Raw genomic sequence first — 115,343 nt, forward strand, 5'->3', positions numbered from 1 at the left:
TTCCAGGCCTGGGGCAAGGCGGTTCCCAACCACCGGACATTGTTCGACTGGCTGTCGCGGGACCCGGTCGAGGTCGACAAATATGTCGTCGACCCGCTCTGTGGCTGGGATGCCTCCATCTCGATGTGGCGCGACGTGGTCAACATGGCGCAGCACGCCGGCAAGGATTCCAGCTTCGCGAATGTGCGCCGCGATCTCCACTTCAACCTCATCGGTGGCGACAAGGATCCGGCGTCGGATTACGGCAAGGCGGTCGGCCACCTCGCCAAACGCATGCGGGCGATGGGCTTTTCGAATCTGGTTTCAAAGGTTTACGCCGAGACCCGCCACGAAAGCCTGAACGAGATCAACCGCGACGCCGTGATGAATGATTTTGCCGCCTGGGCGGACAGCGTGGTGAAATCCTGACGCGGTGGCCTATCGCATGGGTCGTGACACGGGCGGCCCCGATTGCTAGAGGCTGCGCTTTGTTTAACCACGGTGATCCATGGCCGAACCCCCGCTGAAAGGCATCCGCGTTATCGAACTTGCCCGCATCCTGGCCGGCCCCTGGGCCGGGCAGTTGCTCGCCGATCTCGGCGCCGATGTCATCAAGGTCGAGAGCCCGGACGGCGGCGACGACACCCGCAAATGGGGTCCACCCTTCGTCATGAGCCATGACGGCGAGAACCTCTCGGCCGCCTACTACCATTCCTGCAATCGCGGCAAGCGTTCCATTGCGGTCGATTTCTCCAAGCCGGAGGGCGCCGAGACGCTGCGCAAGCTGGTCGCCACCGCCGACGTGCTGATCGAGAACTTCAAGCTCGGCGGCCTCAAGAAATACGGCCTCGACTATGAGAGCCTGAAGGCGATCAATCCGCGCCTCGTCTATTGCTCGATCACCGGTTTCGGCCAAGACGGGCCGTATGCGCCGCGCGCGGGCTACGATTTCATCATCCAGGCCATGGCCGGCATGATGTCGATCACCGGCGAGCCGGGCCGCGAGCCGCAGAAAGCCGGCGTCGCCATCTCTGATCTCTTCACCGGCCTCTATTCGGTGATTGCCATCCAGGCGGCATTGCGCCATGCCGAAAAGACCGGCGAGGGCCAGCACATCGACATGGCGCTCTTCGACAGCCAGATCTCGGCGCTCGGCAACCAGAACCTCAACTATCTCGTCTCCGGCAAGTCGCCGGTGCAGATGGGCAATGCCCATATGAACATCGCGCCTTACGAGGTGCTGCCCGTGCGGGACGGCCACATCATCCTGGCGGTCGGCAATGACGGCCAGTTCGGCAAGTTCTGCGCCGTGGTCGGCCTCGGCGACTTGCCGTCAAACCCCGATTTTGCCACCAACCCCGCCCGCGTCGCCAACCGCGCGAAACTGCGCGAACGGATCATCGAGACGCTGGCGGCGTTCGACCGCGATCCGTTACTGGCGAAGCTGGAGGCCGCGGGCGTGCCGGCGAGCCCGATCAACACGATCGGCCAGATGTTCGACGATCCGCAGACGATCGCGCGCGGCATGCGGCTCGACCTCGACGATGGCCATGGCAATAGCCTGCCTTCCGTGCGCGCGCCGATGGTGATGTCGGGCACGCCGCTCGTCTATGAGCGCCCCTCGCCGCGCCTCGGCGAGCACACGGACGAAATCCTTGCCGAACTGGAGAGAGCAAAATGAAGACCGGCGGACAACTGATCGTCGAGGCGCTCGAAGCGAACGGCACCGACCGCATCTTCTGCGTTCCGGGCGAATCCTATCTGGCCGTGCTCGACGCCCTGCATGACTCCGCGATCCGCACCATCGTCTGCCGCCAGGAAGGTGGTGCCGCGATGATGGCGGACTGCCAGGGCCGCCTGACCGGCAAGCCCGGCATCTGCTTCGTCACCCGCGGCCCCGGCGCCACCAACGCCTCGGCCGGCGTCCACATCGCCATGCAGGATTCGGTACCGATGATCCTGTTCATCGGCCAGGTCGCCAGCCACGCCAAGGAACGCGAGGCCTTCCAGGAGGTCGACTACAAGCGCTTCTTCGGCGACATCGCCAAATGGGTGGTCGAGATCGACGATGCCGCGCGCATCCCCGAATTCGTCACCCGCGCCTTCGCCGTCGCAACGTCGGGCCGTCCCGGCCCGGTGGTCATCTCGCTGCCGGAGGACATGCTGACCGACGAGGTCGAGGCGCCGGCAGCGCTGCCGCACACGCCAGTCGAGACCCGTCCGGGCGAAGCCGAGCTCGATGCGCTGCAAATGCTGCTCGCCAACGCGAAGCGCCCGTTCGTCATTCTCGGCGGCACGCGCTGGAACGAGGACGCGGTGGCGCATATGCGCGCGATCGCCGAGACATGGGCATTGCCTGTCGGCTGTTCCTTCCGCCGCCAGATGCTGTTCGACCATCTGCATCCCAACTACGCCGGCGATGTCGGCATCGGCATCAATCCGAAGCTTGCGGCGCAGATCAAGCAGGCCGATGTCGTGCTTTTGATCGGCGGCCGCCTGGGCGAGATGCCGTCTTCAGATTACACGCTGCTGAAGAGCCCCTACCCCGACCAGGCGCTGGTGCATGTCCATGCCGATGCCGGCGAGCTTGGCCGCGTCTACCGGCCGACGCTGGCGATCAATGCCTCGCCCGCCGCTTTCGTCGAGGCTTTTGCCAAGCGCAAGCCGGCCGCCAGGCCTTCCTGGGTGGCGGAGACGGAAAAGGCGCATGCCGCCTATCTCGAATGGTCGACGCCGCCGCAGACCGGCCCCGGCGCGGTCCAGATGGGCCCGATCATCGAGCATCTCGGGAAGGTCCTGCCGGAAGATGCCATTTTGACCAACGGCGCCGGCAACTACGCCACCTGGGTGCATCGCTTCTACCGCTCCCGCCGCTTCGGCACGCAAGCGGCGCCCACGTCCGGCTCGATGGGCTACGGCACGCCCGCGGCCGTCGCCGCCAAGGCGCTCTTCCCGGATCGCACTGTGATTGCCTTTGCCGGCGACGGTTGCTTCCTGATGAACGGCCAGGAATTCGCGACGGCTGTCCAGTACGACCTGCCGATCATCGTCATCGTCGTCAACAACGGCATCTACGGCACCATCCGCATGCACCAGGAGCGGGAATATCCGAGCCGCGTCGTCGCCACCGACCTCAAGAACCCTGACTTCGCGGCCCTTGCCCGCGCCTATGGCGGCCATGGCGAGACGGTCGAGAAGACCGCCGACTTCGCACCGGCCTTCGAACGCGCGCGCGCCAGCGGCAAGCCGGCGATCGTCGAGATCAGGCTCGACCCCGAAGCGATCACGCCGACCCGCACGCTGACGCAGATCCGCGAGAAGAACTGAGTGCCGACAAGAGTTTAGGCCGCGTTCCTTCGCGCCCCCCTCTGGCCTGCCGGCCATCTCCCCCACGAGGGGGGAGATTAGCAGTTCCATCACCTCGCCTTCCTTGCAACGCTTGTGATTGGCGAAAGCCGGCATCATATCTAATCTCCCCCTAGGGGGAGATGTCCGGCAGGACAGAGGGGGGCTGTCCCGCCGACTTCCGAATTGATCGCCATTCTATCTGGCGCTACATCGCCTTCTCGATCTGGCCGCGGATCTCGCCGCCCTTGTTGGCGGCGGTGTGGACGTTGACATAGTACTTGCCGGCCTCGAGGTCGGCTGCCTGCGCATCGGTCAGCGTCGCAGACCCTTTGATGGGGCTCTTGAGCTTGCCGTTGAACGGGATGACAGGATCCGCGTTCGCGCCCATATCCGCCGGACCGTGGATGTGGGCGGCCACGGCCGGCCCGCTGAGACCGGAATATTTCACGTTCCAGGTGAGCTTCTTCTTGGTTGTGTCGAAGGTGAATGTCGCGGTGCCCTTGCCCTTGGTCGTCACGGGTGGGCTCTGCTGGCTGCCGTCGAGCGTCGCCTTGAACTTCATCGTCTCGGCCATGGCCGGCGATGCGAGAAGGAAGGCGGTCGAAACGGCTAGGGCCGAAAGCATCGGCACGGACAGGATGCGCATGAAGAACCTCCGTTGATGGCAACATCCCGCACGGCCCCCCGACGCGCGGATGCCTCCCTGAAACGGTTGAGCGGCGATTTGTATCCCGGCACACGCTTATTTTACCGCACCGAACGAGAAAGGGGCGGTCGCCCGCCCCTTTCCGGATTCCGCGAAGCGCTGCTCAGACGGCCGCAAGCGCCTGCGTCAGGTCGGCGATCAGATCGTCCGGGTGCTCGACACCGATCGAAAGCCGGATGGTGGTCTCAAGCACGCCGATGCGTTGACGAACGTCAAAGGGAATACCCGAATGGGTCATGGCCGCCGGGTGGCTGGCCAGCGATTCCGTGCCGCCGAGGCTCACCGCCAGCTTGAAGATCTGCAGGCTGTTCAGAAAGGCGAAAGCCGCTTTCTGCCCGCCGCGTATGTCGAACGAGAACGTCGAGCCGGCGCCGCCGCACTGTGCCCGGTAGACGCGGGCGGCCGGCGTGTTCTCGGCCAGGAATGGCAGATAATGCACCTTCTCGACCTTCGCATGATCGCGCAGGAACTCGGCGACCAAGCGCGCATTGTCGTTTGCCCGTTCCATGCGGATCGACAGCGTCTCCAGCGAGCGGCCGAGCATCCAGCAAGAATGCGGGTCGAGCTGCGTGCCGATCGCGCCGCGCAGCGCCTTGATCGGCCTGGTGACCGCCTTGCTGCCCATGGCAGCGCCGGCGATCAGGTCGGAATGGCCGCCGACATATTTGGTCAGCGAATAGACCGAAACATCGGCGCCGTGCTCGATAGGCCTCTGGAACACCGGGCCGAGCAGCGTGTTGTCGCAGGCGATGATCGGCGTCGTCCCTTGCCGGATACCGATCTCGTCGGCGATCCTGCGCATCAGCGCAATGTTGACAAGGCTGTTGGTCGGATTTGACGGCGTCTCGATGAGGATGACCGACACGCGGCCCTTGGCTAAGGCCGTGTCGGCAGCCACGCGCACCGCCGCCTCGTCGACACCATCCGCGAAACCAACGGCATCGATGCCGAAGCCGGCGAGCGTGCGCGTCAAAAGTGTCTCGGTGCCGCCATAGAGGGGCTGCGAGTGCAGGATGACGTCGCCCGGGCGCGCATAGGCCAGCAGCGTCGTCGCGATCGCCGACATGCCGGACGAAAACAGGATGCAGGCCTCCGTGCCTTCGTAGATCGCCAGCCGGTCCTCGACGATCTCGCTGTTGGGATGGTTGAAGCGCGAATAGACCAGGCCGGAGGCCGTGCCGCTCGGCGGCTCCTTGCGGCCCGACGTGTAGTCGAAGAAGTCGCGCCCCTCTTCCGCTGATTTGAAGACGAAGGTCGAGGTCAGGAACACCGGCGGCTTGACCGCGCCTTCCGAAAGGAGCGGATCGAAGCCATAGCTCAGCATCAGCGTCTCCGGATGGAGCTTGTGGTTGCCGATATGGGTTTTCGACGGACGCGGCGCGGTCATGGCTTTTCCTGCTGATCGAGGGTTGGCATCTTCAAGACGTATCGCCCGGCAATTTATGCGATCTCCCTCACGCAGTCCTTGCTATTTCCGGCCTCGCATGGCTGCATCTCCGCAACAAATTGCCCAAGGGTGCCAAAAGTGCAGCAGAAGATAGCCGACGATTTCGACCGCAAGATTTTGCGCGAACTACAGGCCGACGCACGCATCACCAACAACGAGCTTGCCGAGCGGATCGGCCTGTCGCCATCGCCGTGCCTGAGGCGCGTGCGGCGGCTGGAGGAGACGGGGGTAATCAGAGGCTACACAGCGCTGATCGATCCGGCCGCCTTCGGCTGGGGCATGGCCGCCATCGCAACCATACGGCTCAGCCGACAGAACGAGGACGAGATTGTGATGTTCGAGGACGCGATCCGCGGCTGGGACGAGGTGCTGGAATGCCACCTCGTCACCGGTTCACGCGACTATGTGCTGAAGGTGGTGACCGGAAACCTCGAGCAGTATGAGCGCTTCATCAAGGAAAAGATCGCACGGCTGAAATGCGTCGCCTCGATCGAAACCAGCTTCGTCATGAACACCATAAAGGAACGGCGCCTCTGACATCTGCCAGAGGCGCCGCGTTCAGGATCGAAATGTTTCCGAGGGGGCTTATTTGATCGCCTTGTCGGTGATCGCGGTCGTGTAGGCGCCGCTCGCCTCCTTGCTGATGATCTTCTGGTCGAGCAGCGCCTTGGCGGTGCGCTCATAGGCGGCCGGGATCAGCTTGCCGTCGGCATTGTCGACCAGCTTGGCCACTTCCTTCATCATGAACTTCTGGTGGTTCTCGTCCTGGCCGCCGGCGTCCACGACAATGCCGGCCGCTTCGTCGGTGTTCTCGGTGGCGTATTTCCAGCCCTTCATCGAGGCGCGCACGAAGCGCACCATCTTGTCCTCGAAGGCCGGATCCTTGAGCTTGCCCTCAAGCGTGTAGAGCCCGTCTTCCAGAAGGTCGTTGCCCATCGCCGAGTAGTTGAACACGACAAGGTCCTCCGGCTTGTAGCCGGCGTCCAGCACCTGACCGTATTCGTTGTAGGTCATAACCGAGATGCAGTCGGCCTGCTTCTGGATCAGCGGCTGCACGTCAAAGCTCTGCTTGAGCACGGTGACGCCGTCCGGGCCGCCATCGGTCTTGAGGCCGATCTTGTTCATCCAGGCGTAGAACGGATATTCGTTGCCGAAAAACCAGACGCCGAGCGTATGGCCCTTGAAGTCGGCTTCCGTCTTGATCGGGCCGGCCTTCGGGCAAACCAGTTCCATGCCCGCCTTCTTGAACGGCTGGGCGATGTTGACGAGCCCAACGCCCTTGTCACGGGCCGCGAGCGCGCCGCCCATCCAGTCGACGATGACGTCGGCGCCGCCGCCGGCGATCACCTGCTCGGGCGCGATGTCCGGGCCGCCCGGCTTGATGTCGACGTCGAGGCCTTCGGCGTCATAAAAACCCTTGGCCTTGGCGACATAGTAGCCGGCGAACTGGGCCTGCGTGACCCATTTCAATTGCAGTGTCACCTTGTCGGCGGCCATCGCCTGGAAAGCGGCCAGCGACATGGCGCCGGCCAGAGCAGAAATCAGCAGTCTTTTCATCTTTTTACCCTCTGAAGTTAGTACCCAAACCCACCGCCCCTATCCACCTCGGACAGAGGGATGCCAAAACGTGACGGCTCTCTCGATGAGAGCGACCACGCCATAAAAGACCGAACCCGCAAGTGCTGCAACTGCGATTTCGGCCCACACCATGTCGATGTTCATCCGCCCGACTTCCGTCGAGATGCGGAATCCCATGCCCACGACCGGCGTGCCGAAGAACTCGGCGACGATGGCGCCGATCAGCGCCAGCGTCGAGTTGATCTTCAGCGCATTGAAGATGAACGGCATTGCCGCCGGCAGCCTGAGCTTGAGCAAGGTCGGCCAATAGCCCGACGCATAGGTGCGCATCAGGTCGCGTTCCATATGCCCGGAGGCAGCGAGCCCCGCGACGGTGTTCACCAGCATCGGGAAGAAGGTCATGATGATGACGACCGCGGCCTTGGACGGCCAGTCGAAGCCGAACCACATCACCATGATCGGTGCGACGCCGATGATCGGCAGCGCCGAAACCATGTTGCCGATCGGTAAGAGCCCGCGCCGCAGGAACGGCACGCGGTCGGCGAGGATGGCGACGGCGAAGCCGGCGAGATTGCCGACGATATAGCCGATGAGCACCGCCTTGAAGATCGTCTGCCGCACATCCGACCCCAGGATCGGCAGCGAGTTGGCGATGCGCGCGCCGATGGCGCTCGGCGGCGGCAGGAGGATGAAGGGAATGCCGGCGCCGCGCGTCACCGCTTCCCAGATGATCAGGATCCAGGCGCCGAAGATCGCCGGAATGATCAGGCGCAGCGCCGTCTTGGCCGAGCCCTGAGTGGGGCGCAGCGACGAGAGCAAGGCGACACAGCGCCAGGCAAGCAGCCAGGCGGCGGCAAGCAGCAGGAAATACGGCACCAGCGCCGTGCCCTCGAAACCGGCAATGCCCTTGATCAGGAGCCAGGCCGCGGCGTGGGCGCCAACGAACAGCAAGACGGCTTCAACGATCGGCGTGAGCCTCACCATCGAGACCAGCGCCGCGATCAGCAGCAGCCCGATGATCAGGCCTTTTGCTCCCATATAAGGATAGGCAATTGTCGCCGTCGGCTCTGCCAAGGCCGCGACTTCCGGTTTCGACATCGCACCCAGCGCGAAGGCTATCAGGCAAAGCAGGATGGCCAGTACCGACTGCCAAGATGGCTTCAGCCAGTTCATGCCGGCCTCCCGCCCATGGCGCGATCGACGAGACGTCCGGCGATGCCGACCACCATCACCAGCAGGGCCGCGACGATCGAGCCGGCAACCAGCGCCGACCAGATATCGATGGTCTGGCTGTAATAGGCGCCGGCGAGCAATTTCGCGCCGATGCCGGCGACGGCACCCGTCGGCAGTTCACCCACGATGGCGCCGACCAGGCTCGCCGCCACCGCCACCTTCATCGAGGTGAACAGGAACGGCACAGAGGCCGGCACGCGCAGTTTCCAGAAGGTCTGCGAGGCGCTGGCATTGTAGGTATGCATCAAATCGAGATGCATGAGCTCGGGCGACCGCAGGCCTTTCACCATGCCGACGGCGACCGGGAAGAACGACAGATAGGTCGATATCAGCGCCTTCGGGATCAGGCCGGTGATGCCGATCGCCGCCAGCACCACGATGATCATCGGCGCCACCGCCAGGATCGGAATGGTCTGCGAGGCGATGATCCACGGCATCAGGCTGCGGTCGAGCGTCGCCACATGCACGATGCCGACAGCGATGACGATGCCGAGCGCGGTGCCGAAGGCGAAGCCGAGCAGCGTCGAGGACAGCGTCACCCAGGCATTGTAGACCAGGCTGCGGTTCGAGGTGACGGACCGAAGGAAGGTGTTCTCGAAGAAATTCACCGCCACCTGGTGCGGCGCCGGCAGCGTCGGCTTCGGCTGCGCCAGCGTCTTGCCGATGAACTCGACCGCGCCGGGCGTTTCGTTGGCGCGTTGATCGAGATCGCGCTGGAACGGCGCGTTGAGGATGACGACAAAGACATACCAGAGCACGACCACGCCGGCGAGGATGGTGGTCACGGGGATGATCTTGGAGCGGAAGGAGTCCATCAGCGCTCCCCTTCTCCTCTCCCCACCGGGGAGAGGGTGGCCGGAGCGAAGCGAAGGCCGGGTGAGGGTGAGTGTATCCGTCCATCGAGCACGGCCAGGATAGTATCCAGCACCGCCCTCCGCTCTGCCAGAACCTCCTGATTCCAGAATCGAAGAACAGAGTAGCCGTGGCGATTCAGCCAGGCGGTTCTCGCTGCGTCGGTTGGAGAATCCGCATGTTGGCTACCATCTATTTCGACGATCAACGCTTTCTCACGACAGACGAAGTCCGCGAAGAAAGGACCCAGCGGCACCTGCCTCACGAACTTATAGCCATTGAGGTGCCGCCCTCTCAGTTCGCCCCAAAGCTTGTACTCGGCTTCGGTCTCATCGATCCGAAGTTCGCGGGCCCGGGCCGTTGCCCCGACCTTTCTTTTGGTTGGGTCCGTTGACGTACCCTCACCCGACCTCCGCTTCGCTCCGGCCACCCTCTCCCCGGTGGGGAGAGGAGGGAGCTCATCTCCCGCCCCCTCAATCATCATAGCTGTGCCCTGCCCTCAAGCCGTCGCGCACGCGCGCGGCGATCGCCAGGAACTCCGGCGTCTCGCGGATGTCGAGCGGCCGCTTCCTCGGCAGCGTCGATTCGATGATGTCGGTGACGCGGCCGGGCCGCGGCGACATGACAACGATGCGCGTCGACAGATAGACAGCCTCCGGGATCGAGTGGGTGACGAAGCAGATCGTCTTGTTGGTCCGGTCCCACAGATCGAGGAGCTGTTCGTTCAGATGGTCGCGCACGATCTCGTCGAGGGCGCCGAACGGCTCGTCCATAAGCAGCAGGTCGGCATCGAAGGCGAGCGCGCGCGCGATCGAGGCCCGCTGCTGCATGCCGCCGGAAAGCTGCCAGGGATATTTCTTCTCGAAGCCCGCAAGGTTGACGAGTTCCAGCGTGCGCTTGATGCGCTCCGCCTGCTCGGCCTGGGAGAGACCGATGATCTCTAGTGGCAGCGCCACGTTGCGCTCGATGGTGCGCCACGGGAACAAGGCGGCCGCCTGGAACACATAGCCGTAGGCGCGTTTCTCGCGCGCCTGCTCCGGCGTCATGCCGTTGACGGAGATCGATCCCGAGGTTGCCTTCTCCAGATCGGCGATGACGCGCAGCAAGGTCGTCTTGCCGCAGCCGGACGGGCCGATGAAGGAAACGAATTCGCCCTTGCCGATGGTCAGATCGACATTGGACAGCGCCTGCACCGGACCGTCATTGGTCTGGAAGGTGAGGCCGAGCTTGCTTGCCGAAACGACGGCTGGCGGCTGTTCGGTCATTGCTGGCAGCCTGCCTTTCGCGGCCGCTGCCGCGCTGTCCGCAATCCGGTTGATTTTATGATAGCGTTGCTTTCCACTCGTCCTGTCCCACCCGATCGACGCCGCCCGGAGCCTTGCCGATGTCGCCTAAACCCACCTGTCATCTCGTTCGCCCCGAAAGCACCTATCAGGGCAAGCAAGGGCTGAGCTATTTCGCCGGCATCGCCGCCGAGACCGTCGGCTCCTCCGGCATCTGCATGCATCTTCTCACCATGCCGCCCGGCGCCCGCGCCAAGGCGCATATGCATGAAAGCCACGAGACGGCCATCTACGTGCTTTCGGGCGAAGTCCACACCTGGTACGGCGACCGGCTCGAGCACCACATCGTCGTCAAGGCCGGCGACCTCTTCTACATCCCGGCCGGCGTGCCGCATCTGCCGGCCAATCTCAGCGGTGCCCCTTCCTCGGCGGTCATCGCCCGCACCGATCCCAACGAGCAGGAAAGCGTCGTCCTGCTGCCGGACCTGGATGCTCTGGTTGCCTGAGGCTGGCGGGACCACCGTTACTTGCACCGGGAGACTTCGCCCATCACATTGCCGTCCTCGTCGGCCACCACAAGCTTCTTGGCATTCTTGGCGCTGCGCTTGATGGTGAACTTGGTGGGCGCCTGTCCCTCTTCGCCCTCCGCCTCACACTTTGCCGTCACCACCAGCGATCCGTCGGTCTGCGCCTGGCTGTCGCTGAAGGTGCAGGCGCTGGCCGCCGTGATCAGTTCCTTATCGGTCAGAAGCAGCATCTTGTCGGCGGCCACCTGCTGGCCGTTCCGGTTGATGCAGCCATATTTGTCGCCATAAGGCTTGCTGAGGTCGATGCCCGCGGCGAGCGCGTGGCCGGCAGCCAGCATCGCGGCCGCCGCGATCGCAAGATGAAGAGCCCGCATGGTCAGACCCCGGTGGCCGGAATGCCGGAACGCTCGACCTTGCGCGGCGCGGAAATCTCCTTCCAGGTCGACAGCGCCCGGTTGACCGCGGCGTTCGGCTCACGCGCGACGAACTCGCCATGCCCGACCTTGGCCTTGATGTCCGCCTCCTCGATCGACAATTCGCCGCGAGAGAAGACGAAGCGCGGCAGGCCGGTCACCTCGACGCCTTCGAAAACGTTGTAGTCGATCACCGACTGCTGCTTCTTGGCCGAGATGGTCTTCTTGCGCTTCGGATCCCAGACGACCATGTCGGCGTCGGCGCCTTCAACGATGGCGCCCTTCTTCGGATACATGTTGAGGATTTTTGCGATGTTGGTCGAGGTCACCGCGACGAACTCGTTCATCGTCAGCCGCCCGGTGTTGACGCCTCTCGTCCACAGCACCGGCAAGCGGTCCTCAAGCCCGCCAGTGCCGTTCGGGATCTTGGTGAAGTCGCCGATGCCGTTGCGCTTTTGGCTGGTGGTGAAGGAGCAGTGGTCGGTCGCCACGACCTGCAGCGACCCGGCCTGTAGGCCGGCCCACAGCGAATCCTGATGCAGCTTGTTGCGGAAGGGCGGGCTCATCACGCGGCGCGCGGCATGATCCCAGTCCTTGTTGAAATATTCGGTCTCGTCGAGCGTCAGGTGCTGGATCAGCGGCTCGCCATAGACGCGCATGCCCTTCTGGCGGGCGCGGCGGATCGCTTCATGGCTCTGCTCGCAGGAGACATGCACGACATAGAGCGGCACGCCCGCCATGTCGGCGATCATGATGGCGCGGTTTGTCGCCTCGCCTTCCACTTCCGGCGGGCGCGAATAGGCGTGGCCTTCCGGGCCGTTGTTGCCGGCGGCCAGCAGCTTTTGCGAGAGCGCCGCGACCACGTCGCCGTTCTCGGCATGGACCAGCGGCAGCGCGCCGAGGTCGGCGCAGCGCTGGAACGACGAATACATCTCGTCGTCGTCGACCATCAGCGCGCCCTTATAGGCCATGAAATGCTTGAATGAGGTGATGCCCCTGTCGACGACGGTCGCCATCTCGTCGAACACCTGCTTGCCCCACCAGGTGATCGCCATGTGGAAGGAATAGTCGCAGGCCGCCTTCGAGGTCTTGTTGTCCCACATCTGCAGCGCTTCGAGCAGCGACTGCTGCGGCGCCGGCAGGCAGAAATCGACCACCATCGTCGTGCCGCCGGAAAGGGCGGCGCGCGTGCCGGATTCGAAATCGTCGGCCGAGTAAGTGCCCATGAACGGCATTTCGAGATGCGTGTGCGGATCGATGCCGCCCGGCATGACGTAGCAGCCCGTGGCGTCGAACTCATGATCGCCGTGCAGGTTGGAGCCGATGGCGACGATCTTGCCGTGCTGCATCAGCACGTCGGCTTTCCACGTGCGGTCGGCGGTCACGACGGTGCCGTTCCGGATGACTTTGGTCATATCTGTTCCCCTGTTCTTTTCGCGCTTCTTTTGCGAGCGGCGTTGCGAGGTGAATGCTCTAGTCGGTCATTCGACGATTCCCGCCGTTTCGACCACCGCGTGGAACAGCACGTCGGCGCCCGCCGATGCCCACTCCTTGGTGATCTCTTCGGCCTCGTTGTGGCTGAGCCCGTCGACGCAGGGGCACATCACCATCGCGGTCGGCGCGACGCGGTTGATCCAGCAGGCGTCGTGACCGGCGCCGGAGACGATGTTGCGGTGCGAGTAACCCAGCCGCTCGGCGGCGTCGCGGATCGCCTTGACGCAATTCTTGTCGAAGGTGACAGGATCGAAATGACCGACCTGCTCGATCTCGTATTTGATGTCGAGCGCCTCACAGATCGTGGCGATGCCTTCGCGGATGCGGCCATCCATGGCGTCGAGCACTTCCTTTTCCGGCGAGCGGATGTCGATGGTGAAGACGGTGCGCCCTGCGATGATGTTGCGCGAGTTCGGATAGGCCTGCATGTGGCCGACCGCGCCGACCGCATCCGGCTGGTAGTCCATGGCGATCTCATGCACCAGCTCGATGACACGAGCCATGCCGAGCCCGGCATTGCGGCGCTTCGGCATCGGCGTCGAGCCGGTATGCGCCTCCTTGCCGGTCAGCGTCACCTGCAGCCATTTCAGGCCCTGTCCATGCGTGACGACGCCGATGTCGATGCCCTCGTCCTCCAGGATCGGCCCCTGTTCGATATGCAGCTCGAAGAAGGCGTGGATCTTGCGATCGCCGACCTTCTCGGTGCCTTTCCAGCCGATGCGCTCCAGCTCCTCGCCGAACTTTTTGCCGTCCTTGTCGACATGCTGGTAGACGTCGGCCTGGTCGAGCACGCCGGCAAAGACGCCGGACGCCATCATCGCCGGCGCGAAGCGCGCGCCTTCCTCGTTGGTCCAGTTGGTGACGACGATCGGGTGTTTGGTCTTGATGCCGAGATCGTTAAGCGAGCGCACGACTTCCAGCCCGCCCAGCACGCCGAGCACGCCGTCATACTTGCCGCCGGTCGGCTGAGTGTCGAGATGGCTGCCGACATAGACGGGCGGCAGGCTGGGATCGGTGCCTTCGCGGCGGGCAAACATCGTGCCCATCTCGTCGAGGCCCATTTCGAGCCCCGCCGCCTCGCACCAGCGCTTGAACAGATGGCGGCCTTCGCCGTCCTCGTCCGTCACGGTCTGGCGATTGTTGCCGCCGGCAATGCCGGGGCCGATCTTCGCCATCTCCATGATGGAATCCCACAAGCGGTCCGAATTGATTCGCAGATTTTCGCCGGGTGCGGCCATTTGCGGTTCCCATTTGCACCAGAGGTCTTGTCGCCTCTTGAGTGGTTTGCATCCTGACCGTATGGTCAGCTTTCAGACTACACAACCTGACCAAGCGGTCAACGAGAATCTTGGGGAAGACATGGCCGAAACCACCCGCCCCATGCGCAGACAAGACATAAGGCGGGAGAATGAAAAAGCCATTCTGCTCGCCGCCGAAAAAGTGTTCGCGGAGGCCGGGTTCGGCGGCGCCACGATGCAGCTGATCGCCGATCTGGCGGGACTGCCGAAGGCAAACCTCCACTATTACTTCGCCACCAAGGAAGAACTCTACCGATCCGTCGTCCAGAACATTTTTGAAATCTGGCTGCAGGCGGCCAACTGCTTCGACGCGGCGCGCGGCCCGGTGGACGGCATCAGCGCTTATATCGACGCCAAAATGGAAATCTCGCGCCGTCATCCGGACGGTTCGAAGGTCTGGGCCTCCGAAGTGATGCACGGCGCGCCGGTGCTTCAGGATTATATGGAATCGACGCTGCGCGAGTGGACTGACGGTCGCGTCGAGATCATCAGGCGCTGGATCGAGGAAGGCAAGATGGACCCGGTGGATCCGCGTCATCTGCTCTACATGCTCTGGGCCACGACCCAGCACTACGCCGATTTCGGCCACCAGATCGAGACGCTGAACGGCGGCAAGTCCCTTTCCGACCGGCAATGGCGGGAAGCCAAGGAAAATATCAAACGGGTAATCCTGACCGGCATCGGCGCGCAGCCTGCCTGATTGGGACCGCTCTTGAGGTCAGCGCATGTCCGTCGACCTCGCCCAGCCGCTCCACGGACACCCTCCCCCGACGGGAAGGGTGTCCGCGCCGGCTTATCAGTCGATGGACCTCAGAACATCACGAACATGGTCGATCAGTTCGTTGATCTGGCCCTTGGTGATGATCAGCGGCGGCGACAGCGCGATGATGTCGCCGGTCGTGCGGATCAGCGCGCCGCGCTCGAAGGCCTTCACGAAGGCAGAGAACGCCCGCTTGGTCGGGCTGCCGGCGATCGGCGCCAGCTCGATCGCGCCGATCAGGCCGATGTTGCGGATGTCGATGACATGCGGCTCGCCCTTGAGCGAATGCAGCGCGTCTTCCCAGTACGGCGCCAGTTCCTCGCCGCGCGTCAAAAGGCCCTCTTCCTTGTAGGTGTCCAGCGTTCCGAGCGCCGCGGCGCAGGCAATCGGATTGCCCGAATAGGTGTAGCCGTGGAAGAACTCGATCATGTGCTCGGGGCCGGTCATGAAGGCGTCGTGGATTTCCTTCTTCACGAACACCGCGCCCATCGGGATGACGCCGTTGGAGACACCCTTGGCGGTGGTCATGATGTCGGGCGTGACGCCGAAATAGTCGGCCGCGAACGGCGCGCCAAGGCGGCCGAAGCCGGTGATCACTTCATCGAAAATCAACAATATGCCGTGCTTCGTGCAGATTTCCCGAAGCTTCTGCAGATAGCCCTTCGGCGGCAGGATGACACCGGTGGAGCCGGCGACCGGCTCGACGATGACGGCCGCGATGGTCGAGGCGTCATGCAGCGTGACGAGACGCTCGAGCTCGTTGGCGAGTTCCGCGCCGTGCTCCGGCACGCCCTTCGAGAAGGCGTTCTTCTCCGGCAGGTGCGTGTGCGGCAGATGGTCGACGCCGCCGAGCAGCGTGCCGAACATCTTGCGGTTGGTGACGATGCCGCCGACCGAGATGCCGCCGAAATTGACGCCGTGATAGCCGCGCTCGCGGCCGATGAGGCGGGTGCGCGCGCCTTCGCCGCGGGCGCGGTGATAGGCGATCGCCATCTTCAGCGCGGTGTCGACCGATTCCGAACCTGAATTGGTGAAGAAGACATGGTCCATGCCCTTGGGCGCGATGTCGACCAGGCGGTTCGCCAGCTCGAACACAATGGGATGGCCCATCTGGAAGGCCGGCGCGTAGTCGAGTTCGGCGGCCTGGTTCTGGATCGCCTCGGTGATCTTCGGCCGGCAGTGGCCGGCGTTGACGCACCAGAGGCCGGCGGTGCCGTCGAGCACCTTGCGGCCGTCGCTGGTGGTATAATGCATGTCCCTGGCGGACACGAACATGCGTGGCGCCTGCTTGAACTGCCGGTTTGCCGTGAACGGCATCCAGAATGCGCTGAGATCGTTCGGCGTGACTTTCAGCCGGTTGGACATGACCAAGACTTCCCCTTGTAACCTGTTTCGGTGCGGCCAACGCTTGGTCTTTGCTGCGTTTTCGTGCTACGCAAATTTTTGACCGGTTGGACAAACGTTAGCACCGCCTGTCGGCGGTCAGGGGATTACTAGCGGAAATGCCGCATAAAAAGCGCGCTCCACAGCCTCAGGAAAAACTGGTCCAGAGAATTGGTCCAGAAAGCCAGCGCGGCGGTCTGCAAGGATGACGGACACGATGGAAGGCTCCGCTCCCCGCCGCACTCGCATTCAGCAGGAAAAGCGCGAACTTATCCTCGAAGCCGCGCTCGAAGTCTTCTCCGCCAACGGTTTTCGCGGCTCGACCATCGACCAGATCGCCGAAGCCGCCGGCATGTCGAAGCCCAACCTTCTCTATTATTTCCGCCGTAAGGAAGACATTCACGAGACGCTGATGCAGCGCCTGCTCGACACCTGGCTGGCGCCGCTGCGCGAGCTGGACGACATCGGCGATCCGTTGACGGAGCTCAGAAGCTATATCCGCAGGAAGCTCGAAATGGCGCGTGATTTTCCGCGCGAAAGCCGGCTCTTCGCCAACGAGATCCTGCAGGGCGCGCCACGCATCAAGCCGCTGCTGGAGGGCGAATTGAAGTCGCTCGTCGACGAGAAGGCCGCGGTCATCAAGGGCTGGATGCGTGCCGGCAAGATCGCCCGCACCGACCCCTGGCATCTGATCTTCTCGATCTGGGCGACGACGCAGCATTATGCCGACTTCGACGTCCAGGTGCGCGCCGTGCTCGGCGCCGACCGCGGCGGCGACGGCCGCTTCGAGGACGCGGCGCGGTTTTTGGAACAACTGTTCCTCGATGGGTTGAAGCCGAAGGGCTAGCGTCGACAAGGTGGCTTAGCAGGTGGACCGTATGTGCGGCTACTTGTCCGCCGTATGGTTGTTGCCGACCTTGGAGATTGGCCGAGGCCCCTCAGCTTCGTCATCCACGGGCGAAGCAAGGAGCGTAGCGACGCAGCGCAGACCCGAGGATCCATTCCGTGACATTGAGGCGCTGCGACGGTGCAGAATTCTGCACCGCTGCGCCCTTCGATCAAGGTAACGGCATGATCCTCGGGTCTCCGCGTCCGCTTCGCTCCCGCTCCGCCCGTGGATGACGAAGCGGAGAAGGCATCGCCAATCGCCTACGCGCTGCGTCGCTCAATTGGAAGGTCGTCGAGCAACTTCTTGAGCTTCGCTACCGAATTCTGCTCCGCCAGCGGCGTGTAGACGATCAATCTCATATCCGAGCCGTCGTCGATCGACAGGCTCATATGCTCGAACGTCATCGCGCCAGCGATCGGATGCCGCAGATGCTTCAGTCCGGACAGGCGATGCACGACATCGCGCTGCGGCCACCATTCGCGGAACTCCGGGCTTGAGCGCATCATCAGCGCGATCAGCCGCTCGAAATCCGGGTCGCCGGTGTATTTCGCGCTCTCGGCGCGGAACGCGGCGAGAGTTGCGCGTGCCAGCTGCTCCCAATCCACCAAAAGGTGCCGCCGGTGTGGATCGGTGAAGACACCGTGGATGATGTTGCGGGCATCGCCCTCCAACAGGCCGTAATCGCCGAAAATGGCGACGGCTGCGTCATTCCAGGCCAGCACGTCCCAGCGCGGGCCGACGACATAGGCAGGCTGCAACACCAAGCTCTGCAGCATGTGCAGCAAGGGTCCTTCGACCTTTCCCGCAACGATGCGCCGCCGCTCCGGCTGCTGGCGGCCGGCGAGCGTGAACAAATGCCGCTGCTCGGCGCCGTCGAGCCGGAGCGCCTGGCAGAGCGCCGACAGCACCTCGACCGAAGGCCGCACGTCCCTGCCCTGCTCCAGCCAGGTGTACCAGGTCGTGCCGACGCCGGCGATCATCGCCACCTCCTCGCGCCTAAGCCCAGGCGTGCGCCGCCGCGCGCCGCAAGCGATGCCGGCGGCATCAGGCGAAAGCCTCTCGCGGCGCGAACGCAGGAAGGCGCCGAGCTCGCGCCGGCGGTGATCTTCGGGGGAATGGGTCGCGATATCCATGCACGCATTATAGCAGTATTGATACCAGGATAAAGTTTGAACTGTTTGGGACGCGCGCGGTGTCCCATCTTGTCGCTCAGAGCAGCGCAAGGAGGCTCTGGACATGGAACTCAAGGACAAAACCATTCTCGTCACCGGCTCGACCGATGGCGTCGGCCGTGTGGTCGCGGAAAGGCTCGGCGCCGCCGGCGCCCGCGTGCTGGTACATGGCCGCGACAAAGGCCGCGGCAAGGCGACGGTTGCTGCCATCGAGGCCAAGGGCGGCAAGGCGGAATTTCTCGCCGCCGACCTGGCTTCGCTGGCCGAAGTGCGCCGCCTCGCCGAAGCCGTGCGCGCAAGGACCGACCGGCTCGATGTCTTGATCAACAATGCCGGCGTCGGCACCGGCGGCCAGGGCGCCAAACGGCAGGTCAGCGCCGACGGCTATGAGCTGCGCTTCGCCGTCAACTATCTCGCCGGTTTCCTGCTGACGTCGGAACTGCTGCCGCTCACCAAGGCAAGCGAGCCGGCGCGCATCGTCAACGTCGCCTCGGCCGGTCAACAGGCGATCGATTTCGACGACGTCATGCTGACGCAGGGCTATAGCGGCGTGCGCGCCTACTGCCAGAGCAAGCTGGCGCAGATCCTGTTCACCGTCGATCTGGCGGAGCAGCTCGACGGCACCGGCATCACCGTCAATGCGCTGCATCCGGCAAGCTACATGGACACCACCATGGTCCGGCAGGCCGGCGTCACGCCATGGAGCTCGGTCGAGACCGGCGCCGACGCCATCTTCAACCTCGCGGCTTCGCCGGCGCTTGAAGGAAAGAGCGGCCTCTACTTCGACGGCCAGCGGGAATCGCGTGCCGATGCGCAGGCTTACAACGAGAAGGCTCGCCGCCAATTGCGGACCTTGAGCCTCGAACTGATCGGCCACCCATCACCATCATCCAAGGAACAACATTCATGACCATCGAACATTGCGTCATCATCGGCGGCTCATCCGGCATCGGCCTGGCCACGGCCAGGCGTCTGGTCAGCCCGGCCATGAAAGTGACGATCACCGGCCGCAACGAGGAGAAGCTGAAGAGCGCCTGGAAGAGCCTCGACGGCACCGCCGACAAGGCCGCCTTCGACGCCACCAAGCCGGATGAGGTCCGGCAGTTTTTCGCCGAGCTCGGGCCGTTCGATCACCTGGTTCTCGCCGCCAGCGGCGGCAAGGGGCTGGGGCCGTTCGCGACGCTCGATCTCGCCGATATCGGCAGCGGCGTCGAGGAAAAGATCCGGCCGCAATTGTCCTGTTTGCAGGCGGCCCTGCCGACCTTGAACAGAGCCGGATCGGTGACCTTCATCTCGGCCGTCTCGGCGCAGATCGCAGCGCCCGGCGTCGCCGGCATCGGCGCCATCAACGGCATGCTTTTGACCGTCGCGCCGATCCTGGCGGTCGAGCTGAAGCCGCTGCGCGTCAATGTCGTGGCGCCGGGCGTCATCGACACGCCGTGGTGGGACTTCCTGCCGGACGACCAGCGGCAGGCGGTGTTTGCCGAATATGCCGGCAAGACGCCTGTCGGCCGCATCGGACGCGCCGAGGATGTCGCCGAAGCGATTGCCTTCCTCGTCTCCAACGGCTTCATGACCGGCCAAGTGCTGACCTGCGACGGCGGCCTGCGCTTCGCCGCGTAATCGCCAACGGATCAATTGGAAATGAGGCCGGGCAGGAAGGCTAGTAGGAACAGCCCGGCAACAATCGCATACCAGACAATCAGATGGATCGCCTTCGTCAGCCGGCGGCCCACCTCGCGTGCCCGCTTCGGGTGAAGCGGATCGTAGATCACCTCGACCGGAGCGCCGACAGTCCCGGTCGTTCTGTTGACCGGCAGATGCGAGTCGAAACGCCACATCTTGCCCTGCCGGTCGGCGAATTCGATGACCGGCGTGTCCGGCCCGTCACTCGACTTGTCGATGCTGACCACCCTGCCGGTGGCAAAGGCGCCGCGTCGCCTCAGCATGGCGTCGCCATAGGTCTGTATGGCGAGGATCGACAGGAAGAAGACGCCGCACAGAAAACACCAGATCTGGATGTCGCTCGGATGCCCGCCAAATGCTTCGGCGATTGCCCGAAACGGGAACAGCGCCTGGTGGGCGACGTCAGAAACGCGCGTCCAGAATGCAGTCCAGCTCTGCTCCATCGCCGTTCTACCCGCGCCAACCCGCGGCTTTCATACAGGACAATCGCGACGGAGCGATTAACGCCGGACCGTCAATTGCGCCGACCGTCAGGCGGATTCAGAATCTCGTTCTGAAGATTCTCAAATATGTCATTGAAAAAGCGTGCGCCCGTCACGAGCCCACGCTTTCGATGGATAAACTCAAGCAGCCTTGGCGGCCGGCATCGGATGAATGGCGTGGAACGGAATGCACAGCCGGTTCCAGGTGTTGATCATGCCGAGCGCGACCGAGAGCTTGACCAGTTCCTCTTCCGAGAAATGCTTCAGCGTGCTGGCGTAGAGCTCGTCCGATACGCCATGGTCAGCAATCAGCGTCACGGCTTCGGTCCAGGCGAAGGCGGCGCGCTCGCGCTCGGAAAACAGCGGCGATTCCTTCCAGGCGGCGACCAGATAGAGCCGGGTCTCGGTCTCTCCGTCGCGTCTCGCCTCGCGGCTGTGCATTTCGACGCAATACGAGCAGCCGTTGATTTGCGAGGCCCTGAGCTTGATCAGGTGGAGCAGGCTCACTTCCAGCCCGCATTCGTCCACGGCCTTGTTGAGCGCCGACACCGCCTTCATGATCTCAGGCGCCTTGGCAAAGAACTGCAGTCTCGGTTTCATCGTCTTTCCTTCCAGGTTTGGGTGGGTTTGGGTTCAGATCTGCTTGGGTGCAGCGGATTTCTGCGGCCGCTGGTGGCGCTCGACGAAGGCGCAGCTCGCGGCATAGGATCGCGGATCGCCTTCCGCGGCGTATTCGGCCACGATGTCGGACAGCTTCACTTCGGCGAGCGCTGCGCGATAGGCGCGCTCGGCCTTCAGCATCGCGGCATTGATGCCGCAAGGTTTGACATAGGCCGAGGCATCGATCTTGACCGGGCCGCGCTGGCGGATTTCGCCACAGCGGAACGCGGGCTCCCTGCCCTCGACCGCCAGCACGATATCGAGCAGCGTGATCTGTTCCGCCGCTCGCGCCAGCCGGTAACCGCCCGCCGGCCCCGGCACCGATTCCAGGATGCGCCCCGCCGTGAGTTGGTTGAGATGTTTCAGCAGATAGCTCGGCGACAGTCCGAAACATTCCGCGAGTGCCGCGCCGGACATGGTGCTGTTGCCGTCGACGCTGGCCAGCGTCGCCGCGCAGTGGATGGCCGCCTCAACGCCCTCGCCCAGCTTCATGATGCCGATCTCCTGTTCTTGGATATCTTTTATCCTGGATAATTTTTATCTGCAATAGAGAAATGCGAATTGCTGCGCCAATTCACAACGGCAGTTTGAGAGAGAAAGGGCCCTCGCAGGACTTGGGTTCCTCGCACCCCGCAAAGCGGGGGAGAGGTGGCCCGGCGAAGCCGGGACGGAGAGGGGGACACCCTCTGCGAAGTCAGAGCCGGTGAAGAATGTGGTGCTAGCAAGATAAACAGGCGATCAGGAGCCCGGGGCTAGCTCTCAGCCGTCCCGAAGGCCCCTCTCCGTCCCGGCTTCGCCGGGCCACCTCTCCCCACTTCGTGGGGCGAGGAACCCGAATTCTCCGAAGGCAGCCCTACTCCGCCGCCACCTTGGCCATCGGATTGTTGGGGTGCGTCGTCCAGTTGGCGTAGATCGGCGACACCGGCTTGCCGGTGCGCTGGTCCATCGCGCCGGCCGCCAGCGGCTCCATGGTGATGCAGCCTTCGACCGGGCAGACATTGACGCAGAGATTGCAGCCGACGCATTCGGCCTCGATCACCTCGAAATGCCTGGCCCCATTGACCATGCTGGTGATCGCCTGGTGCGAGGTGTCCTCGCAGGCGATGTGGCAGCGGCCGCATTTGATGCAGGCATCCTGGTCGATACGCGCCTTGGCGACATAGTTGAGGTTGAGATACTGCCAGTCGGTGACGTTGGGCGTGGCGCGGCCGATGATGTCGGAGAGCGACGCGTGGCCCTTCTCGTCCATCCAATTTTCCAGGCCGGCGATCATCTCCTGCACGATCTTGAAACCATAGGTCATGGCCGCCGTGCAGACCTGCACATTGCCGGCGCCGAGCGCCATGAATTCGGCCGCGTCGCGCCAGGTGGTGATGCCGCCGATGCCGGAGATCGGCAGGCCGCGGGTTTCCGGATCACGCGCGATCTCGGCCACCATGTTCATGGCGATCGGCTTCACCGCCGGGCCGCAATAGCCGCCATGCGAGCCCTTGCCGTCGATGGTCGGCTGCGGCGCGAAGCTGTCGAGATCGACGCCGGTGATCGAGTTGATGGTGTTGATCAGTGACACCGCGTCTGTGCCGCCGGCGTGCGCCGCCCGCGCGGGCTTGCGGATGTCGGTAATGTTGGGCGTCAGCTTGGTGATGACGGGCATGCGCGTGTACTGCTTGCACCAGCGCACCACCATCTCGATATATTCCGGCACCTGGCCGACCGCCGATCCCATGCCGCGCTCGCTCATGCCGTGCGGACAGCCGAAATTGAGCTCGATCCCGTCGGCGCCGGTCTCCTCGACCAGCGGCAGGATCGCCTTCCAGCTTTCCTCCACGCAAGGCACCATGATCGAGGCGATCAGCGCCCGGTCCGGCCAGTTCATCTTGACCTGCTTCATCTCGCGCAAATTGGTCTGCAGGTCGCGGTCGGTGATCAGCTCGATGTTGTTGAGGCCAAGCAGGCGGCGGTCGGCGCCCCAGATCGCGCCGTAGCGCGGACCGTTGACGTTGACGACCGGCGGGCCCTCTTCGCCCAGCGTCTTCCACACCACGCCGCCCCAGCCCGCCTTGAAGGCGCGCTCGACATTGTAGGCCTTGTCGGTCGGCGGCGCCGAGGCCAGCCAGAACGGATTGGGCGACTTGATGCCAATGAAATTGTTGCGGATGTCTGCCATGCTCATGCCCTCCCGTTAGAGGTCAATGCCCGATGGATGCTCTCGGCCGCGTCGCGCCCTTGCGCCACCGCCGATACGGTGAGGTCGTCGCCGCCGAAGATGCAGTCGCCGCCGGCCCAGACTTTCGCCAGCGAGGTGCGGCCTTCGGCATCGACCTTGATGCGGCCGCCTTCGAGTTCGATCGCCTCCTCGCTGCCGTTGAGATGCGCCGGCACGAAACTCTGGCCGATCGCCTTGAACACCTGGTCGGCGACGAGCGTCAGCCGTTCGCCCGTGCCGGCGAGCTTGTCGCCGCTCAATGCCGTGTATTCGAGCTCGATCCCAGAAACCTTGCCGTTCTCGGCAATGACGCGCTTCGGCTGCAGCCAGTGGCGGATGGTGACGCCGTTGGCGGCGGCCAGATCCTGCTCGAAACCGGAAGCGTTCATATGCTCCTGGCCACGGCGATAGCAGATCGTCACTTCCTCCGCGCCGAGCAGCTTCGATTGCACGGCGGCGTCGACCGCCGTCATGCCGCCGCCGATGACGACGACGCGCCGGCCGACCGGCAGGCTGGAAAGGTCGCTTGCCTGGCGCAGTTCGGCGATGAACTCGACCGCATTGGTGACGCCGTCGGCATCCTCGCCGTCGGCGCGCAGCGCATTGACGCCGCCAAGCCCCATGCCGAGGAACACCGCGTCGTAGTTGCGCATCAGGTCGGCCAGCTGGAAGTCGCGACCGAGCGCCTTGCCGTTCTGGATGTCGATGCCGCCGATCGCGGTGACGTAGTCGACCTCGGCCTGGGCGAAATCGTCGACGCTCTTATAGGCGGCAATGCCATATTCGTTGAGACCGCCGGCCTTCGGCCGCGCCTCGAGGATCGTCACCTCATGGCCGTGGCGGGCAAGACGATGCGCCGCCGCCAGCCCGGCCGGCCCGGCACCGACCACGGCAATGCTCTTGCCCGTCGCTTCGGCGCGCTTGTAGAACTGCTTGTCCTCGCTCATGGCGACATCGGTGGCGTAGCGCTGCAGCCGGCCGATCTGCACCGGCTTGCCTTCCGCCACCTCGCGCACGCAGACCTCTTCGCATAGCGTCTCGGTCGGGCAGACGCGGGCGCACATGCCGCCCAGGATGTTCTGGTCGAAGATCGTCTTGGCCGAGCCAAGCGGATTGCCGGTCGCGATCTGGCGGATGAACAGCGGGATGTCGATCGAGGTCGGACACGCATTCATGCACGGCGCATCGTAGCAGAAATAGCATCGATCGGATTCGACCAGCGCCTCATGATGGTCCAGCGGCGGGTGCAGATCGGAAAAATTGTCGGCATATTGCTCGGAAGACAGCCTGCCGCCGGCAATGCCTTCGATGAAATGACCAGTCGCCATTCCAGTTCCCCTTGTTGTCGTTTTGGGGAAGGCTAGCACGTTTTATTTTTTTATCAATTGGTCAATTTTCGGCCAAGTCACTGTAATGGCTGGACAAAAACATGATAGTTTCAGTCATATTATAGCCGCCCCGGTAACCCCTGCGGCATCAAGGCTTGTGATCCTATGGCCGTGGATCGACCGGATCTCATCCGCGACCAGTTCCTGCAGCCGCCACAGATTGCGGTCATGGATGCCGAAGGTCTCGAGGTGGCTGACGGTGTTGTAGAGATATTCAGCGCCGGAACCGACATGGCCGCACGCGCGCGCCAGCACCCAAGCCACCTTCTCCAGCGGCTGCCCGAGTGACGTGCCCCTGCCGGTCACGCCAACCCAGAAGCCCAATGCCCGCAGCCGCCCTTGCGCCGTGCGCACCGGAACCCATCTGACCGAGGCGACGCTCTCGTGATCGTCGATCTCACGTCGCAGCAGCCTTTCGATCTGGGCAGCCTTCTCGCCGTTCGGCAGGCGGTAGATGACGCCGTCGCAGCGCCCACCGCGTTCGAGCGCCATCATCAGCCCCGGCTGCGCGGCGCTGCCTCTCCAGCGAACCAGGTCGAGGCAGAACGAGCGGTGCCAACCATGGGCCGAAGCGCGCAACTGCTCGACAGACTCGAAGGCCGGCTTCCAGATCAGCGAACCATAGGCGAACACCCAGAGCGGACCCTCGTCGGCTTCACCGGCGAGACGAGCAGCGAGGGCGCTGAAATCGTCGTCGCTGAGCTGCGTCCACTCCCCGCTCGGACCGGGATCGACCTCCTCGCGGTGGCAGAGCGCGACAAGCTCAGGCGTGAGCGACATTCGACGCATGGAAGGCAAACCCCTCTTTGAATCCAAGCAAAGTCGAAAACCCTCGGATACGCAAGATCGCCGGTCCAGAGCCTTGCCGTTCCCGATTTCTGGACCAGATGTCGGATTTCTGTCGCCAGGATCGTCCTAAGATGGATCGAACCGCGATCGCTGCCTGAACCGGTGAGGAGACCGACCATGCCGAATGCCCCAACGCCTTTCTTCTGGTACGAACTGATGACCACCGACCTCGACGCCGCCGAGGCTTTTTACACCGCAATTGTCGGCTGGAAGGCCGAGCCCTTCGACAAGGCGCCCGGCATGCCCCGCTATATCGTCGTGAACTCCGCCGTGCGCGGTGTCGGCGGGCTGATGACCATGCCGGAAGACGCCGCCAAGATGGGCATGCCGCCGGCATGGATCGGCTATATCTACACCAAGGACGTCGATGCCTCGACCGAGGCGCTCAAGCAGGCAGGCGGTGCGGTGCACCGGGCGCCGGACGACATTCCGGGTGTAGGCCGCTTCGCGGTCGTTGCCGACCCGCAAGGCGCGACTTTCATGTTCCTTCAGCCGAACCAGCCTGACCAGCCGCCGGTGCCGGCGACCACGCTCGGCCATGTCGGCTGGCATGAGCTCTACACCTCCGACTGGAAAGCCGCCTTCGATTTCTATTCCAGCCAGTTCGGCTGGACGAGCGCCGGCGAGTTCGACATGGGTGAGATGGGTATTTACAAAACCTTTGGCGCCGGCCCGGACTCCGGTGGCGGCATCATGAACAAACCGCCGCAGATCCCGGTTCCTGTCTGGCAGTTCTATTTCAACGTCGACGCCATCGACGCCGCCGCCAAGCGCGTCACCGACAATGGCGGCAAGGTCATCATGGGACCGATGGACGTGCCGAGCGGCCAGTGGATCATCCAGTGCCAGGACCCGCAAGGCGCACATTTCGCCTTGCTGGCGCCGGTGCGCTAGAGCAATTCCAGGAAAAGTGTAAGCGGTTTTCCGCCCGGAATTGCGTCAAAACAAAGAGATAGAGCGGTTCATCGTTTCCGTGAAACGGTGAACCGCTCTATCAGCACTTAATTGGATGGGCTGGCGCCGGATCACTCCGGCGTCAGCACCGCCACCTTCAGATCGGCCTTTTTCGCGCCGCTGAGCTGGATGATCGCCGCGCCGCCGGCGAGCTTGAAGCGCACGCTCTTGCGAATGCCCGGGCAGGTCTTCACGCCGCTGAAAGCCGCGGATTTTACGGTCTTGCCATCCTGCACGACATCGATCCAGGCCTCATCGGACAGGCTGAGCTGGAGCTCACCTTCAGGCGGGACGGTCACATTTGCCGTCGCGCCAAACGTGCCGGCAGCCGGCGCACGCTCCGGCGGCACCTCAAAGTTGATCGTGTCGACCGCCGCGAGCGAGAAATCCACCGCTTCCCCGACCGTCAGCTTGGCGCCCGATTGCGCGGCGGGCGCCTCCGGAAACAGCGCCTGCTCGCGCTCGACCGGCCATTTGAACGCATCGCAGCCGGTATCGGCGGCCATGGCGAAGCTGGTGCCTGCAAGGATTGCGAAGAGGCCGATGACGACTTTTCTCATGATAAGGGAGACTCGCTTGGTTTGATCCATCACCTCCCCAATACAACCATAGGAATAGATATGCAACCATGGCGAGAAGAAATATGCGGATTGAAACCATAACCGCTCACCGATTGTTGATGGTTGGCCAAGGGAAGTGAGTGGTCCGTCGCCGGGCGATAATTTAAGGCCCGAGTGGGGGTAAAATGGAGTTTTGGATGAAGCTTTTCGAACGCCTTGCTCAGTACCGGCCGCAGGCGCTGGGCATATTGCGCATCATGACCGCACTGCAGTTCATCGAACATGGGTCGCAAAAACTGTTCAACTTCCCGGTCAGCGCAGAGCCGCATGCCCTCACCGGACTGACGACGGCTGCCGGCATTCTCGAATTCGCCGGCGGCATCCTTTTGGCGCTCGGCCTCTTCACCCGCCCGGTCGCCTTCCTCCTGGCCGGCGAAATGGCGATCGCCTATTTCATGGCGCACTTTCCGCGCGACTTCTTTCCGGCCAACAACGGCGGCGACGCTGCCATCCTGTTCTGCTTTGTCTTCCTCTATCTGTTCTTTGCCGGTTCAGGTGCCTTCGCACTGGACAATCGCGAGAGCGCCAAGGCCTGATGGCGGGATGCGCACCACCGTCAGGCGCGCATCCGTTCGAAATTGGCATCGAACAGCGGCGCCGCCTGGATAAGCGCGGCGTGGCGTTTACCGAGGATCTCGATCTCGAAACCGTCCGGTCTGTCGGCGATCTCCTTCGGCACGTAGCCCATGGCTACCGATTTCCTCGAATTGTGCGCATAGCCGCCGGACGTGACCCAGCCGCGCACAACGCCGTCATGCCAGATCGCTTCGTCACCGATGACGTCGGCATCGGTGGCCTCGACGATGAAGCTGCGCAGCCGAAGCTTGCCGCCCTCTCTACGCTCGGCAAGCGCTGCTTGCTTGCCGATGAAGTCCGCCTCCTTGCCATAGGCGACGAAACGGTCGAGCCCGGCCTCGACCGGCCCGTAGATCGGCCGGTATTCGCGCGCCCATGAGCCGTAGTTCTTCTCCAGCCGCAGCGCATTCAGTGCGCGCGAACCGAACAGGCCGATGCCGAATTCCTCGCCCGCAGTGACCAGCGCGTGGAAGGCGGCGCGCTGATATTCCGGCGCCACCCAGATCTCGTAGCCGAGATCGCCGGTGTAGCTGACGCGGCCGACAAGGCACGGCGCCATGCCGATATCCATCCTGGCCACGGCCATGAACGGGAAAGCCGCATTTGAAACATCGGCGCGGGTGACCTTGGCGAGAACCGCCCTCGCCTTGGGCCCGGCGATCGCAAGGCCGGTGAGCTTCTGCCCCAGCGCCTCGATCCGCACCGAACCATCCCTGGGCAGATGCGCCTCGAACCAGCGCATGTGATATTGCTCGGCGATGCCGGAGCCGGCGATGAACCACTCGCGGTCGTCGATATTGGCAAGGGTGAAATCGCCGATCAGCCTGCCGTCGTCCTTCAGCATCGGCGTCAGCGTCATGCGGCCGCGTCCGGGCAGCTTGCAGGCAAGCATGCGATCGAGCCAGGCAGCCGCGCCCTCGCCCGTTACCTTGTATTTGGCGAAGTTGGAAATCTCCGAGAGGCCGACGCCGTTGCGCACGGTCGCGACTTCCTTGGCGACATGGTCGAAATCGCTCGAACGCCGCCAGGAGAACTCATCCTTGACGCCTTCCGGCGCGTACCACAGCGGCACTTCGAGCCCGTAGGACACGCCCCATTGCGCGCCCTTGGCGGCAAGCGTGTCGTAGACCGGCGTCGTCTTGAGCTGACGCCCTGCCGGCAGTTCCTCGTTGGGGAAGCGGATCGAGAAGCGCCGCGAATAATTCTCGCGCACCTTGGCATTGGTGTAGGCCATTGTCGCCCAGTCGCCGTAGCGCGCCACGTCCATCGCCCAGATATCGGCGCCCGGATCGCCCTCGATCATCCAGTTGGAGAGCGCCAGTCCGACGCCGCCGCCTTGGGAAAAGCCCGCCATGACGCCGCAGGCGACCCAGAAGCCGGGCAGTCCGCGCACCGGACCGACCAGCGGATTGCCGTCCGGCGCGAAGGTGAAGGGGCCGTTGATGATCTGCTTGATGCCGGTCTTCTGGAAGGCGGGGAAGTGGCGGAAGCCGACTTCCAGCGACGGCGCGATGCGGTCGATGTCCGGCTCCAGCAATTCGTGGCCGAAATTCCATGGCGTCTGAAACTCGGACCAGACCTTGTTGGCCTTCTCGTAGGTGCCCATCAGCATGCCGCCGCGCTCCTGGCGCAAGTACAACTCGCCGTCGAAGTCGACGGCGTGGATGATCTCGGTGCCGGTCTTCTTGTTCCAGTCGGCAACCTCCGGCATGTCCTCGGTGATCAGGTACATGTGCTCCATCGCGAGCACCGGCAGTTCCAGCCCGACCATGCGGCCAACCTCGCGCGCCCACAGCCCGCCGGCATTGACGACATGCTCGGCCACGACCTCGCCCTTGTTGGTGATGACGCGCCATAGCCCGTCGGGCCGGCGCACGATGTCCTCGACCTTGGTGAAGCGTTCGACCTCGGCGCCGAGCCTGCGCGCGGCTTTGGCATAGGCGTGCGTCACGCCGGAGGGGTCGAGATGGCCGTCCTCCTTGTTGCGCACCGCGCCGACGAACTGGCTGGGATCGATGAGCGGCATCAATTCCGCCGCTTCCTTCGCCGAAATCACTTCAAGGTCGATGCCGAGATAGCGGCCCTTGGATACCACGCCGCGCAGCCAGTCGAGCCGCGCCTCGGTCGCGGCCAGAAGCACGCCGCCGGTCAGATGCACGCCGGTCGCCTGTCCGGAAAGCTCCTCGATCTCCTTGTAGAGCGAGATCGTATATTTCTGCAGCTTGGCGACGTTGGGGTCGCCATTGATCGTGTGCATGCCGCCAGCCGCATGCCAGGTCGAGCCCGAGGTCAGTTCGTCGCGTTCCAGAAGCACCACATCGGTCCAGCCGTGGCGGGCAAGATGGAACAGCACCGAGCATCCGACGACACCGCCGCCGATGACCACGACCTTTGCATGCGACTTCATGGGGTTTTTCTCGTTGCTTCAGTGCGTTGAAAGATTGAAATGAATCAGATTGGCAAGCTGTTCCTTCAAGGCTCGCCCTGCCCGATCGTTTCCTTGCGGCGCGCCATATAGGCCTCGAGCGCCTCGCGAACAGCCGGGTCCATGGCCGGTTCGACATATTCCTCCAGCGCCTTCTTCCACAGCCGCGTCGCGCGCGCCGTCGTGTCCAGCCCGCCGGCTTCCTGCCAGGCCTCGTAGTTCTGCCAGTTGGAAAGCATGGGCTGGTAGAAGGCGGTGGCGTAGCGCTCCAGCGTGTGCGGCTCGCCGAAGAAATGGCCGCCGGTCGGCACCGCGCCCAGCGCGTCCACCGCCAGCTCGCTCTCGTCGACGACGATGGGGCGCAGGAATTCCATCATGTGCTGCATCATCTCGACATCGATGATGAGCTTTTCGAACGAGGCCGTCAGCCCGCCCTCCTGCCAGCCGGCGGCATGGTAGACGAGATTGCCATGGCCGAGCACCGCGCCCCACAAAGCCATCAGCGTCTCATAGGCGCCCTGCGCGTCCGCCGCATTCGAGGCCGAGCCCGGCGTCGTGCGGTAGGGCAAATTATAGCGCCGCGCCAACTGACCGGAGGCGATGTTGGCCTTGGTGTTTTCCGGCGTGCCGAAGGCCGGCGCGCCGGATTTCATGTCGACATTGGAGGTGAAGGCGCCATACATCACCGGCGCGCCGGGACGCACGAGCTGCGTCAGCACGATGCCGAACAGCGCCTCGGCATTCTGCTGCGCCAAGGCACCTGCAAGCGTCACCGGGCTCATCGCGCCCATCAGCGTGAACGGCGTGACCGCCACCGACTGGCCGTATTCGGCCATGGTCATCAGCCCTTCCGCCATCATCTCGTCGAAGCGGCGCGGCGAGTTGACCGAAATGATGGTCGTGACGCCGGGATCCTGCGCCATCTGCTCGAGCGTCAGCCCGCGCGCGATCGCCATCATCTCGATGCCGTCCAGCGCCCTGCCCCGGCCGATCGCCGAGACATGGAAGCACTTGTCGGTCAGCGTCAGATTGGCGAGATAGGTGTCCATATGCCTGGTATTGGCCGGCAGCTCGATCGGCGCGCAGACCTGGTTGCCGAGCATATGGATGCAGTTGAAATGCTGCGCCAGCCGCACGAGGTCGCCATAGTCGCGCATATTGCCGGCGCGGCGGCCGCGCTCCATGTCGTGCACATTGGGCGGCCCGGCGACCAGCGTGAAGTTGATGGTGTTGCCGCCGAGATGGATGGCGTTTTGCGCATTGCGTGGGGTCAGCGTGTAACTGCTGCGCGTCGACTTTAGCGCTTCCTCGACCATGCCGCGATCGATCCGCACATTCATCGTGGCGTGGTCGACCCTGGCGCCGGCACGCTCGAACAGCGCCAGCGCCCGCAGGCTCATCACCTCGATGCCGAAATTTTCCAGGATATGCATCGACGCCTGGTGGATGGCCTCGATCTGGTCGACCGACAGCAGCGCCATCGGCGGATAGGGATTCTCCACCTGCCGCCGCGGCAGTTGCGGAATGGCGGCGGGTCCCCGGTTGCTGCTGCGCTCGGCGCCGCGCTTGCGTCTTGGTTCGCTCATGCGCGCATCAGAGCGCCCGCTTCGCAAGCCGGCTGTCAGGAATTCGCCGTTTGCCGGCGTGATTTTAGCCTAAGCGGCATTTTTCGAGATTGAAGAAAAGAATGGCGACACGAATGGTCGTAATATCGACAATCGGTTTTTCACGCCTCCCACGCCCGCGTTAAGGAACCGCGCAAGACTCCTTTTATGATTTCGGCCTATTCGTCTTCCCATGCGTAGGTCGAGTTTTAGTAAAATTGTCACTGTCTCCGTGCTGCTGGCGCTTTCGGCCTGCGCGACGGCGCCCAGCCACATCAACAATGTCTGCGCCGTCTTCGACCAGAATGACGGCTGGTTCGACAACTGGCAGTCCGCCGCCGAACGCACCGAGCAGAAATACGGCATTCCCGTTCCCGTGCTGATGGCGACGGTGCGCAAGGAATCCGGCTTCAAGAGCAATGCCCGCCCGCCGCGCACCAAGCTGCTCGGCTTCATCCCGTGGACGCATGTCTCGAGCGCCACAGGTTATTCGCAGGCGCTCGACGGCACCTGGTCGCAATATCAAAGCGAGACCGGCAACTGGACGGCACGCCGCACGAAATTCTCCGACGCCGTCGACTTCGTCGGCTGGTACCATTCCAAGACCGCTGACACCTTCGGCGTTGCCCGCAACGACACCTACAATCTCTATCTGGCCTATTATCTCGGCTGGACCGCCTATAGCCGCGGCAATCGCGGCGACGGCGGCGTGCAGAACTATGCGCGCGCCACCGACAAGATGGCGCAGGACTACGCCGCGCAGTTACGGCAGTGCGGCAACTGATACCCAGCCGGGTTTAGTGCCGCCTTGTCGTATCTTTCGGCTTTTTAACACCGGTTTCGGAAACCTCGTCACGGACTGCGTGGCGGCGAGCCCGCATGCCGGCCTCGCCTTGCTCTACGGCATCCCCGATCTGGTCGGCTTCCGCGCTGCCCGTTTTGCCACGCGGCCGGTTGGGCGCCGTTCCGGTCAAACCCGGCCCGGTGCCGTGCGCGTCGTCCGGCACGCCTTCATGCGCCGCGTGCTCCTTGTCGAACTTGATCACCGGCTCCATCTTGGCCAGCACCTCGTCCGAAAGCCAGCACAGGCTCATATGGCCGTCGCCGAGATTCTTCACCGGCGGCACCTTCGTCTCGCACAGATTGTCCGGCACCAGCTTCTTGTAGCCGCAGCGCGTCTGGAACGGGCAGCCGGTCGGCGGGTTCATGGCCGACGGGATGTCGCCTTCCAGCACGATGTGCTTCTTGACCACGCTGGTGTCGGCGATCGGGATCGCTGACAGCAGCGCCTCGGTGTAGGGATGGTAAGGCGGCGAAAAAATCTGGTCGGTCGTGCCCTGCTCGACGATATAGCCGAGATACATCACGACGACGCGGTCGGCGATGTAGCGCACCACCGACAGGTCGTGGCTGATGAACAGCATCGTCGTCTTGTTCTTGCGCTGGATGTCCATCAGCAGCTCGGTCACCGCCGCCTGCACCGAGACGTCGAGCGCCGAGACCGGCTCGTCGGCCACCACCACCTTGGCATCGCCGGCAAAGGCGCGCGCCACGCCGATGCGCTGCTTCTGGCCACCCGACAGCTGGCGCGGCTTGCGGGTTTCGAAGGCGCGCGGCAGCTTCACCAGGTCGAGCAGTTCCAGCATGCGCTGGCGCCGCTCGGCGACCGTCTTGCCGACATTGAACTTTTCCAGCGTGCGGATGATCTGCGAGCCGACCGTGTGGCTGGGGTTCAGCGTGTCGAACGGATTCTGGAACACCATCTGGATCGACGACACCGTGTCGACGCCGCGGCTCTCGATGCCCGTCGACTGGATTTCCTTGTTGGCTAAAGTCACCGTGCCGGAGCTCGCGGTCTCCAGCCCCAGCAGCACCTTGGCCAGCGTCGACTTTCCGCAGCCGGACTCGCCGACGATCGCCACCGTCTCGGATTCGCGTGCGGTGAACGAGATCGTCTCGTTGGCCTTGACGACGCGGCCCTCGCTGGAGCCGAACACCTCGCTGCCGCCGACCTTGTAGTATTTCTTGAGGTCCTGGATCTTCAACACCGGCGCGCCGGGCTCGACCTTTTCGTTGACCTTCTTGGCGCCGGGTGGCAGCGCCTCCCAGTCGATCTCGTTGAAGCGCACGCAGCGCGAGAAATGCCCCTCATGGCCGTCGACCGGAACCATCGGGATTTCGGCGGCGTTGCAAACGCCTTCGACGAAATGGTGGCAGCGCGGCCCGAAATTGCAGCCCTTCGGCCGCTCGTGCGGCAGCGGCAACTGTCCGGGGATCGAGATCAGCGGCCGCGAGTTCTTGTCGGCGCCAGGCAGCGGGATCGAGCGGAACAGGCCTTGCGTATAAGGGTGGCGCATCCGGTCGAACACGTCCTCTATCTTGCCGGTCTCGACCGCCTCGCCCGAATACATCACCGTGATCTTGTCGCAGGTCTCCAGGATGAGACCCAGATTGTGCGACACGAAGATCATCGAGGTGCCGAACTTCTCGCCCAGCCCCTTGACCAGCTCGACGATGCCGGCCTCGACGGTGACGTCGAGCGCGGTGGTCGGCTCATCGAGCAGAAGCAGCGCCGGCTTGGACAAGAGCGCCATGGCGATGACGATGCGCTGCTGCTGGCCGCCGGAAAGCTGGTGCGGATAGGAGCGCATCATGCGCTCGGGGTCGGGCAACTTCACCGACCGCACCATCTCCAGCGCGCGATTGTAGGCCTCTTCCTTCGACACCTTGTCGTGGATCAGCGGCACTTCCATCAGTTGCTGGCCGATCTTCATCGCCGGATTGAGGCTTGCCATCGGCTCCTGGTAGATCATGGCGATCTTGTTGCCGCGAATGGCGCGCAGCTCCTCCTCGGAGAGCTCGCCCATGTCCTTGCCCTGGAACTTGATCTTGCCGCCGACGATCTTCCCGATGTTGGAGAGGTCGCGCATGATGCCGAGCGAAACCGTCGACTTGCCGCAGCCGGATTCGCCGACGATGCCCATGGCCTCGCCGGGCATGACCGTGCAGGAAAAATCCATCACGGCCGGGATCTCGCCCTTGCGGGTGAAGAAGGAGATCGACAGGTTCTCGATCTCGATGATCGGCTGACCGGTCGCCTTGGCTGGATCTCGAACTGCCTCGTTCATGGGTCGCTCCAATCCCTGATCTTTAGAAGATGGGGCCGCAGGCCCCGCCATCAATCCTTCATCGATTGCTCACGCAGCGAATCCGCCAAAAGATTCAGCCCCAGCACGAACGACATCAGCGCGATCGTCGGCGGCAGCGCCGGGTGGATGAAGGAGCGCAAGAGGCGGCTGGCGTCCTTGATCGCGGTGCCCCAGTCGGGGCTTTCCGGGGCAAGGCCGAGGCCGAAATAGCCGAGCGTTCCGAGCAGGATCGTCGTGTAGCCGATGCGCAGGCAGGCGTCGACGATCAGCGGACCGCGCGCATTGGGCAGGATCTCCCAAAGCATGATGTACCAGGGCGATTCGCCGCGCGTCTGCGCCGCCGCCACATAGTCGCGCGTCTTGATGTCCATGGTCAGCCCGCGCACGATGCGGAACACGCCGGGGCTGGAGGCGAACACCACCGCCACGAAGATGTTGAGCTGGTTGGGATCGATGTGCACGATCTTGAACGGATCCTTGTCGAAGACCAGGCCGGTATAGATCCAGCCGCCGACGACGAGCGTGATGCCGAGCAGGATATAGAGCCGGTCCGGCCGGTTCTTGTAGCGGGTCCAGAACAGCACGCAGAAGAAGATGATCGGAAACAGGAAGAACAGCCCCGCCATCGCATAGGGGATGGGCGTATCCATGATGCCCGGCGTCACCAGCAGGTAGAACAGCAGGATCACCGGGAAGGCGAGCACCAGATTGGCAAGGAACGACAGCAGCGTGTCGATCTTGCCGCCGTAATAGCCGGCCGGCAGGCCGAGCGTGATGCCGACCATCAGCGCGAAGCCGGTGGCGGCGGGCGCGATGATCAGCACGATCTGGCTGCCATAGACCATGCGCGAGAACACGTCGCGCGCCAGTTTGTCGCCGCCGAAATAGTAGACCAGCTTCGACGCCGGCTCGATCGCCCCGGGCAGCGTGTCCTTCATTACCGAGACCTGGGCCAGCGGATCGAAGGGCGAGATGGTCGAGGCGAAGATCGCCGTGAACAGCCAGAACAGGCAGATGAAGACGCCGGCGATGCCGACGCCGCTGTCGAAGAGCTGGCCGTAGAGGCCCAGCCGCTTCTTGTAGGTGAAGCTGGCGCCCATCACCAGGATGAGCGCGGCCCATACCGGCCAGAAGCGCCAGAGCACGCCGATAACGACATCGAAGGCGTTGATATATTCGATCTGCATCGGCCTGCCCCTATTGAACCCTGATGCGCGGATTGAGGAACGCGTAGCCGACATCCGAGATGAGCTGGGTGATCAGCACGATGAACACCGAGACCAGCGAGCATCCGAGCAGGAGGTCGATGTCGTTGTTGCCGGCGGCTTCGACCAGCGTGTAGCCAAAGCCTTGGTAGCGGAACATCACCTCGACGATGACGACGCCGGTGAGCAGCCACGGGAACTGCAGCATGATGACGGTGAACGGCGCGATCAGCGCGTTGCGCAGTGCGTGCTTGACCACCACGCTGCCGAAGGACAGTCCCTTCAGCCGGGCGGTACGGATATATTGCTGCGTCATCACCTCGACCATCGAGGCGCGCGTCATGCGCGCGATATAGCCGATGCCGTAGATCGCCAGCGTGATCACCGGCAGCGTGAAATTGTAGAAGGTGATGCCCTGGCTGGCGGAGGCGGCCGAGCCGTTCAGCCAGCCGAGCCAGGAAGCGAAGATGACGGTGAAGATCACGCCCGACACATATTCAGGCGTCGCCGTCGACGCGATCGAGGCGACCGAGAGCGTGCGGTCCGTGCGCGAGCCTTCGCGCATGCCGGCCAGGATACCGATCAGCAGCGAGATCGGCACCATCACCGCCAGCACCCAGAACATCAGCAATCCGGTGGCGCCGAGGGCCGGAAACAGCTTCGCCCCGACCGTCGTCTTGAACTTGGTCGAGCAGCCGAAATCGCCCTGCAGCACGCCGGAGAATGTCGGCTCGGTCGGATCGTTGCAGAAAGAGAAGCGTTGCGTCGTCTTGCCGGTCGCCGGATCGGTGATCGGATGCTTCGGCAACACCCCCAGCCACTGGCCGTAGCGGGCGAAGAAGTTCTGCCGGTAGCCGTGATTGGCCAGCCAGCTTTCGAGCTGGTCGGCGGGCGTGTGCATCTCGGTCTGGCTGATCGCCAGCTTCTTCAGATTGGGCTCGAGATTGACGAGGAAGAAAACGACCAGCGTCAGGCACAGCATCGTGAGCAGTATCGTGCCGATGCGTCTGGCGATGAATGAGAACATGAGCACCCCCTGCCGGCCGGGTTGGGGTCAGATAGGTTCAACCCTGTTTCGGAAACCTGATGACGCCCCGCCACCGCTGCAGGACATGCAACGGTGACGAAGCTTGAGATACGAGGGGCTGTCGCCCCTCATATTCATCGCGTCATGGATCACGCCTTATCGAGCCAGACCTTGCCGAAGTCGTGCTCGTAGGTGGGGTGCATCGAGTGGTTCTTCACCTCGGGCTTGATGTTGATGTAGAGCTTGCGCCAGTAGGGCTGGATGATGATGCCGGAATCCTGCAGCGTCTGCTCGATGTCCTTCATCACAACCTTGCGCTTCTCCGCATCGGCGATGCCGAGCGCCTCGTTCACCTTCTTGTCGAAGTCCGGGTTGGCGTAAGCCGTCTCGTTCCAGGCTTCGCCGCTGCGATAGGCGATGGCGATGACCTGGATGCCCAGCGGACGCATGTTCCAGTTGGTTTCCGAGAACGGATACTTGGTCCAGTCGTTCCAGAAGGTCGAGCTCGGCAGCACGGTGCGCTTCACCTTGATGCCGGCTTCGCGCAGCTGGGCGGCGATCGCGTCCGTGGTGTTCTTGTGGTAGTCCTCGTCGTTGCTGATCAGCTCGTGCTCGAAATCGATCTGGCCGGCTTCCGTCAGCATCTGCTTGGCCTTGGCGATGTCGCGCTTGACCTCCGGCAGCTTGACGTATTCCGGATGGATCGGCGAGACGTGGTGGTTTTCGGCCGCCGTGCCGGCATTGCCGTAGCCGAGTTGCAGCACGGTGGCGTTGTCGACGGCAAGCAACATCGCCTGACGAACCTTCTGGTCGTCATAGGGCTTCTTGGTGACGTTGAAGCGCGACACCACGGTGGCCGCCGTCACGACTTCCGATACCGGAGCGCCGACATCGGCGATGATCTTGATGTAGTCGGCGGTCGTTTCGTGGTTGGTCTGGACTTCGCCGGACTCGAAAGCCGAGACCGTCGCAGCCGGATCGGTGCCGTAGTCGATGAACTCGACGCCGTCGAGGAAGGCTTCGCCCTGCCACCACTTGCCGGTCGTGCGGCGCTTGTAGACCACCTTCTGGCCGACGTCGTACGAGACCAGCTCGAACGGACCGGTGCCGATCGGGCAGTTCTTGAAGTTGGCGCCCTTCTCGTCGAAGCTCTTGTGCACGACCAGTGCCGGATAGTCGCACAGGTTCGGGATGATGGCGATGTCGGGCTTGGTCAGCTTGAGCTTGACCGTCATGTCGTCGACCTTGACGACGGCGCCGTCGCGCAGCTTCTTGGTCTTCTCGTCGACGAGCGTGCCGAGGCGGCCTGGCATCGAATTGCCTTCCACCGCCTTGTCGGCCCAGCGCGTGAAATTGTTGACCACGTCGTCGGCGGTGAACTTGTCGCCATTGTTCCATTCGACGCCCGGCCGCACATGCAGCGTGTATTCGGTGGCGTCGTCATTGATGTCCCAGCTCGCCAGCAGATACGGCGCGAAGGTGTATTCCTTGGTGTATTTCACCAGCGGCTCGAGCGCCTGGCGCTCGGCATTGGAGATTTCGGACCAGTCGGCGGTGCGCGGATCCTTCGGGTCCTTGACCGACATCGCGACCTTCAGGACGCCGCCCTTCTTGCCCTGCACGTCCTCGGCCCTGGCCGGGGTCGGATCGGCGAGGCCGAGCATACCATAGGCCATTGCCGTCGATGCGCCGAAGACGCTGGCCAAAGCCAGAAATTCGCGGCGGTCCACCCCTCCCGATTTGGCGTCTTCGGCCATTTTCAGGATGTGATCCGGAACGCGATCACCATTGCTCTTATAGATTGCCATGACTTACTCCCATTGTTGGCTTTCCGCCTTTTAACATTCCGCATCCAGACCGCGTTGTCAAAGACGGTTTGGGGCAGGAACATGTTAGGGAATGTGCATCTTTGGGTACAACCCGGTTCGCGCGATAGCGACAGTCTTGACGCAAATTTGCTAGCGCGACGCGATTTCCGAAAAAATCGCCACGGGCGATTAAATCAATACATTTTATAAGGATAAGAGCGGCGCGGCCTCAGTATTCGCGTTCGTAAAAGACGCCGCCCTTTGCTTCGCCGGCGTCATTGGCCTCGCCGCGCAGCTTCACGCCGCGGCCGACATTGAGGTCGATGGTCGCCTTGCCGGAGCCCGGCTTGTCGCCCTTCTGGATGGTCACATAGGTGCGGTCGTTGAGGTACTTGCCGGCCGAAACGGCGGTGCCGCCCTTCTCGTCCGTCGTGACGTCGAGATCGTCGACGCCGATGGCGTTTTGCAGGTTCTCGAGCAGCGAGGTCGAACCGCCGACACCCGCCAGCTGCGCCGCGGCGCTCGCAAGCTGCGCGATCTGCAGCGGCGACAGCTTGGACATGGATTGACCGAAGATGAGCTGCGCCAGCACCTCGTCCTGCGGCAGCGCCGGCACGGAAGAGAAGGTGAACTTCGGATTGGTCGCCTCGCCCGATACCACGATGGTGACCGTCGCGCTGCTGGTCGTCGTCGTCGCCGTCATGTTGAGATAGGGCACCAGCGAACCCTGGAACCCGATCGTGCCCTCGGTGAAGGTCAGCCGCTTGGCCAGGATGGTCAGCCGCCCGCGCTGCAGCGTGAAGGTGCCGATCGCCTGCGGCGACGAGGCCGGGCCGGTCAGTTTCAGCGAGCCGCCAAGCTCGGCGTCGACGCCCCTGCCCTGGATGAAGATCTGGTTGGGCGCGTTGACCGTCACATCGAGGGCAAGACCGCTGCCGCCATTGCTGCTGCCGCTGGCCGTCGCCGGCCGAAGCGCCTTGTCCTGCGCCCGGACGGCAGCCGGCGCGTTCCTGTGCTTCACATCCAATTCCGAGAGCGAGGCCGGCAGCCTGTCCGGGACGGTGATGACCGTTCTTGCCAGATTGATCGTGCCGGCAACCACCGGCGCCGAAACCAGCGGTCCTTTGATGGTCAGGTCGCCGCCGAGATTGGCGGTCACCACCCGGCCGTCGGTATAGCGGCCGTCGGTGAGCTTGATCGCGAGATCGGCCGGAAAACCCTGCGCCGGATTGATGCCGACCGTGCCGCTCGCCGACAGGCTGCCGCGCGTCGACAGCGTTCCGGTCAGGCGGGTGATCCTGGCGGCGCCGCCGCCGATCGAAACATCGGCCGCGATGTCGTTGACCGCGAGGCCCGAACGCGCGTCGATCAGGCGTGCGCCGGAAGTGTTGACCGTTCCGCCGATCACCGGCGACGACGCCGGACCGCGCACTTGCACGTTGACATTGGCCGTTCCGGTCAGCCCCAACCCCTGCGCGGCAAGTTTCGCGGCAAGGAAGGAGAACGGCACCTTGCCGTTGAAGTCGAGCACCAGCGCCGGCGTGCCAGCGGTCGTTACCGAACCGCCGCCTTTGAGGCCAAGGCCGGCGCCGTCGCTGATATTGGCGTCGAAGGCGAGCTTGTTGCCGGCGAAGGTTCCCGACGAAGACACGTTCATGCCGCCGAGCCCTGCCCCGCGCGTTTGAGAGGTCTGCACACCGGAAGCGTCGATGTTGAAGGCGACCGACGGGTTCGCCGGCGCGCCGGTCACCTTGACCGTCCCCGAAATCGAGCCGGCCGCGTCGAGCCCCTTCGAAAAACTGTTGGCGAGCGAGATCGGCACCTTGGCCAGATTGGCGTTGATGTCGAGCGCCTGCGCGACCTTGCCCGTCACCGTCGCCGTGCCGCCGCCAAGGTTGAGCACCAGCCGGTCGAGCGTCGTCACGCCGTTGGCGATAGTCACCGTCGAGGCCTGGGCGATCGCCGCCTTGATGCCCTGCACGGTCGCTTCGCCGGACGACAGCTGGATCGTCGTCGTGCCGTTGGCGACCTTCACCCGGCCGGCGGCCTTCGCCGGAATGTTCTTGACGGTGGCGCCGCCCGAAAAGCCGGTCCAGTCGCCGTCCCGCTTCAGATTGACATCGATGCCGGTGACGGCGGTGCCGCCGGAAGTGACGCTTTCGGCCCGCACCGTGCCGACGATGACGGGCGCTGCCATATAGTTCGTGATCTGCGCGTCGATGGCGACGTTCTTGGCGGAGAGGTCGCCGCGCTTGATGGCCGAGGTGTTCGCCTTGACCACGACGTCTGCGCCGTTGGCGGTCTTGGAGAAGGCGATCGTGCCGCGCACATTGCCCTCGGCCTTTTCCAAAGCGAGCGCGGCCAGCGGTCCGATATCGGGCAGGTCGAGCGAAACCGTGCCGACCGGCACGAAAGCATCGTCGAGCGCCAGATCGCCCGAAATCTTGTTCGGGCCGAGCGACAGCAAAAGCCCGTTGATCGCGCGGCTGCCATTGGTGGTGGCGAGCACAGCGCTGCCTTGCAGGTTTTGCCCGGCGACATTGCCGGTGAGCTGCACATTGGCGGCTGGATTGGCGGCATCGGCCTTGCCGGTAGCCGTCAGCTTCAGCCCGGTGATCTCGCGCGCCGCCACCAGGAGCCGGTCGCTGTCCACCGTCATCGACAGGTCGGGCGCGGTGACCGGGCCTTGCGCGTTCAGGGCAAAGGCGATGGCGCCCTTGGCGTCTTTCGACAGCAGCGACACGTCGCTCAACGCACCCCTGATGTCGGCGGCGAGCTTGCCGTCAACAAGGCTCGCCTGCCCGTTGGCGCTGAGCGCGCCCGAATTGAGCTTCAAGCCGTCGACATTGACATTGCCGTTGGCATCGCGCTTCAGCGCGGCGCTCAGCTTCGCGGTCTCACCGAGCATGCCGCGCGCCGCCGCCGGCAGGGCGGAAGACACAACATCGGCCGTCATATTGAGGTCGACGGCGCCGTCGCCCAGCGATATCCGGCCGGCGACCTGGCTGTTGAGCGCATCGCTTCTGAGTGAGCCGCTGTTGACGGCGACCGCATCGGTCGTCAGGCGGCCATTGACGTTGGCAGTGACCTTGCCGGCAATCAGCGGCGCGATCATCGGATTGTCGAGGGCGACCCTGTCCACCGACACCGTGCCGGAAACCGGGCCGGCTCGCCCCTTGAGGTCGAAGGCGTCCGAATGCAGCGCCAAGGTGAGACCATCCACCTTCGCCTGGCTGGCGGCAATCGAGGGTAGAATAGCGGACACATCAAGCCGCGCCTGCGTGCTTTCGCCCGCCATCTTTGCCGACAACGACTGGACCTCGACTTTGACCGGGCTCTCGGCGCTGCCGACCGTCAGCGGCAGGCTGGGTCCGGACGACGTAAGGTCGAGCGAGAAATCGCTGGCGCCGTTGGGGTTGAGTGTGCCGGCAGCCTTGCCTGAAATCTTGTCACCTGAAAGCGTGGCGTGGTCCAGGGCCACGCCGCCGGAAAGCGTATAAGTGCCGGCGGCATCGAGATCGAGCGGCCCGAGCCCCGCCTGGCGTGTCTGGCTGGTCTCGGCGCCCGCCACCTTGGCGTCGAACTGGATGTCGGGATTGGAGGAAGGACCCGTCACGTGCGCCGTGCCCTCCACGGTTCCGGCTCCGTCGAGGCCAGGCACGAAATCATTGGCCAGCGCCACCGGCAGGTTCGCGAGATTGGCCGTCAGGTCGAGGGTCTGACCGGCGCTGCCCGAAACCGTCGCCGAACCGCCGCCGAGATTGAGCGCGAGCTTCTCGATTGTGGTCACGCCATTGGCGATGGAAAGGCTGGAAGGCTCGGCGATGGCCGCCTTGATGCCACGCACCGTCGCCTCGCCGGAAGCGATTTCCACGCTGGTCGTGCCGTTGGCGATCTTCACGCGGCCGGTGGCGGTGGCCGGAATGCCGGAGGCGGTGGCGCCGCCGGTAAAATTGGTCCAGTCGCCGTCGCGCTTCAAATCGATGCCGATGCCGCTGATGACCGTGCTGCCGGACGTCACGCTATCGGCCTTGATCGTACCCGAGATCGCCGGCCCCCTCAGATAGTTGGCGATCAGCGCGTTGACGGTGATGGCTTTTGCCGCCAGATCGCCACGCGCGATCGAGGTGCTGGCCGCGTTGATGGTGACGGTCGGCGCCTCGCCCTCCTTGGCGAAGGCGATCGTGCCGTTGATGTCGCCGGTCGCCGTCTGATCCGCCAGCGCCGCGAGCGGCCCGATATCGGGCACGGCAAGCGTCAGCGTGCCGAGCGGCAGGAACTTGTCGTCGAGCGCGAGATCGCCCGAGACCTTGTTGTCGCCGAGCGCCAGGGTCAGGCCCTTGATCGACCGCTTGCCGTCGGCCGTCACCAGCGAGGCCGCGATATCGAGCGCCTGCCCCTCGGCGCTGCCGGTGAGCGAGATTTCGGCAGACGGGTTGGCGACATCGGCCTTGCCCTTGGCCGAGAGCTTGATGTCCTTCACCGTGCGGCCGGCCGCCGTCAGGCTGGCGCTGTCGGCTGAGACCGTGAAATCCGGCGCCAGGCGCGGACCGCTTGCGCTCAGCGCGAAATTGACCCCGCCGGCGAGCGGTGTGCCGGCGAGCGACGACAGCGGCGAGACGTCGCCCAACGTGCCCTTCACGCTGGCCTGGATGTCCGCTCCTTGCATGCTGCCGGTGCCGCTGGCGCTCAGCGAGCCGGAGGTGAGTTCAAGCGAATTGGCGGCGAACGCGCCCTGCGGATCGCGGGTCGCGGTCGCCGAAAACCTCACCCGCTCGCCGAGCAGCGAGCTGATCTGCGGCGGCAATGCCTTGGAGACGGCGTCGGCATTCATCTTCAGCGTCATCGACAGATCGGCGAGCGACACATCCGCCGTCAGCGCGGCATTGAGCGCGTCGCTGCGCAAATTGCCCTTCTCGATCGCCACGTTCTCGCGGCTGATCGTGCCGGAAAGATCGGCCGAGAGCTTGCCGGTCACCATGGGCGCCAGCGTCGCCACATCGGTCTTAAGGCCGGCGGCGGCGAGGTTGACGCTGACCGGGCCGCTGCGGTTCGCGACGTCGAAGCCGTCCGAGTGGATCGTGCCCGTCACATTGTTGAGCTGCGTGCCGCCGACGGCCACCGAGGTAAGGGACGCGCCGATATCGACCATCGGTGCCTTGCCGTCCCCGAAGACACGCGCCGTTGCCTTTTCGACCGCGACCAGGATCGGCGCGGCGCTGTTGCCGACATCGATGGTGACCGGCTTGTCCTTGGCGGAGAGCTCGACGGCCAGGTCGCTTGCGCCCTTCGGATCGACATTGCCGGTCGCGGTGCCGTGCACGGAGTCGCTCTCTATCGTGGCTTGCTCGATATCAACGCCGCCCGAAATGGTCGCCGTTCCAGCGACATCGAAGCTCGTCTTGCCGGCAAACAGCGACTTTATCTTCTCGGGCAGGAAATCTTCGAACTGGCCGTCGCCCTTGGCCTCGATACGGTGGCCCTTGTCGGTGAGCTGATGCCGGCCGGTCAGCTGGCTGATGATCTGGCCATCAACCATGAAGGTGCCGACGCCGCTCCAGTTGGCTAGAGGTCCGCTGCCGGTCACGACGATGTTGACAGGCGGCGCGTTCGGCAACTTCAGCAAATTGGCGATGATGCCGCCGGCCGGCTCCGATGCCTTGAGATCGAGGTCGAGCTTGTTGTCGGTTGGCGCGAAATGGATTTTGGCGTCGACATTGCCTTGCTTGCCGTCATGGCGGCTGACGTTGAGCACGCTCTCGACTGCCAGCGGCGACGGATCGGCCTTGAGCGAGCCCTTGGCGGCCAGTTCGGCAATACCGCTGCCGGCAAGCTCCTGGCCGAGCGCGATCTCCGGCAGGTCGATCGCTTTGACGTCGATCGACAACGGCAGGCTGCTCGAACCGCCTTGCGAGGGCTGCTGGCTCGGCTGCGGCAGCCGCGCCAGCTCGATGCGCTCGGCGGCAAGGCGGTCGGCGTTGAAATTCCGGGAGAGCAGCGCCGTCGGCGACCAGTCGAGCGCCACCTTGCGCGCCACCATCCAGGGGCCCGCACGGTCTTCCAATACCACGTGGTCGACCCGAAGCTGACCCGACCAGATGCCTTCGATGCCGCTGACCGTCACCTTGCGGTCCTCGCTCGAAGCCATCCTCGAAATCAGGCTGGCGAGGTTCTGGCGGCCGCCTTCGGTGCCGGTCAAAACGACAAGCGCGCCGATCGCCACGACCAGCAAAAGAAGCAGCGTGTAAAGGCAGATGCGGAGGATGCGCCAAAAGATCTTCATCGTCAGAACGCCTGCCCGATGCCGGCATAGATGCCGAAATGCGGATCGCCCGGATCGCGGTTGAGTGGCACCGCGGCGTCGATGCGCAGCGGCCCGAACGGCGTGATGTAGCGCAGGCCGACGCCGGCGCCGACCTTCACATTCGAGAAATCGGGGAAGGATTTGGTCGAGACCGTGCCGGCATCGACGAACGGCACGATGCCGATCGAATCGGTGACGCCGATGCGCATCTCGACCGAGGTCTCGAAGAAGGACAGGCCGCCGATCGGCTGCCCGTTGATGTCCTTCGGGCCGATGCCCTGATAGGAATAGCCGCGCACAGAACCGCCGCCGCCGGAATAGAAGCGCCGGTCGGCCGGCACGTTCTGCAGGCCGGTGCCGACGATCGAACCCAGCGTGGCGCGCTCGGCCAGCACGAACCGGCTTGCCGTGTCCAGCGACTGGTAGGTGTAGCCCTCGCCCTTCAGCTTCAGGAAGGTCGCGCCATTCAATATGTCGTAGCTTGGCTCGGCATAGGCGAGGAAGCGGAAGCCTCTGGTCGGGTTGAGCTTGTTGTCGCGGCTGTCATAGACATATTGCAGCGGCACGCTGGCGATCAGATAGGTGTGCTTGCCGAAGGCGTCGGTGATCCTTGAATAGTCGAGGTCGAATTCGGCCGAGACCCGCTGCTTCTTGTCGAGGTCGTAGGAAACGCCGACGTCGCCCTTGACCGAGAAATGGTCATAGGCGTCGGGATGCTCGAACACCGTCTTGATGCCGGTGAAGAATTTCGACGTCGGCCCGAGCACGCCTGGCTTCTCGAACATGACGCCGGCATTGTAGTTGAGCGCGGAGATACTGTTGCTGCCGATGCCGCTGATCGAGCCGTCGATCCGCAGCTTCTCTGCCTGGCCGAACAGGTTGCGGTGTCCCCAATAGCCTTCGAGCCCCAGACCTTCGGTGTTCGAGACCGTGCCGCCGATGCCGAAATAGCGCGGCTTGCGCTCGCTGACCTGGACATCGATCGGGATGTTGCCGTTGGCGTCGAGGCTGTCGCCTTCCTTGATGGTCACGCTGTTGAAGACTTCGAGCCCGAGCAACCGGTCGCGGGCATCGTCGATTTCCTGCGGCGAATATTGCTTACCGCGCTGCAGGCCTGTCATGTACTCGGTGAAGCCGCGATCGACCTTCTCGGTGCCCTCGACCGTCGTGTCGCCATAGCCGGCGACCGGGCCGGCCGCCACCGTCAGCGTGACGTCCAGCGTCGAGCTGGCATGCTCGGCGACAATCTCGCGGTCCGTCACCTTGGCCAGCGGCCTGCCCTCGTCCTTCAGCGCCCGCACGATCAGGGCTTCGGCCTTGAGCACGGCGCCGGAGCCTGCATCGCCGCCGGCGATCAGCCCGAAGTCGGCGCTCGCCAGCCCAGCGGCATCGCCTTTCAACCGGATGTTGCCCAGTGTGAATTTCGCCCCAGGCGCGACGCTGACGACGACCGGTATGGGTTGCGGCCCCTTGAACTCGGCGTCCGGCGGCAAGTCGTCGATCGATTTGCCGTCGATCGTGATGGTGACCACGCCCTCGTAGCGGGCATCGGCGTAGAGCGCGGCGACGAGTTGCTCGCGGTCGCCGCGCGCCTTGGCCATCAGGCCGAGCGATCCGGACACCGGATGGTCTTCGTCGTTTTTCAACGCCGAGGCGTTTTCGAGCTTCTTGACCAGATCCTTGTCGGCATCCGGCGCATCGATGGTCACCGAATAGCGCAGCGGATCGACGATGTCGGCATCCTCGTCCTTGGACGAGCCCCAAAGCTTGATGCCGAAAATCTCGAAAGCCGCCGCCTGCCGCATTTCACCGGCCAGCAGGATCGAGCAGACGAGCGCGAAAAGCAGGGCGCGCGAAAGCCCGCGCCCTGGCGCGAACCCTCCTGACATCTGCGTTTCATGCGCCGGCATTAAGACAACCTAGTCGACAAAACTAAAATTGGAATGAAGTTCCAAATCGTTCGTAAAGGGGCCACAATCCAATTGTCTGAAATAGTCCGGGCTTGGAATTCACACCTTTTGCATTTTCGCAAGAAAGTGTGATCCGTCTCACAGAGGTTATGTCGAGATACCGGCCTTTGGCCGGCATGGAAACCGTTTGCGGGTGAAAAACCTGCAGCGTTCCGGGCGTTGACAAGCCTGAGCGAAGCTTGATCATGCCTGGACGCTGGCAACGTCTGGAGGGTGATGTGGCAATGCGCGCGGCTCGTGGTCTCTCTTTCCTTTTTCTCATCTTTTTCGCCCTGGGCGGGGCGGCATTGGCGGCCGAAGCCCGGCGAATCGTGACAACCGACAATTCCGACTATTTCGGCTTCGACCTGCGGTCGGAGCAGAATGTCAGCCTCGACCAGTGCAAGACCACCTGTCTTGGCGATTCCGCCTGCCGCGCCTTCACCTACAACACCAAGGCGAAGTGGTGTTTTCTCAAATCCGACTATAACCAGTTGAAATCCTTCACGGGCGCTGTCGCCGGAAAAATCGCCAATGTCGATGGCGACCCCGATATCGGCGCCCCGCCGGCGCTGGCCTTTTTCCCGAACTGGATGGCCGACCAGGCCCAGCAGTTCCGCAACAAGCTGACCGATCCGGCCTATGACAAGCCGACCGAAGGGCTTGCCGCCCTGCAGGCCGCCGCCGAGCAGGCGGCGCTGACCGGTGACCACCGCCTTGCCATGCAGAAATACCAGGCCGCGGTCTCGGTGCTGCCCGACGATGGCGCGCTGTGGCTGGCTCTGGCGCGCGAGATCCTCGCCGTGCAGCCGGCGTCGAACACCACCGAACCCTCTACCTTCCCGATGAACGCCACCTCGGCGGCCTTCAACGCCTACAAGCTGGTGCGAACCACGAAGACTCGCGCCGAGGCGCTGGCGCTGCTTGCCGCCGGTCTCGACAAGCGCGACCTCTACCGCCCGTCGCTGCAGGCTTATGAGGCGAGCCTTGCGCTGGTGAGCTCGCCGGCCGTCCAGGCCGACTATGCCGACCTGAAGGCGCGCAAGGGTTTCCGCGTCATCGAGCACACCGTCGATGCAGATTCCTCCTCGCCGCGCATCTGCGCCCAGTTTTCCGAGGAATTGGTCAAGACCGGCGTCGACTATTCGCAGTTCGTGACCGTCGACAACGCCGCCCCCAAGGCCGTCGAGGCCAAGGACAAGCAGATCTGCGTCGAGGGCCTGGAGCACGGCCAGCATTATGACGTGACCTTCCGCGCCGGCCTGCCGGCCGCGATCAGCGAAACGCTCGCGGCTCCGGTCGTGCTGTCGATCTACGTTCAGGATCGTGCGCCGTCCGCCCGCTTCACCGGCGACAGCTTCGTGCTGCCGGCCGGCGCCCGCCGCGGCATTCCGGTCGTCACCGTCAACATGAACGCCGCCAAGATGACGCTCTACCGCATCGGCGATCGTTCGCTGGCGCAGCTTCTGTCCGGCTATCAGTTCCTGCATCAGCTGGACGGCTACGACATTTCCACCATTTCCGACCAGATGGGCGCGCCCGTCTGGTCCGGCACGCTCGACATCGCCAATGATCTCAACAAGGAAGTGACCACCTCTTTCCCCGTGGATGAGGCGATCCCGCAGCGCAAGCCGGGCGTCTATGTGCTGACCGCGCAGCCGGTCGACGACAAGAGCGACGACTATGGCTCGCGCGCCACGCAGTGGTTCGTGGTCTCCGACATCGGCCTTTCCACCTATACGGGCCAGGACGGCCTCAACGTCTTTGCCCGGTCGCTGGGCTCGGCCAAGCCGATTTCCGGCGCCGAACTGACGCTGCTGGCCAAGAACAACGAGATCCTCGGCACCGCGACCAGCGACGCCGAGGGCCACGCCGTCTTCAATCCCGGCCTGACACGCGGCGAAAACGGCATGGTGCCGGCCGTGCTGATGGCCAAGCAGGGCGACAACGACTTCGTCTTCCTCGACATGGCCAAGGCCGGCTTCGACCTGTCGGATCGCGGCGTCGAGGGGCGTGCCTCACCCGGCGCGCTCGACGTCTATGCCTGGACGGAGCGCGGCATCTACCGCGCCGGCGAGGACGTGCATGTCGCAGCGCTTGCCCGCGACGGCGCCGCCAAGGCGGTCGAGAACCTGCCGCTCACCTTCATCTTCACGCGTCCCGACGGCGTCGAGAACCGCCGCATCGTCAGCAATGGCGAGTCCGCCGGCGGTCACGCAGTCGACCTGCCGCTCGAGGCCAACGCCATGCGCGGCACCTGGACGGTGTCGATCTACACCGACCCCAAGCAGGCGGCCGTCGCCAGCCAGATGTTCCTGGTCGAGGATTTCGTGCCGGATCGCATCGAATTCGACCTGACCGCCGACAAGAAGGAGATCGCCCAGGGCGAAACGGCCAACGCCACCGTCGACGGTCGCTTTCTCTACGGCGCCCCGGCCGCAGGCCTGGCGCTGGAAGGCGAGATGACTTTGTCGACCACGAGCAGTTGGGACAGCTTCAAGGACTTCACCTTCGGCCTCGCCGACGAGCAGTCGAGCGAGCCGACCGTGACGCCTCTCGCCAACCTTCCTGTCGTCGGCGACAACGGCAAGGCGACCTTCCCGATCACCATCGACCAGCTGCCTTCGACCACCAAGCTGGTCAACGCCAAGGTTACGGTGCGCATGCGCGAGGCCGGCGGCCGCGCCGTCGAGCGCTCGCTCGACATCGGCGTTCGTCCGCAGCGCGATGTCATCGGCATCCGGCCGGATTTCGCGGATGACGAGGTGCCGCAAGGCGGAACCGCCAAGTTCAGCATCATCGCCGTCGACCCGAACGGCAAGCGCGAGGACCTGAAGGGCGCCCAGTGGTCGCTGGTCAAGGTCGAGCGCAATTATCAGTGGTACCGCAACAACAATTCCTGGAACTACGAGGCGGTGAGCCTCACCAAGGCCGTCGCCAACGGCGCCGTCGACCTCAAGGCCGACGGCGAGGCTACGGTGTCGCTGCCTGTGGATTGGGGCCGCTACCGGCTGGAGGTCGAGACCGCCGACCCGGATGGTCCGGCCACCAGCTATGAGTTCGACGCCGGCTGGTATGTCGCCTCCACCACCACCGAGACGCCCGACGGCCTGGAGATCGCGCTCGACAAGGACACTTACGCCGCCGGCGAAGTCGCCAAGCTGAAGGTCTCGCCGCATTTTGCCGGCGAACTTCTGGTCACCATCGGCGCCGAGAAGCTGCTGAAGACCGTCACCGCTTCCGTGCCGGCTGGCGGCAGCACCGTCGACATCCCGGTCGGCGACGACTGGGGCGCCGGCGCCTACGTCACGGCGACCTTGTTCCGCCCGGGCGACGCGCAGGAATCGCGCATGCCGGCCCGCGCCATCGGCATCCAGTGGCTGTCGGTCGATCCCGGTTCGAAGAAGCTGGCGGTCACGTTGACGCCGCCGGAGAAGACCTTGCCGCACCAGCAGCTGTCGATCCCGATCGCCGTCAACGGCGCCCAGGCCGGCTCCAACGCCTATGTGATGGTGGCGGCCGTCGATGTCGGCATCCTCAATCTCACCAACTACAAGGCGCCGGATCCCGAGGAATGGTTCTTCGGCCAGCGCATGCTGGGGCTCGAGATCCGCGACCTCTACGGCCGCCTGATCGACGGCTCGCTCGGCACCATGGGCAAGATAAGGACCGGCGGCGATGGCGCCAACATGCAGGCGCAAGGCAGCCCGCCGACCGAAAAGCTGGTCGCCTTCTTCTCCGGCCCGGTCGAGCTCGATGCCAATGGCAAGGCGCGGGTCGATTTCGACATCCCGCAGTTCAACGGCACCGTGCGCGTCATGGCCGTCGCCTGGACCAAGGAAGCCGTCGGCCATGCCCAGACCGATGTCATCGTGCGCGATCCGGTGGTGATCACCGCCGGCCTGCCGCGTTTCCTGGCGCCGGGCGACGCGGCGACCATGCGCCTCGACATCGCCGACACCGATGGCCCGGCTGGCGACTATGCGCTCTCGGTCACCACGACCGGCGATCTTTCGACCGGCGACAAGCCCCTGCCAGGGAAGCTGACGCTCGCCCAAGGCAAGCGGCAGTCGCTCACATTCCCGCTGGTCGCGAAAACCGCGGGAGACGCTTCCGTCACCGTCAAGCTTGCGCATGCCGACGGCACTGCGGTCGAGCAGACGCTCTATCTGCCGGTCCGCCCGGCGCAGCTTCCGGTCACCAACCGCATGGTGGTCGACCTGAAGCCGCATGGCGGCTCGCTGCGCGTCGACAAGGAACTGCTTGCCGCAAGCGTGCTCGACGGCGCTTCGGTCAGCGTCGGCGTCTCGCAGTCGTCCGCGCTCGACGTGCCGTCGCTGTTGATGTCACTCGACCGCTACCCCTATGGCTGCGCCGAGCAGACCACCAGCCGCGCCATGCCGTTGCTCTATGTCAACGACATGGCCAAGAGCATCGGCATGGAAAGCGACCCGGACCTGCATCAACGCATCCAAGACGCCATCTACAAGGTGCTCTCCTACCAGTCGTCAAGCGGCAGCTTCGGCCTCTGGGGCCCAGGCTCCGGCGATCTGTGGCTCGATGCCTATGTCAGCGAGTTCCTGACCCGGGCGCGCGAGGAGAAGTATGACGTTCCCGCGCTTGCCATGAACCAGGCGCTGAACAATCTGCAGAACTCGCTTGGCTACGACCAGAGCGTTCAGGATCGCGGCAGCGAAATCGCTTACGCGCTCTATGTGCTCGCCCGCAACAAGAAGGCCTCGATCGGCGATCTGCGCTACTACGCCGACACGCAGCTCGAAGCCTTCTCCAGCCCGATGGCCGTGGCCCAACTGGCGGCGAGCCTCGCGCTCTACGGCGACACGCAACGCTCGGAATCGACCTTCCAGACGGCGCTCAGGCTGGCGAAATCCGAAACCGACTACGACTGGTACCGCTCGGACTACGGCTCGCGGCTGCGCGACGGCGCGGCGATGCTGGCGCTGGCGGCGGAAGCCAAGCCCGTGCCGAGCATCATGCCGCAGTTGATCAAGCTGGTGGGCGTGGCGCGCGCCGATGCCCGCTGGACGAGCACGCAGGACGAATCCTGGATGCTGCTCGCCGCGCGGGCGCTGAAGGAAGGCAATGATTCCATCACGCTTTCCGTCAACGGCGCGCCGCATTCGGGCGGCTACTCCAACCAGGTTGCCGGCAGCGAGCTCATCGACAGCCCGCTTACTATCGCCAACACCGGCGCCACGCCGCTGCAGGCCGTGGTCACCGCGGTTGCCGCGCCGGTCGATCCGCTGCCGGCCGGCGGCGACGGCTTCACCATCGATCGCACCTACTACAAGCTCGACGGCACCGAAGCCAACGTCACAGAGGCCAAGCAGAACGAGCGCTATGTCGTGGTGCTCAAGGTCTACGAGCAGAACAAATGGCCGTCGCGCCTCCTGATCACCGATCTGTTGCCGGCTGGCTTCGAAATCGACAATCCGAGCCTGGTGTCCAGCGCGCAATTGTCGAACTTCTCCTGGCTGGCGCAAACCGACGCGGCGCATCTTGAGTTCCGCGACGACCGCTTCGTAGCCGCCTTCAACCCGAATGAAGGCGACGGCGACCGCAACATCACGCTGGCCTATGTCGTGCGTGCCGTGACGCCAGGCACCTATGCCCATCCGGCGGCCACGGTGGAAGACATGTACCGGCCGCAATACTCGGCCCGCACCGCCACCGGCGTGATGGAGGTGAAGGCGGAATAGCGATGAAGAGGTCGCCGATATCTCCCTTCTCCCCGTCTCTATACGGGGAGAAGGTGCCGGCAGGCGGATGAGGGGCAGCGCAATGCTCTCCAGAAAATTCCTCAAACGAACCGCAATCGCGGGCCTTTGCCTGGCCGGCTTCGCAGCGCTTTCGATAGCCGCGCTCTGGGAGCTCGACCGCGCCTTCCCGCCCCCGCTTCCGGCAAAACTGACGGTCTCGACCGAGGTGCAGGACCGCGACGGCCAGCTGTTGCGCGCCTTCGCGACCCCCGACGGGTACTGGCGGCTCGAGACCCGGCTCGACCAGGTCGACAGAGAGTTCGTCGACATGCTGGTCACCTATGAGGACAAGCGTTTTTGGGATCACCGCGGCGTCGACGTCCTGGCGCTCTGCCGGGCTGCCGGCCAGCTGGTCACCAGCGGCCACATCGTGTCGGGCGGCTCGACCTTGTCGATGCAGCTTGCCCGGCTCATCGAGCCGCGCGACAGCCGCAGCCTCGGCTCCAAGCTCAAGCAGATGCTGCGCGCCATCCAGATCGAGCGGCGGCTCACCAAGCAGGAAATCCTCGAACGCTATCTGACGCTGGCGCCCTATGGCGGCAATCTCGAAGGCGTTCGTGCCGCCTCGCTCGCCTATTTCGGCAAGGAGCCGAAGCGGCTCACCGTTTCGGAAGCCGCGCTCCTGGTGGCGCTGCCGCAATTGCCGGAAAAGCGCCGGCCCGACCGCAATCTCGACATCGCGCATGCCGCGCGCGACCGCGTGCTCACCCGCATGGTCTCGGCCGGCCTGCTCGGCGAACGCGAGGCTCAGCGAGCCGCGCTGGACGACGTGTCCGGCCTGCGCAGAAAACTGCCGGCGCTGGCGGCGCATGCCTCCTACGCCATGCTGCCCAAGGCAGTGCCCGGCAAGCCGCTGCAGCTCACCATCCGCAAGAGTGTGCAGCAAGGGCTGGAACAGGTGGCAAGGGATGCCGCCGGGAAGCTTGGGCCCAAACTTTCAGTCGCCATGGTCATGGCCGACGCGCGCACCGGCGATATCCTCGGCGAGGTCGGCTCCGCCAATTTCTTCGACGCCAGCCGCTCCGGCTGGATCGACATGACCAAGGTGGTGCGCTCACCCGGCTCGACGCTGAAGCCCTTCATTTACGGGCTTGCCTTCGAGCAAGGCCTGGTGGCGCAGGAGATGATCATCGAGGACAGTCCGGCCGACTTTGGCGGCTACCGTCCGAAGAATTTCGACATGGGTTACCAGGGCGACGTCAGCATCAGGCAAGCGCTGCAATTGTCGCTCAACGTGCCGGCGATCCGCGTGCTCGACGCGGTCGGTCCGGCGCGGCTGACGGCGCGCTTCCGCCAGGCCGGCGTCAACCCGATCCTGCCCGTCAACGAGGCGCCGGGGCTGGCGATCGGGCTTGGCGGCGTCGGCGTGACCTTGCGCGATCTGGTGCAGCTCTATACCGGGCTCGCCAATGGCGGCAAGATGCACACGCTGCATGACGGCACCGAGCCGGCCAATGCCGAGCGCATCACAGCAACTATCCTCGACGACCAGGCGGCCTGGCAGATCAACGACATCCTCTCCGGCGTAAAACCGCCGGAAGGCGCCATGCAGCGCGGCATCGCCTACAAGACCGGCACGTCCTACGGCTATCGTGATGCCTGGTCAGTCGGCTTCGACGGCCGCTACGTGCTGGGCGTGTGGGTCGGCCGCGCCGATGCCAGCCCCGTGCCTGGCCTGTCGGGCTATGTCTCGGCAGCCCCCATCCTGTTCGAAGGTTTCGTGCGTTCCGGCCTTGCCAGCGTGCCGCTGCCCGGCCGGCCGCCGGGCGTCTTCAATCCCAAGCGCGAGGAATTGCCGGTGACGCTCGCCCGCTTCGGCGCCGGCGCCGACGGGCTGGTGCAGGCGACCGCCACCGAGCGGGCGCCAACCATCATCTTTCCGCCCAATGGCGCCCGCGTCGACCTCGGCACCAATTCGGCCGACGCCACGCCGCTGGTGCTGAAACTGCAGGGCGGCCGCGCGCCCTTCCGCTGGCTCGCCAACGGCAAGCCGCTCGCCGGCATCGACCGCCGCCGCACCGCGACCTGGCAGCCCGACGGTACCGGCTATTCGACGCTGACCGTGATCGACGCCGCCGGCCGCGCGGCGAGCGTGAAGGTTTTCGTTGAATAGGATGCGGCAAGCGATTCAGGGGATTACGCTTCTCCGCGTAATGTATAGCGCGAGGCCCCCCTCTCCGGCCTGCCGGCCATCTCCCCCTCAAGGGGGGAGATTATTCGCTTCGCTGCTTTCGCTAGTCTTCAACGCAGGAAGGATGGACGCGGCGCCGAAGCCGCCAATCTCCCCCCTTGAGGGGGAGATGCCCGGCAGGGCAGAGAGGGGGGCCTCGCGCCGCCCTCTGTTGGGAGCATTCTTCGCAGCCCTTGCGCTAGCAATCGCGAGCCCTCCCCCCGCCCGCGCCGATCCCCTGCCCGCCGGCTTCGTCTGGCTCTCCGATGTCGACCCGACCATCCGCCAGGACATCCGCTACGCCGGTCTCGAAAACTTCCTGCACCGCAAGGTCGACGGCTATGACGCGCCGGTCTGCATCCTGACCACGCAAGCGGCGAAGGCTCTATCGCGCGTCCAGAAAGCGATGACCGAAAAAGGCCTCACGCTGATCGTCTTCGACTGCTACCGCCCGGCCCGCGCCGTTTCCGACATGGGCAGATGGACGAGAGAAGGCGGCCCGCCCGATCCGCAATGGTATCCGGCGGTCGAACGCGGCGATCTCATCGCCAAGGGTTATGTCGGCGAACTGTCCAGCCATTCGCGCGGCTCGACAGTCGACCTTGCCATCGCCGAGGCCGGCAGGAAAGGCGCGGTACATCCGGCCTGCGGCGCGCCCGATGGCGGCACGCTCGATTTCGGCACCGGTTTCGACTGCTTCGATCCGATGAGCGAGACGGCGTACCGTCCTCTTCCCGCCGAAGCTGCAGCGAACCGCAAGATGCTGCTTGCCGCCATGCGCGCCGCCGGCTTCCGCAACTATGCGCGCGAATGGTGGCACTTCACCCTGGCCAAAGAGCCTTTTCCAAAACAGCGCTTCGATTTTCCGGTCACCGCAGCGTAGCCGGAAGCCTTGCAGCCTTGCCCAAACCGTCGCCGGTTCTAATTAGGCCGGCTGGCGAGGAATCATGTCCGCGCCAGCTTGAGGAAGATATTTCTTCGATCGACGGACATACGGCGAAAAATTGCTTCGAGGAGGTGAAAAAGGCAACATTCAATGCATCTAATTTCTATAAACTCGGTAGAGTTCGCAGCAGTTCAACGGAGGCGGGAATGACCAAACCTCATTTCAAGAAACTGCTCGGCGCGCTGGTCGCCACATCTGTCCAGTTCGGCACGCTCGGTTTCGCGTTTGCCGATACGACCATCCTCAACGTGTCCTACGACCCGACACGTGAGCTCTACAAGGCCTATGACGAGGCCTTCGCCGCGCACTGGAAAGCCGAGACCGGCGAGACCGTCACCATCCAGCAGTCGCATGGCGGATCCGGCGCCCAGGCCCGTGCGGTGATCGACGGTCTCGATGCCGACGTGGTGACGCTGGCGCTCGAAGGCGACATCAACGCCATCGTCTCGAAGTCGAAGAAGATCAATCCCGACTGGCGCAAGAAATTCGAAAACAATTCAGCGCCTTACACCTCGACCATCATCTTCCTGGTGCGCAAGGGCAATCCCAAGGGCATCCATGACTGGAGCGACCTGGTGAAGGACGGCGTGCAGGTGATCACGCCGAACCCGAAAACCTCCGGCGGCGCGCGCTGGAACTATCTCGCGGCCTGGGCCTACGCCAACGCGAATGACGGCAATGACGAGGCCAAGACCAAGGAATTTGTCAGCAAGCTCTATGCCAATGCCCCGGTGCTCGACAGCGGCGCGCGTGGTTCGACCGTCACCTTCGCGCAAAAGGGCCTGGGCGACGTGCTGATCGGCTGGGAAAATGACGCTTATCTGGCCCTCGACGAATTCGGCGCCGACAATTTCGACATCGTCTACCCGCCGACCTCGATCCTGGCTGAGCCGCCGGTCGCCGTCGTCGACGCCAATGTCGACGCCAAGGGCACGCGCAAGGTCGCCGAAGCCTATCTTTCCTGGCTCTATTCGAAGGAAGGCCAGACCATCATCGCCAAGAACCATTATCGCCCCGCCAAGCCCGACCTGGTGCCGCCGGAAGAGCTTGCCAAACTGCCGCAGATCAAGCTGGTCACCATCGACGACCCGCAATTCGGCGGCTGGAAGAAAGCGCAGCCTTACCATTTCGGCGACGGTGGTATATTCGACCAGATCTACAAGCCGGCCAATTGATGCGCGAAGCTGCACAGGCAGCGTATCAGGCACGGCAATCTGGTTGAGTAAGAAGGGACGATCCAGAACAGCATGACCACAGCACCCGCTCATGCGGGGTGGCGATTCAGACAGCCGAGTGTCATTCCGGGTTTCGGACTGACGCTCGGCTTCTCGCTTGCCTACCTCACGCTCATCATCCTCATCCCGCTTTCGGGGCTCATCTGGCGCTCGGCGGCACTTGGCTGGACCGATTTCTGGGCCTTGGCCACTGACCGGCGCACCCTCACCGCTCTCAAGATCAGTTTCGGCACGGCCTTCATCGCCGCCGCGGTCAACGTCGTCTTCGGCACGCTCGTCGCCTGGGTGCTGGTCCGCTACCGCTTCCCTGGCCGCCGTATCGTCGACGCCATGGTCGACCTGCCCTTCGCGCTGCCCACCGCGGTCGCAGGCATCGCGCTCACCACGCTCTATGCCCCCACCGGCTGGCTCGGCAAATTGCTGATGCCGCTCGGCATCAAGGTCGCCTATACGCCGCTCGGCATTGTCGTGGCTCTCGTCTTCATCGGCCTGCCCTTCGTCGTGCGCACCGTCCAGCCGATCATGGAGGAGCTCGACAAGGAGGTGGAAGAGGCCGCCGCCACGCTCGGTGCCAGCCGTTTCCAGATCATCACCCGCGTGCTTCTGCCCGGCCTTGCACCCGCCATCGTCACCGGCTTCTCGCTCGCCTTCGCGCGCGGCGTCGGCGAATACGGTTCGGTCATCTTCATCGCCGGCAACCTGCCCTACAAATCCGAGATCGCGCCGCTTTTGATCGTCATCCGGCTGGAAGAGTACAACTACCCTGCAGCGACGGCGATCGCCGCGATCATGTTGGGACTGTCCTTCGCGATGCTCTTGGTCATCAATCTCGTGCAGACATGGAGCCGCAAGCGCTATGGCTGATCCCGAGATCAAATCCTACGAACCACTGCACGAGAGCCGGTCGGCGGCGGTCACCGAAAGCCGTCCCGTCCGCATCACGCTGACCATCGTCACGCTCGTCTTCCTCGGCGTTTTCCTGCTGTTGCCGCTGATCATCGTGTTCAAGGAGGCCTTCGCCAAGGGCGTCGGCGCCTATTTCCAATCCCTGGGCGATGCCGACACGAGCTCGGCCATCCGCCTGACGTTGCTGGTGGCGGCAATCTCGGTGCCGCTCAATCTCGTCTTCGGCCTTTCGGCCGCCTGGGCCATCGCCAAGTTCGAGTTCAAGGGCAAGGCGTTCCTGACCACGCTGATCGACCTGCCCTTCTCGGTCTCGCCGGTCATTTCCGGCCTGGTCTATGTGCTGCTGTTCGGCGCGCAGGGCTTGCTCGGCGCATGGCTGAAGGCGCATGGCATCCAGATCCTCTTCGCGGTGCCGGGCATCGTTCTGGCGACAGTGTTCGTCACCTTCCCTTTCGTCGCGCGCGAGCTCATCCCGCTGATGCAGGAACAGGGCAATGGCGACGAGGAGGCAGCGCTCTCACTCGGCGCCAGCGGCTGGCAGGCCTTCTGGCACGTGACGCTGCCCAACATCAAATGGGGGCTGCTCTACGGCGTGCTGCTCTGCAACGCCCGCGCCATGGGCGAGTTCGGCGCCGTCTCGGTGGTGTCGGGCCACATACGCGGCCTCACCAACACCATGCCGCTGCATGTCGAGATCCTCTACAATGAATACAACGCCGTCGGCGCTTTTGCGGTCGCCTCGCTGCTCGCCGGCCTGGCGCTGGTGACGCTGGTCTTGAAAACGCTGCTCGAGATGCGCTACGGCGCCGAGCTGGCCGCGACGCGCGGGCACTGAGGAATATCTGTCGCCCGAAGCCTGCCGGCTTCGGGACAACGACAACATCAACGAACTGAGGGATTTGTATGGAAGTTCGCGTCGTCAACGTGCGCAAGGAGTTCGAGCGGTTTCCGGCGCTCCACGACGTGTCGCTCGACATCCGGTCCGGCGAGCTCATCGCACTGCTTGGACCGTCCGGCTCCGGCAAGACGACGCTGCTGCGCCTGATCGCCGGCCTGGAGCGGCCGACCAAGGGCGCGATCTTCTTCGGCGAGGAGGACGCCTCGCAGAAGTCGATCCAGGAACGCAATGTCGGTTTCGTCTTCCAGCACTACGCGCTGTTCCGTCACATGACGGTCGCCGACAATATCGGCTTCGGCCTGAAGGTCCGGCATGGCGCCGCGCGGCCGCCGGCGCAGGAAATCCGCCGCCGCGCGCTGGAACTGCTCGACCTCGTCCAGCTGTCGGGACTGGAAAAGCGCTATCCCGCGCAGCTTTCCGGCGGCCAGCGCCAACGCGTGGCTTTGGCCCGCGCCATGGCGATCGAGCCCAAGGTGCTCTTGCTCGACGAACCGTTCGGCGCGCTCGATGCGCAGGTCCGCCGCGAGCTGCGCCGCTGGCTGCGCGAGATCCATGACCGTACCGGCCACACGACTGTCTTCGTCACCCATGACCAGGAAGAGGCGCTGGAGCTCGCCGACCGCGTCGTGGTCATGAGCCAGGGCCGCATCGAACAGGTCGGCACCGCCGACGATATCTACGACACGCCGAACTCACCCTTCGTCTATTCCTTTATCGGCGAGTCCAGCTCGCTGCCGGTCAAGGTCGAGAATGGCGAGGTCTGGATCGCCGACCGGCCGATCGGACTGCAGGCGCCGCATGCGCCGTCCGGCGAGGCGGTTCTCTACTTCCGTCCGCACGATGTCGACCTGCTCGACGGCTGCAGCGGCTGTATCGCCGGCACGGTTGCCGCCAGCCGCCGCGTCGCCGGCACCAGACGTGTCGAGCTCGAGGTCGGCGGCGAGCGCCAGCGCGTCGAGATCGAACTGCCGGTCGACCATCCCGCCGCGCAGAAGAGCCGGGTGGCCTTCAGGCCGCGGCGCTGGAAGCTTTTTCCGGCGGCTTGATCATCCACCGAGCGCTATGCCAGCCAGTTCTCGACCTTCAGCTTCCTGATCCGGGTGAACTCGGCCGTGTTAGCCGTCACCAGTGTCGAGCCTGATACGCAGGCGTGGGCAGCGATAAAGAGGTCGTTGTGGCCGATGGTCTCGCCCCTGCCTTCCAGTTCGGCGCGGAGTGCGCCGTACTCGGTGTCTACCGGCACATCGAGCGGCAGCACGGGAATCTCGGCCAACAGTTCCTCGACCTTCTTGAGCAGCTTGGCCGATCCCTTTTTGGCGCAGCCATATCGCAGCTCCGAAGCGACGACGATGCTGGTGCACACGGCAGCGTCTCCCTCGCGCGCCATTGCGCCGGCAGCCTTGCCGGCCGGGTTACGGATCATGTCGCTTATGATGTTCGTATCGAGCATGAACCGCATCAAAAAATGTCCTCGGATTCGACGGGGCTATCGTTGATCTCGGGGAAGTCATCCTCAGGACCGAGCGGGAGTTCTTTCGCCCATTGGGCGAGCAACGCCGTGAGACCTGACTTACGAACCGGCTCGATGACAAGGCGGTCGCCCTCGCGGCTGATCAGCACCTTGTCCCCGGGGAGTTCAAACTCGACGGGGATCCGCACCGCCTGGCTGCGGTTGTTGCGGAACAGCTTTGCCTCTTTCGGCGGTGTCGTTGCATGGCGGTGTCGGGTCATGGTGGCATTCCTTGTATATGCCATATGTATATGCCAAGGCGTCACAATGCAATCTTTTTGCTTCTAGACCTAGGCTAAGCGGGATTTTCGCTGGAAAGAAATCCTAACAACTGACTGTTTCAACGATGTCTTTTCTCACCGCGATGCTGTCGAGCCAGCACGCGTGTCTCGTCGCGCGTCAGGGTTCCGACTATCATCCCGTAATTAGCATATTTTCCTCGGAGTCTGTTTTCATGAAGCGCCTATTGCTCGGCATCACGGCTGTTGCCGGCTTCGTCCTCGCGTCCTCCCAAGCCTGGTCGGCCGACAAACTTTTGAACGCATCGTATGACGTTGGCCGCGAGCTGTTCGTCGACATCAACAAAGCCTTCATCGCCAAGCATCCAGGCGTGACCATCGATCAGTCGCATGCCGGCACCTCGGCGCAGGCGCGCGCCATCGCCGAGGGTCTTGCCGCCGATGTCGTCACCTTCAACCAGGTCACCGACGTCGACTTCCTGGTCAAGAAGGGCCTCGTCTCGGCCGACTGGCAGAAGGATTTCGCCGACAACGCCTCGCCCTTCTATTCGCTGCCGTCCTTCCTGGTGCGCGCCGGCAACCCCAAGCACATCAAGGACTGGAACGACCTGGTGCGCGACGACGTGCAGGTGATCTTCCCCAACCCGAAGACGTCGGGCAATGCGCGCTACACCTATCTCGCCGCCACCGCCTACGCCAAGGAAGCCTTCAAGGGCGACGACGCCAAGGTGAAGGAGTTCATCACCAAGCTCTTCAACAACGTGCCGATCTTCGACACCGGTGGCCGCGCCGCCACCACCACCTTCGTCCAGCGTGAGATCGGCGATGTGCTGATCACCTTCGAGTCGGAGACGCGCGGCATCCGCAAGGAATATGGCGACGACAAATTCGAGCAGGTCACGCCTTCAGTCAGCCTGCTGGCCGAATTCCCGGTGGCGATCGTCGACAAGGTCGCCGACGAGCACGGCAGCCGCGATCTCGCCAAGTCCTATCTCGATTTCCTCTATACGCCCGAAGGCCAGGACATTGCCGCCGGCAATGGCCTGCGGGTGCGCGATGCGACCGTGGCGGCGAAATACAAAGCCGACTTTCCGGATGTGCGCCTGCTGACGGTGGAAGAGGTCTTCGGCGGTTGGGACAAGGTGCAGAAAGAGCATTTCGCCGCCGGCGGGCTGCTCGATCAGGCCTATGGCAGCCGCTAGCCGCTCAACCCGAAGGACATCAGGAAGTAAAACGATGAGAGCCGGCTTTGCCGGCTTTCTTCATGAAAGCAGCCGGCATGAGTTCGCGGGGGAAATCCTGCTCTCAACGTGAAAAACGTTACGAAGAATCAACGCGTTTATGCCTAAGCTGCACCGGCAAATTGTTGGTCCAGAGGGCGTTCGACGGTCAAACTGTCATGATTTGCACACAAACAACCGCCAGATGCAGGGCGATTGGGGTTTGATGAACTGAATCGGGCATGCTGACCAAAAAAGGCAAATACGGCCTCAAGGCCCTCGTGCATCTATCCAGCCTGCCGGCTGGCCAGCTTGCATTCGTCAACGACATCGCGGTCGCCAACAACATCCCGAAGAAATTCCTGGACGCGATCCTCGGCGAGTTGCGCAATGCCGGCTTCGTGCAGAGCCGCAAGGGCAAGGAAGGCGGTTACCGCCTTGCCCGGCCGGCTTCCGAGATCAAGATCGGCCATGTCGTGCGCGTGCTCGACGGGCCGCTGGCGCCGATCCCATGCGCCAGCCGCACGCAGTACCAGCGCTGCGAGGATTGCGACGAGGCCACCTGCCAGGTCCGCCACATGATGCTGGAAGTGCGCCAGGCGATCGCCGAGGTGCTCGACAACCGCAGCCTCGCCGCCATGCGCGACGCCGACAACGACGATTTCCCGGCCGAACTTACGTCCCAGATCTAAGGCAGGAAGTGGGGGCGGCGGCTTCGCCGCAACCTTCAGGTCGCAATTGCGCCGAACGAGACCCCGTTCGCCCTGACTTGTCGCCTTTGGTTGCCAGTCTGCCGCGGACGCAGTAAAGCGGCTGGAGGACGAAACAGGGCTCTGACGCATGAGGCTGCCTTGGCTTGGCAAATCCCGCAGGGCCAACCGACAGCCGACGTCCAGCGACATCTTTCACACCGAGATCATTGCCGACGTGCCGGTGCCGGAGCGCGGTGAGTCCGTCCGCTTCTTCAGCCGCAAGGTCGTCCGCCCCGGCAAATTGCGCCGCTTCTCCAATCGGGACCTACGCGAGAGCCTGCTGTCCTGTTTCTATCTCGGCGTCGCGGCGGCAGTGCCGGTCTCCTGGTGGGAGCCGATCTGTGGCTGGGTGTCCGGGTTCAGGCGCAAGCGCCACGTCCGCAAGGAATTCGCCCGTTACGATGTCGCGGTGAAGGCCGTGCTCGGCGATGCCGCCGACACGAAAAGCATGTTCGAAGCACAGCTTGCCGCCCTTCACAACCGACGGCTGCTGGTTGCGGCGCATCTCGTCGCCGGCTGGCGCTGGTCGCCGGTGATCCGGCTGGAAGGCCTCGAAAAACTGCAAGAGGCCCTGTGCAACGGGCGCGGCGCCATCATATGGTGCGACCAGTTCACCGCGCAGACGATCATCGGCAAGCGCGCCCTGCAGGAGGCCGGTGTCGACGCTCATCAGGTGAGCGCGCAGTATCACGGCTTCTCGCCGAGCAGGTTCGGCTTTCGCGTCATCAACCCGCCGCTGGTCAAGGTCGAGAACCGTTTCCTCAAAAGCCGGATCGTCTTCGAGCGCACCGATGCCTATCAGGTCACCACGCGCATCCAGAAGGTGCTGAAGGCAAACGGCGTGGTGCTGATGACCAACACCGTCTATGCCGGCTCCACCTTCACCGAGGCCGCCATGGGCGAGCGTGGCTGGACCCACCTCGCCTCGGCGCCGGCAAACTTCGCCGCGCGCGCCGGCGCGGCGCTGTTTCATATGGCGACGATCGAGACGGTTCCGTTTCGCCAGTACCGCGCGATCGTCAGCGAGCTGAGCGCCGACCCACAGGCTTCCTCATCGCCGGCAAAGGACACGACCGCGAAGAACCTCGCCGTTCAGGCGGCATTTATCCTGTCGAAGCGCGACCATATGCTGGCAACGCTCAAACTCCGCCCGGAGCAGATGATGGCTTGGTCGAGCGCCACGCGGCTGACCGAGCGGCCGACCGAGGCCGCGATCGGCAATGACGGCGCCTGAAACGCCCGAGACTTCTCTAGAGCGTTTCACCGTTTCACGGAAACGGTGGAACGCTCTAACTCTTTGTTTTTACGCAATTCCGGACGGAAAACCGCTCACACTTTTCCTGGAATTGCTCTAACCAACGATCGATTTCAGTATTCCGGCAACACTTCGCGTGCCGTCGACCGTCACCGCCCGTTCATCCGCGGCGGGCTCTTCCAACGTGGCGAACTGGCTGTCGACAAGGCTTGCCGGCATGAAATGGCCTTTTCGATCGGCGACCCGCCGCCAGGCGGTGTCGCGATCGATTTTCAGATAGAGGAAGACGATGCCGGGACAGAAGCGGTTCAGCCGGTCGCGGTAGCCGCGCTTCAGCGCCGAGCAGGCCGCCACCGCTTTGCGTCCGCTGGCAACGGAGCTCGCGATACGCTCGCCTATGGCGTCGAGCCAGCCCTCGCGCAGCGCGTCCGTCAGCGGCTCGCCGCGTGCCATGCGCGCCACGTTCTCCGGCGGATGCAGCCTGTCGCCTTCGATGAAGTCGGCGCCCAGCGCCTTGGCGAGCGCCTCGCCGACGGCCGTCTTGCCGCAACCGGCAACACCCATCACGACGATGGCCGGCGCCGTCCTGAGATCGTTCATGCAAGGCTCCGGGATCTACGGTCTTGCGCTCGCCTCATCCACGGGTCACCGGCTTGCCGGCGCGCGCCCGTAGAGCAGAAGCATGGCGACGATGACGACACCATAGATGATCTGCCGCCCCGCTTCCGGCATCTGCATCACCGAGAGGATGGATTGCAAGAGCGTGATCAGGATCACCCCCGCGACCGTGCCGAGATAGGAACCGCGCCCGCCAAGGATCGACGTGCCGCCCAGCACGACGGCGGCGATCGACGGCAACAGATAGGCATCGCCCATCGACTGCGCCGCCTTCGACGCGTAGCCCGCCAAAAGCACGCCGCCGAAGGCGGACAGCCCGCCGGAGACGGCGAAAGCGATCAGCACGATGCGGCGCGTGTCGATGCCGGACAGATAGGCGGCGCGCTCGCGGTTGCCGATGCCGTAGACGGCGCGGCCGAAACTGCTGCGGGTCAGCACGAAGACCATCGCGGCGCCGATCAGCGCCCAGATGATGACGGCATTGGGAACGCCTGGAATGGTGAACCCGGTCGCCAGATAGCGCATCGCCGCCGTCGCCGAATCCTGTGGCGAGAAGCCGCCCGTATAGACCACCATCAGCCCCTGCGCGACGGCGTTGGTAGCGAGCGTAATGATCATGGAAGGGATGCGCAGATAAGCGACGCCGATGCCGTTGACAATGCCGATCGCGACGCCGCACAGCACGCCGAAGGGGATGGCCAAAGCGACGCCGGCCGGCCCGTAGGCGGCGGCCGCGCAGGCCATCATGGCGCCGGCCGCGACCGCCCATGGTACCGAGAGGTCGATCTGGCCGAGCAGGATAACCAGCATCATGCCGGTGGCGATGACGCCGAGGAAGGACGCGACTTTCAACTGCTGCAGGAGATATTCCGGCGACAGGAAGCTGCGCGAATAGAGGCTGCCGAGGAAAAGCAGCAGCACGATGCAGGCAAAGGCGGTGACCACAGCCGGATCGGCGCGTCGCAGAAACTTGGGCATGCGGCCGGCGATGCCGCCCACGATGCCGCTAAGCGTCGTCTCGCTCACAGGAACCACTCCAGCCGGTTGCGCACTCGAAACAGCGCGAAGGCGCCGAGGCTGACCGCGATCAACAGGATAACGCCCTGGAACAGCGGCTGCCAGAGCGGATCGAAGTCGAAGACGAACAAGAGGTCGCCGATGGTGCGGAAGGCGAGCGCGCCGAAGATGGCGCCGATGGCGCTGCCCTTGCCGCCGAACAGCGACACGCCGCCAAGCACGACGGCGGCGATCGAAAACAGCGTGTAGGCGTTGCCGCTCGCATAGGCCGCCTCGCCCGTATAGGTGAAGAAGGTCAGGAACAGGCCGCCGATGGCCGCCAGCAGGCCGGCAAGCGTGTAGGCCAGAAACTTGCCCCTGCGGATCGGCACGCCCGACATGTAAGCCGCCGTCTCCGATGAGCCCGCCGCATAAGCGGCGCGCCCGAATTCGGAGCGGCTGAACGGCACCCAGACGACGAGCACGACGACGAGCAGCGCCACCAGGCTCGCCGGCACCACGCCGAAGAAACGCCCGGTCAGGAAATCCGCAAGGTCCTCGTTGACTGAACCGCCGGGAACTGGCCGCAACAGCAGCGCCAGACCGAAAAAGACGGCGCCAGTGGCGATGGTGGCCACGATCGGCTGCAGCCGGCCGTAGATGACGATGGCGCCGTTGACCGCGCCGCAGATGAGCCCGGTGCCGAGCACCGCCAGCACTCCAAACGCCGTCTCCAGGCCGGTGCCGATCACCAGCCATGAAGCCATGCAGTTGGTCAGCGTGAAGATCATGCCGACCGACAGGTCGATGCCGGCGGTGAGCACCACCAATGTCTGCGCCATGGCGACGAAGGCGAGCAGCACGCCCTTGTTGGCGGCGGTCTGCACGACGTTGGCGGTGAAGCCGGCCGGATGGTTCGCGCTGTAGATGGCGAACATGACGATGAAGATGCCGAAGGCCAGAAGCGTTCCGCGCTGCTCGGCCAGCCAGTAGCGCCAGTCCCTCACGCCTTCCCTCCCAGCCCGAAGCGGGTGTCATCGCCCTGCATGTTGAGCGCGCTGGCGATCAGCGCGTGCTCGGTGATCCCATCGCCGATCAGCTCGCGCTTGACCGCGCCGTCATAGAGCACCAGCACGCGGTCGCAGCAGCCGATCAGCTCGTCATAGTCGGTCGAATAGAACAGGATCGCGGCGCCCTCATCCGCCAGCTTGCGCATCAGCTGGTAGAGTTCCTGCTTGGTGCCGACATCGATGCCGCGCGTCGGATCGTTGAGCAGGATGATGCGCGGCTGCCGCATCAGCCATTTGGCGATGACGACCTTCTGCTGATTGCCGCCGGACAGCGCGCCGACGGGGATGTCGAGGCCAGCCGTCTTGATGGCCAAAAGCCCGACCATGTCGTCGATCAGCCGCTGCTCGGCGGCGCGGTCGATGATGCCCGCTTTGGACAACCTGTCGAGGGCCGCGAAGGACAGGTTCTCGCGCACCGTCATCGGCAGCATCAGCCCTTCGGTCTTGCGGTCTTCCGGGATCAGCGCCATGCCGATGCTGCCATGACTGGCCGCGGTCGGGCTGGCGATCGAAACCGGCTTGCCGTCGATCAGCACCTCGCCGCGCAGGCCGCGCAGCACGCCGAAAAAGGCGAGCAGCAATTCGCGCTGGCCCTGCCCGTCGAGGCCGCCCAGGCCCACGATTTCGCCGGGCCTGACGCTCAACGAGATATTGTCGAGCCGATCGGCCCAGGACAGGTTGCGCGCTTCGAGCACTGGCGTGGCGGCCGGAGCGGAACCGGGTTTCGGCGGGAAGATATGGCTGTATTCGCGGCCGATCATCAGCTCGACCACCTCATTGTCGCTCTTCGAGCCGGCCGGGTAGCTTGCGACATTGCGACCGTTGCGGAACACCGTGCAATGGTCGGCAAGTTCGGCGATTTCGTTCATGCGGTGCGAGATGTAGAGCAGCGCCAGTCCTTCCGAGCGCAGCCGCTTCAACACTTCGAAGACCTTGGCGACATCCGACGCCGTCAGCGCCGAGGTCGCCTCGTCGAGGATCAGGATGCGCGGTTTCCTGGCCAATGCCTTGGCGATCTCCACCATCTGCCGGCGCGACAGCGGCAGGTCCTTGACCAGGGCACGCGGATGGATGTCGGAGGCGCCCGCGCGGGCCAGCGCCTCTTCCGCGATACGCCGCTGCGCCTTGCGGTCGATCATACCGAAGCGTTTCGGCGGGCCGGAAATGACGATGTTGTCGGCGACGCTCAATTCGGGAATGAGCGACAGTTCCTGGAAGATGCAGACGATGCCGGCCTGATTGGCCGCTGCCGGCGAGGCGAAACTGACCTCACGGCCGTCGAGCGTCATCGTGCCTTCATCGGGCGCCACGACGCCCGCCATGACTTTGATCAGCGTCGACTTGCCGGCGCCGTTCTCGCCGAGAATGGCGTGAATGCCGCCGGCGGTGACCGTCAGGTCGGCCTTTTCCAAGGCCCGCACGCCGCCATAGCGCTTGGATATGCCTTCCATGCGGAAGAGCGGAGCCGCGCCGTCCATCAGCCCTCCCCGGCCGGTTTCGAGTTGGCATAGGAGACGGTGCCGCGGGCTCGCCGCGACACCGTCCAGTCAGACTATTTGTTTTCCTTGGTCTGGCCCATGATTTCCTGCGCGGTGAAATTGATGCCGCAGGTCGGGAAGGAATTGCCGACGAAGAAGTTGTCGGACTGGTCGGGGAAGAAGTCCTGACCGGCCTTGAAGTTCGGATCCTCCACGATAGCCAGGGGCAGCTTGACCGACTGCGGCACGACATTGCCTTCGAGCGCGGAAATCGCGGTCTTGATGGCGACCGCAACCTGAGCGGGGCCGGTGCCGGCCGAAGAACATTTCAACCCATCGCCCGCATGCGCGGCGCAGAATTTGCGGAAGCCGTTTTCCGTCTCGCCGCCGAACGGCACGAAGGGATGCTTGGCGTCGATCATCGCCTGTACGATGCCGGTGTCGCCGCCTTGCCCGGTGATGCCGTCGAAAGGCCCACTGGTGGCGATCGCGTCGGCCGTGGCCTTTTGCGCCACGCCGTCATCCCACTTGCCGACGACCTCGGTGACCTCCCACTTCTTGCCGGACCCGTCGAGCACCTCGTGGATGCCATTGTGGCGATCGGTGTCGACGGACGTACCGGCGACGCCGCGCACCTCGAGCACCTTGCCGCCGTTCGGCACATGCGCGACCAGCCACTTGCCCCAGAGTTCGCCAAGGCCCTTCTGGTCGACATTGACGTTGATGGCGTCCTTGGTGTCGAGGATGTTGTCGAAGGCGACGAGCACGACGCCGGCTTCCTTGGCGCGCTTGATGACCGGCCCGAAGGCGGTCGGATTCTGCGCGTTGACGACGATCGCGTCAAAGCCGGAATCGATGAAGTTGTTGATCGCCGAAATCTGCGCCGGCACATCCTCGCCGGTCGACACGACCTTGAATTCCTTGAGCTTCTTGGCGACGTCCGGCTGCGCCGCATAGGCCTTCGCCGTCTGGATCATCTGGATGCGCCAGGTGTTGGCGATGTAGCCGTTGGCGAGCGCGATGCGGTACGGACCGTCTTTCTTCGGATACTGGAAAAACTGCGTATCGGCCGCCCAGGGCGCGAAGCAATCCGGCTCGGCCGCGGGTCCCTTGACCACTTCAGGTCCGGCGATCGCCGACGAACTCAGCATGACGAATGCAGTGGCGGCAATGATGCCGCCAACGAGTGACTTGATCATCGATATTCCTCCCAGTTGCAGTTCTGCTTTTAATGAATTCCGGCGCTATCAGCTGGCATCCTCCGCACAGCCAAAAGCCCTGACAGGACGGCCGCGTCGCCCTAGTCCTCCTCTTCCCCTCGCCTCTCCAGGCAGTTTAGAAAACTATCATATTATACATAATAAACAAGCGTGGACTGTTGCTTATGTATAATAAACAGCCTTCCAATCTTGCCGGATGTTGATTTTACAGACAAATGGTAGCGCTACCATGAAAGGCTGTAAAGCGTCGCCTTCGACATTTTTCCGCGCGCTCAGCGCGCCGTGCTTTCGCGCTGCATGAGCTCGAAACCAAGATCGACGATGCGCCGTTCCGGTGGGTTTCCGGCGATCGCCGCCAGCGCCATGGCGACGGATCGGGTGCCGATCTCATAGCGGTGCGTGCGCACGCTGGTGATCGAGGGAAACGACACATGCATCATGTCGAGATCGTTGAAGCCGACGATGCCGATCAGCTTCGGCACGTCGATCGACGCCCGATGGCATTCGAACAGGACCCCGAGCGCGATATCGTCATTGTTGCAGAACACCCCGTCCAGCGTCGGCATCTTGGCCAGCGCGTCGCGGAACAGCTCGCGCCCGAGCGTCACGCTCGACGGAACCGGCGTGGTGGTGATCAGCCGCGGATCGAACAGGCCCGCGGCCTCCATGGCGGCGCGATAGCCGGCAAGGCGCCGCTGCGAACGCGGGTCCATCCGCGCGCCGATGAAGCCGATGCGCCGATAGCCCTTCTCGATCAGGTGTTCGGTGGCCGTCCTGCCGCCGTCGAAATGCGAAAAGCCGACCATCATGTCGACCGGATCGGGTCCGGTTTCCATCACTTGCACCACCGGGCAGCCGGCGGTCTCCAGCAATTTTCGCGACAGCGGCGTCTGGTCGATCCCCGCCACGATCAGCGCCGCCGGGCGCTGTGGCGCGAATACCTGCAGCAGCCTCTCCTCCTCCAGCCCGGAATAGTGGGTGTTGCCGAGCTGGATGCGGAAGGGACTGTCCGACAGGCTGTCATAGATGCCGCGCACCACTTCGGCGAAGACGTTGTTGGTGAGCGAAGGCACCAGCACGCCGAACACGTCGGCCCGCGCCGAGGCGAGCGCGCGCGCGTTCGGGTCTGGCACATAGCCGAGTTCGTCGACCGCGGCCTGTATCTGTCGGCGCAGGTCTTGCGAAACCCGCCCGGGCTCGCGCAGCGCGCGAGACACGGTGATCGCGCCGACGCCGGCCTTGCGCGCAACATCGGCAATGGTCGGACGGCCACCGCCACGGCGGGAACGCGGCTTGGTCAAGGGCGAACCTCGCGCAGCAAATACCGCCCGCTGCGCGCTCGCAGTGCCATCACTCCTGGTGTCGCCATGTCACAGGCCTGCGCCACGTTCATTGGCCTTGGCGTCGCGCAGCCGCGACTTGTTGTCAAGCTGATGCGTTTCCTGGAGAAATGAAGGCGTGCGCCGTCAGGCCATGACGACGCCGCTGCGTCTCGCTTTCCAGAACACCAGGGCCATCGCCATGATATTGAGCAGGTTCCATGCGATCCCGTTGAGGAAGGCCGCTGAGTAGGAACCAGTGAGGTCGTAGATCCAGCCCGACATCCAGCCCCCGATGGCCATGCCGAAAATGGTCGCCATGATGACGATGCCGACGCGCTGGCCAGCCTCCTTGGCGGGCATGTATTCCCGCACGATGATCGCATAGCAAGGCACGATGCCGCCTTGCGACAGGCCGAACACCAGCGAGACGACGTAGAGCGAGGCAAGACCGTCGAAGGGAATATAGAAGAACAGCGACAGGCACTGCAGCACCGAACCGATCAACAAGGTCTTCACCCCGCCGATCCGGTCGGCGATGAAGCCGGAAGCGAGGCGGCTGACGACGCCGGCGGCCATCATGATCGACAGCATGTCGGCGCCATGCGCAACACCATAGCCGAGGTCCATGCAATAGGCGACGATATGCACCTGCGGCATCGACATCGCCACACAACAGCCTAGACCGGCTATGACGAGCAGCACCTGAAGTGCCGTCGGCGACAATGAAATCGGCTGAACCAGGCGCGCGCCTGGCGATCCCGAAACAACCGCCGGGGCGCCACGTCGCAGCATCAGAACCAGCGGCACCATCGTCACCAGGCAGGCGATGCCGATGGCCACATAGGTGAAGCGCCAGCCCTCCGCCTTCATCAGCGGTGTTATGATTGCCGGCCAGACCGTTCCGGCGAGGTAGCTGCCGGCTGCGGCCGTAGCCACCGCAACGCCGCGTCGGCGATTGAACCAGTGCGAGATGTCGGCGATCAGCGGTCCGAAGATCGCCGATGTCCCCGCCCCGATCAGCAAGCCTTGAGCGAGGCTGAATTGCAGGATCGAGGTGGAGAGTGACGCCAGCACGAAGCCGGCAATCAGCGCGATCGAGGAAACAAGCGCGGGGATCCAGTAGCCGACACGGTCGATGGCGCGGCCGACCAGCACATTGCCTGCGGCGAAGCCGACCATCGTCGCTGTGTAGGGCATCGAGGCGGCGGCGCGGTCGACGCCGAATTCCGCCTGCACCGCCGGCAGTACCACGACCACCGCCCACATGCCGACACCGCCGATGGTCGCCAGCAGCAGGGAAATGCCAAGCCGCGTCCACGCATAGACGCTGTCGATGCCGGCGCTGCTTGCCGCGTTTGCTGGAACTGTCGTCACGGCGTCTCCTGTCCGCGATTTCTGCGAGATCGCGTGTTTGAGCGCACTATCGGCGCATTTGCCGAACCGAGCAGCGCCACAACCGGCAAATCCGTGGCTCCAGAACCGGAACCCGCCGCTCCCAATCGGGTTTTGCCCTCAAGGAAGGAGTTCGCCATGACCGCCAGGAAGAAATGGTCGGCCGACGTGACCGGGCACAGCGACGCGATGGATCTCGAGGATCACGTGTTCGAATCCGACGAAGCCAAGAAGATCGCCGCATCGTTGAAACGCTCGGCCGAGCACAGCGACCGCCGCAAGGCGGAGCCGTTCCAATCCGCCATGTCGATGCTGAATTTCTACATCAATCGCGCCGGCAGCAACCTGCCTGACGAGCGCAGGAAGGTGCTGGAAAAGGCGAAGGATGAGCTGCGCGCCGCCTTCGGCCGCGAGAAGCAGGATTAGGTCCCGACTACCGTGATTGAATGACTTCGTCGGTATTGGCCAGCAGCTTGCGCACCGCGTTGCGCGCCGCATCCGGCCTTTGCAGGCGGATGCTCCTTTCGATCGCCTCATGCAGCTTCTGGGCATGGTGCAGATCGTCCAGCTCGCGCGTCGTATAGGTGAAGAGATGGTCGAAGGCGGATTCGATCAGCACGCCGAGCGGCACCAGCAGGTCGTTGCCGGAGGCCCTGAGGATGGCGAGGTGGAAGCGCGTGTCGGCGCGCGTGCGTTCCTGCAAATTGGTGGCCTCGCCCATTTCGCGGCAGGCTTCGCTGATCTCGGCCATCTGTTCTTCGGTGCGCCGCATCGCCGCGAAGGCCGTCGCCTCCGGCTCGATGATGTGGCGGAATTCCTGCACTGTCCTCAGGAACACCTCGCGGTCCGGCGACGTCGCGTACCAGGACAGCACGTCGCGATCGAGAAGGTTCCAGCGTTCCTTGGGTTCGACCCAGCTGCCGATCTTCGGCCGCGACGCCAGAAGGCTCTTTGCCATCAGCATCTTGATCGCCTCGCGCACCGCCGAGCGGCTGACCTCGAAGGTCTCGGACCATTTCGCTTCATTGGGCAGGATGGTGCCTGGCGGATAGTCGCCGCGCACGATCCTAAGACCGATTTCGCTGGCTAGCGAGGTGTGCACGCTGGCGCCGGGGATCCGTGGCGCGTTGGCCCGTCGAACGCCGGCCGGACGCTCCGCGGCCGCCGTTTTCGTCGGCTTCTTTTCGTTGTTCGGCTTCGCGTCCCGCATATGATCCAGAAAATCCGGTTTTCAGGGGCTGTCAAGCATGGCGAGCACGCTTTGCCACAAGGTGCGAGGATGTGCACAGATCAACAAGCATTTGTCGGCACCTCACGCGGTTTTGACGTATTTGCGCCAGCTGTGCTCGGGCCGGAAGCCAAGCATGTCCCGCGCCTTGCGGTTCGAAAGCAGCGTCTCATATTCGCCAAGCTCGGCCTTGACCGGCACGCCCGGATAAAAGCGCTTCAAGAGCTCCGCCGTCGCCAGGTCGGACGAGGTGTCGTCATTGGCCGCGTTGAACACCTGATAGCCCAGCCCATCCTTCTCGATGGCGCGCAAGGTGATCTGGCCGAGATCGCGGGCATCGATGTAGCTCCAGGCGATGCGCTTGCGGAAACCCGGATCGGCGAACCATTTTGGGAACAGCGAATATTCATGCGGCTCGATGACATTGCCGATGCGCAGCGCATAGATATCGTAGCCGCTGCGCAGTGCGAAGGCGCGGGCCGTCTTCTCGTTGACGATCTTCGACAGCGCGTAAGAGTCCATCGGGTCGACGTCGTAATCCTCGTCGAGCGGGAAATGCGTCGGGTTGCGCGGCTCGTTGGCGAAGACCAGCCCGTAGGTCGTCTCCGATGAGGCGATGATGACCTTGCGGATGCCGAGCTTCACCGCCGCCTCGATGACATTGTAGGTGCCCATCGCATTGATGCGGAACACCTCGTTGTCAGGCGTGATCATGATGCGCGGGATGGCGGCGAAATGCACCACGGCGTCGACCGGCTGGGCCCGCAGCGACGGGTCGAACTCGTGCAGCCCCGCATAACTCGACAGCGCGTTGAATACCTGGCCGCCGTCGGTGATGTCGGTGATCAGCGTGCGCACCTTGGGATTGTCGAGCGGCTTGGTGTCGATGTTGAGCACCTGGCAGCCATGTTCGACCAGATATTGCACGACGTGGCGGCCAGCCTTGCCGCTGCCGCCGGTGAACATGATCCGCTTGGTCATTTTCGCTCTCTCCACATCGCTCGGGGTCTGAGGTGTATTGTCAGACAATATTGCATTCCGCAACCATATGCGGCAAGAACGAGCGTAGAATTATCGATAATCCCCCGAGCCGGACAAACGACAGGACAAAGCACATGACCACCAACGCGGCGCGCGAAAAAATCGGCTTCATCGGCCTCGGCCTGATGGGGCACGGCATTGCCAAGAACATCGTCGACAAGGGCTATCCGCTGACCTTCCTCGGCCGCAAGAACCGCAAGCCGGCGGAGGATCTGCTCGGCCGCGGGGCGAAGGAAGCCGCGACATCCAAGGAAGTGGCGGCGGCCTCCGACATCGTCTTCATCTGCGTCACCGGCTCGCGCGAGGTCGAAGAGATTATCCGCGGCCCGGGCGGGCTGAAGGAAGGCCTGAAGAAGGGCGCGGTTGTCGTCGACTGCTCGACCTCCGATCCGGTCTCGACCGTGGCGCTCGCCGCCGAGCTCAAGGCGATCGGTGTCGACCTCGTCGACGCCCCGCTCAGCCGCACGCCGAAGGAGGCCTGGGAAGGCACGCTCGATGCGATGGTCGGTGCGCCGGACGCGCTGTTTTCCAGGCTGAAGCCGGTGCTCGAGACCTGGGCCGGCCGCATCGTCCATATCGGCGACACCGGCGACGGCCACCGCATGAAGCTGCTCAACAACTTCATCTCGCTGGGCTACGCCGCGATCTATTCCGAGGCGCTCACGCTCGCCGAGAAGGTCGGCATCTCGCCGCAGCGTTTCGACAGCGTCATCCGCAACGGCCGCATGGATTGCGGCTTTTACCAGACCTTCATGCGCTGGACGCTGGAAGGCGACCGCGACGCGCATAAATTCACCATCGCCAACGCGTTCAAGGACCTGACCTATCTGGGTTCGATGGCGGGCGCGGCCGGCATCGCCAACCCGCTCGGCAACGCCACGAAGAATTCCTTCGCGACGGCGCACGCCGCCGGTCCCGCCGAACAATATGTGCCGATGCTCGCCACCCATATCGGCAAGCTCAACGGCGTCGACCTGATGCCTTCGAAGGACGGCGTGAAGCAGAAGATTTGAGCGCGGGAAACGCCTGCCCCGCTCAATCCGCGACAGCAAAGCTTGGAAAAATCAGGGGCGCCTCGCGGGCGCCCCTTTTCACATTTGGTTCCGGACGCAGTCGGTGCCTACTTCTGGATGCAGGTGTCGGCCGTTTCCTTGGTGCATTCGTCAAGGCCGGTGAAGACCGGATCATCAACCTTCTTGTTGCCGATGAGGTCGAGCATGACCGAAGGCGCCTTGTAGCCCATTTCGAACGGCCGCTGGCCGACCAGCGCGGTCACCAGGCCCTCCTTGGCGATCGCCACCTCGTCGCCGATCGTGTCGGCGGCGCCGATGACGAACTCGTTCTTGGCGATCTTGTCGGCCATCGGCTTGAACAGGTCGCGATAGGGCTGCGGGGCGCCGAACAGCGGCCAGCCGCCCATGATGCCGAAGGCGTCGAGCTTCGGATTGGCGGCGAGGATGTCTGTCATCGCCTGCACGCCCTTGGCGCCGTCGTCATTGGTGAACACCGGGCAGCCGGGAGCTTCGGTCCAGCCGCCTTCGCCTTTCAGTGCCGCCAGGCCTTCCTTGCCCGTCAGCGCGTCGCGCATGCCCTGCGCGCGGCGCAGGATGTTGTCGGCCGCCGGGTTGCCCTCGATGGTGCAGATCGTGCCGCCATTCGGCTTGGCCTTCTTGATGTATTCGCCGATCTTCTTGCCCATCAGGTAGTTGTCGGTGCCGAGATAGGTCTTGCGCAGCGCGGCGTCTTCCTTGGCAAGATCGGCGTCGACCGTCATGATCGGGATCGACGGATTGGCGCTCTTGATCGTCTGGGCGATCAGCGGCGCGTTCGACGGCGAGATCGCCATCGCGACCGTGTCAGGCTTGCTCAGCATGTCCTGCACGATCTGCGCCTCGCCGGCTTCGTCCGAGGTCGATGCCGGGCCGGTGTAGAAGCATTCATATTCCGAGCTCGCGTTCTCCTTGTTCCACTTCTCGCAGCCCTGATGGATGGCTTCGAAGAACGGATTGTCGAGACCCTTCACGACGATAACGAGCTGTTTCTTGGCCAAAGCCGGCCCGGCGCCCAACGCCATGGCGGCGACGGCGGCAAGCAAAAGTGTCTTCCTCATATCAGTCCTCCCTTGAAACAAACGGACACCGCGTGCCCGCCACACCGATCAGCCGATGCACAGGAGCCTTAACGAGCATCTTCCCAATGCTCGTGTCCCGGGCCGGGCTGATAAGCATTTGCCGATCCGTTTGCCCGAACACGGGCGCAACCGGATCCTTGATCCTCAAACCATTTGCCCCGTTCCGCCATATACGCGCTCGAGGGCAAATTATTCCTCCGAGGCTAGCTAATATCGGCTTTTCGCCAACGGTCAATTCCTATTTGTCCTACAAAACCGATTTTTTGTCGAGTGTCGAAATTAATCGTCTGACAATTGATTGACGGCTTTGCCGGCTTTTGCCTAAATGCGTGTACGCGCCGTTCGGGAGGTGATGGACGGGCGGGACGCAAGCGCTGCTGGCCAACCGGCAAACCGCTGCGTCGACAAAATGGGGAGGCTTAAGGCTGGTGTCGGTTCTCGAACTCGCCAACATCTCGAAACATTTCGGCGCCATCCAGGCGGTCAACGACGTGTCGTTTTCGCTGGAGGCCGGCGAGGTCGTCGGCCTGATGGGCGACAACGGCGCCGGCAAGTCGACGCTGGTCAAGATGATCGCCGGCAATTTCCGCCCGAGCCATGGCACCATGCATCTGGAGGGCAAGGAGATTGTCATGCACAAGCCGGCCGAGGCCCGCCAGCACGGCATCGAGATCGTCCACCAGGACCTGGCGCTCTGCAACAATCTGACGGCCGCGGCGAATGTCTATCTCGGCCGCGAGCTGCGCCGGGGCATCGGACCCTTCCGAATCCTCGACTACGCCTCGATGTACAAGCGCGCCGGCCAGCTCTTTGCCGAACTGAAATCCGAAACGCGGCCGCGCGACCTGGTCAAGCAGATGTCGGGCGGCCAGCGCCAGGCGGTGGCGATCGCCCGCACCATGCTGTCGCAGGCCAAGATCGTGCTGATGGACGAGCCGACGGCCGCAATCTCCGTCCGGCAGGTCGCCGAGGTGTTGAACCTCATCCGCCACCTGCGCGACCAGGGCATCGCGGTGGTATTGATCAGCCATCGCATGCCCGACGTGTTCGACGTCGCCGACCGCGTCATCGTCATGCGGCGCGGCCGCAAAGTGGCCGACAAGAAGATCGCCTTGAGCTCGCCCGAGGAAGTCACCGGACTGATCACCGGCGCCATCGAACAGGTTGCATAGTCGCGTTGAAATCTGGCGTACCTTCAGCCACGCAGGAAAGGTCGATAATGGCAGTTACCCTTGACCAGACGATCGCGCAGAAGCAGCACACCTTCCTGTCGCGACTCTTTGCCAACCAGACATTCTGGGTGGTGATCGCGGTCATCCTCGCCTGCCTGTTCCTGTCCTTCGCCACCGACGCATTCGCCACGCAGAAGAATCTGTTCAACATCACCCGCAACATCACTTTCGTCGCCATCGTCGCGCTCGGCATGACCTTCGTCATCATCACCGGCGGCATCGATCTGTCGGTCGGCTCGGTGCTTTGCCTGTGCTCCATGGTGCTCGCCGTCACCATGCATGCCGGCTATTCGATCGAGATCGGCATCCTGGCCACGATCGTCACGGCGCTCGCGATAGGCGCCTTCAACGGCGTGCTCATCGCCTATCTCGGCTTTCCGCCTTTCGTGGTGACGCTCGGCATGCTCTCGGTCGCGCGCAGCCTTGCCATGGTCGCCTCGAACAACACCGTGGTCTTCCAGTTCGGGCCGGATCACCAGAAGCTTCTGGCGTTGGGGGGCGGCGCCTGGGTGTTCGGCATCGCCAATCCGGTGCTCTACATGATCATCCTGGCACTGATCACCGGCTTCATCCTGCGCTGGACCAAGTTCGGCCGGCACATCTTCGCCATCGGCGGCAATGAGCACGCGGCGACGCTGACGGGTGTTCCGGTCAAGCAGATCAAGGTTGCCGTCTACATGATCTCGGCGCTGTCCGCCGGGCTCGCCGGCATCATCCAGACCGGCTGGCTCGGCGCCGTCACCACCAATCTCGGCACCGGCATGGAGCTGCAAGTCATCGCCGCCACCGTCATCGGCGGCGCCAATCTTGCCGGCGGCGTCGGCACCGCCATCGGCGCCATCGTCGGCGCCGCGCTGATCGAGGTGATCCGCAACAGCCTTGGGCTGCTCGGCATCAACGCCTTCTGGCAGGGCACCTTCATCGGCGGCGCGATCATCCTGGCGGTGCTGTTCGACCGCATCCGCAATTTCAGGCGCAGCGATTAGGGCGCACCCTTCCCTTCTCCCCTCGTGGGGTCCGAAGGACGGGGCGAGACCCGTGGCTCGCCCCCGGGTGGTGGATCGGCGCGACAGCGCCGAGACGGATGAGGGGTGTTCCAGCGGAGTGAAACGTTGGCGTTCCCTGGAGCACCCCTCATCCGTCGCCTTCGGCGACACCTTCTCCCACAAGGGGAGAAGGGAACGCCCTATCGCTCAGTCTGAAAATCCATTTTCGGCGTCGGCAGCACAGCTTCCATGGCATTCCGCCTGCCTTGACGCGGCCGTACCCCGGCCGCACTATTCCCCGGCGGGCGAAGGGAGGCCAGTCGCCCGCTGGAGGAACGATACCCATGACGGACGCGATCAGGCTCTACTGGGGCCGGTTCGGACATGTCTCCGTGCTGAATGTCGCCAACGACTTCGTCACCCATGCCCATGGCGAGGCCCATCTCATCATCTGGCTCGAAGGCACGGCCGGCGAAATGACCATCGGCCGCGAGACGGTGCGGCTTGGACCGGGCATCGCGGCCGGCATCAATTCGTTCCAGCCGCACAGCCATGCGCTTTCGCATGACGGCAGGCCCGGCCTGTTCCTCGCCTTCTATGTCGATCCCGACTGGGCGCGCCGGCGCCGCGACCTGCCCTCCTCGGCGCCACTGTTCACGCAGGCCGCGATCACGCTGGAACCCTGGCTGCATCAGGCGGCGGCGAACCTGCTCGACCATCTCACCGACAATGAAAGCATCGACGACGTCGCCAATTACGAGATCGAGCGTTTCATCGACTCAGTGCTCGATGCCGCGGACGCCTCTGCGCCGCAGATAGCCCGCGCGCGCATCAACACCATGCTCGACTTCCGTGTCCGCAAGGCGATCCAGCTGATGAAAGCCAATGTCTGCGAGCGCATCTCCTTCGACGATGTCGCCCGCTCGGTCGGCCTGTCCCGGCCGCATTTCTTCGCGCTCTTCAAGGAACAGACCAACCTGACGCCGAACGTCTACTGGAACACGCTGCGCATGGAGGAAGCGGTGCGCCAGCTGCAATGGTCCGAAGCGCCGCTGATCTCGGTCGCCTGCAATCTCGGCTTCACCACCCAGGGCAATTTCTCGCGCTTCTTCCGCGACCATGTCGGCGTACCGCCGACGCTCTACCGCGAAGCCGCTCGGGCGACGGCCTAAGGCGCGCCTGTTTTTCCGACTGGTTGATACGCGTGCAAGACGCATTGATAAGCACCGATTGATCGACCGCTCTAGCCTCACCTCAATCACTGCGAGGGAGCGAGCCCATGGCGAAAGTCACCATTTCCAGCGTCATCGACGCGCCGGTCGAACAGGTCTGGGCGCGCATCCGCGACTTCAACGGTCTGCCGACCTGGCATCCGCGCATGGTGGAAAGCCATATCGAGGAGGGCAAAGACGCCACCGCGATCGGCTGCGTGCGCAACTTCAAGCTGGTCAGCGGCGCGACGCTGCGCGAGAAACTGCTCGACTTTTCCGACGAGAATTTCCTGGTCAGCTATTCGATCCTCGAAACACCGCAGCCGCTCACCAATCACAAGGCTACGCTGCAGTTGCGGCGCGTCACCGACGGCAACCGCACCTATGGCGAATGGACCGCGAGCTTCGACGCCGCCCCCGAGGAGGCCGACAAGCTGGCCGAGGGCATGGGCGCCAATGTCTTTCAGGGCGGCTTCAATGCCCTGAAGACCCATTTCGCCGGCAATAGCTGAGCTGGGAGCGCGCCATGTCGCTTGCCCTGCAGACTTTTTCCAGCGTGAAAGACGCCAATGCCGCCTTGCAGGCGGCCGGCACGCGCTATCTCGGCGGCGGTACGCTTGTCGTCCGCGCGGCCAATGAAGGCGACGTGTCCACCTCCAGCCTTGTCCGCGTCACCGATCCCGGCCTGTCGCAGATCGCGGTTTCCGGCGGCAATGTCCGGCTCGGCGCCTCCGTCACCATGGCTGCGATTGCCCGCCATCCCGAACTTGCCGCGCTCGCGCCGGCCGCGCGCGCCGTCGGCGGGCCGGCGATCCGCAACATGGCGACCGTCGGCGGCAACCTGTTCGCCCCTGCCCCTTACGGCGATTTCGCGGTGGCGCTGCTGGCGCTGGACGCGACTGTCATCGCCGAAGACGGCGAACTGCCGATCGAGACCTTCCTGGCCGGCCGCGACACCAGCCGCGCCATCGTCACGGCTGTCGGCTTTTCATTGCCTGGGCCGAAGAGCTTCCGCTTCCTGAAAGTGTCGCGCGTCAAGCCGAAGGGTGTGTCGGTGCTGAGCATCGCCGCGCTCCTTGAGCGCACGGCCGACGGCGCGGTGACTGCCGCAAGGATCGCGCTGGGCTGCATGGCCGATCGGCCGATACGGGCCAAGGCGGCGGAGAAGGCGCTGCTCGGCCGCAAGCTCACGCCGCGGGAAATCGCCCCGGCGCTCGCCGCCGCGGGCCAAGGCATCGCGCCGATCACCGACCCGATCGCAAGCGCTTGGTATCGCACCGAGGTGCTGCCGGTGCATCTCGGCCGGTTGTTGTCGAATTAATCCGTGGGGGGCGCGCGTCTGTCCGGTGCATCCGGGCAGGCGCGCAGGGAGGAAAAATGGCGAAGGTCCCGGTTCAGTTCACGCTCAATGGCTCCGAAACAGCCGAATTCATCGAAAGCGGCACGACGCTGCTCAACGCGCTGCGCGACAAGATCGGCGACACCTCGCCGAAGGGCGGCTGCCACCAGGGCACCTGCGGCGCCTGCTCGGTCATCATCGACGGCGAGCTGAAACTCTCCTGCCTGACGCTGGCCGAGACCTGCAACGGTGCCGACATCAAGACGACGGCCGGTCTTGCCGAAGGCGGCGTGCTGCATCCGCTGCAGCGCGCCTTCCTCGATGCCTTCGCCACGCAATGCGGCTTCTGCACGCCGGGCATGATCGTGGCGGCAAAAGTGCTGCTCGACCGCACGCCGAACCCCAGCCGCGAGGATGTGGTCGAGGCGCTGTCCGGCAACATCTGCCGCTGCACCGGCTACGAGCCGATCATCCAGGCGGTGCTGACGGCGGCGCGCGCCAACTCGCAGAACGCCGCCTGAGAGGACCGAGCCATGGAAATGCGCAAGGATTATTTCGCCGATGTCCGCAAGGATGGCCTGCACGAGATCGGCCAGCCGCGGCCGCGCCTCGATTCGCCGGGACACGTCACCGGCAAGACCACCTATTTCGCCGACCGCAATTTTCCGGGCATGCTGCATCTGAAGATGGTGCGCAGTCCGCACCACCACGCCCGCATCCGCTCGATCGACACGTCGGAAGCGGAGAAGCATCCGGGCGTCGTGCGGGTGCTGACCGCCAGGGATGTGCCGCACAATGTCTACACCATCCTGATCCTGATCCAGGTCGGCCCCGAGGACGAAACCGTGCTCGCCGACGGCAAGGTGCGCTGGAAAGGCGAGGCCGTGGTGGCGGTGCTGGCCGAGACCGAACGCGCGGCGCAGGAAGCCGCCGCCAAGGTCAAGGTCGACTACGAGGTGCTGCCGGCCGTCTTCGACATGGAGGAGGCGCTGAAACCCGGCGCGCCTTTGGTCAACGAATATCACGGCCAGAACTATTATCTCTACGACAGCGGCGAATGCCGCAAGGTGCGTTTCGGCGATGTCGAGGCGGGCTTTGCCCAGGCCGACCACATCCTCGAACAGACCTACCAGTCCTCGCCGATCGAGCACGCGCCGACCGAGACGACCGGTTGCGTGGTGGCACCCGAGGGCAATGACCGCTTCGCCTGCTACACCAACACGCAGGCGATGTTCTTCACCCTCGACAACACCTCGATCATCCTGCAGATGCCGGGCTCGAAGCTGCACTTCGTCGGCGGCACCGTCGGCGGCGGTTTCGGCGGCAAGGTCGACGTCATCGTCGAGCCGATCGCCATCCTCGCCGCCAAGCTCACCGGACGTCCGGTCTCCTTCATCTACAGCCGCGAGGAGGAGATGCAGATCTCCTCGCCGCGCGCGGCGGAAAAGGTCGTCATCAAGGACGGCGTCATGAAGGACGGCCGCATCGTCGCCCGCAAGGTCAGCGGGTACACCGATGCCGGCGCCTATTCGCGCCACTCGCCCTACGGCGCGCAGAAGGGTGCCGCGCACTATCCCGGCCCTTACACGATCCCCAACGTCTGGATCGACGCCTATTGCGTCTACACCAACCGCACCCCTTCGTCGGCCATGCGCGGCTTCGGCGTCACCATCGGCGACTTCGCGCTGGAAGTGCAGATGGACAAGCTGGCGCGGCTGATCGGCATGGATCCGCTCGAATTCCGCTTCATCAACGCCTATCGCGACGGCGACATGAAGGCGCATCGCCAGCCGACCGAGGGCGCGGCGCTGATCGAATGCATGCAGGAAGCCTCGCGCGCCGCCAACTGGCCGGTGGCGGAAAAATACATGGCAATGTCCTCCTACAGGAAGGGAGCCTGAGATGGCGATCCGGCGTGGACGCGGCGTCGCCGCGATCAACTATCCGACCGGCATGAACCTCGGCGGCGACCCTACACAGGCGCTGGTCCATTCGACGCCGACCGGCAATTTCATGGTCACGCTCTCCAGCGTCGATCTCGGCCAGGGCATGAAGCAGATCATGGCGCAGATCTGCGCCGAGACGATCGGCGTTCCGACCGACCGCGTCGTCATCGACACCGCCGACACCGACACCGGCCCGCACTGCATGGGCACCTTCGCCTCGCGCGGCACGCATCGCGCCGGCAACGCCGTCATCCAGGCGGCCAAGGAAGCCCGCCAGGTGATGCTCGAAGTGGCGGCCGAAGAGCTGGAGGTGAACGCCTCCGACCTCGACACAGACGGCCAGGGCAACATACAGGTGAAAGGCGCGCCGCAGAAATCAATCTCGATCTTCGACGTGGCGCTGTCCGCCCATTTCAAGCGCGGCCGCTCGATCTCCGGCCGCGGCATGTTCCTGATCCCGCGCTCCTACCCGGAGAAGGAGACCGGCGCGATGAAGCCGTCGACCTGCTACGCCCACGCCTGCACCGTGGCCGAGGTCGAGGTCGACGACGAGACCGGCGAAGTGACGGTGCTCACTGTGAAGAACGTCTTCGAGATTGGCCGCGCGCTCAACCCGAAGATGGTCGAGCAGCAGCTGGTCGGCGGCTCGTGGATGGGCATCAGCCACGCGCTCTACGAGACGACCGAGCCCTATTATCCGAACCGCGACCATGGCGGCACCGATTTCAACCAGTATCTGATGCCGGGTCCAGGCGATCTTGCCGAAACCGAGATCATCGTGCTGGAGCGTCCTTCGGCCGATGGGCCGTTCGGCGCCAAGGGTCCGGGCGAGATGTGCGCCAACCCGCAGATACCGGCCGTCGCCAACGCGGTTTTCGACGCGGTCGGGGTGCGTATCGACACGCTGCCGATCACGCCCGAGCGTATCCTGCGCGCGCTGAAGGCGCAGGCCGCGGGCTGAGCGGGACGATGACCAGCGCCGATGCAGCCAAGGTTGCCGAGTCTCCGGAGGCGATAGCCGCGCGCCTTGCCGCCTCGCGCTATCTTGCCGACGACAGCCTTGCGACCGCTATCTTCCTGGCGATCCGCCTCGGCAAGCCGCTGCTGCTCGAAGGCGCGCCGGGCGTCGGCAAGACCGAAGCCGCGAAGGCCGTCGCCGAACTGCTCGGCCGCGAACTGGTGCGCCTGCAATGTTATGAAGGCATCGACACCGGGCACGCGCTCTACGAGTGGAACTACCAGCGCCAGCTGCTCGCCATCCGCCATGCCGGCGAGCACGAGATCGACATCTATGACGACCGTTTTCTCATCGCCCGCCCGCTGCTGCAGGTGCTGCGCGCGCCCGAGCGACGCGTGCTGCTGGTCGACGAGATCGACCGCTCGGATCACGAGTTCGAGGCGCTGCTGCTCGAATTCCTCTCCGACTTCCAGATCAGCATTCCGGAGCGCGGCACGATCCGCGCCGCGACGCAGCCGATCGTCATCCTGACCTCCAACCGCACCCGCGAGCTTGCCGAGGCGCTGCGCCGGCGCTGCGTCTACCACTGGATCGGCTATCCCGACGCCCAGCGCGAGGCCGAGATCATCATGCTGCGCGCAGGCGATGTCGCCGAGGCGACTGCACGCGCGGTGGCGATTGCCGTGCAGCAGATCCGCGCTCGCCCGCTGGCCAAGCCGCCGGGTATTGCCGAAGCCGTCGAATGGGCGAATGCCGCGACCATTCTCGAAAAAGGCGGCAGCCCGTGGCCGGAGGCCTTTCGGCGGGCCATCGGCGTGCTGATCAAGGACGAGGAGGATTTGTCCGCGATCGCGCCGGAGCTCGGGAGGATCGTCGCGGAGGCGCTGTCGTGATGAGCAATTGCAACGCGCTAACGCGATACCCCAGGGTTAATGCGCAGCGCTGGCGGGACAGCACCCCCCTCTGTCCTGCCGGACATCTCCCCCGCAAGGGGGGAGATCAGCTGTCGCGTCGGCTTTCGCCAATTGTCAGCATTGCAGAATTGAGCAGCGCGCCCAAGCCGCCAATCTCCCCCCTCGTGGGGGAGATGTCCGGCAGGACAGAGGGGGGCGCGAAGGAATGAGGCGTCCGGAAAACCTACGCCCTGCCGCCGCGCCGTTCCTCGGCTTCGCCCGTTTGCTCCGCGATCACGCCTTCCCCATCGCGCCCGAACAGACCATCAGCTTCATGCAAGCCGTAACCCTGCTCGGCCCTCGTTCCATGAACGACATCCGAGAAGCGGCGCTCGCCACACTCGCGCCCTCGCCCGACCATCGCGGCGAATTCGAGGCGCATTTCCGCGCCTATTTCTACGGCGACGCCAAACCTTCGATCGAAGGCGAGGAGGACGACGAAACCCGCGTCAAGGACGATCGCGGCACACGCGAAGAAGAGAACCAGACAACGCGAGAGGAGAAAGGCGGCGACCTATCCTCCACGCTCGAGCAGCTGAGCAGCCGCGACTTCCAGCGCGACGCCGATGGTCTCGACCAGTTCCGCCGCAAGCTCGCCTCCGCCCTGCCCGCCCGCCGTTCCTTCCGAACAACCCGCACGCGATCACGCGGCACGCTCGACCTCAGGCGCTCACTCAGCGAAATCGTGAGCGCCGATGGCGACATCCCCGTGCCGCTGCTGCGCCGCCGGCAGACCGTGCCGAGAAAACTGCTTCTGCTCATCGACATTTCCGGTTCGATGAAGCTGCACACCGCCGACTATCTCAAGCTCGCGCACGCGGCGGTGCAGGGCGCCGAGCGCGCGGAGGTCTTCACCTTCGGCACGCGGCTCACCCGCATCACCTCGGCGCTGCGCATCCGCGACCGCGAGCAGGCGCTCGCCCGCGCCGCGACGCTCGTCGACGATTGGGACGGCGGCACCCGCATGGGACCGACGCTGCTTGCGTTTCTCTCGGTGCCGCGCTTCTCCGCCTTCGCGCGCGGCGCTAGCGTCGTCATCCTGTCGGACGCGCTCGAGCGCGGTGGCCATGCCGAGCTTGAAACCGCGATGCGCCGGCTCAGTGCCCGCGCCTTCCGGCTGTCGCTGGCGACGCCGCTCGCCGGCGACCGGCGTTTCCGTCCGGCAACGGCGGCACTGCGCGCTATCCTGCCGGTGCTCGACGATCTGGTCGACGGCTCGTCGGTCGGAAGTCTCACCGATTTCATCTTGTCGCTCGCCCGGCCAGCGCCTGCGGCCGATTCCATCTGGAAAAGGGTATCGTGATGCAGAAAGCGGTCGACGCGCATTTCCACATCTGGCGCCAGAAGGACCAGCCTTGGCTGGTCGGACCGATGGTGCCGCGCATCTTCGGCCCATACGAGCCGATCCGCCGCGATTATCCGATCACCGAATTCCTCGACGACCAGAAAGGCTCTGGCGTCGAGAAGGCGGTCTACGTCCAGACCAACTGGGCCAAGGAGGATTTCGAGAAGGAAGTCGCCTTCCTGCAGAAGACGGCGCAAGAAACCGGCTGGCCGCACGCCATCGTCGGCTACGCCGACATGACGGTCGACGACGTTCGCCCGCAGATCGATCGGTTGATGAAGTACAAGCTGCTGCGTGGCGTGCGAATGCAGCTCCATTGGCATGAGACGCCCGCCTTCCGCTTCGCCGCCTCGGCCGACCAGGTGATCGATCCGAAAGTGCGGAAAAACGTGGCGCGGCTGAAGGATTACGGCCTCTCCTTCGACCTGCAGCTTTTCCCGGCGCAGATGAAGGACGGACTGACGCTGGTCGGCGAAAACCCTGAGACGAATTTCATCCTCACCCATGCCGGCATGCTGACCGGCATGGAGCCGGAAACGACCGAAGCGTGGAAGGCCGGCCTGCGCACGCTGGCGGCAGCGCCCAATTTCTACGCCAAGCTGTCGGGGCTTGGCACGTTCGAGCATCGCAACGACCCGGAACTGATTGCCTACATCGTCGACAACGCGATCGAAATCCTCGGCAGCGACCGGCTGATGTTCGGCTCGAACTTCCCGATCGAAAAGCTCTGGACCAGTCATGCCGAACTGATCAACGCGCACCGCGCGGCGGTGGCGAAGCATGGCACCGAGGCCGAGGCGGATATTTTCTGGAATACGGCAGAGAGAGTGTATCGGCCGGTGTAGCGCGGACTTCCCCTTCTCCCCTTGTGGGAGAAGGTGGATCGGCGCGCAGCGCCGAGACGGATGAGGGGTGTTCCAGGGAACGCCAGCGTCTCACTCCGCTGGAGCACCCCTCATCCGACCTCGCTTCGCGAGGCCACCTTCTCCCACAGGGGGAGAAGGAAAAGCGCTTCACTTCACCTCGAATTGCGAATCTACCGGTATCTGCATCGCCGTGACCAGATGGTTGGTCTGCCCCGCCAGCCCTATGATCGACACCAACTCGCCATGCTGCGCGTCGGTCATGCCCTTGGCGCGAGCGGCGGCCGTGTGCGAGTGGACGCAGTAGGAGCAGCCATTGGCGGTCGAGACGGCGATATAGATCATCTCCTTGGTCAACGGATCGATCGCGCTGTCGGCGACCATCACCGTCTTGAGCTGCTCCCACACGCGCTTCAGCGAGGCCGGATCGTTGGCGAGCCCGCGCCAGAAATTGTTGACGAAGTCGGACTTCCGCGTCGCGCGGATATCGTCGAACACGGCCTTCACCGCCGGGATCTTTTCGACCTCGGCATCGCTCAAGAGTCTCGTGGTGGCCATGGAGTTTCCCTTCGCTTGAATCGTTGGTCGAGGTCGTTGAATCAAGTGTTGCGCACAGACGGCTAACCGGTTGGCCCGATTCAGCTTTTGGCTCGAAACAACACATTTCGGCTTAAAACAGCACACTGCCGCATAGGTTGTCGAAGCATCTCAGCCTCGTCATGTATGGACGGCCCCTTCTGGGCAAGAGGCAAAATGACGGCGACGGCGTAAGTCTGGAGCGGTCATGTATTCGGCCTTTAGTGCGGTCGATTTTGATGACCGCTGACCTGTAGGGGTTACGCGGATCGGTTCCAATCATTCTAGCGCGCTTTTGATCGCGATGACGACAACGGAGTATGCCGACCCAGGTCCTGACCATTTTGCCGTGCTGCCTTTTTGCTCCTTACGCTGTTAAGGGCCTCGATTGCGGTTAAGCCGCAGCTGGTGCCCTGTATTGTTGTCCCGACTGCAGCATTGCCCAGATGATGCGGGCGGTCTTGGCCGCCTGCGCCACGACGGCGACCTTGACCGGCCGCCTAGCCAGCAGACCGCGTATCCAGGGCGAGCCCTTGTCGGGCTTGGCCCTGACCTGACGCAGCCAGGAACTGGCGCCGAGAATGAGCAGCCTGCGCAGGTCCCTGTCGCCGGCACGGCTGATATGGCCTGTCGGCCTGTGCTTGCCGCCGGTGTCATGGCTCTTGCGGGTCAGGCCCAGCCAGGCGGCGAAGTCCCTGGCAGAAGCAAACTGGCGTCCGTCGCCGATGGCTGCGAGGGTCGCATGCGCGATGATCGGGCCGACACTCGGGATCGTCGTCAGCCGCAAGGCCGCTTGCTGTTGCCTGACCCGAGCCAGGATCTGCTTGTCCAGCTTTTCGATCTCGCCATCCAGCGCCCGCCATTGCCCGGCCAGGGGCACCAGACAGATCAACAACGCCGCGGGGATGGCTTCATCGGCCGCCTCGATGCGCTGCAGCAGGGCTTCGATGCCCGCCGCCCCCTTGGCACCGATCAGGCCCATCTCATAGAGCAGGCCGCGCATTGGCGTTGGCCAGTTGCGTGCGCTGGCGCACCAGAAGATCACGCGAGCGATGCAGCCCCCTGGCCCATTGCTGTTCGACGGTCTTGATCGGTACGAAGCGCATGTCGGGTCGGCTCACCGCCTCGCAACAGCCTTGCGCATCGCGGATATCGTTCTTGTTGCGGGGAACATAGGGCTTCACATAGGCCGGCGGCATCAGCTTGACCTCATGGCCGAGCGCGCTCAGCGTGCGGGCCCAATATGATGGGCCGAGCCGCAGGCCTCCATGCCGATCAACGCCGGCGGCTGTGCGGCGAAGAACTTCTCCACCTGCGCGCGGCGCAGCTGGCGCTGCACCACCACCTGCCCGGCAGCATCCACGCCGTGCACCTGAAACACATTCTTGGCCAAATCGATTCCAATCTGATAGCTTGCATGACGGACGGTCTCCTCCGCTGGAGTTAATCACAGCCCAGCTTGGCACATTCGATGCCGCAAGGGGCCGTCCACCCATCATTCTAGGGCGGAGCAAGGAGCGGAGCGACGCAGCACAGACCCTAGAATCCATTCCGTGACCTTGGCCAAAGAATGCAGCGGAGCAGAATTCTGCGCCGTGAGCAGCGCTCGAAGGTAACGGCATGGATCCTCGGGTCTGCGCGCGTCGCTTCGCTCCTTGCTCCGCCCGTGGATGACGACGGGACGGACGACTCGGCCAACGGTCGACGTGCCTACCAGCCAACACCCTAGTGCACCGCCGCGTACATGATCTTCTCCTCCGTCGCCTCCACCGGCGAAAACTCCTCGACGATGCGGCCCTGGCGGCAGACCAGGATGCGATCGGACAGGTTCATGATCTCCGGCAGGTAGGACGAGATGACGACGACGGCGAGGCCCTCGTCAGCCAGCCGGTTGATGATCTGGTGGATCTCGACGATGGCGCCGACATCGACGCCGCGCGTCGGCTCGTCGAAGATGACGATGCGCGGCCGCTGCACCAGCCCCTTGCCGATCACGACCTTCTGCTGGTTGCCGCCGGAGAGCTCGACCACGCGCGCATTGTCGTTGATCGCCTTGATGTTGAGCGTCTTCGTCCACTCGGCCGAGAGCTGCCGCATCTCCTGCTGGTTGATCACCCAGGCTTTTTCGCGCCCGGCCGCGAGCAATCCGCCGAACAGGTTCTCGGCGATGCCCATCGTCTCGAAAATGCCTTCGCTCTTGCGGTCCTCGGTGACATAGACGATGCCGTCGGCCACGGCTTCACTCGGCACGAGATAACGCACCGGCTTGTCATCCAATTCAATCGCGCCACCGCGCAAAAAGTCGCGCTTGTAGATGCCCGAGACGATCTTGAAGGTTTCGGTGCGGCCGGAGCCGATCAGCCCGAACACGCCGGTGATCTGGCCCTCGAAGATCGAGAAGGAATTGTTGCGCACGATGTTGCTCATCGAGATGTCCTGCACCGAGAGCACTTTCTTGCCCGCCTTGCGCAACTTCGCCTCGTCGCGCTGGCGGTAGATCTGCCCCGACAGCGAGCGCCCGACCATGGCGGCGACGATCCTGTCGCGATCGAAGGCCGAGGTGTCGTCGGTGATCACCAGTTCGCCGTCGCGCAGGATGGTGATGCGGTCGGCGATCATCAGCGCCTCTTCCAGCGCATGGCTGATGAAGACGATCGAGACGCCGCGCGCCTTCAGGCGGCGGATCAGCGCGAAGAAGTGGCGTTTCTCCTCCGGCGTCAGCGTCGCGGTCGGCTCGTCGAAGATGATGATCTCGGCATTGTGGTGGACGGCGCGCGCGATCTCGACCATCTGCCGCTTGGCAGCGCCGAGCGTGGCCACCATCCCGTTCGGATCGACGGGAAAGTTCAGCGACTGCAGGAATTGCTGTGCCGAGATATAGGTGCCGCGCAGCCGGTTGAGGAACTTCTCGGTGCCGAGATAGAGGTTCTGCGCCACCGTCATCGACGGCACCAGGCTGGTCTCCTGGAACACCATGGCGATGCCGGCTTCAAGTGCCGCATGCGGCGAGGCGTAAGCCGTCTCGACGCCCTTGTGGAACATCTTGCCGGAGGTCGCGTCGACGACGCCGGCGATGATCTTGGTCAGCGTCGACTTGCCGGCGCCGTTCTCGCCGAGCAGCGCGTGGATCTCGCCCTTCCTCAGATCGAATGTGACGTTCTTCACCGCCGGCACGCCGCGATAGGTTTTGGTGACGTTCTCGAGACGGACGATCGGTTCCATCAGAAACCTCCCGTATCGATTGCCAGCACGCAGTCGCCGCCCTTGGAGGCGATCAATAGCTGGCCATCCTGTTCCGCCACGCTGCAGATGCCGTGGCGCGTGCCGTTGGCGCGGCTGTGCAGGCTGAATTGCGGCTGCATGTTCGGGTCGAGCTTCACGACGAGCCCGTAGGAGCGGCTGGGCGACCAGGGCTTGTGGATGCCCATGGTGCGGATGCCACCGCATTGCAGCGGCTCGAGGAAGCTGCGGTTGGAGGCCAGCGCCGGCGCGATCCAGTAAGCCGGCGGCACCTGGTCGATCATGTCCTGGCGATAATGCGTTTCCTGCAGCACGAATTCGATCAGCCGGTTGCGCGGTGCAAACAGCGTCAGCCAGGCGCCGCCGTCGCTGGCGGGTGATAGCCGCGCGGGATAGCCGGGCAGATGCGTCAGCGCCGTCGAACGGTTGCCGATTGAGCCGTCGAAACGGACAAGCTGATGCCGCCAGCTTTCGCTGACCAGCACGTCACCGCCGAGAGGATGGAGCCCATAGGGAAAGGCGATATCGCCGGCGGTCTTCTGAAAACCGATACCCCCAGGCCCGCACCGCCAGAGCGAGCCGGACGCGCCCTTCTTCATCAGGTCGGCCGCCCATTGCGACGGCGCATGTTCGGCTGACCCATTGGCCAGCCACAGCGTGCCGTCCTCGGCATAGGCAAGTGCTGTGATGCAGCTGACGTCAGCCGGCAGCGGAACGTCCTTGCCGGCGATCAGCAGCGTGCCGCTTTCCAGCCCGACGGCCAGGTCGCCCGATGGCGACAGCGCCAGCGCGGTGACGGCGGATGGAAACATCTCGACCACGACGGGCTCAGAACCGGCCACGATCGCAGAGACCGCATTGCCGCTGGACACAAGCAGCCTACCGTCGACCGACAGCAGATTGTCCGGTTCGGCCAACTCGGCGAAGGCCGGTGCGTCGTCCAGCCGTGTGTTGGGACGGAAGGCGCCGTCGAGCGGCGGGATGGTGACCGCCTTGCCGCGGAAGACATCCAGGATCGGATCGAGGATCATGGCTTGCCTCCCCAATAGGAAGCGGGGCTGGTCCAGTTCGGATCCGCGCCCTCGATCTTGTAGCGTCCGACGCGGTTGTTGAGGATGCCGCCGACGAAGAGATAACCCCTGTGCTCGCGCATCGAGGTGACCATCGGATGCGCATTGCCGGAGAGATCGCCAAGCGTCTCGACGATGCCGCCCTTCTCGTTGAACTTCACCACGCCGCCGGTGTTGATGTTGGGAAACAGCCACTCGTCCTGCGGCAGCCGGCGCGTCATGCGCTTGCGCATATCAGGGTGGCGCAGCGACAGGTCGAAGCTCGGCGTGCGCATGCCGAGCCAGGCCATCCAGTAATTGCCGTCCGACGCCCGGTTGATGTTGTCGGGGTAGCCCGGCATGTCGCGGATGACGCATTCGGCGGTGCCGGCCTTCGACCCTTCCAGCCAGTAGCGGTGCACGCGGCAGGCCCAGCTCTCGGCGAAGAACAGCGACTTGCCGTCATGCGCCATGCAGACGCCATTGGTGTAGCGGTAGCCGTCTAGCAGCGTCTTGGTGGACCCGTCCTTCGGATCGTAGACCAGCAGGCGTCCGGTGGCGCGGTTCTCGATCGAGTCCAGCGCCCAGTCATGCGCATCGTAGCGCTTGGTCGAGTCGGTGAAATAGATACGGCCATCAGGCGCGATGTCGCAATCGTTCGGGTCGCGCAGGCGCGCGTCGTCGACGATCGAGGTCCAGGAGCGCGCGGTCTCGGCCGAGAGGCGCTTCACGTCCCGATCCGGCGAGACGGAATAGAGCCCCATGGCGCCGACGCAGCTGATCAGATTGCCTTCCTTGTCGAAAGCGAGCCCCAGCGGAAAGCCGCCGATATGGGCAAAGACCTCGGAGCGTATGTAGTCCGGCGCAAAGAAGCGGACGATCTCGCCATGGCGTGTGCCGCAATAGAGATGGTCGTCGCGGTCGAGGATGACGTCCTCGGGCCCTTCCAGCTCGCCGAGCCCGATATGGTCGGCGGCCGACAGGCGGTTGTCGAGCTCGTAGGGCGTGCCGGAACCGGGCGCGGCCGATTGCGTCTCGCCCATCCTGAGATAGACCGGCGCGACATAGACCTCGTTCAGCACCTTGTGGCGGTTCTTCAGCCAGCGGATGTCGATGGTGACGGCGACCGCCAAAAGGATACCCAGCACCATCTGGTTGGTGCCGGTGCCATAGCCCAGCCGGATCAGCCCGTTGGTCATGGTGAGCACGATGATGGCGCCCATCAGGCCTTTGACCACCGAGCCGCGCCCGCCGCCCAGGCTGACGCCGCCGACCACGGCCGCCGTCAGCGCCATGATCTCGAGATTGAGGCCGGTGCCCGGCCCTGCCCCGCTCAATCGGCAGGCGATCAGGAAGCCGCCGATCGAGGCGCAGAAGCCGGAAAAGACATAGGTCATGAACACGGTGCGGCGCACGCGGATGCCGGCATTGTGCGCCGAGCGCCGGGAGCCGCCGACGGCCAGCACATGCCAGCCCGGCCGCGAGCGCGTCAGCGCGATGTGCGTGACGATGGCCAGGATAATGGCCAGCCAGACCGAGACCGAGAGCCCCCAGAACGTGCCGTCGCCGATGAAGTCGAGCACATCAGAGGAGGCCTGCGAAAGCTGCACGTCGGCGGCATAGGTGGTGACGAGGATGTCGAACAGCGCTCGCCCGAAGATGAAGGTGACCAGCGTGGTAAGGAAGGCGCGCAGCCTCAGATAGCCGACGAGGTAACCGTTGATGGCGCCGAAGACCAATCCGGCGGCGAGCGCCGCGGCCAGCGCCAGCCAGATCGACTGTTCGAGGATGAAGAAGACATAGACGGCGGAGAAGCAGGACAGCGCGAAGATCGAGCCGACCGAAAGATCGATGCCGCCGCCCAGCATCACCACGGTCATGCCGATGACGACCAGCGAGAACTCGCCGAGCTGGCGCGTCGATTCCTGCAGGGAGGTGAGCTTGAAGAAGCCCGGAATGATCGAGCCGAACACGCCGAGCGTCGCCACCAGCGCCAGGAAGGGGATGGCATTGTCGGTCCAGCGCTTGGTCAGGATCTCGCCGACCAGATGGTCGGGCACGAGATTGTAGCGCCAGGCCTGGAGGCGTTCACGAAAGGTCATCGGCTGCTGCTGTCATTTCAATGGGAAAGAGGCGGCCGGAGCGATCCGGCCACCTCGTGGATACTTTCCGGAAGCGCGGCCTATTTCGCCGCCGCTTCCGCCTGCAGCGCCTTTAGGTCCCAGCAGCTGTCGGGCTTGAGGTCGGCCTTGGTCGTCGCCTTCTCCAGCGTGTAGATGTAGCTGTGCGAGGTGCCGGCCGGCTGACCGCTCTGCAGCAGGAACTTGATGATGGCGTTCATGTCGCCGGACTGGCGGGCGAGGTCGGTCATCACCACGGCGCCATAGGTGCCGTCGTTGAGCTTGTCGCAGTCGGCTGCCTTCTCGCCGCCGCCGGTGGTGACCAGGAACACCTTGCCGTCGAGCTTGGCGTCGCGGATCGCGGCCGAGGCGCCGGTGGCGTCGCCGTCCCAGAAGTCGATGATCGAGCAGATGTCGGGGTGCTGCTGCAGCATCGTCGTCGTCACGTTGCGCGAGGTGGTCGCGTCCCAGTTGGAGTCCGGCTTGGCGACGACCTGGAAGTCGGGATGCTTCTCCAGCACCTTCATGATGCCGGCATACTGGTAGAGGCTGGACGAATTCGCCTGGTCGCCCTGCACCAGCCCGATCTTTTTGGACGAATTGTCGCCGCAGCCCTTGATCGCCGCTTCAGCCTCGAGCTGGCCGAGCTTGTCCCAGTCGCTGCCGACGAAGGCATCGGCCGGGTAGTTGGCCGGGTTGTCGACGAGCAGCACATAGGTGCCGGCAGCCTGCGCCTTCTTCATCAGCTTCGAATAGGAGTTGAGGTCGGGCGCGTGGATGATCAGCACGTCGGGCCGCGTGTCGGAGGCGATGGCGTCGGTGATCGCCTGCGCGCCGGCATCGACAACCCAGTTCGGATCGCGCGTTTCGAAGGTGCCGCCCCAGGCCTCGACTTCCTTCTTCAGATAATGCGCCCAGCCCTGCGCCAGGTCGAAGCCCATCGCCAGCGGCACCAGCATGACGCGCTTGCCATTGAGCGACTTGGCATAGGCAGCCGGACCTGGGTCGTCGGCGGCGAAGCTCGGTGCCACGAAGGCGGTAACGGCGAGCGCCGTGGCGGCGGCTATCAATGTTCTGAATAGTCTCATGTCACATCCTCTGGTTCGGTTTTCATTGCCGGGCGATCGTCGCGATCGGTCCGGGTACCCGAGAGCAGGATGGGCTAGCCCACCTGCTCTAAATGTCGCCCTGCTGCGCGGTCTGCTCGTCGCGCGGATTGATGATGCCGTCGACGATGATGGCCCCGAGCAGGATCGCCGCCTTGATGAGGTTCTGGTAGAGCAGCGGAATGTCGATGATGGTCATGGCGTTGAGCAGGATGCCGATCAGCGCCGCCCCGACCAGCACATTGCGCACCCCACCCCTGCCGCCCGACAAGCCGATACCGCCGATCACCGCCACCAGCACGATGTCGTAGAGCAGCGTCGAGTTGACGATGCGGGTGTTGATCGAATGCAGGCTGGCCGCCGTCAAAAGCCCGGCGATCAGGGCCACGAAGGCCGAAAGCACATAGCGCAGCACCAGCATGGGCCGAACCGGAACGCCGATGTTGCGGGCGGCGACCGGGTTGTCGCCGGCGAAATAGATATAGCGGCCCCATTTGGTGTAGCGAAGGAACAGGAAGAACAGGAAGGCGAGCCCGGCAAAGACGAACACCTCGACCGGGATGTCGAGGAAGCGCACGCCGCCGAGCAGTTCCACCCAATGGCCCTGCGGCACCGGAACGGCATCCTGCGTGATCAGTTGCGAGCGCACATAGCCAAAGACGAAGGAGCCGGTGGCCAAGGTCACGAAGATCGCCGGCACGTCGGCATAGGCGACGAGAAACCCGTTGAACAGGCCGATGGCGAGCACGCCAGCCAGCACATAGGCGAAGGCGAGCCCATCCGAAGTGCCGGTGTTGAGCAATTGCAGGTACCAGGCGACCGACATCGCCATGATCGCGACTGCCGACAGGTCGATGCCGCGGCCGATGATGACGACGGCCATGCCGAGCGCCAGTATACCCAGCACCGAGACCGAGCGGACGATGGCGACCAGATTGTCGGCGGTCAGGAAACCGGGCAGACCGATGGCTGCGGCGGCGAAGAGCAGGATCGCAATGGCAAAGACGATGCCTTCCTGATTAAGGCGCCTCCAATTCGGCCAGCCGATCGCAATCATCGCCATTGTCTTTCGCCCCTCGGACAGGCCTTGGCCGGGCCTGTGTCCCGGGACGAAAGCTAATCGGCTCAACACAGGCTCGTCAAATGAATCCGCGTTCAAGAACCGCGCCTCTCCGACTATTTTCCGAGTGGACGCATCGATTGCCGTAACTGGCGCAATAGGCGGAAACTCTTAGGCTTTTTGGCGGTTCGTTACCCTGATCGCGCGGCCCGCGGAAGAACCCGTTCGAAGGCGGCGCGGCCGGCGCAATTTGAGTCCGCAAAATGCGCCCGGCGCGACGTCAATTGTTCGTCGAATGCCCCGAAACCTCGGCGCCGGCATTGGCCGGCAGCACCAGGAAACGCAGCGCCGCCGCGAGACCGAGCAGGCCGATCGCGACAAAGGTGATTCTGAAGTCGACGAGATCAGGTAGGGCTTCGCGCCTGACGATCTGCGACAGGTTGAGGATCGCCGCCGCGATCGCCACGCCGAACAACATCGATATCTGCTGCAGCATCGAGGAGAGCGTCGCCGCCGAGCTTCGCTGCTGCGCCTCGATGTCGGCGAAGGCAAGCGTGTTGAGCGCCGTGAACTGCATCGAGCGCGTGAGGCCCGCGACCAGCATCAGCGCCACCACCAAGACTTGCGGCGTCTGCGGCGAGATTGCGCCGGAAGCCATGATCGCCAGTGATGCGATCGCCCCGTTCACCACCATCACGGTGCGGAAGCCGAAGCGCCTGAGCGTCGGCGTGGTCACCGTCTTCATGCCGAGATTGCCGAGGAAATAGGCCAGCACCAGCAGGCCGGCATCGACCGGACGCAGGCCGAAGCCGACTTGGAACAGCAGTGGCAAAAGGAACGGCGTGGCGTTGATGGCGACGCGGAAGATCGTGCCCGCTGCAAGCGTCGAGATCGCGAAGGTGAGCACCTTGAAGGCCGAAAGGTCGAGCAGCGGATGCTGCGCCCGCAACAGGTGGCGAACGGCGAACCAGCCGATCACGATGCCGATGCCGATAGAGCCTACGGTCGGCAGCAAGCCGTCCTCGGGATGCGCCAGGCGTTCAAGCCCGTAAAGCATCACCGCAAGGCCGAGCGAGGTCAGGAAGAAGCCTGGCCAATCGAGTGGCTTCGCCTCGGAGTCGCGGTCGCCCGGCACGAAGCGGGCGACCAAGGCAAGCCCGGCCGCCCCCAGCGGCACATTGATGAAGAAGTTCCAGTGCCAGGAGAGATAGGTGGTGATGAAGCCGCCGAGCACCGGCCCGACCACCGGCGCGAACAAAGCCGGCCAGGTGATCAGCGCCGTCGCGGCGATCAGCTCGGATTTCTCGGCATTGCGCAGCACCAGGATGCGGCCGACCGGCGTCATCAGCGCGCTGCCCAGCCCCTGCACGATGCGAGCCGCCACGAACTGCGTCAGGCTCTGCGAAAAGCCGCAAGCGACCGAGGCCAGCGTGAACAGCGCGATCGCGACGAGGAAGATGTTGCGCGCGCCGAACCGGTCGGCCAGCCAGGCCGACAGCGGCACGAACACCGCCATGGTCAGCATATAGGCGGTGATGCCGATGCTCATCGCCACCGCCGGCACGCCGAAGGACTGGCCCATCTGCGGCAGCGATGTCGAGATGATCGTCGAATCCAGCAATTGCATGAAGAAGGCGACGGCGACGATCAAGGCCACGCGTCGTGCCTGCCGCGCGGGATTTGCGGGCCGGGACACGGCTTCGTTGTCGGGGATGCTGGTCATGACGCGCTGGTTGAACAGCATAAGCCTGGTCCAGTCCAGAGCTTATCCAACAAACTTCCGTGTCGCCCTTTCGCCTGTTATGGATGAGCCGGGGTGGCCGAGGACAATGCATGAAGCCCATCTATATCGACTACCTCAATGCGCTCGACATCGAGGCTCTTGCCATGACCGATGCCGAGATCATCGGCGCCGTCGAGGCCGGGCTCGTCGCGCAAGGCAACGGCAAGACGGTGATCGAGCCGCGCGTTCATCTTGAACCGGACCCCTCCTTCCACGGCCATTTCAATGTGCTGCGCGGCTATGTGGCGCCGCTCGATGCCGCCGGCGTGAAGATCGTCGGCGACTATGTCGACAACTACAAGCATGGCCTGCCGTCCGAATTCGGCATCCTCAACCTCTTCGATCCGCGCACCGGCACGCCGCGCGCCATCCTCGACGCCACCGTCATCACCGACATGCGCACCGGCGCGGTCACCGCCATCGGCGCCAAGCATCTGGCGAAGAAGAAATCGAAAGTGCTCGGCCATATCGGCGCACGCGGCACCGCGTACTGGAACGTGCGGCTGCTCGACCACCTCTTCGACTTCGACGAGATCCGCGTCCACTCGCGCCGGCCGGAAAGCCGCGACCGCTTTGCCGCTAAATTGTCGGCCGATCTCGGCAAGAAAGTCACCGCCGTCGCCGACTGGAAAAGCTGCGTCGACGACGCCGATATCGTCGTCGAGGCGTCGCGCCTCGACGAACCGCAGCCTTTGCTCAAGACCGAATGGATCAAGCCCGGCGCGCTGGTGGTGCCCTATGGCACGATGAGCGCGGTGGAGTTGTCGCTCACCGACATCATGGCGAAGATCGTCGTCGACGACTGGGGCCAGTGCAAGGGCGGCAAGTTCGGTTCGCTGCGCGCCCATGTCGAAGCCGGAAAGCTGAGCGAGGCGACGCTGCATGCCGAGCTCGGCCAGATCGCCGCCGGCCTGAAAGCCGGGCGTGAAAGCGATGACGAGACGATCCTGTTCTGGCATCGCGGCCTGTCGCTGTCCGACATCGCGCTCGGCAAGGCCATGCTCGCCAAGGCCGGCGAGAAAGGCATCGGCCAGAGGCTGCGCTTCGCATGAGCCCGCTCGTTCTCACCGGCGCCGGCGTCAGCATCGAAGATGTGGTTGCCGCCGCGCGCAACGCCGCCAAGGTCGAAGTCACGCCGCTGGTCCTCGAAAAGCTCAACAAGGCGCGCCAGGTCCTCGATGCCGCCGCGGCCAGCGGCCAGCAGATCTACGGGCTGAACAGGGGCCTCGGCGCCAATCTCGTCACATCCATCGAGGGCGACGCCAGCGCCTTCCAGCGCCAGTTGCTCGAAGGCCGCAGCGCCGCCGTGGGCGAAGCCCTGCCTGTGCCGATGGTGCGAGCGGCGATGTTTGCGCGCATCGCGATGCTCGCGGCCGGCGGTTCGGGCCTGTCGCCGCGCGTATTCACGGCGCTGGTCGAGGCGCTCAACGCCGGCGTGCATCCGGTGATGCCGTCGCTGGGCTCGATTGGCGCCGGCGATCTTTTGCTGATGACGGCGATTGCCCGCGTGCTGATCGGCGAAGGCGAAGCGGAATACCAGGGCCGACGCATGCCCGCCGTCAAGGCGCTGATGATGGCGCGCCTTGCGCCCGTCAGTCTCGCCCCCAAGGACGGTCTGTCGCTGATCAACGCCTCGGCGGTGTCCACCGGATCCGCCGCGCTGGCGCTGACCGATGCGCTCTCGACGCTCGACCAGCAGCAGCAGGCCGGCGCGCTGACGATGGAAGGCTTTGGCGCCAACCGCACCATCCTCGACCCGCGCCAGCATCTGGCCCGCCCCGGCGCCTGCCAGCAGCTCGCGGCGAAGGCGCTGCGCGATCTGCTGGCGCGCGATGAAGCGCCGCCGCCGACCACCATCCAGGATCCGCTGTCGATCCGCTGCATGCCGTCGATCCACGGCGCTCTGATCCAGGCGATAGACCATGCCAGGCTTGCCGCCGAGATCGAGCTCAACGCCGCCGCCGACAACCCGCTGGTGCTTGCCGAGGATGCGCTGGTGATGTCGACCGGCAATTTCCACACCGCCTCGCTGGCGCTCGCCTTCGAAACGCTTGGCCTGGCGATCGCGCAATGCGCGGCGGCTTCCGCCGCGCGCTTCATCCAGCTCACCGGCTCGACCCGCCACGGCCTGCCGAAATACCTCTCGCCGGTCGGCGGCGCTTCTGCCGGCTTCGTGCCGTTGCAGAAGACGGTGACGGCGATCCTGGCCGCGATCCGCCACAAGGCCAATCCGGTGATGCTCGACTTCCTGCCTGTGTCCGAGGGCGTCGAGGATCACGCGACACAGACGCCGCTCGCGGTCGCCAAGTGCGCGGAGATGATCGTGCTGTGGCGGCGGCTGATCGCGTTCGAACTGATGGCCGCGGCGCAGGCCGTCGATCTGCGTGAGGGCATGACGCTGGCGCCGGCGACCGGCGCAATCCACGCGGCCGTGCGCGCGCATGTGGCGACGCTCAAGGAAGACAGGCCGCTCGGCGCCGACTCCGATGCGCTTTATGCCGCCCTCGCCGGCGGAGCCTGGCAAGGTCCGCCGGCCGCAGGTTGAGGATTTTCGTTCAGGGTTTTGCGTCCACCTTCTTCATGAAGAGCGCGAGCTCGTCCGGGTCCATATGCACGATATGCCTGTCTTCCGGATAAGCGCCGCTGTTGACATCGGCGACATATTCCGAGAACGCCGCGATGCGCTCCTGCTGCAGCCGGTCATATTCGGCCGCGAAGTTGCGGTAGACTTTCGAATGGCGCGGCATGTGCCCGCGATTGGCGCCGAGGATATCCTCGGCAAACAGATATTGCGCATCGCAGCCCGTGCCCGCGCCCATCGACAGCATGATCAGCGGGGTGCGCTCGGAGATCGCTTTCGCCACCTCGACCGGCACCACCTCGATCTCGGCGCCGATGGCGCCGGCGGCCTCCAGTTGCTTGACCGCCTCGAACACCTGCATGGCGGTGCCCGCGGTCTTGCCCACCGCCTTGAAGCCGCCCGTCCAGGTGGCGCGGGAGGGAATGAGGCCGACATGGCCGATGACGGGAATGGCATCGTCGGCCATCCGCTTGATCGTGGCATAGCCGGCGCTGCAATAGACGGCGTCGGCGCCAGCCTTGTAGAGCCGGAACGACCAGCGCACGAAATCGTCGGCCGTGCCGATCTCGAAAAAATTCTCGCCCGGCATGGTGAAGAGGCTGGGCGCTGCGTCGCGGTATTGCGGATTGAGCACCAGCTCCGGCGGCACCGAGACGATGTCGATGCCGGCGCGTTCGGCCGCCTCGGCTTCGTCCAGCGTCAGCACGCGCAGCATAGTCAGCTGCCGCTTGCCCTTCATGGCGCGCAGATCGGCGACGGTCGGTCTCTTTCGGCTCATCGGTATATCCCCGTTTTTGTCTGTCTGACGGCTCTCAGCCGATATCGATCATTACCTTGCCGGCCTCGACTTTGACCGGATAGGTCTTGAGGTTGACGCAGACCGGCGCGCCCTTGGCCTGGCCGGTCTTGTAGTTGAAGCGGCCATTGTGCTTGGGGCACTCGATGATGTCGTCCATCACCAGCCCGTCGGCCAGATGCGCCTTCTCATGCGTGCAGAAGCCGTCGGTGGCGAAGAACGCGTCGTCCGGCGAACGGTAGATCGCGAAGCTGCGGCCACCATGGTCGAAGCGGATCACATCCTCCTCGTCCACGTCCTCCACAGCGCATGCTTCGACCCATTCCGCCATCGTCCTTCTCCGGCCATCATCTTTCTTTGAATTTGTTGCGCGGCGTCTATTCGGCGGCCGCGGCCGTTATGTCGAGATCGTGGAACTCGCCGCGATAAGGCTTGGCCGTCGGCGGCAATTCGCGCTTGAGATAATAGTCCTCGTATTTGAGCTGCCGGAGCAGCACCGGCCACACCTCGCGATAGGCATGCCACATCGACGGGTTCGCCACCGGCAGATCGTGCTTGATCAATTCATGCAGCTTCGGCAGCGCATGATAGGGCACCATCGGGAACATGTGGTGCTCGACATGGTAGTTCATGTTCCAGTAGATGAACCGGCTGACCGGGTTCATGTAGACGGTGCGCGTGTTGAGCCGATGGTCGATGACGTTGTCGGCCAGCCCGATATGCTGCAATAGCCCGGTCGTCACCATGTGCCAGGTGCCGTAGAGGCGCGGCAGCCCGATCAGCACCAGCGGTATCCATGATCGAAGCGCGATCGCGACAGCGATCGTCGCAACATAGACCGCAATGTGCCAGCGCGCCGCGGTCACCGCTTTGGGCTGCTCCATCTCTGGGATGTAGCTCTTCTCGTCGTCAGACAATGTGCCGAAGGCCTGGCGCACCAGCGTCGGCAGTGAATAGCGAAAATCGAGGATGCCGGTGAAGGCCAAACCCGCCTTGATCAGGTCCGGCGGCCGCATCACCGCGATCTCGGCGTCGCGGCCGACGATGATGGTGTCGGTGTGGTGACGCGCGTGGCTCCAGCGCCACTGCACCGGATTGCGCATCAGCATGAAGCTCGCGATGTGATAGACGACATCGTTCATCCAGCGCGTGCGGAAGGCGGTGCCGTGGCCGCATTCGTGCCAGCGCGAGTCGCTCGATGAGCCGTAGAGCACGCCATAGACGAACAGGAACGGCACCACCCACCAGGTGCCCCAGAACCAGACGATGCCGGCCGCCGAGCCCAGGATCGCGACGATCCAGATGATTGTGTCGCGGATCGCCGGCCCGTCGGAGCGCTGCATCAGCTCCTTCATCGCCTTGCGCGCCACGTCGGTGTGATACCACTCGGCCGAGGCAAGCCCGGTCTCGATCGCCCGGCGCGTGCTTTCGCCGACAAGGCTGTAGTCGCGCTTCTTTGCCGTCGTCACATCGGCCTCCAATTTTCACGCAGCGCTGGCAATCCGGTCCGCCGGCCGGAGGGCTTGCTGTGGATGTCTGTCGCGCTCATGCCCTGCCCGCCAGTTTTGGAAACGTGCCGGAAGGCTGAGGATAATCCTGCTCGGGCTGCCGGGTGATGGCCGCGATCCTTCGTTCCGCATCGGCGATCGCATCCTTGCCGTCGAGGACGCGGAACACCGCGTCATAGGCACGGGCTTCGTCGTGCTCCAGCCAGATCATCTCGCCACGCTCGCGCGCGGCGAGATTCCCGAGCACATGATGCGTCGAGGGCTCGATGCCGAGCGCATACTGCCCGGCCTGGAAATTCTGCCACTCGTAGCAACAGGGTAACTGGTCCTTGCGGGTGACGACCTCGAAACCGAGGCCGAGGCGGTCGTTGACGACAGCCACAGGCACCTCGCCCCTGGCGTCTGCGCCAAGCTCGTGCTGCCAGACCTGTTCGTTGAAGCCGAGCTGTGGCTTGGGCACGATGCGGTAGCCGACCTTCTGCGCCTGGTAGCGCTCGCCGGCATGCGCGGCCCAGACCACGTCGCGGATCGGCGCCAGGTAGCGCGCGCCTTCGTCGAGCAACGGATGCCCGACATTGACGTGGTAGAAATACATATGCGGCGTGCGATGGAAGCCGTGATTGACGACACGGTCCGAGAGCCGGATCTCGCTGCCGCCGACATCGGCCTCGATGCGGCGGATGAGATGCAGGTCCTCGCCGAACACGCTGGCCTGCTGGACGATCCCCTCTGCCCACAAAACACAGCGATCGCCGTCCCAGCTTTCGCCATAGCCGGTCAGCCGCGCCGGGATGGTGCCGACGCGGCCGTGCAGCGAATGCGTTACGGTCCTGCGTCCAGGATAATTGTAGTTTTCAGCCGGAACCTCGCTGCGGCCGAGAATGTGATCGAGGCCGCAGGTGACCAGCAGGCCGGAGAAGGAGCGGCCCCAGGCAAACCCGTCCTCGCCTTCATAGTCATGCAGGCCCGGATTGCGAAAACCGCTCGGCGAATGCCAGCCGATCGCGTGGCCCTTGTATTCGCAATCGGCGATGTCGAGCGCCCGGTCGACCAGCGCGGTAAAACGCAGGCCCGAGCCGGTGCGGAATTCGAGCATGCGGATGCCGCGCTCGACGCCGTCGCCGAGCGTCATCAGCCGTACGCCGGCGAATTGCGACAGCATGCCGGAGCGTTCGGCGACCTGCCGGCGAGACAGCGTCTGTCCAAAGAGCTTCACCATGCGACGGCGGAATCCTTCACTTTGCTGTCATTCCTTCAGCCGGCGGCGCGTCCCGGCCTCAGAGGCCGTTCTCGCGGAACTTCCCGTCGAGGAATGTCTTGGCGCGCGGCACATCGTCTTCCGACAAATGCTCGATGATCACCGGGATGTTCGGGTGCTTCTCGGCGAGACGCTTGAGATAGAGGTCGTAGTTCAGCGAGCCGAGGCCCGGCGCCGGCAGCTCGATCTCGCCGACACCGCGGAAGGTGTGGCTTTCCATCGCGTCGGCGTCGCCGATATCGGCGTGCTTTTCCGACTTGTCGCTGCCCGACCGCTTCACGTCCTTGGCGTGCGCGATCTTGATCTTGTCGGTCAGCGTGTCGAAGACCTGATTGAGGATCTGGTCCATGCGGTCGATGTTGTGGGTCTCGAAATAATTGGTCGGATCCATCAGCAGGCCGAGGCCGGGATGGCCGACCTGCGCGAACATCTTCACCGTCTCCTCGACCGAGCCGACGACGTTGTTGACATAGGTTTCGAGCAGGAACACCGCGCCATGGTCGTAAGCCGTCTGGGCAAGGTCGGCGATCACCTTGCGGCACTCCTCGAAACCTTCCTCGGTCTTGTTCTTCGGGTGATGCACCCAGTCGGATTCGGTGTTGTAGGTGCCGGTCTCCGAGATCACATAAGGCGAGCCGAAATGGCGGGCGTTGCGGATGATCTCCTTGAGATAGCCGACGCGCCTTTCGCGCTCCGCCTTGTCCGGATGGATGATGTTGGTGTAGCCCGACACGCAGCAGACCGGCAGGTTCTGGTCGCGGAAGACGTCGCGCACCGTCTTCGCCTTGTCCTTGGTAATCTGCCCGGCCGACAGATCGACGTCCTTGAAGTGCAGGTCGAGCTGCACCGTGTTGAAGCCGAGGCCGCGGATCTTCTTCGCCGTCTCTTCGAGGCCGTACGGGAAATAGCCCGTGAAAATACCTGCCTGCATCATGATGTGAATTCCTCCCTGTAAGCGATTCAGTTGCCAGCGATTTCAGTTGAATGAGTTGATTCAGTTTGTCGGGATTTCGGAGAGCTTGACCGTGCGGCCCGATGCCATCGAGCGGTAGCCCGCTTCCACCAGCGCCATGGTCTTGACGTTGTCGGCGACGGAGAGCGCCGGCGGCGTGCCTGTCTTCACGGCATGCTGCAACTGCTCCATGACGCCGATGAAGGCATGCGGGAACCACATCGTCTCCCAGCTCGGGCTCACCCATTCGCCGCCGGTCGTCTCGGCTGAGGCATAGGTCAGCGTCGAGGCGGCACCTGTCGGCCAGCCGATCGTGCCCTTGGCGACGCCCTTGGTGCCGTCGACGCGCCAGTTGATGTGCTGGTCGTCGCGATAACCTTCCTGGCGCGGGCCGGACCACACGTCCTCCAGCGACACGGCAAGCACGCCGGACGGGAAGCGCAGCGTCGAGACGGTGATGCCGTCGGAATGGTCGAACTGGGTGCGCGGGTCCTTGCGCGTCAGCGTGGTGATCTCGCCCGGATCGCCGAACAGGAAGCGCAGCACATCGAGATGGTGCACGCTCATATTGGCGAGCGTCAGCCGGTCGTAGCCCTGCAGGAATGTCTGCCAATGCGGGATCGCGTGCATGTCGATCTGCGCGAAGACGATGTCGCCGAGCTCGCCATTGTGGATGATCTGCTTCAGCACCCGCATCGACTGGTCGTAGCGCATGTTCTGGTTGACCGAGAGGATCTTGCCGGAACTGGCTGCCTCGTCGCGCAGCTTGACCGCCTCCTCGACCGACAGCGCCAGCGGCTTCTGCGCCAGGATCGCCTTGATGTGCTTCTGCTTCAGCGCGTGGCGGATCAGCGCTGGCTGCTGGTCCGGCGGGAAGGCGAGATCGATGATCTCGACCTGTTGGTCCTCGATCAGCTGTTCCGGCGTATCATGCACAGTCGGGATGCCCCAGCGGGCGGCAACCTTCTGAGCATTCGCCTTGGTCCGCGAAGCAATGGCCACCACCGGAAAACCGGCTTCCTTGTAGGCGGCGAGATGGCACTCGGCCATGATCATACCCGCGCCGACGCAACCGATCCGGTATTCCTTGGTGCGAACCTTGACGTCCGGCTCGAAACCTTTGCCTGCCATGTCTTCCTCCCGAAACTCTTTCTTCGCGGCCGCCGTCACAACGCGCCTCCGTCCTGACCGAAATAATGCACGCGGGCCGGCTCGCAGGATATCGCCACCATCGCATCCGGCCTGATGTCAGGCTGGCCGCGCAGCAATGCCCTCAGCCGCGCCTGCCCGGCAGCTAAAGTCACCACGGTGTAGCCGCCAAGCGGCTCGACCTCGAACACCCGCGCCGGGCGGCCCGAGCCCCCTTCCGCCGTCTCATTTTCTGCGCAGGGCCGGACTTTGATGTCTTCGGGCCTCAGCCCGATCTCGATCGCCTCGGCCGGTGCACTGGCATCGGCAATCCGGATCGTCCCTTCGGCGGCCTCGACCCCGCCGGCGCCGCGCACCGACGGCAGGATGTTCATCATCGGCGATCCGAGCATGCGCGCCACATAGGCGCTGGCCGGGCGGTCGTAGATCTCCGCCGGCGCGCCGACCTGCCTGATCCGGCCGTTCTCCAGGATGGCGATGCGGTCGGCGACCGACATCGCCTCTTCCTGGTCATGCGTGACATAGATCAGCGTCTTGCCGAGCTCGCGCTGGATGCGCTTCAGTTCGACGCGCGTCTCCTCGCGCAACCGCGCATCGAGCGCCGAGATCGGATCGTCCATCAGATAGGCGGCCGGATCGCGCACCAGGGCGCGCGCGATCGCCACGCGCTGCCGCTCGCCGCCGGAAAGCTGCGCCGGCGGCTTGTGCAGGATATGGCCGATATGCAGCTTGGCGGCGACGTCGGCGACTCGCTTCCTGATATCGAGCTCAGTGACCCGGCGCTCGACCAGCGGGAAGCGGACATTGTCGCGCGCGCTCATATGCGGGAACAGCGCCAGGTTCTGGAACACCATGGCGACATTGCGCTCGGCCGGCGAGACGCTGTTGACGGGCTTGCCGCCGATCAGGATCTCGCCTTGATCCGGCGCCTCCAGTCCGAGCACCAGGCGCAGTATCGTCGACTTGCCGGACAGCGGCGGCCCGAAGAAGCAGAAGAACTCGTTGTCGTTGACGGTGAAGGAAGCATCGTCGACGGCAAGTGTCTTGCCGTAGCGCTTGGTCACATTGCGGAAGACGATATCGGCCATGGTTCAGCCCGCCTTCACTGCAAGGCCGGTGGCGGCGTCGAAGACTCGCACCGAGAAGGCCAGCGGCGCGACGACCGCCGCATGCCCGACCGACAGCTCGACATCGTTCTCGAACACCGCCTTCACCGCGCTTGCGCCTTCGCCAAGATGCACGATGGTGCGCGCGCCGATCCGCTCGACGAAGCTCACCGGCATCGACAGCCCGCGCTCGGCCAGCACCACCTGCTCGGGCCGGAAACCGTAGAGCACGTCACCGCGCACCGCTCTCACGGCCGAAGCCAGTTCATCCGGTAAAGGCGGCGTGACGCCGAGCGGTCCGAGATCGACGACCAGCCCGCGGTCGCTTTCCGCCGGCCTGCCCTTCAGCAGGTTCATGCCCGGCGCGCCGATGAAGCGCGCGACGAAGACGTTTGCCGGATTGTTGTAGACCTCGAGCGGCGTGCCGACCTGCTGCAGCACGCCATGGTCCATCACCGCGATGCGGTCGGCCATGGTCATGGCTTCGAGCTGGTCATGCGTGACATAGACCATGGTCTGCCTGAACTGACGCTGCAGCTGCTTGAGCTCGGTGCGCATCACCGCGCGAAATGCGGCGTCGACATTCGACAACGGCTCGTCGAGCAGGAAGATCGCCGGCTCCATGATCGCCGAGCGGCCGATCGCCACGCGCTGCAGGATATTGACCGAGAGCCGGTCAGCCTTGCGGTCGAGCAAGGGCGAAAGCTGCAGCATCTCGGCGATCGCGCCGACACGGCTGTCGATCTCGGCCTTGGCGGCTCCGCGCATCCTAGGCCCGTAGGCGAGGTTCTGCCGCACCGTCATATGGGTGAAGATGGCATAGTTCTGAAACACGAAGCCGACGCCGCGCCGTCCCATCGGCACGCCGGCCATGTCGCGTTCGCCGAACAGGATCTTGCCGCTGGTCGGCTCTTCCATGCCGGCGATCATGTTCATCGTCGTCGACTTGCCGCAGCCCGAGGGTCCGAGCAGCGCCATGAACTCGCCATCGGCGATTTCGAGATCCATCGTCTTCAGCGCCGCGAAGTCGCCGAAGCTCTTGGTGAGGTTCTTGAGGTGGATGGCGCTCATGCCGGCACCTCCCGGCTCTTCGCCATCCGCTTCATGGCGTAGACCGCGACGATCGAAAGCACGATCAGGATGGCGAGAGCGATGGCCGCGACGTAGCCCCAGATCAGGTCCTGGGTGGTGACTTTGTAGATGTAGACGGAGATCGTCTCGGTGGCGACGCCGGGACCGCCACCGGTCATGATGTAGAGCGTGTCGAAGATCTTGAAGTTCTCGATCACCCTTATCGCCAGCGCGATGATGATGATCGTCTTCATCTTCGGCAGCACGATCGTCGTGAAGCGCTGCCAGGCATTGGCGCCGAGCAGCGTCGCCGCCTTCATCTGGTCCTCCGGCACGCCGACAAGGCCAGCGAGCAGGATGAGGAACATCAGTGGCGTCCACTGCCAGATGTCTGCGATCATGACCGCGATCAGCGCCAGGGTCGGATCGGAGAGCCAGGCGATCGTCAGGGGCGTGCCGATGATCCGCGCCAGGATGTCGTTCACCGGGCCGCCCGACTGGAACAGCATGAAGAACATGTAGCCGGCGACCGCTGGCACGACCATCATCGGCATCAACAGGATCGAATAGAAGATGCGCTTGCCGGGAAAGTCGTCGGCGAACAGCGTCGCCAGCGCCAGGCCCAACAGGAACTCCGCCGGCACGCAGACCAGCATGACGATCGCGGTGCGCTGCAACGCGCTCCAGAAGCGGGTGTCGGCTGCGAGGTCTGTGTAGTTGGCAAAACTGTTCCACATCTCCCAGGCGTTCCACCAGCCGACGCCCGAGAGCGGCGACCAGTCGGTGACGCTGATGTAGAGCTGCATCAGCAGCGGGAAGGCCGAGATGAACAGCACCAGGATCTGCGCCGGCAGGGTCAGGCGGAAGCCCAGCCGCGCGCCCTCGTCAGGCGTGGCGGGCTTTGTCCGCGCGTCCATATCGCCCTCCGACATCGTCGCCGTCACCGCGCTCATTGCTTGAGCGCTCCGAAGGTCAGCCCGCGCACCAAGTGACGCTGGATGGCGATGCCCATGATCACCGGCGGCACCGCCGCGATCAGGCCGAGCGCGGCCTTGGCGCCGTAGAGCTGCCCGGTCATCGAGGACGACAGCGACGCCATGTAGACCGGGATCGTCACCCATTCGCGCGTGGTGAGCAGCAGCGCGATCAGATAGTCCGACCAGTTGAGGATGAAGACGAAGAGCGCGGCACTCGCCAGCGGCGCGCGCATCATCGGCAGCGTGATGCGGGTGAAGACGCGCAGCCGCGAGCAGCCCTCGACCAGCGCGGCCTCCTCGATCTCGCGCGGCATGTCGTCGAAGAAGGTCTTCATCAGCCAGAAGGCGAAGGGCAGCGTGACGATGCCGTAGATCAGCGCCAGTCCCCACCATGTATCGTTGAGATTGAGGAAGGCCCACATGATCATCACCGGGATCATCACGGCCATCGGCGGAAACAGCCTGAGCTGGATCAGCGCCAGCGGCAGGTTCTGGCCGGAGCCGAAGCGCGACAGGCCATAGGCCGCGGCGGTGCCCGCCGACATGGCGATCGCGGTCCCGAACACCGCTGAGAGCAGCGACGACAGGATCGGTTTCAGCGCGGTGTGGTCGAGCGCGACGATCAGGTCGTTGGTGGAGTGGCCAAACACGAACTGGAAGTTGGCAAGCGTCGGCTGCTTCGGCCACCATGTCAGATCGGCGCCGGTCGCCGACCATTCGCCGATCGGCTTGAACGCCATCGACACCATCCACAGGATCGGCACCAGCGTCGCCGCCATCGCCGCGAGGATCGCGGCGTAACGGAAAATCTCGAAGGGGATGGAACGCTTCATCTGGCTGCTTTGCTAGTGGCGTTAAGGCGGAGGGGAAAAGCCGACGCCCTTCCCCTCCGAGTCCTGATCCAGGGAGGTGGATCAGCTGATCGGGTCAAGAACGGTCGGCCATGCCTCCTTGTTGGTCTTGATGGCTTCGAGCAATTTCTCCTCGCCGGTGCGCCGCGCGATCTTCTTCCACTCGCGCTCGGTATCGGCCATCGCCTGCTCGGGCGTCTTGGCCTTGGTCAGCGAGGCCATCAGGTTCTCGTCGAGCGCATTGTGGAAGGCGGTGGCGCCGGGATAGTTGATGGTCGGCACCGTGCGCGCCACGGTCTCGCGCACCACATCCATGTGGTAGGCATGGTAGGTCTGGCGGACCAGCGGATCGGAGAAATCCGAGAGCCGGAACGGATCGAGATAACCGCCGGGATTGGCGCTCATCCAGGCATAGATGCGCGCCGAGCCCAGCCATTGCAGCAAGAGATAGGCGGCCTCCGGATTCTTTGACTGCGACGACACCATGCCGGTCAGCGAGAACCAGAGCACCGAACGGCTGATCAGCTTGCCGTCGATCTCGCGTCCCGGCGGCAGCATCGAGCCGATCTTGCCGGTGACGGCCGAATCCTTGTTGCCGGCATTGTCGAGGAATTTCGGCAGGTTGGAGAAGGCGCAGGTCATCGCCGCCCCGCCCTTGGCGAAATTGCCGTACTGCTCCGGCCAGCCCCACGAGATCGCGTCCGGCGAATGATGCGCCAGCGACTCCACGTATTCCTTGGTGGCCGCGACGCCCTGCTCGGAATTGATAAGCGGCTTACCGTCGTCGCCGAACAGGAACTGGTTGGGCGAGGCCATCGAGACATAGCGCTGATACCAGTTGGTGTAGCCCCAGCCCTGGTTGCGCAGGTCGGTCGAGCCGAACAAGCCCCTGTCCGGCCGCTGGAAGAAAGCCGCGACCTCGCCGTGCTGCTTCCAGGTTTTGGGGGGCGCAAGGTCGTAGCCGTATTTGTCCTTGAAGGCCTTTTGCTCGGCGGCATCGCCGAACAGATCGGTGCGGTAGACCCAGGTCTGGAAGTCGCCGTCGAGCGACACGCCATAGGTCGAGCCGCGATACTGGTTGAGCAGCGATACACCCTTGGCGCCGTTGACGTAACCGGTCTTGGGATCGTCCCATTCCGGCTTATGCATGGCAACGAAGTCGTCGAGTTTGGCGATGCCGCCGGTTTCGGCGAGATCGCCGAGGCGGTTCCACTCGGTCGAATAGATGTCGTAGGCCCCACCCTTGGTGGAGATGTCCTGCATCGTCTTGGTGAATTCCTGGCCGTTCGGCAGGCCGACGATTTCGATCGCAATGCCGGTTTCCTTTTCCCACAGCTCCTTGATCGATGGCGCGCCGGCCGGGAAAGGCTTGGTCAGCTGGCCGATCGAGCCGTCCGAGAGTCCAAGCACGATCTTCGCGGGCGCCTTGCCCGCCGCCTTGAGCGCCTTGGCCGCCTCGACGGCACGTCCTTCCGGCGTGTCGGGGCCGTATTGATAGCGCTCGGCGCCGTCGAAGCCGGTCGGGCCGCCGATCATGCCGGGCGCCAGCGCGTCCGCCGCGAAGGCGCGGCCGGGACGAATGAACTGCGGTGCAATGCCAGTCGCGGCGACGAACACCGCCGCCTTTCCTCCGGACGCCAACAGGCGGCGCCGCGACATGCGGATCAATTGAGACATCGAATTCCTCCCTCGGGGCCTGTTCCTCCGTGGCCCACGTGAGGGATATTGACGACAGTGCGTGAAGCCTGTCAACATCATAAATACTCAAAACACGTCATAAGATCGCAAATGAGGGAGAGAATGCAGTTTACCGAGCTTGTCACGTCGCACCCATTGCTTGGATTTGAGGGGCTTTTGCCTCGACCCGGCCGGCCTGGCCGAACCTTCGCAGCCTTGTGTAACGCCTCGGCTTGCGCAGAGGCCAAGCCCGGTTACATCATTTCGCATCAGAATCGCTGCTGCGGCTGAGCGGTTTCCCGGAACAGATCGGACGCTGCGTGATTTTGATGCTTGCGATGAGGTGCTCGACGTGCGGTCAACCCTGACAGACATAGCTCGCGAAGCCGGCGTTTCTCCGGCCACGGTCGACCGTGTGCTCAACAACCGGCCGGGCGTGCGGGCCCGCACGCGCGAGATCGTCATCGAGATGGCGCAGCGCCTGGGCTACATCGCCGAAACGCCGAACGGTACGCCGCAGCGAGCCGTGCCGGGACAGACGATCCGGCTCGACTTCGCGCTGCCGGCCGGCACCAACTCCTTCATCAAGCTGCTGCATCGCCACATCGAGGCGCAGGCGCTGACGCGGCCCGACCTCGACGTCCGCGTGACGACCATCGAAGGCTTCAATCCCGACCGCCTCGCCCGCCTGCTGCAGGACCTGCATGGCCAGACGCAGGGCGTCGGCGTCATCGCGCTCGACCATCCGACGGTGCGCGAGGCGATCCGCTCGCTGTCGGCGAGCGACATCAAGGTCGTCACCATCGCCTCCGACATCCTGCATGTGCCACGCGTCGCCTATATCGGCATCGACAACCGCGCCGCCGGCCGTCTCGCCGGCTATCTGCTCAACCGTTTCATGGGCGCCGGACACCCGGGCAAGGTCGCGCTGTTCGCCGGCTCGCTCGCCTATCGCGGCCATGAGGAGCGCGAGATGGGGTTCCGCCACATCCTTGCGGAAGAATCCCCCAACCTGGAAATCGTCGAGATGCGTGAAATGCTCGACGACCGCGAGAAAGCCTATTCCGAGGCCTCCGCTTTGCTCGAGCGCCACCCCGACCTCGCCGCCATCTACAATGTCGGCGCCGGCAATACCGGCATTGCGCGCGCACTGAAGGAACGCGGACGCGCGAAGGACATTCTCTTCTTAGGCCATGAGGTGACGGACGGCACCAAGGAGCTCCTCCTCGACGGCACGCTCGACGCCGTGATCGACCAGAACCCGCGTGTCGAGGCCAGGGAGGCGCTCAACATCCTGTCCCATTCCGTGCGGGGATTGCCGTACGATCTCCACCAACCGCGGCTGCAGGTTATCTTCCGCGAGAGCATTCCGGAGATCTGAGCACTCTCAGCCCGCCTGCAATGACCGGCTGCCTCAGGCCGCGATCAGCACCGTACTGTCCGGCGACCAGCTGAGTACGACGGGCTGGCCTTCGGCCAGACGCTCGGCGCCGGTGTTCTGGACGATCACCTTCAGCGTCTGGCCGTCGCGCTCGACGAAATAGGTGCTGTTGTTGCCGGCAAAGATGCGTTTCGAGACCTGCCCCTTGAGCGTGTTGGCATTGGCTGGATCGGCCTTTGCCGCACCGGTCGAAATCTGGATGCGCTCAGGCCGAACCGCGCAGCTCGCCCTGGCGCCCGCCGGCACCGATGCGCCTGTCGAAGCCGCAATCGTCGTGCCGTCCGGCAGTTTTATCCCAGAGCCGGTGGCGTTGCCGCGAAAGATGTTGGCGTCGCCGAGGAAGGTCGCGGCGAACTCGCTCTGCGGCCGATCGTAAATCTCTTCCGGCGGACCTTCCTGCACCAGCCGGCCGTCACGCAGGATGCCGATGCGGTCGCTCATCGTCAGCGCCTCTTCCTGGTCGTGCGTGACGAAGATGGTGGTGATGCCGATCTCGCGCTGGATGCGCTTCAATTCGATCTGCATGTCGACGCGCAGCGCCTTGTCGAGCGCGCCGAGCGGCTCGTCGAGCAGGAGCACGCGCGGCTTGGTGACGATGGCGCGGGCCAGTGCCACGCGCTGGCGCTGGCCGCCGGAAAGCTGGTGCGGCTTGCGCCCGCCGAGCTTGCCGAGCTGCACCAGGTCGAGCGCGCGTTGCACTTCCGCTGCGATCGTCGCCTTCGGCTCGCCGCGCACCGACAGGCCGAAGGCGACATTGTCGGCGACGCTCATATTGGGGAACAGCGCATAGTTCTGGAACACCATGCCGATGCGCCGCTTTTCGACCGGCACGCGCTCGACGCTTTCTCCACCGATGGTGATGCGGCCGGAATCGGGAAAGTCGAAGCCGGCGATCTGCCTGAGCAGCGTGGTCTTGCCGCTGCCCGAAGGTCCGAGCAACGCATAGAAACCGCCATCTGCGAAGTCGATCGAGACATCATCGAGCGCCTTGTGCGCGCCGAAGCTGCGAGAGACGTTCGCGACCTGGACGCCAGCCATTATTTCTCTCCGCCGAATTTGAAGAAGCGTGCCGTGAGCAGCATCAGCGCCATCGACACCACGATGATGATCGTCGACACCGCGTTGATCTCCGGGGTAAAACCCTTGCGGATCGCGGCGTAGATCTCGACCGGCAGCGTCGTCTGGCCTGGCGTCGACAGGAAATACGAAACCACGAACTGATCGAACGACACGGCAAAGGCAAACAGCCCGCCGGCGATCACACCGGGCAGGATCCACGGCAGCGTGACGCGCATGGTCACCTGCCACTGGTTGGCGCCGAGCGAGCGCGCCGCCTCTTCCAGCTCAGGCGCGAAAGTCTGCAGCCGCGCCGAGACGACGACGATCACATAGGGCAGTGCCAGCGCGACATGGCCGAGCAGTATGGCGATGAGCCCGCGCCCGATGCCGACGCCGAAGAAGAAGATCAGCATCGCAGTGCCGGTGATCAGCCATGGAATGGCGATCGGCGGGAAGAGCAGCGCTTGCAGGAACTTCTTGCCGCGGAAC

Annotated in this window: 97 protein-coding genes and 1 pseudogene (2 of these 98 running past the window's edge); 38 read left to right on the top strand and 60 right to left on the bottom strand. The window is 64.2% G+C overall.

Going from position 1 to position 115,343, the window contains the following annotated elements; all coding sequences use genetic code 11:
- From KVT37_RS03230 to KVT37_RS03240, 3 genes are all read left to right on the top strand, one after another.
- A protein-coding gene (locus tag KVT37_RS03230; RefSeq protein WP_217569547.1) for an alpha/beta fold hydrolase crosses the window boundary here: on the top strand, nt 1–408 show its end. The gene continues 525 nt to the left of window position 1, outside the view; the window shows 408 of its 933 coding nt (coding positions 526–933); its start codon lies beyond the left edge, outside the window; it ends in the stop codon at nt 406–408.
- Nucleotides 409–487: 79 nt separating this feature from the next.
- Nucleotides 488–1,660: a CaiB/BaiF CoA-transferase family protein gene (locus KVT37_RS03235; protein WP_217569549.1), complete on the top strand. Its 1,173-nt coding sequence runs from the start codon at nt 488–490 to the stop codon at nt 1,658–1,660.
- Nucleotides 1,657–3,306, top strand: a complete 1,650-nt coding sequence (locus KVT37_RS03240; protein ID WP_217569551.1) for a thiamine pyrophosphate-binding protein — start codon at nt 1,657–1,659, stop codon at nt 3,304–3,306. The genes KVT37_RS03235 and KVT37_RS03240 overlap by 4 nt, the downstream gene beginning before the upstream one ends.
- Nucleotides 3,307–3,532: 226 nt before the next feature.
- On the opposite strand, the gene KVT37_RS03245 is transcribed toward KVT37_RS03240, so the two are convergent.
- Both KVT37_RS03245 and KVT37_RS03250 read right to left on the bottom strand, forming a co-directional pair.
- A complete protein-coding gene (locus KVT37_RS03245) occupies nt 3,533–3,973 on the bottom strand; it encodes a CHRD domain-containing protein (RefSeq protein ID WP_217569553.1) in 441 nt (146 codons plus the stop codon).
- Between the two features lie 163 nt (nt 3,974–4,136).
- Complete coding sequence (locus tag KVT37_RS03250) at nt 4,137–5,420, bottom strand: cystathionine gamma-synthase family protein (RefSeq protein ID WP_217569555.1); 1,284 nt, start codon at nt 5,418–5,420, stop codon at nt 4,137–4,139.
- Nucleotides 5,421–5,558: 138 nt separating this feature from the next.
- Between KVT37_RS03250 and KVT37_RS03255 the strand changes: the two genes are divergently transcribed.
- Nucleotides 5,559–6,017, top strand: coding sequence for an Lrp/AsnC family transcriptional regulator (locus tag KVT37_RS03255; RefSeq protein WP_217569557.1), 459 nt, complete (start codon nt 5,559–5,561; stop codon nt 6,015–6,017).
- A gap of 48 nt (nt 6,018–6,065) precedes the next feature.
- Here the strand turns inward: KVT37_RS03255 and KVT37_RS03260 are convergent, their stop codons facing one another.
- From KVT37_RS03260 to KVT37_RS03280, 5 genes are read right to left on the bottom strand one after another with little or no spacing between them, the layout of a single operon-like run.
- Nucleotides 6,066–7,037: an ABC transporter substrate-binding protein gene (locus KVT37_RS03260; protein ID WP_217569559.1), complete on the bottom strand. Its 972-nt coding sequence runs from the start codon at nt 7,035–7,037 to the stop codon at nt 6,066–6,068.
- 39 nt (nt 7,038–7,076) lie between these two features.
- Entirely contained in the window at nt 7,077–8,231 is a 1,155-nt protein-coding gene (locus KVT37_RS03265; RefSeq protein WP_217569561.1) for an ABC transporter permease, read from the bottom strand.
- The gene (locus KVT37_RS03270; RefSeq protein WP_217569563.1) at nt 8,228–9,106 is read right to left on the bottom strand and encodes an ABC transporter permease; all 879 of its coding nucleotides are present in this window, start codon (nt 9,104–9,106) and stop codon (nt 8,228–8,230) included. The genes KVT37_RS03265 and KVT37_RS03270 overlap by 4 nt, the downstream gene beginning before the upstream one ends.
- Nucleotides 9,106–9,627: an endonuclease domain-containing protein gene (locus tag KVT37_RS03275; RefSeq protein ID WP_217569565.1), complete on the bottom strand. Its 522-nt coding sequence runs from the start codon at nt 9,625–9,627 to the stop codon at nt 9,106–9,108. The genes KVT37_RS03270 and KVT37_RS03275 overlap by 1 nt, the downstream gene beginning before the upstream one ends.
- Nucleotides 9,617–10,408 carry an ABC transporter ATP-binding protein gene (locus KVT37_RS03280; RefSeq protein WP_217569567.1) on the bottom strand — a complete coding sequence of 264 codons (792 nt, stop codon included), beginning with the start codon at nt 10,406–10,408 and terminating at the stop codon, nt 9,617–9,619. The genes KVT37_RS03275 and KVT37_RS03280 overlap by 11 nt, the downstream gene beginning before the upstream one ends.
- Nucleotides 10,409–10,521: 113 nt before the next feature.
- Here KVT37_RS03280 and KVT37_RS03285 point away from each other — a divergent pair, with 113 nt between their 5' ends.
- Nucleotides 10,522–10,932, top strand: coding sequence for a cupin domain-containing protein (locus KVT37_RS03285; RefSeq protein ID WP_217569568.1), 411 nt, complete (start codon nt 10,522–10,524; stop codon nt 10,930–10,932).
- Nucleotides 10,933–10,949: 17 nt separating this feature from the next.
- Here the strand turns inward: KVT37_RS03285 and KVT37_RS03290 are convergent, their stop codons facing one another.
- The 3 genes from KVT37_RS03290 to KVT37_RS03300 all read right to left on the bottom strand — a co-directional run bounded on the left by KVT37_RS03290 (nt 10,950) and on the right by KVT37_RS03300 (nt 14,098).
- Nucleotides 10,950–11,327: a hypothetical protein gene (locus KVT37_RS03290; protein WP_217569571.1), complete on the bottom strand. Its 378-nt coding sequence runs from the start codon at nt 11,325–11,327 to the stop codon at nt 10,950–10,952.
- Nucleotides 11,328–11,329: 2 nt separating this feature from the next.
- Nucleotides 11,330–12,781, bottom strand: coding sequence for a dihydropyrimidinase (hydA, locus tag KVT37_RS03295; protein WP_217569573.1), 1,452 nt, complete (start codon nt 12,779–12,781; stop codon nt 11,330–11,332).
- A gap of 66 nt (nt 12,782–12,847) precedes the next feature.
- The gene (locus KVT37_RS03300; protein WP_217569575.1) at nt 12,848–14,098 is read right to left on the bottom strand and encodes a Zn-dependent hydrolase; all 1,251 of its coding nucleotides are present in this window, start codon (nt 14,096–14,098) and stop codon (nt 12,848–12,850) included.
- Between KVT37_RS03300 and KVT37_RS03305 the strand changes: the two genes are divergently transcribed.
- Nucleotides 14,040–14,858, top strand: coding sequence for a TetR/AcrR family transcriptional regulator (locus KVT37_RS03305; protein WP_254633757.1), 819 nt, complete (start codon nt 14,040–14,042; stop codon nt 14,856–14,858). The genes KVT37_RS03300 and KVT37_RS03305 overlap by 59 nt on opposite strands.
- Nucleotides 14,859–14,954: 96 nt before the next feature.
- Here KVT37_RS03305 and KVT37_RS03310 read toward each other — a convergent pair whose 3' ends face one another.
- Nucleotides 14,955–16,283, bottom strand: coding sequence for an aspartate aminotransferase family protein (locus tag KVT37_RS03310; RefSeq protein WP_217569577.1), 1,329 nt, complete (start codon nt 16,281–16,283; stop codon nt 14,955–14,957).
- Nucleotides 16,284–16,518: 235 nt separating this feature from the next.
- Between KVT37_RS03310 and KVT37_RS03315 the strand changes: the two genes are divergently transcribed.
- A complete protein-coding gene (locus KVT37_RS03315; protein ID WP_217569917.1) occupies nt 16,519–17,148 on the top strand; it encodes a TetR family transcriptional regulator C-terminal domain-containing protein in 630 nt (209 codons plus the stop codon).
- A 302-nt stretch (nt 17,149–17,450) separates the two neighbouring features.
- Here the strand turns inward: KVT37_RS03315 and KVT37_RS03320 are convergent, their stop codons facing one another.
- Nucleotides 17,451–18,323, bottom strand: coding sequence for a helix-turn-helix transcriptional regulator (locus KVT37_RS03320; RefSeq protein WP_217569579.1), 873 nt, complete (start codon nt 18,321–18,323; stop codon nt 17,451–17,453).
- A 103-nt stretch (nt 18,324–18,426) separates the two neighbouring features.
- Here KVT37_RS03320 and KVT37_RS03325 point away from each other — a divergent pair, with 103 nt between their 5' ends.
- Both KVT37_RS03325 and KVT37_RS03330 read left to right on the top strand, forming a co-directional pair.
- Nucleotides 18,427–19,272: an SDR family oxidoreductase gene (locus KVT37_RS03325; RefSeq protein WP_217569581.1), complete on the top strand. Its 846-nt coding sequence runs from the start codon at nt 18,427–18,429 to the stop codon at nt 19,270–19,272.
- A complete protein-coding gene (locus KVT37_RS03330; protein WP_217569583.1) occupies nt 19,269–19,985 on the top strand; it encodes an SDR family oxidoreductase in 717 nt (238 codons plus the stop codon). The genes KVT37_RS03325 and KVT37_RS03330 overlap by 4 nt, the downstream gene beginning before the upstream one ends.
- A gap of 11 nt (nt 19,986–19,996) precedes the next feature.
- On the opposite strand, the gene KVT37_RS03335 is transcribed toward KVT37_RS03330, so the two are convergent.
- From KVT37_RS03335 to KVT37_RS03360, 6 genes are all read right to left on the bottom strand, one after another.
- Entirely contained in the window at nt 19,997–20,491 is a 495-nt protein-coding gene (locus KVT37_RS03335; protein WP_217569585.1) for a DUF3592 domain-containing protein, read from the bottom strand.
- A 180-nt stretch (nt 20,492–20,671) separates the two neighbouring features.
- Nucleotides 20,672–21,130: a carboxymuconolactone decarboxylase family protein gene (locus KVT37_RS03340; RefSeq protein WP_217569587.1), complete on the bottom strand. Its 459-nt coding sequence runs from the start codon at nt 21,128–21,130 to the stop codon at nt 20,672–20,674.
- Nucleotides 21,131–21,163: 33 nt separating this feature from the next.
- On the bottom strand, nt 21,164–21,682 hold the full coding sequence (locus KVT37_RS03345) for an Rrf2 family transcriptional regulator (protein ID WP_217569589.1): 519 nt from the start codon (nt 21,680–21,682) through the stop codon (nt 21,164–21,166).
- Nucleotides 21,683–22,043: 361 nt separating this feature from the next.
- A complete protein-coding gene (preA, locus tag KVT37_RS03350; RefSeq protein ID WP_217569591.1) occupies nt 22,044–23,357 on the bottom strand; it encodes an NAD-dependent dihydropyrimidine dehydrogenase subunit PreA in 1,314 nt (437 codons plus the stop codon).
- A gap of 2 nt (nt 23,358–23,359) precedes the next feature.
- Nucleotides 23,360–24,724, bottom strand: a complete 1,365-nt coding sequence (locus KVT37_RS03355; protein WP_217569593.1) for an NAD(P)-dependent oxidoreductase — start codon at nt 24,722–24,724, stop codon at nt 23,360–23,362.
- A 114-nt stretch (nt 24,725–24,838) separates the two neighbouring features.
- Nucleotides 24,839–25,573: a gamma-glutamylcyclotransferase gene (locus KVT37_RS03360; protein ID WP_217569595.1), complete on the bottom strand. Its 735-nt coding sequence runs from the start codon at nt 25,571–25,573 to the stop codon at nt 24,839–24,841.
- Nucleotides 25,574–25,750: 177 nt separating this feature from the next.
- Here KVT37_RS03360 and KVT37_RS03365 point away from each other — a divergent pair, with 177 nt between their 5' ends.
- On the top strand, nt 25,751–26,527 hold the full coding sequence (locus KVT37_RS03365; protein ID WP_217569596.1) for a VOC family protein: 777 nt from the start codon (nt 25,751–25,753) through the stop codon (nt 26,525–26,527).
- Nucleotides 26,528–26,658: 131 nt separating this feature from the next.
- Here the strand turns inward: KVT37_RS03365 and KVT37_RS03370 are convergent, their stop codons facing one another.
- On the bottom strand, nt 26,659–27,147 hold the full coding sequence (locus KVT37_RS03370) for a hypothetical protein (protein ID WP_217569598.1): 489 nt from the start codon (nt 27,145–27,147) through the stop codon (nt 26,659–26,661).
- Between the two features lie 197 nt (nt 27,148–27,344).
- Between KVT37_RS03370 and KVT37_RS03375 the strand changes: the two genes are divergently transcribed.
- Nucleotides 27,345–27,743, top strand: coding sequence for a DoxX family protein (locus KVT37_RS03375; protein WP_217569600.1), 399 nt, complete (start codon nt 27,345–27,347; stop codon nt 27,741–27,743).
- Nucleotides 27,744–27,763: 20 nt separating this feature from the next.
- On the opposite strand, the gene KVT37_RS03380 is transcribed toward KVT37_RS03375, so the two are convergent.
- The gene (locus KVT37_RS03380; RefSeq protein ID WP_217569602.1) at nt 27,764–30,190 is read right to left on the bottom strand and encodes an FAD-dependent oxidoreductase; all 2,427 of its coding nucleotides are present in this window, start codon (nt 30,188–30,190) and stop codon (nt 27,764–27,766) included.
- Nucleotides 30,191–30,255: 65 nt separating this feature from the next.
- Nucleotides 30,256–31,794 (bottom strand): trimethylamine methyltransferase family protein, encoded by a 1,539-nt coding sequence (locus tag KVT37_RS03385; RefSeq protein ID WP_217569604.1) that lies wholly within the window; start codon nt 31,792–31,794, stop codon nt 30,256–30,258.
- 211 nt (nt 31,795–32,005) lie between these two features.
- Between KVT37_RS03385 and KVT37_RS03390 the strand changes: the two genes are divergently transcribed.
- The gene (locus tag KVT37_RS03390; RefSeq protein WP_217569606.1) at nt 32,006–32,596 is read left to right on the top strand and encodes a transglycosylase SLT domain-containing protein; all 591 of its coding nucleotides are present in this window, start codon (nt 32,006–32,008) and stop codon (nt 32,594–32,596) included.
- Between the two features lie 13 nt (nt 32,597–32,609).
- Here KVT37_RS03390 and KVT37_RS03395 read toward each other — a convergent pair whose 3' ends face one another.
- From KVT37_RS03395 to KVT37_RS03420, 6 genes are all read right to left on the bottom strand, one after another.
- Complete coding sequence (locus KVT37_RS03395; protein WP_217569608.1) at nt 32,610–34,940, bottom strand: ABC transporter ATP-binding protein; 2,331 nt, start codon at nt 34,938–34,940, stop codon at nt 32,610–32,612.
- A gap of 50 nt (nt 34,941–34,990) precedes the next feature.
- On the bottom strand, nt 34,991–36,148 hold the full coding sequence (locus tag KVT37_RS03400) for an ABC transporter permease (protein ID WP_217569610.1): 1,158 nt from the start codon (nt 36,146–36,148) through the stop codon (nt 34,991–34,993).
- Nucleotides 36,149–36,158: 10 nt separating this feature from the next.
- Nucleotides 36,159–37,193: an ABC transporter permease gene (locus KVT37_RS03405; RefSeq protein ID WP_217569612.1), complete on the bottom strand. Its 1,035-nt coding sequence runs from the start codon at nt 37,191–37,193 to the stop codon at nt 36,159–36,161.
- A 149-nt stretch (nt 37,194–37,342) separates the two neighbouring features.
- Nucleotides 37,343–39,001 (bottom strand): ABC transporter substrate-binding protein, encoded by a 1,659-nt coding sequence (locus KVT37_RS03410; protein WP_217569614.1) that lies wholly within the window; start codon nt 38,999–39,001, stop codon nt 37,343–37,345.
- 229 nt (nt 39,002–39,230) lie between these two features.
- Nucleotides 39,231–45,284: a translocation/assembly module TamB domain-containing protein gene (locus tag KVT37_RS03415; RefSeq protein ID WP_217569624.1), complete on the bottom strand. Its 6,054-nt coding sequence runs from the start codon at nt 45,282–45,284 to the stop codon at nt 39,231–39,233.
- Between the two features lie 2 nt (nt 45,285–45,286).
- On the bottom strand, nt 45,287–47,215 hold the full coding sequence (locus KVT37_RS03420) for an autotransporter assembly complex family protein (RefSeq protein WP_217569626.1): 1,929 nt from the start codon (nt 47,213–47,215) through the stop codon (nt 45,287–45,289).
- A 278-nt stretch (nt 47,216–47,493) separates the two neighbouring features.
- Here KVT37_RS03420 and KVT37_RS03425 point away from each other — a divergent pair, with 278 nt between their 5' ends.
- From KVT37_RS03425 to KVT37_RS03455, 7 genes are all read left to right on the top strand, one after another.
- On the top strand, nt 47,494–52,974 hold the full coding sequence (locus tag KVT37_RS03425) for an alpha-2-macroglobulin family protein (RefSeq protein WP_217569629.1): 5,481 nt from the start codon (nt 47,494–47,496) through the stop codon (nt 52,972–52,974).
- 82 nt (nt 52,975–53,056) lie between these two features.
- The gene (gene pbpC / locus KVT37_RS03430; RefSeq protein ID WP_254633759.1) at nt 53,057–55,147 is read left to right on the top strand and encodes a penicillin-binding protein 1C; all 2,091 of its coding nucleotides are present in this window, start codon (nt 53,057–53,059) and stop codon (nt 55,145–55,147) included.
- Between the two features lie 187 nt (nt 55,148–55,334).
- Entirely contained in the window at nt 55,335–56,087 is a 753-nt protein-coding gene (locus KVT37_RS03435) for a M15 family metallopeptidase (RefSeq protein ID WP_254633760.1), read from the top strand.
- 209 nt (nt 56,088–56,296) lie between these two features.
- Nucleotides 56,297–57,325, top strand: a complete 1,029-nt coding sequence (locus tag KVT37_RS03440) for a sulfate ABC transporter substrate-binding protein (RefSeq protein WP_217569635.1) — start codon at nt 56,297–56,299, stop codon at nt 57,323–57,325.
- A 72-nt stretch (nt 57,326–57,397) separates the two neighbouring features.
- Nucleotides 57,398–58,249 carry a sulfate ABC transporter permease subunit CysT gene (gene cysT / locus KVT37_RS03445; protein ID WP_217569637.1) on the top strand — a complete coding sequence of 284 codons (852 nt, stop codon included), beginning with the start codon at nt 57,398–57,400 and terminating at the stop codon, nt 58,247–58,249.
- Nucleotides 58,242–59,126: a sulfate ABC transporter permease subunit CysW gene (gene cysW / locus KVT37_RS03450; RefSeq protein ID WP_217569639.1), complete on the top strand. Its 885-nt coding sequence runs from the start codon at nt 58,242–58,244 to the stop codon at nt 59,124–59,126. Before cysT ends, cysW begins: the two co-directional genes overlap by 8 nt.
- Nucleotides 59,127–59,194: 68 nt before the next feature.
- Nucleotides 59,195–60,235 carry a sulfate/molybdate ABC transporter ATP-binding protein gene (locus KVT37_RS03455; protein ID WP_217569641.1) on the top strand — a complete coding sequence of 347 codons (1,041 nt, stop codon included), beginning with the start codon at nt 59,195–59,197 and terminating at the stop codon, nt 60,233–60,235.
- A 14-nt stretch (nt 60,236–60,249) separates the two neighbouring features.
- On the opposite strand, the gene KVT37_RS03460 is transcribed toward KVT37_RS03455, so the two are convergent.
- Both KVT37_RS03460 and KVT37_RS03465 read right to left on the bottom strand, forming a co-directional pair.
- A complete protein-coding gene (locus KVT37_RS03460) occupies nt 60,250–60,648 on the bottom strand; it encodes a type II toxin-antitoxin system VapC family toxin (RefSeq protein WP_217569643.1) in 399 nt (132 codons plus the stop codon).
- The gene (locus KVT37_RS03465) at nt 60,648–60,920 is read right to left on the bottom strand and encodes an antitoxin (RefSeq protein WP_217569645.1); all 273 of its coding nucleotides are present in this window, start codon (nt 60,918–60,920) and stop codon (nt 60,648–60,650) included. The genes KVT37_RS03460 and KVT37_RS03465 overlap by 1 nt, the downstream gene beginning before the upstream one ends.
- Before the next feature lie 233 nt (nt 60,921–61,153).
- Between KVT37_RS03465 and KVT37_RS03470 the strand changes: the two genes are divergently transcribed.
- The 3 genes from KVT37_RS03470 to KVT37_RS03480 all read left to right on the top strand — a co-directional run bounded on the left by KVT37_RS03470 (nt 61,154) and on the right by KVT37_RS03480 (nt 64,144).
- Complete coding sequence (locus tag KVT37_RS03470) at nt 61,154–62,140, top strand: sulfate ABC transporter substrate-binding protein (protein ID WP_217569647.1); 987 nt, start codon at nt 61,154–61,156, stop codon at nt 62,138–62,140.
- Nucleotides 62,141–62,400: 260 nt separating this feature from the next.
- Nucleotides 62,401–62,850, top strand: coding sequence for an Rrf2 family transcriptional regulator (locus KVT37_RS03475; protein ID WP_027167615.1), 450 nt, complete (start codon nt 62,401–62,403; stop codon nt 62,848–62,850).
- A gap of 148 nt (nt 62,851–62,998) precedes the next feature.
- Nucleotides 62,999–64,144, top strand: coding sequence for a hypothetical protein (locus KVT37_RS03480; RefSeq protein WP_217569649.1), 1,146 nt, complete (start codon nt 62,999–63,001; stop codon nt 64,142–64,144).
- Between the two features lie 117 nt (nt 64,145–64,261).
- Here the strand turns inward: KVT37_RS03480 and KVT37_RS03485 are convergent, their stop codons facing one another.
- The 7 genes from KVT37_RS03485 to KVT37_RS03515 all read right to left on the bottom strand — a co-directional run bounded on the left by KVT37_RS03485 (nt 64,262) and on the right by KVT37_RS03515 (nt 72,243).
- Nucleotides 64,262–64,765: a gluconokinase gene (locus tag KVT37_RS03485; RefSeq protein WP_254633761.1), complete on the bottom strand. Its 504-nt coding sequence runs from the start codon at nt 64,763–64,765 to the stop codon at nt 64,262–64,264.
- A 45-nt stretch (nt 64,766–64,810) separates the two neighbouring features.
- Nucleotides 64,811–65,809, bottom strand: coding sequence for an ABC transporter permease (locus KVT37_RS03490; protein ID WP_217569651.1), 999 nt, complete (start codon nt 65,807–65,809; stop codon nt 64,811–64,813).
- Nucleotides 65,806–66,786 carry an ABC transporter permease gene (locus KVT37_RS03495; protein ID WP_217569653.1) on the bottom strand — a complete coding sequence of 327 codons (981 nt, stop codon included), beginning with the start codon at nt 66,784–66,786 and terminating at the stop codon, nt 65,806–65,808. Before KVT37_RS03495 ends, KVT37_RS03490 begins: the two co-directional genes overlap by 4 nt.
- A complete protein-coding gene (locus tag KVT37_RS03500; protein ID WP_217569655.1) occupies nt 66,783–68,327 on the bottom strand; it encodes a sugar ABC transporter ATP-binding protein in 1,545 nt (514 codons plus the stop codon). The genes KVT37_RS03495 and KVT37_RS03500 overlap by 4 nt, the downstream gene beginning before the upstream one ends.
- A gap of 74 nt (nt 68,328–68,401) precedes the next feature.
- Nucleotides 68,402–69,526, bottom strand: coding sequence for a sugar ABC transporter substrate-binding protein (locus KVT37_RS03505; protein WP_217569657.1), 1,125 nt, complete (start codon nt 69,524–69,526; stop codon nt 68,402–68,404).
- 293 nt (nt 69,527–69,819) lie between these two features.
- Nucleotides 69,820–70,848, bottom strand: coding sequence for a LacI family DNA-binding transcriptional regulator (locus KVT37_RS03510; protein WP_217569659.1), 1,029 nt, complete (start codon nt 70,846–70,848; stop codon nt 69,820–69,822).
- 165 nt (nt 70,849–71,013) lie between these two features.
- Nucleotides 71,014–72,243 (bottom strand): MFS transporter, encoded by a 1,230-nt coding sequence (locus tag KVT37_RS03515; protein WP_217569661.1) that lies wholly within the window; start codon nt 72,241–72,243, stop codon nt 71,014–71,016.
- Between the two features lie 156 nt (nt 72,244–72,399).
- Between KVT37_RS03515 and KVT37_RS03520 the strand changes: the two genes are divergently transcribed.
- Complete coding sequence (locus KVT37_RS03520) at nt 72,400–72,687, top strand: DUF3175 domain-containing protein (RefSeq protein WP_217569663.1); 288 nt, start codon at nt 72,400–72,402, stop codon at nt 72,685–72,687.
- 7 nt (nt 72,688–72,694) lie between these two features.
- Here KVT37_RS03520 and KVT37_RS03525 read toward each other — a convergent pair whose 3' ends face one another.
- The gene (locus tag KVT37_RS03525; protein ID WP_217569665.1) at nt 72,695–73,471 is read right to left on the bottom strand and encodes a FadR/GntR family transcriptional regulator; all 777 of its coding nucleotides are present in this window, start codon (nt 73,469–73,471) and stop codon (nt 72,695–72,697) included.
- 102 nt (nt 73,472–73,573) lie between these two features.
- The gene (locus KVT37_RS03530; protein WP_217569667.1) at nt 73,574–74,470 is read right to left on the bottom strand and encodes an NAD(P)-dependent oxidoreductase; all 897 of its coding nucleotides are present in this window, start codon (nt 74,468–74,470) and stop codon (nt 73,574–73,576) included.
- Nucleotides 74,471–74,562: 92 nt separating this feature from the next.
- On the opposite strand from KVT37_RS03530, the gene KVT37_RS03535 reads away from it, so the two are divergent.
- Nucleotides 74,563–75,543, top strand: coding sequence for an NAD(P)-dependent oxidoreductase (locus KVT37_RS03535; RefSeq protein WP_308642550.1), 981 nt, complete (start codon nt 74,563–74,565; stop codon nt 75,541–75,543).
- A gap of 107 nt (nt 75,544–75,650) precedes the next feature.
- Here KVT37_RS03535 and KVT37_RS03540 read toward each other — a convergent pair whose 3' ends face one another.
- Complete coding sequence (locus KVT37_RS03540) at nt 75,651–76,640, bottom strand: sugar-binding protein (protein ID WP_217569671.1); 990 nt, start codon at nt 76,638–76,640, stop codon at nt 75,651–75,653.
- A 449-nt stretch (nt 76,641–77,089) separates the two neighbouring features.
- Between KVT37_RS03540 and KVT37_RS03545 the strand changes: the two genes are divergently transcribed.
- From KVT37_RS03545 to KVT37_RS03595, 11 genes are all read left to right on the top strand, one after another.
- Nucleotides 77,090–77,833 (top strand): ATP-binding cassette domain-containing protein, encoded by a 744-nt coding sequence (locus KVT37_RS03545; protein WP_217569673.1) that lies wholly within the window; start codon nt 77,090–77,092, stop codon nt 77,831–77,833.
- A gap of 47 nt (nt 77,834–77,880) precedes the next feature.
- Entirely contained in the window at nt 77,881–78,879 is a 999-nt protein-coding gene (locus KVT37_RS03550) for an ABC transporter permease (protein ID WP_217569675.1), read from the top strand.
- 344 nt (nt 78,880–79,223) lie between these two features.
- Entirely contained in the window at nt 79,224–80,051 is an 828-nt protein-coding gene (locus KVT37_RS03555) for an AraC family transcriptional regulator (RefSeq protein WP_217569677.1), read from the top strand.
- A 107-nt stretch (nt 80,052–80,158) separates the two neighbouring features.
- Entirely contained in the window at nt 80,159–80,602 is a 444-nt protein-coding gene (locus tag KVT37_RS03560; RefSeq protein ID WP_217569679.1) for an SRPBCC family protein, read from the top strand.
- 14 nt (nt 80,603–80,616) lie between these two features.
- Nucleotides 80,617–81,411 carry a xanthine dehydrogenase family protein subunit M gene (locus KVT37_RS03565; RefSeq protein WP_217569681.1) on the top strand — a complete coding sequence of 265 codons (795 nt, stop codon included), beginning with the start codon at nt 80,617–80,619 and terminating at the stop codon, nt 81,409–81,411.
- Between the two features lie 56 nt (nt 81,412–81,467).
- On the top strand, nt 81,468–81,950 hold the full coding sequence (locus KVT37_RS03570) for a (2Fe-2S)-binding protein (protein WP_217569683.1): 483 nt from the start codon (nt 81,468–81,470) through the stop codon (nt 81,948–81,950).
- Between the two features lie 12 nt (nt 81,951–81,962).
- The gene (locus KVT37_RS03575; protein ID WP_217569685.1) at nt 81,963–83,330 is read left to right on the top strand and encodes a xanthine dehydrogenase family protein molybdopterin-binding subunit; all 1,368 of its coding nucleotides are present in this window, start codon (nt 81,963–81,965) and stop codon (nt 83,328–83,330) included.
- Nucleotide 83,331: 1 nt separating this feature from the next.
- Complete coding sequence (locus KVT37_RS03580; protein WP_217569687.1) at nt 83,332–84,336, top strand: xanthine dehydrogenase family protein molybdopterin-binding subunit; 1,005 nt, start codon at nt 83,332–83,334, stop codon at nt 84,334–84,336.
- An 8-nt stretch (nt 84,337–84,344) separates the two neighbouring features.
- Entirely contained in the window at nt 84,345–85,226 is an 882-nt protein-coding gene (locus tag KVT37_RS03585; RefSeq protein WP_217569690.1) for a MoxR family ATPase, read from the top strand.
- A 226-nt stretch (nt 85,227–85,452) separates the two neighbouring features.
- Nucleotides 85,453–86,589 (top strand): VWA domain-containing protein, encoded by a 1,137-nt coding sequence (locus tag KVT37_RS03590; RefSeq protein ID WP_217569692.1) that lies wholly within the window; start codon nt 85,453–85,455, stop codon nt 86,587–86,589.
- Nucleotides 86,589–87,476, top strand: a complete 888-nt coding sequence (locus KVT37_RS03595; RefSeq protein WP_217569921.1) for an amidohydrolase — start codon at nt 86,589–86,591, stop codon at nt 87,474–87,476. The genes KVT37_RS03590 and KVT37_RS03595 overlap by 1 nt, the downstream gene beginning before the upstream one ends.
- 168 nt (nt 87,477–87,644) lie before the next feature.
- On the opposite strand, the gene KVT37_RS03600 is transcribed toward KVT37_RS03595, so the two are convergent.
- From KVT37_RS03600 to KVT37_RS03635, 8 genes and pseudogenes are all read right to left on the bottom strand, one after another.
- Nucleotides 87,645–88,052: a carboxymuconolactone decarboxylase family protein gene (locus KVT37_RS03600; protein ID WP_217569694.1), complete on the bottom strand. Its 408-nt coding sequence runs from the start codon at nt 88,050–88,052 to the stop codon at nt 87,645–87,647.
- Between the two features lie 412 nt (nt 88,053–88,464).
- A pseudogene (locus KVT37_RS03605) lies at nt 88,465–89,475 on the bottom strand (IS110 family transposase).
- A 320-nt stretch (nt 89,476–89,795) separates the two neighbouring features.
- Nucleotides 89,796–91,292, bottom strand: a complete 1,497-nt coding sequence (locus KVT37_RS03610) for a sugar ABC transporter ATP-binding protein (protein WP_217569696.1) — start codon at nt 91,290–91,292, stop codon at nt 89,796–89,798.
- Complete coding sequence (locus KVT37_RS03615) at nt 91,292–92,341, bottom strand: hypothetical protein (RefSeq protein WP_217569698.1); 1,050 nt, start codon at nt 92,339–92,341, stop codon at nt 91,292–91,294. The genes KVT37_RS03610 and KVT37_RS03615 overlap by 1 nt, the downstream gene beginning before the upstream one ends.
- A complete protein-coding gene (locus KVT37_RS03620) occupies nt 92,338–94,461 on the bottom strand; it encodes an SMP-30/gluconolactonase/LRE family protein (protein ID WP_217569699.1) in 2,124 nt (707 codons plus the stop codon). The genes KVT37_RS03615 and KVT37_RS03620 overlap by 4 nt, the downstream gene beginning before the upstream one ends.
- Nucleotides 94,462–94,541: 80 nt before the next feature.
- A complete protein-coding gene (locus tag KVT37_RS03625; protein WP_217569700.1) occupies nt 94,542–95,567 on the bottom strand; it encodes a sugar ABC transporter substrate-binding protein in 1,026 nt (341 codons plus the stop codon).
- 88 nt (nt 95,568–95,655) lie between these two features.
- On the bottom strand, nt 95,656–96,642 hold the full coding sequence (locus KVT37_RS03630; protein ID WP_217569923.1) for an ABC transporter permease: 987 nt from the start codon (nt 96,640–96,642) through the stop codon (nt 95,656–95,658).
- A gap of 283 nt (nt 96,643–96,925) precedes the next feature.
- Nucleotides 96,926–98,368 carry a DHA2 family efflux MFS transporter permease subunit gene (locus KVT37_RS03635; protein WP_217569925.1) on the bottom strand — a complete coding sequence of 481 codons (1,443 nt, stop codon included), beginning with the start codon at nt 98,366–98,368 and terminating at the stop codon, nt 96,926–96,928.
- 110 nt (nt 98,369–98,478) lie between these two features.
- Here KVT37_RS03635 and KVT37_RS03640 point away from each other — a divergent pair, with 110 nt between their 5' ends.
- Both KVT37_RS03640 and hutH read left to right on the top strand, forming a co-directional pair.
- Nucleotides 98,479–99,480 carry an ornithine cyclodeaminase family protein gene (locus KVT37_RS03640; RefSeq protein WP_217569702.1) on the top strand — a complete coding sequence of 334 codons (1,002 nt, stop codon included), beginning with the start codon at nt 98,479–98,481 and terminating at the stop codon, nt 99,478–99,480.
- A complete protein-coding gene (gene hutH, locus KVT37_RS03645) occupies nt 99,477–100,973 on the top strand; it encodes a histidine ammonia-lyase (RefSeq protein ID WP_217569704.1) in 1,497 nt (498 codons plus the stop codon). Before KVT37_RS03640 ends, hutH begins: the two co-directional genes overlap by 4 nt.
- Before the next feature lie 10 nt (nt 100,974–100,983).
- Here hutH and KVT37_RS03650 read toward each other — a convergent pair whose 3' ends face one another.
- The 11 genes from KVT37_RS03650 to KVT37_RS03700 all read right to left on the bottom strand — a co-directional run bounded on the left by KVT37_RS03650 (nt 100,984) and on the right by KVT37_RS03700 (nt 112,354).
- On the bottom strand, nt 100,984–101,787 hold the full coding sequence (locus KVT37_RS03650) for a 3-methyl-2-oxobutanoate hydroxymethyltransferase (RefSeq protein ID WP_217569706.1): 804 nt from the start codon (nt 101,785–101,787) through the stop codon (nt 100,984–100,986).
- 34 nt (nt 101,788–101,821) lie between these two features.
- Nucleotides 101,822–102,136 carry a MocE family 2Fe-2S type ferredoxin gene (locus KVT37_RS03655; RefSeq protein WP_217569708.1) on the bottom strand — a complete coding sequence of 105 codons (315 nt, stop codon included), beginning with the start codon at nt 102,134–102,136 and terminating at the stop codon, nt 101,822–101,824.
- A 46-nt stretch (nt 102,137–102,182) separates the two neighbouring features.
- On the bottom strand, nt 102,183–103,274 hold the full coding sequence (locus tag KVT37_RS03660) for a fatty acid desaturase family protein (RefSeq protein ID WP_217569710.1): 1,092 nt from the start codon (nt 103,272–103,274) through the stop codon (nt 102,183–102,185).
- A gap of 76 nt (nt 103,275–103,350) precedes the next feature.
- Nucleotides 103,351–104,532 (bottom strand): aldose 1-epimerase family protein, encoded by a 1,182-nt coding sequence (locus KVT37_RS03665; RefSeq protein WP_217569712.1) that lies wholly within the window; start codon nt 104,530–104,532, stop codon nt 103,351–103,353.
- Between the two features lie 58 nt (nt 104,533–104,590).
- Nucleotides 104,591–105,505: a sugar phosphate isomerase/epimerase gene (locus KVT37_RS03670; protein WP_217569714.1), complete on the bottom strand. Its 915-nt coding sequence runs from the start codon at nt 105,503–105,505 to the stop codon at nt 104,591–104,593.
- A 60-nt stretch (nt 105,506–105,565) separates the two neighbouring features.
- Nucleotides 105,566–106,654, bottom strand: a complete 1,089-nt coding sequence (locus KVT37_RS03675) for a Gfo/Idh/MocA family protein (protein ID WP_217569716.1) — start codon at nt 106,652–106,654, stop codon at nt 105,566–105,568.
- Nucleotides 106,655–106,689: 35 nt separating this feature from the next.
- A complete protein-coding gene (locus tag KVT37_RS03680) occupies nt 106,690–107,760 on the bottom strand; it encodes an ABC transporter ATP-binding protein (protein WP_217569718.1) in 1,071 nt (356 codons plus the stop codon).
- Between the two features lie 3 nt (nt 107,761–107,763).
- The gene (locus tag KVT37_RS03685) at nt 107,764–108,849 is read right to left on the bottom strand and encodes an ABC transporter ATP-binding protein (RefSeq protein ID WP_217569721.1); all 1,086 of its coding nucleotides are present in this window, start codon (nt 108,847–108,849) and stop codon (nt 107,764–107,766) included.
- Nucleotides 108,846–109,802: a carbohydrate ABC transporter permease gene (locus KVT37_RS03690; RefSeq protein ID WP_217569723.1), complete on the bottom strand. Its 957-nt coding sequence runs from the start codon at nt 109,800–109,802 to the stop codon at nt 108,846–108,848. The genes KVT37_RS03685 and KVT37_RS03690 overlap by 4 nt, the downstream gene beginning before the upstream one ends.
- Nucleotides 109,799–110,659: a carbohydrate ABC transporter permease gene (locus tag KVT37_RS03695; protein WP_217569726.1), complete on the bottom strand. Its 861-nt coding sequence runs from the start codon at nt 110,657–110,659 to the stop codon at nt 109,799–109,801. The genes KVT37_RS03690 and KVT37_RS03695 overlap by 4 nt, the downstream gene beginning before the upstream one ends.
- Nucleotides 110,660–110,740: 81 nt before the next feature.
- Complete coding sequence (locus KVT37_RS03700) at nt 110,741–112,354, bottom strand: extracellular solute-binding protein (protein WP_217569728.1); 1,614 nt, start codon at nt 112,352–112,354, stop codon at nt 110,741–110,743.
- A gap of 352 nt (nt 112,355–112,706) precedes the next feature.
- On the opposite strand from KVT37_RS03700, the gene KVT37_RS03705 reads away from it, so the two are divergent.
- Nucleotides 112,707–113,735, top strand: a complete 1,029-nt coding sequence (locus KVT37_RS03705; RefSeq protein WP_217569730.1) for a LacI family DNA-binding transcriptional regulator — start codon at nt 112,707–112,709, stop codon at nt 113,733–113,735.
- A 33-nt stretch (nt 113,736–113,768) separates the two neighbouring features.
- On the opposite strand, the gene KVT37_RS03710 is transcribed toward KVT37_RS03705, so the two are convergent.
- Both KVT37_RS03710 and KVT37_RS03715 read right to left on the bottom strand, forming a co-directional pair.
- Nucleotides 113,769–114,833, bottom strand: a complete 1,065-nt coding sequence (locus tag KVT37_RS03710) for an ABC transporter ATP-binding protein (RefSeq protein ID WP_217569732.1) — start codon at nt 114,831–114,833, stop codon at nt 113,769–113,771.
- Nucleotides 114,833–115,343 carry the 3' portion of an ABC transporter permease gene (locus KVT37_RS03715; RefSeq protein ID WP_217569734.1) on the bottom strand. It continues 278 nt past the right edge of the window, so only the last 511 of its 789 coding nucleotides appear in the window; its start codon lies off the right edge, out of view — the gene reads right to left on this strand; its stop codon occupies nt 114,833–114,835. Before KVT37_RS03715 ends, KVT37_RS03710 begins: the two co-directional genes overlap by 1 nt.

Source organism: Mesorhizobium sp. GbtcB19 (genome assembly GCF_019091085.1).
In the GTDB taxonomy this organism is placed as follows: Bacteria; Pseudomonadota; Alphaproteobacteria; order Rhizobiales; family Rhizobiaceae; genus Mesorhizobium.

Excerpts from the sequence above, each read along its gene's own strand:
- KVT37_RS03290 (WP_217569571.1), bottom strand. The coding sequence starts at position 11,327 with ATGCGGGCTCTTCATCTTGCGATCGCGGCGGCCGCGATGCTGGCTGCC.
- KVT37_RS03525 (WP_217569665.1), bottom strand. The coding sequence starts at position 73,471 with ATGCGGGACGCGAAGCCGAACAACGAAAAGAAGCCGACGAAAACGGCG.
- KVT37_RS03700 (WP_217569728.1), bottom strand. The coding sequence starts at position 112,354 with ATGTCTCAATTGATCCGCATGTCGCGGCGCCGCCTGTTGGCGTCCGGA.
- KVT37_RS03325 (WP_217569581.1), top strand. The coding sequence starts at position 18,427 with ATGGAACTCAAGGACAAAACCATTCTCGTCACCGGCTCGACCGATGGC.
- KVT37_RS03540 (WP_217569671.1), bottom strand. The coding sequence starts at position 76,640 with ATGAGGAAGACACTTTTGCTTGCCGCCGTCGCCGCCATGGCGTTGGGC.
- cysW (WP_217569639.1), top strand. The coding sequence starts at position 58,242 with ATGGCTGATCCCGAGATCAAATCCTACGAACCACTGCACGAGAGCCGG.
- KVT37_RS03305 (WP_254633757.1), top strand. The coding sequence starts at position 14,040 with ATGATGGAATCCCACAAGCGGTCCGAATTGATTCGCAGATTTTCGCCG.
- KVT37_RS03405 (WP_217569612.1), bottom strand. The coding sequence starts at position 37,193 with ATGTTCTCATTCATCGCCAGACGCATCGGCACGATACTGCTCACGATG.
- KVT37_RS03280 (WP_217569567.1), bottom strand. The coding sequence starts at position 10,408 with ATGACCGAACAGCCGCCAGCCGTCGTTTCGGCAAGCAAGCTCGGCCTC.
- KVT37_RS03610 (WP_217569696.1), bottom strand. The coding sequence starts at position 91,292 with ATGGAACCGATCGTCCGTCTCGAGAACGTCACCAAAACCTATCGCGGC.
- KVT37_RS03465 (WP_217569645.1), bottom strand. The coding sequence starts at position 60,920 with ATGACCCGACACCGCCATGCAACGACACCGCCGAAAGAGGCAAAGCTG.
- KVT37_RS03560 (WP_217569679.1), top strand. The coding sequence starts at position 80,159 with ATGGCGAAAGTCACCATTTCCAGCGTCATCGACGCGCCGGTCGAACAG.
- KVT37_RS03470 (WP_217569647.1), top strand. The coding sequence starts at position 61,154 with ATGAAGCGCCTATTGCTCGGCATCACGGCTGTTGCCGGCTTCGTCCTC.
- pbpC (WP_254633759.1), top strand. The coding sequence starts at position 53,057 with ATGCTCTCCAGAAAATTCCTCAAACGAACCGCAATCGCGGGCCTTTGC.
- KVT37_RS03340 (WP_217569587.1), bottom strand. The coding sequence starts at position 21,130 with ATGAAACCGAGACTGCAGTTCTTTGCCAAGGCGCCTGAGATCATGAAG.
- KVT37_RS03365 (WP_217569596.1), top strand. The coding sequence starts at position 25,751 with ATGCCGAATGCCCCAACGCCTTTCTTCTGGTACGAACTGATGACCACC.
- KVT37_RS03380 (WP_217569602.1), bottom strand. The coding sequence starts at position 30,190 with ATGAAGTCGCATGCAAAGGTCGTGGTCATCGGCGGCGGTGTCGTCGGA.
- KVT37_RS03250 (WP_217569555.1), bottom strand. The coding sequence starts at position 5,420 with ATGACCGCGCCGCGTCCGTCGAAAACCCATATCGGCAACCACAAGCTC.
- KVT37_RS03480 (WP_217569649.1), top strand. The coding sequence starts at position 62,999 with ATGAGGCTGCCTTGGCTTGGCAAATCCCGCAGGGCCAACCGACAGCCG.
- KVT37_RS03570 (WP_217569683.1), top strand. The coding sequence starts at position 81,468 with ATGGCGAAGGTCCCGGTTCAGTTCACGCTCAATGGCTCCGAAACAGCC.
- KVT37_RS03590 (WP_217569692.1), top strand. The coding sequence starts at position 85,453 with ATGAGGCGTCCGGAAAACCTACGCCCTGCCGCCGCGCCGTTCCTCGGC.
- KVT37_RS03315 (WP_217569917.1), top strand. The coding sequence starts at position 16,519 with ATGGAAGGCTCCGCTCCCCGCCGCACTCGCATTCAGCAGGAAAAGCGC.
- KVT37_RS03530 (WP_217569667.1), bottom strand. The coding sequence starts at position 74,470 with ATGACCAAGCGGATCATGTTCACCGGCGGCAGCGGCAAGGCTGGCCGC.
- KVT37_RS03485 (WP_254633761.1), bottom strand. The coding sequence starts at position 64,765 with ATGAACGATCTCAGGACGGCGCCGGCCATCGTCGTGATGGGTGTTGCC.
- KVT37_RS03580 (WP_217569687.1), top strand. The coding sequence starts at position 83,332 with ATGGCGATCCGGCGTGGACGCGGCGTCGCCGCGATCAACTATCCGACC.
- KVT37_RS03275 (WP_217569565.1), bottom strand. The coding sequence starts at position 9,627 with ATGATGATTGAGGGGGCGGGAGATGAGCTCCCTCCTCTCCCCACCGGG.
- KVT37_RS03410 (WP_217569614.1), bottom strand. The coding sequence starts at position 39,001 with ATGGCAATCTATAAGAGCAATGGTGATCGCGTTCCGGATCACATCCTG.
- KVT37_RS03585 (WP_217569690.1), top strand. The coding sequence starts at position 84,345 with ATGACCAGCGCCGATGCAGCCAAGGTTGCCGAGTCTCCGGAGGCGATA.
- KVT37_RS03375 (WP_217569600.1), top strand. The coding sequence starts at position 27,345 with ATGAAGCTTTTCGAACGCCTTGCTCAGTACCGGCCGCAGGCGCTGGGC.
- KVT37_RS03460 (WP_217569643.1), bottom strand. The coding sequence starts at position 60,648 with ATGCGGTTCATGCTCGATACGAACATCATAAGCGACATGATCCGTAAC.
- KVT37_RS03385 (WP_217569604.1), bottom strand. The coding sequence starts at position 31,794 with ATGAGCGAACCAAGACGCAAGCGCGGCGCCGAGCGCAGCAGCAACCGG.
- KVT37_RS03710 (WP_217569732.1), bottom strand. The coding sequence starts at position 114,833 with ATGGCTGGCGTCCAGGTCGCGAACGTCTCTCGCAGCTTCGGCGCGCAC.
- KVT37_RS03650 (WP_217569706.1), bottom strand. The coding sequence starts at position 101,787 with ATGAGCCGAAAGAGACCGACCGTCGCCGATCTGCGCGCCATGAAGGGC.
- KVT37_RS03260 (WP_217569559.1), bottom strand. The coding sequence starts at position 7,037 with ATGAAAAGACTGCTGATTTCTGCTCTGGCCGGCGCCATGTCGCTGGCC.
- KVT37_RS03335 (WP_217569585.1), bottom strand. The coding sequence starts at position 20,491 with ATGGAGCAGAGCTGGACTGCATTCTGGACGCGCGTTTCTGACGTCGCC.
- KVT37_RS03600 (WP_217569694.1), bottom strand. The coding sequence starts at position 88,052 with ATGGCCACCACGAGACTCTTGAGCGATGCCGAGGTCGAAAAGATCCCG.
- KVT37_RS03415 (WP_217569624.1), bottom strand. The coding sequence starts at position 45,284 with ATGAAGATCTTTTGGCGCATCCTCCGCATCTGCCTTTACACGCTGCTT.
- KVT37_RS03665 (WP_217569712.1), bottom strand. The coding sequence starts at position 104,532 with ATGGTGAAGCTCTTTGGACAGACGCTGTCTCGCCGGCAGGTCGCCGAA.
- KVT37_RS03300 (WP_217569575.1), bottom strand. The coding sequence starts at position 14,098 with ATGGCCGCACCCGGCGAAAATCTGCGAATCAATTCGGACCGCTTGTGG.
- KVT37_RS03625 (WP_217569700.1), bottom strand. The coding sequence starts at position 95,567 with ATGAGACTATTCAGAACATTGATAGCCGCCGCCACGGCGCTCGCCGTT.
- preA (WP_217569591.1), bottom strand. The coding sequence starts at position 23,357 with ATGGCAGACATCCGCAACAATTTCATTGGCATCAAGTCGCCCAATCCG.
- KVT37_RS03565 (WP_217569681.1), top strand. The coding sequence starts at position 80,617 with ATGTCGCTTGCCCTGCAGACTTTTTCCAGCGTGAAAGACGCCAATGCC.
- KVT37_RS03655 (WP_217569708.1), bottom strand. The coding sequence starts at position 102,136 with ATGGCGGAATGGGTCGAAGCATGCGCTGTGGAGGACGTGGACGAGGAG.
- KVT37_RS03370 (WP_217569598.1), bottom strand. The coding sequence starts at position 27,147 with ATGAGAAAAGTCGTCATCGGCCTCTTCGCAATCCTTGCAGGCACCAGC.
- KVT37_RS03690 (WP_217569723.1), bottom strand. The coding sequence starts at position 109,802 with ATGAGCGCGGTGACGGCGACGATGTCGGAGGGCGATATGGACGCGCGG.
- KVT37_RS03555 (WP_217569677.1), top strand. The coding sequence starts at position 79,224 with ATGACGGACGCGATCAGGCTCTACTGGGGCCGGTTCGGACATGTCTCC.
- KVT37_RS03670 (WP_217569714.1), bottom strand. The coding sequence starts at position 105,505 with ATGATGCAGGCAGGTATTTTCACGGGCTATTTCCCGTACGGCCTCGAA.
- KVT37_RS03240 (WP_217569551.1), top strand. The coding sequence starts at position 1,657 with ATGAAGACCGGCGGACAACTGATCGTCGAGGCGCTCGAAGCGAACGGC.
- KVT37_RS03320 (WP_217569579.1), bottom strand. The coding sequence starts at position 18,323 with ATGGATATCGCGACCCATTCCCCCGAAGATCACCGCCGGCGCGAGCTC.
- KVT37_RS03265 (WP_217569561.1), bottom strand. The coding sequence starts at position 8,231 with ATGAACTGGCTGAAGCCATCTTGGCAGTCGGTACTGGCCATCCTGCTT.
- KVT37_RS03520 (WP_217569663.1), top strand. The coding sequence starts at position 72,400 with ATGACCGCCAGGAAGAAATGGTCGGCCGACGTGACCGGGCACAGCGAC.
- cysT (WP_217569637.1), top strand. The coding sequence starts at position 57,398 with ATGACCACAGCACCCGCTCATGCGGGGTGGCGATTCAGACAGCCGAGT.
- KVT37_RS03635 (WP_217569925.1), bottom strand. The coding sequence starts at position 98,368 with ATGACCAGCATCCCCGACAACGAAGCCGTGTCCCGGCCCGCAAATCCC.
- KVT37_RS03440 (WP_217569635.1), top strand. The coding sequence starts at position 56,297 with ATGACCAAACCTCATTTCAAGAAACTGCTCGGCGCGCTGGTCGCCACA.
- KVT37_RS03390 (WP_217569606.1), top strand. The coding sequence starts at position 32,006 with ATGCGTAGGTCGAGTTTTAGTAAAATTGTCACTGTCTCCGTGCTGCTG.
- KVT37_RS03675 (WP_217569716.1), bottom strand. The coding sequence starts at position 106,654 with ATGGCAGGCAAAGGTTTCGAGCCGGACGTCAAGGTTCGCACCAAGGAA.
- KVT37_RS03395 (WP_217569608.1), bottom strand. The coding sequence starts at position 34,940 with ATGAACGAGGCAGTTCGAGATCCAGCCAAGGCGACCGGTCAGCCGATC.
- KVT37_RS03475 (WP_027167615.1), top strand. The coding sequence starts at position 62,401 with ATGCTGACCAAAAAAGGCAAATACGGCCTCAAGGCCCTCGTGCATCTA.
- KVT37_RS03235 (WP_217569549.1), top strand. The coding sequence starts at position 488 with ATGGCCGAACCCCCGCTGAAAGGCATCCGCGTTATCGAACTTGCCCGC.
- KVT37_RS03270 (WP_217569563.1), bottom strand. The coding sequence starts at position 9,106 with ATGGACTCCTTCCGCTCCAAGATCATCCCCGTGACCACCATCCTCGCC.
- KVT37_RS03550 (WP_217569675.1), top strand. The coding sequence starts at position 77,881 with ATGGCAGTTACCCTTGACCAGACGATCGCGCAGAAGCAGCACACCTTC.
- KVT37_RS03355 (WP_217569593.1), bottom strand. The coding sequence starts at position 24,724 with ATGGCGACTGGTCATTTCATCGAAGGCATTGCCGGCGGCAGGCTGTCT.
- KVT37_RS03245 (WP_217569553.1), bottom strand. The coding sequence starts at position 3,973 with ATGCGCATCCTGTCCGTGCCGATGCTTTCGGCCCTAGCCGTTTCGACC.
- KVT37_RS03685 (WP_217569721.1), bottom strand. The coding sequence starts at position 108,849 with ATGAGCGCCATCCACCTCAAGAACCTCACCAAGAGCTTCGGCGACTTC.
- hutH (WP_217569704.1), top strand. The coding sequence starts at position 99,477 with ATGAGCCCGCTCGTTCTCACCGGCGCCGGCGTCAGCATCGAAGATGTG.
- KVT37_RS03695 (WP_217569726.1), bottom strand. The coding sequence starts at position 110,659 with ATGAAGCGTTCCATCCCCTTCGAGATTTTCCGTTACGCCGCGATCCTC.
- KVT37_RS03435 (WP_254633760.1), top strand. The coding sequence starts at position 55,335 with ATGCCCGGCAGGGCAGAGAGGGGGGCCTCGCGCCGCCCTCTGTTGGGA.
- KVT37_RS03620 (WP_217569699.1), bottom strand. The coding sequence starts at position 94,461 with ATGACCTTTCGTGAACGCCTCCAGGCCTGGCGCTACAATCTCGTGCCC.
- KVT37_RS03680 (WP_217569718.1), bottom strand. The coding sequence starts at position 107,760 with ATGGCCGATATCGTCTTCCGCAATGTGACCAAGCGCTACGGCAAGACA.
- KVT37_RS03400 (WP_217569610.1), bottom strand. The coding sequence starts at position 36,148 with ATGCAGATCGAATATATCAACGCCTTCGATGTCGTTATCGGCGTGCTC.
- KVT37_RS03455 (WP_217569641.1), top strand. The coding sequence starts at position 59,195 with ATGGAAGTTCGCGTCGTCAACGTGCGCAAGGAGTTCGAGCGGTTTCCG.
- KVT37_RS03630 (WP_217569923.1), bottom strand. The coding sequence starts at position 96,642 with ATGATTGCGATCGGCTGGCCGAATTGGAGGCGCCTTAATCAGGAAGGC.
- hydA (WP_217569573.1), bottom strand. The coding sequence starts at position 12,781 with ATGACCAAAGTCATCCGGAACGGCACCGTCGTGACCGCCGACCGCACG.
- KVT37_RS03615 (WP_217569698.1), bottom strand. The coding sequence starts at position 92,341 with ATGATCCTCGATCCGATCCTGGATGTCTTCCGCGGCAAGGCGGTCACC.
- KVT37_RS03500 (WP_217569655.1), bottom strand. The coding sequence starts at position 68,327 with ATGGACGGCGCGGCTCCGCTCTTCCGCATGGAAGGCATATCCAAGCGC.
- KVT37_RS03360 (WP_217569595.1), bottom strand. The coding sequence starts at position 25,573 with ATGCGTCGAATGTCGCTCACGCCTGAGCTTGTCGCGCTCTGCCACCGC.
- KVT37_RS03595 (WP_217569921.1), top strand. The coding sequence starts at position 86,589 with ATGCAGAAAGCGGTCGACGCGCATTTCCACATCTGGCGCCAGAAGGAC.
- KVT37_RS03420 (WP_217569626.1), bottom strand. The coding sequence starts at position 47,215 with ATGCCGGCGCATGAAACGCAGATGTCAGGAGGGTTCGCGCCAGGGCGC.
- KVT37_RS03310 (WP_217569577.1), bottom strand. The coding sequence starts at position 16,283 with ATGTCCAACCGGCTGAAAGTCACGCCGAACGATCTCAGCGCATTCTGG.
- KVT37_RS03640 (WP_217569702.1), top strand. The coding sequence starts at position 98,479 with ATGAAGCCCATCTATATCGACTACCTCAATGCGCTCGACATCGAGGCT.
- KVT37_RS03330 (WP_217569583.1), top strand. The coding sequence starts at position 19,269 with ATGACCATCGAACATTGCGTCATCATCGGCGGCTCATCCGGCATCGGC.
- KVT37_RS03575 (WP_217569685.1), top strand. The coding sequence starts at position 81,963 with ATGGAAATGCGCAAGGATTATTTCGCCGATGTCCGCAAGGATGGCCTG.
- KVT37_RS03345 (WP_217569589.1), bottom strand. The coding sequence starts at position 21,682 with ATGAAGCTGGGCGAGGGCGTTGAGGCGGCCATCCACTGCGCGGCGACG.
- KVT37_RS03505 (WP_217569657.1), bottom strand. The coding sequence starts at position 69,526 with ATGATCAAGTCACTCGTTGGCGGCATCATTGCCGCCACTGCATTCGTC.